The organism is Streptomyces sp. A01, assembly GCF_059026195.1.
The window spans coordinates 1-114,275 of the sequence record NZ_JBWLKN010000017.1; the positions used below are offsets into that span (position 1 = coordinate 1).

Consider the following 114,275-nt stretch of genomic DNA (forward strand, 5'->3'; position numbering starts at 1 on the left):
GCCTCGGCCAGCGCCGACGCGGGCACCCCCGCCAGCTGCTCCGGTGTCGCCTTCTCGTTGCCCTCCTCATCCTTGCCACCCCCGGCGAGCAAGTACGGCGCCTTGGCGAAGGCATGCTCCCGCAGGGCCATGATGAGGAGCTTGGGAGACAGCGGCTTGCCGGTGTTCCACGCCGGGCACTGCGACTGGCAGCGCCCGCACTCCGTACACGTGGCGAAGTCCAGCAGGCCCTTCCACGAGAAGTGCTCGACCTGGGAGACACCGAACTGGTCGTCCTCACCCGGGTCCTCGAAGTCGATCGGCTTGCCCCCGCTCACCATCGGCTGGAGCGCGCCGAGCGCCACATCACCGCTGGCCTCCCGCTTGAACCAGATGTTGGGGAAGCCGAGGAAGCGGTGCCAGGCGACACCCATCGACGGGTTGAGGCCGATGGTGACCGCCCACGCCAGCGAGATGGTCACCTTCAGCATGGCGAACAGGTAGATCAGGTTTTCCAGCGTGTGCTCGCTGAGGTCCTCGAAGGCCAGCGCCAGCGGGTAGGAGACGAGATGCCGGATGTTGTAGTCCTCCGGGTGCGACGCGCCGTCGAGCGCCCGCAGGATCAGCACCCCCATCCCGATGCCCAGGATCGTGTACTCGACGTAGAACGCCTGCCAGGCGATGGAGCCGGAGAAGCGGGACTTGCGGCCCGCCCGGGACGGCAGGTTCAGCAGCCGGACGACGATGAGCGTCGAGATGCCGAGGAACAGGAACAGACCCAGGATCTCGGTGTAGACCTCATAGACGACCCAGCTGCCCACGAAGGGCAGGGAGAAGTGCGGGTCGAACAGCTCTCCGTAGGCGGTGACCAGGGCGAGCACCAGGGTGTAGAAGCCGATGGCCACGAACCAGTGGGCGATACCGACGATGCCCCACTTGTTCATGCGGGTGTGGCCGAAGAACTCCTTCAGCAACGTGATGGTGCGCTGCCCGGGAGCGTCGGTGCGGGTGCTGTCCGGCTGGCCCAGTGTGACGTACCGGTAGATGTAGAAACCGGTACGCGTGGCCAGCACCACGCCGATCACACTGACGACCAGTGAGATCACGATGGCTGCGATCTGCATGGGCTCCTGCCCCTCTCTTGGCGTCGGTCCCGGCGATCGGGGACAAGGTGGCGGGTCGGTGGGAAGGGTGCGGAGACGCGTGCCGATCTCCCACACAGGTCAATTACTAGCAGGTAACTTACCGCAGCACGACGGGGCCTGAGGCGTGCTGTCCATCACCTCGAAGCCCTCCACCGCGTCCCGCCCGGCAGGCGTGCCGCACGCCTTATGAGGCGCAGGAGTCCGCGAAGGGGACGTTCTCGCTCGCCCGGTCCACGAGCTGGGCCTGCGGGACCACGAGCTGGGCCTGCGGTGCGGCGGAGGGGCCGCCGATGCCCGAGAGGCCGAGCTGGGCGGCCCGCACCCCGGCGGCGAACCTGCTGGCACAGCCGAGTCGTTGCATCAGATCGGCGATGTGGCGGCTGGTGGTCCGGAGGGAGATGCCGAGGTTGCGGGCGATCTTCTCGTCCTTCATGCCGTCCGCCAGCATCCGCAGGATGGCGTGCTGTTCGGGTGTCAGGTCATCGCCGCCCAGCCGCCCTGGGCCGCCGTCCGGGCCGTAGCGCGAGGACTGGCTCCACAGATGCTGGTGCGTCGCCTCCAGGAACGGCATGAGCGCCGTCCCCCTGACCACGAGGGCGCCCCGTTCGGACGCCTCCGGACAGAGCGACAGGATCGCCATGCCGGTGTCGGCGACCAGCATTCCCATCGGGAGCACCGGGGAGTGCCGGATCAGCACACCGGCCTCACTCATCCGCTGCAACTGGCCATCCGGTCCCGCCGCCACGGCATGCCGCCGCGGGTGGATCGAGCGCACCCGCACACCCCGGTCGAGCAGTCGGCCGGGCCCCCACAGGACGAACCGCAGGGCCCGCATCGAGGGGCCGGAGTCCCGGCACATCACCGATACCGTCCCGCCGGACATGTCGACCAGGTCGACGAGCGCCTGCCGGGTCTCGCTCCGGTTGGTCACGTAGCTGATCTCGATGTCCGACTCTTCGGCGGTGGCCGCGGGCATGTACACCTCGACCAGCGACTCGACGATCCGCTCCAGGCCGCGGAACTGCTCGAAGCCGCGCTCCAGCAGCTCCTGCTGGCTGCGGAGCTTGCGCAGCAGCGCCGCCTCGGGCGCCACGGGCACGACCTTGCCGCCCTCCCGGTCCATCCTGCCGACCAGGCCGAGTTCGTCCAGCGAGTCCCAGACCGCCTGGGCCTCGTCCGGGGCGAGCCCCAAATCCTTGCCCAGCAGGGCTGGGTCGGTCTCGCCGCGCGATCTCAGCTCTAAGTACACAGCCAGTTTCGACGCCTCGGACATCTGTGAACTGCCGGTCCTCACGGTGTGCGCCACCTCTCCCCCCATGCGCGCGCCAGCGCACCGCGCTGCCGTGGGAGGGATCATGGCACCCAGTGCCATCCGGAGACAGGCGGACCAGGGCCGGTGAGACACGCATCACCCTCGCGTGGCGCCACGGGCCGGCCCCCGTCCGCAGGAGGGGACCGCGCTTCTGTCGCGCAGCCTTCATATGCGCGACATCCGCCGATAACCCGGCGCGAAAAGAGACCCGTGGCGTACATCTGCCATGGCGTCTACTTGCCGGTACAAACCCCCTGGACGTATGCACCCGACAACTATCGTTGGGGCGCCGAAAGGCTCCAGGACCCTCTTATCCGGGCCGGCCCCGAGGGGTCCTCTTTCTCTCATCTTCGACGTCTGGGGGAGACGTGGATCAATTGGTACGAGGCGACGCCAAAAACAAGCGCCCGGCAGGCGGGGAACATCCTGCGGCGCCATCGCGGCACGCATGTCCGGAACAGGATGCCCCGAATACCGGCATGGCCGGATCATACCCGCGTACGGTTCCGGAATACCATTCGGAATACCAAGGGGAAAACGCCGCCGATCACCTTCCCGACACCACCCTTCTGGTCCTCAGGGCGCGAGCTGGAAACCGCAGGGCGCTCAACGACCTGCTGGTGGAAATCACGCCGTACGTACGCCGGTTGTGCATGTCCGTCAATCGCGAGCACTGCGCCGACGCGACGCAGGAGGCGCTGCTGGCCGTCTTCCGGGGGATTCACGGGCTGCGGGAACCCGCCGCGTTCTACGGCTGGGTGCAGGCGGTCGCCCGGCGGGAGGCGATACGTGTCTCCATGCGGACCCGGCGGGCACCGGCGGTGGAGGAGATGGAGCACGCCGAACTCGTCGAGATCCCGGAGCGGCACGATCCGCTGCTGTCCGTCGACATCTCCGACACCCTCAACCGGCTGCCCGACCACCACCGCGAGGTGCTGACCCTGCGCGCGGTCTACGGGCTTGAGGAGCAGGACGCCGCCAAGCTGCTGTCGCTGCCGGTCGGCACGGTCCGGTCGCGGCTCTTCCGTGCCCGGCGGAGTTTCCAGCACGCGTGGAACCAGCGCCCGGCCTGACGCCCGGCCCGACACCGCGCGTCCGCCGGGGCGTTCGCTCCGGTGCGCCTGCCCGTGACGGCCTCACGGGCAGGCGCACCAGCTCAGCACGCCGGTCCCGGCCGTGCGGACCTCGACCGCGAGCTCCGGTCCCGGCTGCCGCCGGTGCCAGGCGCGAAAGCCTTCCGCGGTGCGCCGCACGGCGACACCCAGCAGCGTCGTCGGAGCGCCGCCCGGCGGCAGCAGCGCGGTGAACGCCTTGAAGGCCGCCTCCTTCGCGGAGAAGGCGGCGAGCAGCAGCCGCTCGGCGGCCTGCTCATCGGCGGCATCCGCCAGCCAGGACAGCTCGCCCGGGGAGAGGACGAGGTGCGCCGCCTGCCGTGGCAGCGACGTGAGTTCGAGGTCCACGCCCAGGGCGCGGTACCGGGTGCTGGGCGCCGCCACGGCGACCGCGAGACCTCCCGAGTGGCTGAGGGACCCGGCGCTGCCCACGGGCAGCCGCGGCCGCCGCCCTTCGTACCGGATCTCCCTGGCCCGGAACCCGGCACCGGCCAGCGCGCGGCGTGCCGCGCACCGCCCGGCCAGGAACTCCGCGCGGCGCGGCGGCAGCATGGCGTCCGCCAGCCGCCGCTCGACGGGGCCGGCGGGCACCGCGTCCGGCTCGCCGCTCACGGCCACGCCGAGCGCGATGCCCCGCTCGCCGAGCAGGCCGCGCAGGCCGGGCGGCAGGCTGTTCGCCGCCTGGGGCCCGGCCGGGTCCGTCAGCACCGGTCGCGCAGCAGAGCGGGCCATTCCTGCCAGTCGGCGGGCAGATAGCCGGACAGCCATTCCGCCCAGCGCTCCAGGCCGAATCCGAGGCAGACGGAGAAGGCGGGCTGCCCGCCGAAGGTGATGTCGAAGCTCTTGCCGAAGTGCTGGTTGTGGTAGTTCAACGAGGAGTTGGCGACCGCCGAGCCGTCGTGCGCCATGCGGCCGACGAGTTCGTACTTGACGTCCATCGCCGCCTGGAAGTCCGCCATTTTGGCCCGGTCGCGGGTGAAGAACGGGTCACCGGCCGGGGCGACCCGGCAGGGCAGGGCGAGTTCGGAGGCCAGCGCCAGCACCTCGTCCAGGGCCGCCTGGCGGAAGGCGCGGGCGGCGGGCCGGTCGCCGATGAAGACGATCTCCCGCATGCTGAACGACCACAGCCGGGTCGTCGAGGGGTCCGAGTCGCCCTCGTAGCGGCTGCACCGGCCGGTCGCCGTCACCGTCCGGGGCTCGGTCAGCGCGGCGCCGCCGAAGCGTTCGAACAGGCTGAGGCAGACCGCGGGGGCGAGCACGACAGGGGCCGTCTCCAGCTCCACGGCACGCGTCGGCAGATCCGGTGCGTCGGCGAACCGGTCCAGCGCGTCCAGGTCGGCGCGGACCACGGACGTGGCGGTGATGTGCTGCGGGAAGTTGTGGGTGTAGTCGGCCTTCTCCAGCGTGGACCACGGCACCAGCGCGGGGACGGTGTACTCGTCGGCGCCGAGCCGCACGGCGATCTCGCCGAAGACCCGGTCCAGGGCGCGGATCAGCCGCGCCTCCCGGGGACCCCGTACGAACAGCCCGGGGCCGATCCGGCCATCCTCGTCGCGTGCGCCGCTCGGCGGCACCGGCAGGTCCCACTGGTCGAGCTTGGTGCGGTCGCGGCGCTTGACCGAGCCGCCGAAGCGCTGGAACGCCTGGCCGATCAGCCGCTCGACGCGGTCGGCCGTGGCGTCGTCGCTCGCGGTGAAACCGATGCGCGGGACGTCCCCGGGGTGGATGTCGTGGGTGTCCGCCTCGGTGAGGCAGTAGCGGAGCATCGCGACGAACTCGCGCCGGTCGTCGGGGTCCAGGGCCCCGGGCGCCGTCCACTCGCGGGTGACGCCAACAGCGGTTCCGGCCATGATCGGGTGGCCCTCTCTGTGGTGGTGAAAGGCGGGGTGGTGAGTGGCGGGGTGGTGCGGGACAGGCGGTGTCTACGCGCTACGCGGCAGGCGGCACGCGGCACGCGGTCTACGCCGCGGCGGGTCCGGCCTTCCCGGCGAGCCGGGACATCACGTTGGTGATCATCCGCAGGCCGTGGTCGCCGGACTGCGTCATCAGCGACTCCGGGTGGAACTGGACGGCCGCCCACGGCAGGGTGCGGTGTTCGACGGCCATCACCACCCCGTCGTCGGTGCGCGCCGTGACCCGCAGCGCGTCCGGCAGGGTCTCCGGGTCGGCGTACAGCGAGTGGTAGCGGCCCGCGGTGATCCGCTCCGGGAGCCCGGCGAGCACCGCGCCGCCGCCGTCCACGAGCGAGACCGCCGACGGCTTGCCGTGCCAGGGGTGGTCAAGCAGCCGCAACCCGCCGCCGAGGTGTTCCACGATGGCCTGCAGCCCGAGGCAGATCCCGAAGACCGCGATGCCCCGGTCCGCGGCCATCCGCAGGGTGCGGGAGGTGTCGAAGTCCGCCGGTCGGCCCGGCCCCGGCGAGAGCACCATCAGATCGGGCCGCACGGTGTCGACCAGGTCCTCGCCGAAGCCGCTGCGGTAGGTGGACACCCGCGCCCCGGCCTGCCGGAAGTACGAGGCCAGCGTCTGGGTGAAGGAGTCCTGGTGGTCCACCAGGAGCACCCGGGGACCACCGGCTCCCGGCACCGGCTCGGGAACGGGCCGCACGGCGGCGGGGCGCCGCGAGGTGGCGGCCGGGTCCGGCGCGGCGCCCGGTCCCTCGGTGCGCGCGAGGCCGTCGAGCAGGGCCAGCGCCTTCAGTTCGGTCTCGCGCTCCTCGTCCTCGGGCACCGAGTCGTAGAGCAGCGTGGCGCCTGTCCGTACGGTGGCGCGGCCGCCCGACAGGTGCACGGTGCGCAACGTGAGGCCGGTGTCCATCGTCCCGTCGAAGCCGACCCTGCCGACCGCGCCGCCGTACCAGCGGCGCGGCGAGCGCTCGTTGGCCTCGATGAAGGCGATCGCGGCGTGCTTGGGCGCGCCGGTGACGGTGACCGCCCACATGTGGGCCAGCAGCGCGTCCCAGGCGTCGCAGCGCGGATGGAGGACGCCTTCGACGTGGTCGACGGTGTGGATCAGCGTGGAGTACATCTCCAGCTGGCGGCGGCCGATGACGCGCACCGTTCCGGGCACGCACACCCGGGACTTGTCGTTGCGGTCCACGTCGGTGCACATGGTCAGCTCGGACTCCTCCTTCTCCGAGCCGAGCAGCTCCTTGATGCGCTCCGCGTCCTCCAGCGGGTCCCTGCCGCGCGCGGCGGTGCCGCTGATCGGCGAGGACTCCACCCGCCACCGGACGCCGTCGTCCTCCTCCTGGGGGCTGACGCGGACGAACATCTCCGGTGACGTGCCGACCAGGTACTCGCCCTCGCCGAGGTTGATGAGCATCTGGTACGGGGCGGGGTTGCGCTCGCTGAGCGTGCGGAACAGCCGGGACGGCCTGGACTGGAACGCCCGGGTGAAGGTGCGGCTGGGCACCGCCTCGAACAGTTCGCCCGCCCGGAAGCGTTCCCGCGCGGAGCGCACCAGAGCGGCGTACTCGCCCGGCGCGTGGTCGCCTTCCCCGCTGTCGGGGGCGGTCGGCGGGCTCGGGACCGGCGGTGTGTGGCGGACCAGGCCGCGGGTGCTGCGCCCGTCCACCTCGAAGTCGTAGAAGTGCCGGTAGGCCGTGCCCTCGACGGGGTCGACGACGGTGATGGCGTCCGGCAGGTGGAGGACGAGGGTGCGCTCCCGCGGGTCCCTCGGCTGCGTGAGAGGCACCGGGTCGAAGGCCATCACCAGGTCGTAGCCGAAGGCCCCGTACAGGCCGAGGCGGGAATCGGGCGGCCCGGCGAAGCAGTTGGTGACGGCCCGCAGGAAGCCGAACACGCTGTGCCGCCGCGTCCGGTCCTCCTCGCTCAGCCGGTCCTCTGCGGGGTCGCTGACGACGAGCCCGGTGATGCCGGGCTCCCCGCCGTCGGTGAGGTCGGCCACCTCGGTCAGGGTCTTGTCCGCCGCGCGCCTGAGCGCGGGCAGCAGCATCTGGCCGCGCTCGTTCAGCGCCCGCACCTCGACCCGCTCCAGGCCGCGCAGCACGATCTCCACCGGCGGGTCGACGTAGCCGGTGCAACCGCGCCGGTACCGCCCCAACTGCTCGTAGTCCGAGGCCAGCAGCGCGCCCCTGCGGTGGTCGAGCGCGTCTGCCAGCTGCCGGGCCGCGGTGCGCGGGTCGAGCGGGAAGCGGTGCCACTCCACCACAACGCCGCCCTCGGTGACCCACTCCCCCGGTGGCAGGAGGCGGTCCTCACGTGTGCTCATGCGCGGGGGCTCACCCCGTCCACGGTCGGGATGGAGCCGTCCTGGAGCCCGGCGGCGAGCGCGTTGCGCTTCACCTTCCAGGTCGCCGTGTGCGGCATGTCCGCCCAGCGCACGTGCAGGGGCGCGGCCAGCGGCGGCAGCCCGGCGGTCGCCTTCGCCCAGGCGTCCCGGTCGAAGGGCGCGTCGCGGCGGGTGCAGACCACCGGCTGAATCCCGTCGGGGAGCGGCACGAAGACCGCTTCGGTGAGCGCCGGGATCTGGTCGAGGATGGTGTCCTCGGCCGCCAGCAGGCTGCCCATGCCTGGCACCTGGTCGAACTCCCGGTCCAGCAGGTGGATGCAGCCCCACCGGGAGCGGTAGCCGATGTCCTGGAGGTTCCACCAGGCGCCGTCGCGGCGCTCGTCGTAGAGGTCCTGCTGGCCGACGTAGGTGACGCCGAGGCCGGTGGACGTCGCCTCGATGAAGCCGTTGCGGGTGCCGTCGTCCTTGCCGGGGCGGGGCGCGATGCGGGCCTTGGTCATGCCGGGGAAGGTGTGGCCGACGCACCGGCCGTCGGCCCGCCGGACGGAGCGGCGGGTGTACGGGCGCATGGTGACGGGGCCGGTCTCGGTCTGCCCGTACGACTGGAGGAACAGCGGCGCCCGGCGCTTGGAGGAGTCGAGCAGCACCCGGATGGTGCGCGGGTGGATGGCGTCGAACGTGCTCATGAAGATGCGTACGTTGGCGAACGGCTGGCTCGGGTGGTCGGCCAGCTCCTCCCAGTGCGTGTACATGTTGGGGTGCGCCTCGACGCCGCCCGGGCGGCATTCGGTGAACATCTCGCGCACGTTGTCCACGCCCGCGTCGGTCAGCGCGGCGATGCCGATACCGAGCTCCATCGCGGTCGCCAGGGCCGCGTAGGTGCGGGCGTGCACGAAGGAGATGCACATGGCGTACGTCTCCTTGTAGCGCAGCAGACGGGCCAGCTTGGCCTGCATGTTGATGGGCAGCTGGGTGCCGCGGCGGGCGGCGGCCACCAGTTTGGGGACGCCGGTGGTGCCCGAGGTGTGGGTGATCAGCGCCGGGTCGTCACCGGGGATGTCGTGGTAGCCGGGCCGCTGGGATGTCGGCGCGTCGTCCAGGGAGGGGAGCCCGGCGGCCGCTCCGTGGGTCAGCAGCACGGAGGGGACGAGGGCGCGCAGCCGGTCGCCCTCGGGGCCCGCCTCGGCGAACCGGGCGGGGTCGGTGACGAAGTGGGCGGGCTTCAGCCGCTCCATCATCACCGTGACCGTCTCCCAGTCCAGGAACGGCGCCAGCATGGCGGGCACGGCGCCGATCCGCGCGACGGCGCACGCGAGGAAGAGGATGTCGGCGTTGTGGCTCTTGTGGACGCCGACGACGTCACCCGGCCGCACTCCGGACGCGTACAGCCGGGCGGCGAGGTCCTCGACCATGTCGCCGACGTCGGCGTACGTGGGGCGGGTGCCGAGGCCGGGAGCGACGTCGAACGGCTTGTCCAGGTAGAACAGCGAGTCGGGGTGGCGCAGCGCGGCCTGCTGGGTGATGAGTCCCAGCGAGAACAGCTTTCCGGGTCTGGGCAGATCAGTGGGCACCGGCACCGGTGGATCTCCTCTCACGTTGTGGTCCGTCCGGGATGGGGCCGACGGCGTCCCGCCGGGGCGGGGACGGCGCGTCGGGGCGGGGGCGAGGCGTCGCTGTCGGCGGGGCGGCGGGGCGGCCGTCGCGTACGGCGGGGCCCCCGGGGCGCGCGCCGTACCGGCCGGGGTGGCGTGCGCGCCCTGGGCCGGGGTCACGGCCCAGGGCGCTCCCCCGGCCGCTAGCCGGCCTGTCGCGCCGCTTCGGGCGCCCGGTAGGCGAACTCGGCGCGGCGCGGCTTCAGCGTCCCGCCGTCGTTCTGGATGCGGTCCAGGTACCAGCGCACGACGTCCCGTACTGTCTCGCGGTCCATGGCGAAGCCCGTGGTGTGGGTGCCTTCGACGGAGGCGGTGTTGGGCTGTTCGAAGTGCTTACCGTTGATCATGTACGAGGCGTAGAACTGGATGCCGTCGTCGAGCTTCTTGTCGACGGCGGTCAGCATGCCCTGGCTGGAGACGAACTGCGGCTTGCGCAGCCCGGCGAGCGCGAAGACCTCCTCGATGACGCTGCCGGTGGTCGGCGAGGTCGCGTTGTTGAGGTGGTAGATCTTCGCGAGGTCGCCGCCGGTGCCGATGGTGACGGCGTTGGAGGCGACGTGGTCGACGGGCACCAGGTCGCACTCGATGCCCGGGTCGGCGATGATCGGCACCCGGCGGTGCTGGAGCAGGTTGCCCAGCTCCGTCTGGACGGCGTCGCGGAAGCGGAGCACGGAGGAGACGAACCCGTACAGGCCGGTGAAGCTGGTCGCCGCGTAGGTGGCGCTGTGCCCGATGACGATGGAGGGCCGCAGGATGCGCCAGTCGAGACCGGAGTCCACGACCATGCGCTCGCCGAGCGTCTTGGTCGACTCGTAGACGTTGTTGGCCCAGGTGGTGTCCTCGGGCAGGGTCTCCGTCATCAGCCCGGTGCGGCGCCCGGCCACGTAGGCGGTGCTGACGTGGTTGAACACCGGCCGGCCCAGCGCGCGGGCGAGTGCCACGACGCTCTCCGTGCCCAGCACGTTCATCTGGGTGATCTCTTCGGCGTGCCGGTCCTCGTACTTCAGGGAGGCCGCCACGTGCCAGACCGTGCCGACCTCGCCGACGCGCTCGGCGAGGCTCGCGACGTCCAGCTCGGTGATGTCCCCGGCCACCGCGCGGCTGCGCTCAAGGACCGCCGGGAGCAGGCCGTGCAGGTCGTAGACCTCCGCCGCGTGGCCGAGCGCGCTGTGCAGCCGCTGCGTCGCCGCCGCGTCGTCCGCGCCGCGCACGAGGCACACGAGGTCGCCCTCGGTGCGGGCGAGGAGTTCCAGGGCTATGGCGCCGCCGACGAAGCCGGTCGCGCCGGTGACGAAGTGGGTGGGGTGGGTAGTCACTGCTGAGCCGCCATTCCGGAGAGGGCCGGGGTGTCGTAGTGGGTGCGCAGGTGGTCCGCGATCGTGGTGAGGCTGTCGAAGACCTCGGTGGGCACGTCCATGTCCCACTCGACGCCGAAGCTCTCCTCGATCGTGCCGAGGAGCTGGGTGAACGCCCAGGACTCCAGGCCGATGGAGGCCAGCGGCATGTCCGCGAGGCCGGTCGCGGGGAGGTCGGTGCGGTCGGCGACGACACCGCGCAGCAGCTCGCACAGCCGGTCCAGCACGGCGTCCGCGTCCGCGCCCGCGGCACCGGCCGACGCCGCGCCGCCCGCCGCCACGGCCCCCGTGGTCGCCGCGCCGTCACCGGGGGCGGCCTGGGTGAGCGTGACGGGCGTCGCCGCCGTGCCGGTGGTACGCGCGTCGAGCTGGTCCAGGAACTCCTGGATCGCACGCTGGAAGGAGACCCCGTCCTCCATGTACGGCAGGTGCCCGACGTTGCGCAGCCACACGGTGGTGACGTCGTCGATGAGCTTCTCGGCCTCGGCGGCGTTCTCCTCGTCCCACAGGGTGTCCTGGTCGCCCAGGAGCAGCATGGTGGGCTTGGGGATCTTCGCGAGCTGGTCGGCGCCGTCGACCGCCTGGAGGGCGGAGCGGAGGTTGGCCAGCATCGGCTCGGCTGGGTGGACGCTGGTGAACGCCTCCCGCAGTCCGAGGTATCCGGCCGCGCCCATCTCGCTCATGGCCCGCTCGCTGAACACCACGGAGTACAGGTGGTCCCAGAGCGCGTTGGTGCCGCCGTTGGCGAGGGAGTTGATGCACGCCCGCTCCGTGGCCCTGCGCTGGAGGCCGTCCGACGGCGTGCACGAAGGTCCGGTGAGCACCAGCCCTTCGACGCGCTCCGGGTATCTGACGGCGAAGTCCCGGCAGATGAAGGACGACGTGGACGTGCCCACCAGGTGGGTGCGCTCGATGCCGAGGCCGTCGAGCAGCGCGAGCAGGTCCGAGACGTGGTCTTCCCAGTTCAGGTCCGCCTTGAGCGAGGACGCTCCCTGGTTGCGCAGGTCGTAGGTGAGGACCCGGTTCTTCTTGGCGAGCTGGTCGGTGTAGTTCCGCCAGATCGGCGCGATGATGAAGAAGTTGTTGACCAGCGTGATGTGCGGTCCTTCGTCACCGTGCAGTTCGTAGTACAGCTCGATGTCGTCCGATACCTGGAGCGTTGTCTCCGAGGTGTAGCGGATATCGAGTGCGAGCGGCCTTTCCATCTTCGTCCTTCCGGAGTGGTGCGGCGGCACGGATATGGCTGAATGCCTCAGGGCCGCAGAAGTTTTTTGAGGATCTTCCCGGCGGGATTCCTCGGCACCTCGTCGATGAATTCGATACGGCGCGGGCGCTTGTACGGCGCGAGAGCGGAATTCAGGTAACGCAGGAGTTCGCCCCGGTCCGCACCGGCTTCGCCGGTCACGACAAAGGCGAGTGGCACCTCGCCGTAATCGGCGTCCGGAATGCCGACGACGGCCGCGTCCCTGACGGCGGGGTGAGCGCGCAACGCCCGCTCGATCTCCGCCGGATAGACGTTCTGCCCGGCCCTGATGATGAGGTCTTTTCTGCGGTCCACGAGGTGGATACGGCCGTCCTCGTCGAGGAAGCCGAGATCCCCGGTGCGGGTCCAGCCGTCGACCGTGATCTCCTCGGTCGCCGCGTCGTCGTCCCAGTAGCCGCGCATGACACCGGGTCCGCGTACGCAGATCTCACCGATCGCGCCGGGCTCCGCCTCCGTGGCCTCGGCGGTCAGCACCCGGACCGACATGCCGGGGATGACGCGCCCGGCGGGCAGGACGAGCGGTTCGCCGTCCGGGCCTTGAAGGGCCGTGTGCTCGGCGGGACCGAGCGTCACGAAGGGGCCGCCGACCTCGGTCATGCCGTAGACCTGCCGGAAGCCGCAGCCGAGCCGCTTCTCGGCCTCCGCGTACAGCTCGGGCGGCATGGGGGCCGCGCCGTAGAGGACTTCCCGCAGGCTGGACAGGTCGGCTGAGGCGAACGACTTGCCCGCGAGCAGGAAGCGGAGCATCTGGGGGACGAGCCAGACGTGGGTGGCCTGGTGGGTCTCGATGGCCGACAGCGCGGTCTGCGGCTTGAAGCCGGGGATCAGCACCACGGTCGCGCCCGCGGCCAGGTAGGTCAGCGAGACGACGACGCTGCCGTGGTACAGCGGGCAGCAGTTGACCAGCACGATGTTGTCGGGGGCGTCGGGCGCCGCCGAGACGGCGAGCCAGCCCAGCGCGATGGCCCGGAACGAGCCGTGGTCGACGGTGACGCCCTTGGCCTGGCCGGTGGTGGCCGAGGTGTGCAGGATCGCGGCGAGGTCGTCGTCGGCTACGGCCGGGAGCGCGCCTGGCGCTCCCGGCGTGGCGGCGAGCCGGTCGTACTCCTCGCCGTCGAGCCTGACCCGGACGCGCACCGGCAGCCCCGGGTGCTTGTCCAGCAGCGCCGTCTCCCCGACCACGGCCACCGCCCCGGTGCGCTCGGCGACCGCGGTCACCTCGGCGGGCGTGAGGCTGTGGTTGAGCGGCACGAACAGGGCGCCGAGGCGGGCCAGCGCGAAGTACGTCTCCAGGACCTCGACCCGGTCCAGGGACAGGACCACGACCCGGTCGCCGCGCTCGATGCCCAGGCCCGCCAGGCCGTGCGCGAGGCTCACGGTGCGGTCGTGCAGCTCCGCCCAGGTGACGGAGCGGCGCTCGTCAACCAGCGCCGTACGGCTGGGAAAGCACTGCCGGTTGCGCTGGAGTATCTGGGTCAGCCACATCAGGCGCCGCCGGCCTGCGCCGCCGCCGCACGGCCCGCCACGAACCGGTCGTAGTCGGCGATGGTGGACAGCCCGTCCATGTCCTCGGCGGTGACCTCGGCGCCCGTGCGCTCCTCGATGAGCAGCACCAGGCGCACCAGGTCACCTGAGTCGATGCCGCTGTCGGAGAGGTCTGCGTCGTCGGGGATGGACTCGGCGAACTCGGGCATGCCGGTCAGTTCGACGAGCATCTCGCGGACGGAATTCATGACGTGCCTTTCGTTGCGGTGCCACTGAAGGTGTTGTCCCAGGAGCCGTCGCCCACCGGGCAGTCGTGCTCGGCCAGCGGCACTCCGGCGGCCACCGGCCAGGGCAGGAAGCGGCTGGGAACGGAACCGGCGCAGAAGTCCACGAAGCCGGACTGGCCGCGCTTGTGCCGGATGGACAGCAGCGCGAAGACCGGGTCGAGGGGCTTCCACAGCCCGTCCTCGTCCAGCACTTCCAGCCAGGAGTGCTCGGCGTCCAGCACGCCCATGAACCGCCCGCGCCGGGTCCGGGTGCGCAGCCCCGCGGCGTCGGCGCGGCGCTGCGACTCCCGTGAGCACACGGTGCAGTCCATGATTCCGACCTCGTCCACCGCCTCGCGGCTGACGCGCAGCGCGGGGTGCATCCACTGGAAGCGGAAGCGGCCGCTGGTCAGGTCGTGCAGCATCTCGTCGAAGAGCGAGCGGGCCACCGGGGAGATCAGCGCGCTGCGCCGCCCGCCGGTGGACACCCGGCCCGAGAGGTGGACGCGCGGGCTGTCCTCGACGATGAGCACGCCGTCCTCGGTGCGGGAGTCCTGAGCGCAGCCGAGCTCGTGGGTCCGGCCGCCGAAGACCTCGGGGACCGGCAGCACCACCCGCCACGTGCCGCCCGGGCAGTGCGGCTGCGAGCAGGACAGTTTCCAGTCCACGTCCCAGCCGCGCGGCGCCGTCCACGTCTCCGGTGGTGAGGACGCGTAGCGGATCATCATGCGCTGTCCGGCGAGCGGGACGCTGGTGATGGCGCCCGAGTACAGGGCGACGTTCGCCAGGTCGTAGTAGTCGAACCTGAGGCCGGGGCCCTCGCCCTCGTGCGGGATGCCCGCCTGTACCAGCCGGTCGAGCAGGGCGTCCTTGCAGCCGAGCAGGGCCAGCGCGCCCGCGCGGTCCACCGTGGGGTTCCGGTACTTCTCCGGCATCGGGATCAGGTCGCGCAGCGCGTCGAGCCATGGCTGCGCGGCTGCCTCGTCCAGGCCGGGCGGCCCGGCGGCCGGACCTCCGGCTGAGCCCAACTGAGGAGCCACGGGATCACTGTTCCTTCCGCAAGCGCTGGTCGGCTTGAGTCGAGTGGGGTGCACACGGGAGGCGGGGCACCGGCGCCGGTCCGTCCCGGCGGGACGCGGCGGAGAAGGGCCGCGCATCCAGGAAAGAGTCACCGCTGTGTCCGCACACTCCCTGCGTCCGAGAAATTTCCTCACCGGTCCCGAGGGGCCGCCCACGGGCTGGTGTCCGGCAAGAAAGCCTGGTCCCGGGGGGATTGCGGGAGGGCGGGCGCGACTCCTTCCCAGGAGACGGCGTTGTGCGCGTTCGGCGCGGCCGGGCCGCTCGGCGCGGTCCCGGCCGCGGCTGCGAGCCGCGGCAACGGCCGACGGGGGCCGTCCCCGGCCGTCGGCAGCAGACACGACCCCACTGACCGTGAGAGGCAGGTGAGCCCGGCATGACCACGTCCACGACCGAAGTGCAGGCGGGCGCCTTGGACGACTTCGAGGCGCTGCTGGCCGCTGACGAGCGCATCGAACCGCACGACCGGATGCCCGACGGGTACCGGCGCATGCTCATCCGGCAGATCGCCCAGCACGCCCACTCGGAGCTGATCGGGATGCAGCCGGAGGGCTCGTGGATCACCCGTGCCCCGTCACTGCGCCGCAAGGCGAGCCTGCTGGCCAAGGTGCAGGACGAGGCGGGGCACGCGCTGTATCTCTACTCGGCCGCCGAGACCCTCGGCGTGACCCGCGCCGAGCTGCTCGACGCGTTGCACAGCGGACAGCAGAACTACTCGGCGACGTTCAACCATCCCGCGCTGACCTGGGCGGACACCGGCGCGATCGCCTGGCTGACGGACGGCGCCGCCGTCGTCAACCAGGTGCCGCTGTGCCGCACCTCCTACGGTCCTTACGCGCGGGCGATGCTGCGCGTGTGCCAGGAGGAGGCGTTCCACGTCCGCCAGGGGTACGACGTGCTGTGGTCGCTGTGCAGGGGCACGCCGGAGCAGCGGGCGATGGCGCAGGACGCGGTCAACCGGTGGTGGCTGCCCGCTGTGGCGCTGATGTTCGGCCCGCCGGACACCCCCGCGCGTGACGGCGAGGTCTCCCGCACCACCTCCATCGGCACCTCCCTCAGCCAGCGGTCGATCGCCTGGGGCATCAAGCACCACACCAACGACGAGCTGCGGCAGCGGTTCGTCGACAACTGCGTGCCGCAGGCGGCGCAGTTGGGGCTGACGCTCCCTGACGACCAGATCCGTTGGAACGAGGAGCGCGGCCACTACGACTTCACCCCCATCGACTGGCAGCAGTTCCGGCCGCTGCTGGCCCAGGACTCGCAGTGCAGCAGACAGCGCCGCGCGCACCGGGTGGCGGCGCACGAGAACGGGGCGTGGGTGCGCGACGCGGTCGACGCGCACGCGGCACGCCGCGCGCAGGACAGGGAAAGAGAAGATGCCTCATGAACACACCGGTTGCCCCCTCCCAGGCACTGTGGGAGGTGTTCGTCAGATCCCGCCGGGGGCTGGCGCACCAGCACGTCGGGTCGGTGCGCGGCGCCGACACCGAGATGGCGCTGCTGAGCGCCAGGGACCTGTACGCCCGGCGTGGCGACCCGGTCTCGATCTGGGTCGTGCCCGCCGACTGCGTCCGCGCCTCGGCGCCGCAGGACAAGGGCGCGCTCTTCAGCAACAGCGCCGGCAAGCCCTACCGCTACCCGGACGACTACGTGGCGCTGAACGAGGCGGGAGAACATGACGGTTAGCGACGCGCGGACACCGGCCGCCACAGCCGGTGTCACCGAGTACGCGCTGCGCCTGGGCGACGACGCGCTGATCCTCAGCCACCGGCTGTCGGAGTGGATCACCAACGCGCCGACCGTCGAGGAGGACCTGGCGCTGGCCAATATCGCCCTCGACCTGCTCGGGCACGCCCGTACGCTGCTGAGTTACGCCGGGGAGACCGCGGGCGCGGGCCAGAGCGAGGACGATCTGGCGTATCTGCGGACCGAGCGCGAGTTCCGCAACGTGCTGCTCGTGGAGACCCCGAACGGCGACTTCGCCGTCACCATGGCCCGGCAGCTGTACTTCAGCCATTACTACCGGCTGCTGCTGGAGGCCCTGGAGGCGTCCACCGACCCGGTGCTCGCCGCCTTCGCCACCCGCGCGGGCAAGGAAGTCACGTACCACTGCCTGCACGCCGACCAGTGGACGGTCCGGCTGGGGGACGGCACGGCGGAGAGCCACCGCCGCATGCAGGAGGGGCTGGACCAGCTGTGGCCCTACACGGCCGAGCTGTTCGACAGCGACAGCCTCGTCACCGGGCTCGCCGACGCCGGGACCGGGATCGACCCGGCCGGGCTGCGCGACGCCTGGCTCACGGCGGTCACCTCCGTACTGACCTCCGCCACCCTGACCGTGCCTCGGGCCAGATGGCGTGCCGAGGGCGGCAGGGACGGGCTGCACACGGAGGGATTCGCACCGCTGCTGGCCCAGTTCCAGGCGCTGCGCCGACAGTACCCGGGAGGCGTCTGGTGACGGCCGTCCAGCGCACAGGACCCGAGTTGGTCAGGGCGCGCGTGCACGCGCTGCCCGACCCGGAGCTGCCGGTGATCACCCTCTTCGAGCTCGGTGTGATCAGGGACGTCGGCTTCGCCGACGACGGGGTGCTTGAGGTCGCCGTCACCCCGACGTACACCGGCTGCCCGGCCATGGAGGTCATCGTCGCCGACATCAAGGACACCCTCACCGCCTGCGGGTATCCCGACGGCCGCGTACGGCAGTTGATCTCCCCGGTGTGGACGTCGGACTGGATCAGCGCCGAGGGCCGCCGCAAGCTCGCGGAGAGCGGTATCACGCCGCCGGGCCCGGCCGGCGCCCCGCTGGAGATCCGCATCGGGACCGGCGTCGCCTGCCCGCACTGCGGCTCCACGGCCACCCGGCCGCAGGCACCGTTCGGCGCGACCCGGTGCCAGACGGTCCTCGCGTGCGCGGCCTGCCGGGAGACCTTCGCGCATATGAGAGCGACGTGACGACGCGGCATGAAGGGCAATGCACCCATGGACCTCCAGGACACCCCCGTAACCGCGCCCGCCGCCGGGTTCTCGCTGCTCCGGGTGACGTCGGTCGAGCGGCTCACCGACGACACCGTCGCCATCAGCCTGCGGGTGCCGGACTCCCTCGCCGGGACCTTCGCCTACCGCGCCGGACAGCATCTGACGGTGCGGCATCTGACCGGGGGCAGGGAGCTGCGCCGCAGCTACTCGGTGTGCCCGCCGCCCTGGCCCGCGACAGGGTCCGCGACGGGGCCCGCACTGCGCCTGGTGGTCAAGCGGCTGGGTGACGGGGGGTTCGGCGAGTACGCCCTGACCCGGCTCGCGCCGGGCGACCTTCTTGAGGCCGGGCCGCCCACCGGCGGCTTCCGGCTCGCCGAGGCGCCCGGTGCCCACCATGTGCTGGTCGGCGGCGGCAGCGGCATCAGCCCGCTGCTGAGCATGGCCGCCGCCGCGCTGCGCGACGACCCGGCGTCCCAGGTGTCGCTGCTGTACGCGAACCGCACCGCCATGTCGGCGCTGCTCACCGACGAGCTGGGCGACCTCAAGGACGCCTGGCCGGACCGGTTCACTGTGCTGCATGTGCTGACCCGGGAGAGCCGCGAGGCCAGTCTGCTCTCCGGGCGCATCGACGCCGAGCGGCTGCGGGGGCTGCTGTCCGCGGTCGGTGCCGCGCCCGACGACCGCACCTACTTCTACCTCTGCGGCCCCTGGGGGCTGGTCGAGGCGGTACGCGAGGGGCTGGCGGACTGGGGGGCCGACCCGGCACGGACACGGTACGAGCTCTTCTCCGCCGACGGCGGGCCACCCGCCCCCGGGGACGAGCCCCCGGCGGCGGACGGGCCGCCGTCGGCCGGGGCCCGGGTCGCCGCGCGGCTGGGCGGCCGGACGACGGTCGTCCACATGGAACCCGAGGAGCGCGTGATCCTCCAGGCGATGGTCCGCGCCCGGCCGGAGACCCCGTACTCGTGCCGCGACGGACTCTGCGGCACCTGCCGGGCCCGGGTGGTCGGCGGAGCGGTGCGCATGGACCGGCAGTACGCCCTGGGCGCCGACGAGGTCGCCGCCGGTTACACCCTGGCCTGCCGGGCGCAGCCCGTCTCCGGGGACGTGGAGCTGGACTTCGACGCGTAGGCCGTGTCCGGCGGATCGTGGGGGCGAGCGCGGGGGTCCCTGTCCGTGCGTCGCGGAATGCGGGTGCGTCGTGGCTGGTCGCGCAGTTCCCCGCACCCCTGAGGGGGCACCTTCCCCTTCGCTGTGCCAGGGACTGCTGCTTCCCTCTCCCTTGCGGCCCAGGGACAGGGGTTCCAGCCCGTACGTCGCCAACTGCGGGTGCGTCGTGGCTGGTCGCGCAGTTCCCCGCGCCCCTGACGGGGCACCTCCTGCGCTGTGCCAGGGACGGGCGGCTTCCCCTGGCCTTGCGGCCTGGGGTCCCGTTACTCGCCGAGGGCGCCGTCGGCCAGCTCGCGTACGACGTCGAGCTGGCCGACGTGCCGTGCGTACTCCTGGAGGAGGTGGAAGAGAATCCAGCCCAGCGTCGGCGCCTCGGCCTCCGTCGCGAACCGCCCGCCGGTGGCCGCTTTCGCCTCGGCCGGAACTCCGGCGACCACCTCGCGGGAGCGGGCGCACTGCTCCCTGAACCCGGCCAGCACCACGGCCGCCGACTCGTCGGCGGCGACATGCCAGCGGTCGTCGCGGCCGCGGTCGGCCCACACCTCGCCCTCGGTCATCCGCTCGCCGAGGAACCCCCAGCACAGCCAGCGCTTCTCGACCGCCCCCAGATGCCTGACGAGTTGCAGCGGCGTCCAGCCTGAGGGCAGTCGGCTGGAGCGCAGTTCCTCCTCGGCGAGCCCGTCGAGCTTGCGCAGCAGGGTGGCACGGTAGTAGTCGAGATAGCCGTCGAGCAGCTCACGCGGGTCGGTGATGGTGATCGGCGGCTCGTCGAGCGGAGTGGCGGGTTGCGTCATGCCGCGATCCTACGAACCGGAAGCGGCGGGCGGCAGGCGCCACGGACGGCGAACCGGCGGCCGCCCGGCAGTCACGGCCGCGACTGCCGCTCGCTGCCGCCTGGTGCTGTGTGGCGCCCGTCGTGCCCGTGGTGCCTGCTCAGCGCCCGTGCCGCGATCATGACAGTTCACCGTTATACGGACGCAGTTGTTTCTTCAACGGACGGTTTTTGGCCAACTTCCTGACGCGCCCCTGACATTCCTGTCCAGGGGGTGGGACTCTTCCCCTCGTCCGACGCACAGCACCCCCACAGCTTCCGCTGCGCGACGGTACGCACGTCCCGCGACACGCGCTCCGGCAGGCTTTCGCTGCACGCGGTCGTCGAACGTGCCCCCACCTCCCCCCACGCGTGTTCCCTAGCTCCGCTTCGCTCTGCCCCCGGGCGGCCACCCAGCCGCCCGGAAACCCCTGGGCCGCCGGTTGTCGCGGCCGCAGCAGAAGGAGTTTCGCGTGAGACGCACCCCCCATCGGCGTACCGCCACCACCGGCGCGTTCGTCGCCGTAGCGGCCATGATCGCTGTCGGCGTACAGGCCGCCAACGCCACCGCCGAGTCCGACGAGTCCGCCCCGATGTCGGCGGCGGCCAAGCCCGACCCCGGCGCCCTGCCGGTCAAGCTGTCGCCCGCCCAGCGGGCCGAGCTGATACGAGACGCCAACGCCACCAAGGCGGCGACGGCGAAGACCCTCCAGCTCGGCGCCAAGGAGAAGCTGGTCGTCAAGGACGTCTCGAAGGACGCCGACGGCACCACCCACACCCGCTACGAGCGCACCTACGCCGGGCTCCCCGTCCTCGGCGGCGATCTCGTCGTGGAGGAGACCAAGTCCGGCAAGGTCGCCGCGGTCGCCAAGGCCACGAAGCGGCAGGTGCGGGTGGCGACCACCACCCCCACCGTCCGCGCGGACACCGCCGAGCAGGCCGCCGAGCGCCTGGCGCGGGCCGACGACACCAAGAAGGCCGAGGCCAAGGCGCCGCGCAAGGTCATCTGGGCCGCGTCCGGCACGCCGGTCCTCGCCTACGAGACCGTGGTCGGCGGTGTGCAGGAGGACGGCACGCCGAACGAGCTGCACGTCATCACCGACGCCAAGACCGGCAAGAAGCTCTTCGAGTTCCAGGGCGTCAAGAACGGCACCGGGAACAGCCAGTACAGCGGCAAGGTGGACGTCGGCACCGCGGGCACCTCCGGCTCGTACAGCATGAGCGACACCACCCGCGGCAACCACAAGACGTACAACCTCAACCGCGGTACGTCCGGCCAGGGGACGCTGTTCACCGACGCCGACGACGTGTGGGGCGACGGAACACCGTCCAACATGCAGACGGCGGGTGTCGACGCGCACTACGGCGCGGCTCTCACCTGGGACTACTACAAGAACGTGCACGGCAGGTCCGGCATCAAGGGCGACGGGGTCGGCGCGTACAGCCGCGTCCACTACGGCAACAACTACGTCAACGCCTTCTGGCAGGACTCCTGCTTCTGCATGACGTACGGCGACGGCGCGAACAACGCCAAGCCGCTCACCTCGATCGACGTCGCGGCGCACGAGATGACGCACGGCGTCACCGCGGCCACCGCCAACCTCACCTACAGCGGCGAGTCCGGCGGCCTCAACGAGGCCACCTCCGACATCTTCGCCGCGGCCGTCGAGTTCGCCGCCAACAACCCGAACGACGTCGGCGACTACATGGTCGGCGAAGAGATCGACATCAACGGCAACGGCACCCCGCTGCGCTACATGGACAAGCCCTCCAAGGACGGAAAGTCCAAGGACAACTGGTACTCCGGTATCGGCGGCATCGACGTCCACTACTCGTCGGGCGTCGCCAACCACTGGTTCTACCTGGCCTCCGAGGGCAGCGGCCCCAAGGTCATCAACGGTGTCAGCTACGACAGCCCGACCTACGACAACCAGCCGGTCACCGGCATCGGCCGGGCGGCCGCCGAGAAGGTGTGGTTCAAGGCGCTGACCCAGCGCATGCAGTCCAACACCAACTACGCGGGCGCGCGTGACGCGACGCTGTGGGCGGCCGGTGAGCTGTACGGCGTCGGCAGCGCCCAGTACAACGGCGTGGCGAACGCCTGGGCGGCGGTCAACGTCGGCAGCCGGGTCTCCACCGGTGTCACGGTCACCGGTCCGGGCGACCAGACCACCGTGGTGAACACGGCCGCGAGCCTCCAGATCAAGGCGACCAGCACCAACCCGGGCGCCCTGACCTACGCGGCCAGCGGTCTGCCCGCCGGTCTGTCGATCAACTCCTCGACCGGTCTGATCTCCGGTACGCCCACCACCACCGGGACCAGCAGTGTGACGGTCACGGTGACGGACTCGGCCAGCAAGACGGGCACGACGGCCTTCAAGTGGACCGTCAACGCCTCCGACAGCGGCAACATCTTCGAGAACACCGCCGATGTGGCCATCCCGGACGCCGCGGCCGCGGTGACCTCGCCGATCACCGTGAGCCGCGCGGGCAACGCCCCCGCGACCCTCAAGGTGGACGTGGACATCGTGCACACCTACCGCGGTGACCTGGTCATCGACCTGGTCGCGCCGGACGGCACGAACTACCGCCTGAAGAACTCCAGCACCAACGACTCCGCGGACAACGTGAAGGCGACCTACACCGTCAACGCGAGCAGCGAGGCGGCGAGCGGCGTCTGGAAGCTGAAGGTGCAGGACGTGTACGCCCAGGACAAGGGCTACATCAACAGCTGGAAGCTGACCTTCTAGAACCGGCTGACCCACCGTTCCGGCCGGTCTCCGCGGCCCTGTGACCACGGAGGGTGTCCAGAAGCAGTCGAACGGATGTGAACCAGGCGCCGCCCGGGGAGAGTTCGTCCCCCCGAGCGGCGCCTTCGTCCGTTATCCGGAGAGTGTCCCCCCGACAACGAACAAATTATCGGCCAGCCGCTCAGAAATCAGTGACATGTCCGCGCCCGTATGACAGTCTGCCCACGCATATCGCACCTCTTGTGTGACCGGACGGCCCTTCCCCGCCGCCCGGTCCATCCCCCCACAGCAAGAAGGAGTTCGCGTGAGCAACACCTCCGGCATATCCCGGTCCACTCGTACGCGCCGTGCCGCGGTCGCCACGGGAGCGGCCGTCGCCGCGGCGGCGCTGCTGGCCACCGGCATGACCACCGGCTCCGCCGGTGCCGCCGACACCGCGTCGGCCGCCACCGCCGTCAAGCTCAGCGCCTCCCAGCGCGCCGAGCTGCTGCGCGACGCCGGTGCCACCAAGGCGGAGACCGCCAGGACCCTCGGCCTCGGCGCCAAGGAGAAGCTGGTCGTCAAGGACGTCATCAAGGACGCCGACGGCACCACGCACACCCGCTACGAGCGCACCTACGCCGGGCTCCCCGTCCTCGGCGGCGACCTGATCGTCCACGAGGCGAAGAGCGGCAAGGTCAAGGGCGTCACCAAGGCGACGAAGGCGACCGTCAAGGTCCCCTCGACCACGGCGAAGATCGCCCCTTCCACCGTCGCGAAGTCGGCGGTGAAGGCGGCGAAGGCCGACGACACCAAGGCGGCCAAGGCCGACAAGGCACCGCGCAAGGTCATCTGGGCCGCGTCCGGCAAGCCGGTCCTGGCCTACGAGGCGGTCATCGGCGGCGTGCAGAAGGACGGCACCCCCAACGAACTGCACGTCATCACCGACGCCGACACCGGCAAGAAGCTCTTCTCGTACCAGGGCATCGAGAACGGCAGCGGCGCCAGCCAGTACAGCGGCAAGGTCGAGCTGGGCACCAGCAAGGAAGGCAGCGGCTACGCGCTGACCGACGCGGGCCGCGGCAGCCACAAGACGCTCGACCTCAAGAACGGCCAGAGCGGCAACGGCACCGCGTTCGCCGACGACGACGACGCCTGGGGCACGGGCAAGGCCGACGACCCGCAGACGGCGGCGGTCGACGCGCACTACGGCGCCGCGACCACCTGGGACTACTACAAGTCCGTGCACGGCCGTGCGGGCATCAAGGGCGACGGCACCGGCGCCACCTCCCGCGTGCACTACGGGAAGAACTACGTCAACGCCTTCTGGGACGACAGCTGCTTCTGCATGACGTACGGCGACGGCGAGGGCAACACGCACCCGCTCACCTCGCTCGACGTCGCCGCGCACGAGATGACCCACGGTGTCACCTCGGCGACCGCCAACCTCACCTACAGCGGCGAGTCCGGTGGTCTCAACGAGGCGACCTCCGACATCTTCGCCGCGGCCGTCGAGTTCGGCGCCAAGAACGCTGAGGACGTCGGCGACTACCTCATCGGCGAGGAAATCGACATCAACGGCGACGGCAGCCCGCTGCGCTACATGGACAAGCCCTCCAAGGACGGCAAATCCCTGGACAACTGGGACAAAAAGGCCGGTGACGTCGACGTCCACTACTCGTCGGGCATCGCCAACCACTGGTTCTACCTGGCCTCCGAGGGCAGCGGCGCCAAGGAGATCAACGGCGTCAAGTACGACAGCCCGACCGCCGACGGCTCCAAGGTCGAGGGCATCGGCAGGGCCAAGGTCGAGAAGGTCTGGTACAAGGCGCTCACCACGTACATGACCTCCAACACCGACTACAAGGCCGCCAAGAAGGCGACCCTGAAGGCCGCCACCGACCTGTACGGGGCGGACAGTGCCGAGTACAAGGGCCTCGCGGCCGCCTGGGCCGGGGTAAACGTGAAGTAAAAACTTGCCATGCCCCGCAGTGCGCAGGGCACTTGGCACAACCTGACGGCCTCATCAGGGATCTTCCAGGGCGGGTCCGGATCACCATCCGGGCCCGCCCTTCACATGTCCCCGCCACAAGGAGACTCAGTGCCTGTTACTCCGCGTATATCCCGGCTCAGACGTCGTCACACCGCGGCGGCCGCCGGTGCGGCGACCGTCGCCGCCGCCCTGCTCGCCGGAGCCGTCACCTCCGGCTCCGCGGGCGCGGCGCCGCGCGACGCGCAGACCCCGGGCGCGGCAGCCACCGCCGCTTCCCTGGACCTCGGCGCCAGAGAGAAGCTGGTCGTCAAGGACGTCATCACCGACGCCGACGGCACCACGCACACCCGCTACGAGCGCACCTACGCCGGACTTCCCGTCCTCGGCGGCGACCTGATCGTCCACCGCGCGGACAGCGGGAAGATCCAGGAAGTCACCAAGGCGACCGAGGCGGACATCAAGGTCGCCGACACCACCGCCGACACCGCCCCCGCCAGCGCGCGGCGCACCGCCCTGGGCGTGGCCAAGTCCGGGGACACCCGGCAGGCCACCACCGGCGAGGCGCCCCGCAAGGTGATCTGGGCCGCCTCCGGCAAGCCCGTCCTCGCCTTCGAGACCACCGTCACCGGTGTCCAGAAGGACGGCACGCCGAGCAGGCTTCGGGTCATCACCGACGCCGACACGGGCAAGAAGCTCTACGAGCGCCAGGAGATCGAGACCGGCAGCGGCGCCAGCCAGTACAGCGGCAAGGTGCCCGTCGGCAGCGTCAAGAGCGGCAGCTCGTACCTGCTCAAGGACGCCGCCCGCGGCGGCGCCATGACGTACAACATGAAGCGCGCCGAGAGCGGCAAGGGTTCGAAGTTCACCGACGCGGACGACAAGTGGGGCAACGGCAAGCCCACCATCGCGCAGACCGCCGCCGTGGACGCCCAGTACGGCGCGGCCCAGACCTGGGACTACTACAAGAAGGTGCTGGGCCGCAACGGCATCAAGAACAACGGCAAGGCGGCCTACTCCCGGGTCCACTTCGGCGACTCGTACGTCAACGCCTTCTGGGACGACGAGTGCTTCTGCATGACGTACGGCGACGGCGAGGGCAACAAGAAGCCGCTCACGTCGATCGACATCGCCGGTCACGAGATGACCCACGGCGTCACCTCGGCCACCGCCAACCTGGAGTACAGCGGCGAGTCGGGCGGCCTGAACGAGGCCACCTCCGACATCTTCGGCACCGCCGTCGAGTTCCGCGCCAAGAACGCGAAGGACGTCGGCGACTACCTCGTCGGCGAGAAGGTCGACATCAACGGCGACGGCACTCCGCTGCGCTACATGGACAAGCCGTCCCGCGACGGCATGTCCCCGGACTACTGGAAGCGCGGCCTGGGCGACCTGGACGTGCACTACTCGTCCGGTGTGGCCAACCACTTCTTCTACCTGCTCTCCGAGGGCAGCGGCAAGAAGAAGATCAACGGTGTCCAGTACAACAGCCCGACCAAGGACAACAAGGTCGTCAAGGGCATCGGCCGGGCCAAGGCCGAGAAGATCTGGTACAAGGCGCTCACCACGTACATGACCTCCACCACCAACTACAGCAAGGCGCGCGCCGCCACGCTGAAGGCGGCGAAGAGCCTGTACGGCCAGAGCAGCAAGGAGTACAAGACGGTGGCCGCCGCCTGGACGGGCGTCAACGTCAAGTGACCCGCTGACCACGGGCATCGCTGACCACGGGCATCACTGAACACAGCAGGGACTGAGTACAGCAGTCACTGAGCGAACCGGTGACCGAGTACGCCGGACCACCGCGTACTCGGTCACCGCGTACGCGCCCCGCCAGGGGCGCGGAGAACTGCGCGACCAGCCACAACGCACCCGCACTCCGCGACGCACGGACAGCGGCACGTCCTCCCCGACGCTCCGCCGGACACGGCCTACCGCAGCAGGACTCCCGCCGCCTCTCCCGTCGCCTCCGACGGCACGGCGACCAGCCCCAGTTCGGCGGGGCTCGCGAGCAGCCGGTGGGCGGGCAGCACACGTACGGTGTAGCCGTAGGGGCCCGTACGGTCCAGGGCCAGTGGACCCTCGTACAGCCAGTGCCCTTCCAGGCTCGGCCCGCCGGTCGGCTTCAGCGGCACCGTGTGGGCGCCGTTGATCCGGTCGGCCTCGTCCACCCGCCCGGCCACGGCCTGCACCTCCACATCGGAGGGTTCCAGACCACCGAGCGTGACCCGGACCCGCAGCGAGAGTGTGGAGCCCAGTTCGACGGCGCCGCTCTCGCTCCCGCCGGACGCCTCACCCGCCGCCCGGTCCCCCGCGCCCGCTCCGGCCACCGGCGCGCCCGCGGGGCGGGCGTTCGCACCGGTCTCCGGCTGGTCCTCCAGCTGGGCCTCCACATGGTCGACGGCGACGCCGGGCCAGGCGGCCCGCACCCGCGCCTTCCACACGGCGAGGTCGCGCGCGGCCCCGGTGTCCAGGGCGCGGTGCGCGCAGGCCGCCGGGGTGTACAGGCGCTCCACGTACTCCCGCACCATCCGCCCGGCGAGCACCCGCGGTCCCAGGACGGCCAGGGTGCGGCGGACCATGTCGATCCAGCGGTCCGGCAGCCCGCTGGCGCCCCGCTCGTAGAAGCGCGGCGCGATGCGGTCGGTGAGCAGGTCGTACAGGGCGGTCGCCTCCAGGTCGTCCCGCCGGTGCTCGTCGGTGGCGAGCGTGGCCTGGCCGCCCAGGGCGGGGGACGCGTCAGCGGTGGGGATGGCCCAGCCGAAGTCGGGGTCGTACCACTCGTCCCACCAGCCGTCCCGCACCGATAGGTTGAGGCAGCCGTTGAGCGCCGCCTTCATTCCCGAGGTGCCGCACGCCTCCTGCGGCCGCAGCGGGTTGTTCAGCCAGACGTCACAGCCGGGGTAGAGCCGCTGCGCCATCGCCATGCCGTAGTCGGGCAGGAAGACCAGGCGGTGCCGCACCCGGGGGTCGTCGGAGAACCTGACCAGCTCCTGCACCAGCCGCTTCCCGCCGTCGTCGGCCGGGTGCGCCTTGCCCGCGACGACGATCTGGATCGGACGCTCGGGGTGCAGCAGCAGTTCCATCAGCCGGTCCCGGTCGCGCAGCATCAGCGTCAGCCGCTTGTACGAGGGGACGCGGCGGGCGAAGCCGATGGTGAGCACGTCGGGGTCGAGGACGCCGTCGATCCAGCCGAGTTCGGCGCTGCCCGCGCCGCGCTGCCGCCAGGAGGCGGCCAGCCGGTCCCTCACCTCCTCGACGAGGCGTTCGCGCAGCGCCCGGCGCACCTCCCACAAGTCGGCGTCCGGGATGGCGGCCACCGCGTCCCAGCGGTCCGAGCCACCCACGGTGAGCGCGTCCTCCGTGCGGCCGGCGCCGATCTGCCGGGCACCGAGCCGGAAGACCTCGGAGGCCACCCAGGTGGGGGCGTGCACCCCGTTGGTGATGGAGGTGATGGGCACCTCTTCGGCGTCGAATCCCGGCCAGAGTCCGGCGAACATCTCCCGGCTGACCCGCCCGTGCAGCGTGGAGACCCCGTTGGCGCGCTGGGCCAGCCGCAGCCCCATGACGGCCATGTTGAACAGGTTGGGCTCGCCGCTGGGGTAGGTCTCCATGCCGAGGGCGAGGACCCGTTCGACGGGCAGGTCGGGCAGTTCGCCGCCGTCGCCGAGGTGGCGGGCGACCAGCTCGCGGTCGAAGCGGTCGATTCCGGCGGGCACGGGGGTGTGCGTGGTGAACACGGTGCCCGCCCGTACGGACTCCAGGGCGGCGTCGAAGTCGTCCCCGGCCACGATGCGTTCGCGGATGCGCTCCAGTCCGAGGAACCCGGCGTGGCCCTCGTTGGTGTGGAAGACCTCGGGCGCGGGGTGCCCGGTGCGCGCGCAGTAGGCGCGCACGGCGCGGACGCCGCCGATACCGAGCAGCATCTCCTGGAGCAGTCGGTGTTCGCTGCCGCCGCCGTAGAGCCGGTCGGTGACGTCCCGCTCGTGCGGCCCGTTCTCCTCGACGTCGGAGTCGAGGAGCAGCAGCGGCACCCGGCCGACCCGCGCCTGCCAGATGTACGCGCGCAGCGAGCGGCCGCCGGGCAGCGCCAGGACGGTCTGGGCGGGGCGGCCGTCGCTCTCGCGGAGCATGGACAGCGGCAGCTCGTTCGGATCGAGCACCGGGTAGTGCTCCTGCTGCCAGCCCTCGCGGGACAGCGACTGCCGGAAGTAGCCGTGCCGGTAGAGGAGTCCGACGCCGATGAGGGGGACGCCGAGGTCGCTGGCGGCCTTGAGGTGGTCGCCGGCGAGGATGCCGAGCCCGCCGGAGTACTGCGGCAGGGCGGCGGTGATGCCGAACTCGGGTGAGAAGTAGGCGATGGCGGCGGGCAGCCCGGCGCTCCCGCCGGGGCTGCCCGCCAAGGCCTCCGCGTCGCCCGGGGGTTGGGTCGGCGCGTCCTGCTCGCGCTGTTGCTGCTGCTGGTACCAGCGGGGACCGGTCAGATAGTCGTTGAGGTCGTCGGCGGCCGCGGTGAGCCGCCGCAGGAACCTGCGGTCCTCGGCCAGATCGGCCAGCCGGGAGGCGGACACGGAACCGAGCAGCCGCACCGGGTCGCCGCCCACGGCCTGCCAGCCGTCGGGGTCGACTGCCTGAAACAGCTCTCGGGTCTCGGGGTGCCAGGACCAGCGCAGATTTCGCGCCAGTTCGCTGAGCGGTCGTAGGAGTTCCGGGAGGACGGGGCGCACGCTGAATCGACGAATGGCCTTCACGGTTCGACGGTAGCGGCGGCCATGCGACCGATTCGCCCTCATCCACGAAATTCATGCGTTTCCATACGGGTGCGTGGGTTTCTATACGTTCAACTGCCCAGCGCTCCCCCCTCCGCGCGCCGCTCCCGAGCCTCTGCCCCGCCGTCCGGCGGACCGGCCCCGTTGCCTGTCACTGGCAGGGGCAGGCACGGCGGCGGACACTGCTGGACACTGGTCCTCATGGACACACCAGCCGAGTTGGGGAACTTCCTGCGCACCCGCCGTGCCCGGCTCCAGCCGGAGGACGTCGGACTCGTCTCGTACGGCGGGCGCCGCCGCGTGCCGGGCCTGCGGCGCGAGGAGCTGGCACAGCTGGCCGGTGTGAGCGTCGCGTACTACACCCGGCTTGAGCAGGGGCAGAGCGGCAACGCCTCGGACGGGGTGCTGGACGCCATCGCCCGCGCGCTGCGGCTGACGCCCGACGAGCACGCGCATCTGCGGAACCTGGCGCGGCCGGGGCGCGCGGCACGCCGCCCCGCCCCGCGCGCCGAGTCCGCCCACCCCGGCACCCGGCATCTGATCGCCGCCATGGACGGGGTGCCCGCCTGCGTCCTCGACCCGCGGTTCGACGTGCTGGCGTGGAACGCGCTGGGGCACGCGCTGATCGCCGGGCAGTTGGACCTGAGCTGCCCGGACCGGCCCGCCGACCGGCCGAACGCCCAGCGGCTGCTGTTCCTCGACCCGCACGCCCGTGAGCTGTACCCGGACTGGGAGGGCGAGGCGCGCCGCGCGGTGTCCTCGCTGCGGGTGGCGGCCGGCGAGTACCCGGACGACCGCCAGCTCGCCGAGCTGATCGGCGAGCTGACGATGAAGAGCCCGGAGTTCGCCGCGCTGTGGTCGCGACACCCGGTACGCGGCTGCACCAGCGGCGTGAAGTCCTTCCACCACCCCCTGGTGGGGCCGATGGAGCTGACGTTCCAGATGCTGCGGCTGCCCGACTCCGGCGGCCAGGGCGTACTGGCGTACAGCGCGGAGCCAGGCACCCCGTCGGAGGCGGCGCTGCGCCTGCTGGCCACGGAGGTCGCGACGGCCGGGGCGCTCGCGGCGATGACGGGGCCCAGCGGAAGCAGCCCTGACCCAGCGCGGAGATATGCCCCGTAAGGGGCGGAGGGAACTGCGCGCCCAACCACAACACACCCGCAGTCCGCGACGCACGGACAGGGACTCCCCCTCCCCAGGCCACCCAGCCACCAGATCTGGGGCAAGCACCCCCGGCCCAGCGCGGGGATATGCCCCGTAAGGGGCGCGGGGAACTGCGCGCCCAGCCACAGCGCACCCGCAGTCCGCGACGCACGGACAGGAGCACCCCCAGCACGGCCCCCCAGCACGGCCCGGCCGGACACGGCCCCGGCCCGACACGGCCGCTATGCGGACACGCTGGCCGGTTCATAGCCATGGGCCATGTCACCCCGTCAGCCTCGCTCGCAAGAAGTCGCATTACGCGCTAGTAATGCGGAGACGACCGGATTGCCCTCCCTCATCCCGTGGGAAGGCTCCCCGATACGCCCCGGATCGCCCTCCCGGGCGTGGCGCGGCGCAGCGCATCCCCGCACAGCCTTCACCCATCCGCCCACCCGAGTGAACGCGGACAGGAGCGGCCATGCCCGTACCCCGTGATCGGACCACGGAGCCGGTAAAAAGAACAAATGCCTCCAAAGCCCGCAAGCGAGCGACACCTTCAGGTGATCCCGTGATCGGCCGAATTCCCGTCTTGGATATCCGCCCGCTCGTCGACTGCGGACGCCGACCAGCGAAGGCGGTGACGGGCGAGACCTTCGAGGTCAGCGCCACCGTCTTCCAGGAGGGGCACGACGCGGTCCGGGCGAATGTGGTCCTCCGTGACCCCACCGGCCGTTCCGGGCCCTGGACGCCGATGCGGGAGCTGGCGCCCGGCACCGACCGCTGGGGCGCCTGGATCACCCCCGACACCGAGGGACGCTGGACATACACCATCGAGGCGTGGAGCGACCCGGTCGGCACGTGGCGCGCCCACGCCAAAATCAAGATCCCGGCCGGGATCGATACCGGCCTCGTTCTCGACGAGGGCGCCCAGCTGCATGAGCGTGCCGCGGCCGGGGTGCCCAAGAACGACGGCAGGGAGGCGGTGCTCGCGGCGGTGGACGCGCTGCGCGACACCGCGCGGCCGGTCGCCGACCGGCTCGCCGCCGCGCTCAGCCCGGAGGTGACCGAGGCGCTCGACCGCCATCCGCTGCGTGAGCTGCTGACCAGCTCACGCCCGATGCCGCTTCAGGTGGAGCGGGAACGCGCGCTGTTCGGCTCGTGGTACGAGCTGTTCCCGCGCTCCGAGGGCGCCCGGGTCGTGGAGGGAGAGCCGCCGGTCAGCGGCACGCTGCGCACGGCGGCCGACCGGCTGCCCGCCGTCGCCGCGATGGGCTTCGACGTCGTCTACCTCCCGCCCATTCACCCCATCGGCTCCTCGTACCGCAAGGGCCCCAACAACACCCTGTCCGCCGGTCCCCACGACGTCGGCTGCCCCTGGGCCATCGGCTCCGCCGACGGCGGGCACGACGCCGTGCACCCGGACCTCGGCACCCTGGAGGACTTCGACTACTTCGTCCGCAAAGCGGGCGACCTGCGCCTTGAGGTCGCGCTCGACTTCGCACTCCAGTGCTCCCCCGACCATCCCTGGGTCGGCAAGCACCCCGAGTGGTTCCACCACCGGGGTGACGGCACCATCGCGTACGCCGAGAACCCGCCGAAGAAGTACCAGGACATCTATCCCCTCGCCTTCGACGAGGACTTCCGCGGCATCGTCCGCGAGACCCTGCGCGTGCTGCGGTTCTGGATCGACCGGGGCGTACGGATCTTCCGGGTCGACAACCCGCACACCAAGCCCGTCGTCTTCTGGGAGAAGGTGATCGCCGACATCGGGCGCACGCACCCTGACGTGATCTTCCTCGCCGAGGCGTTCACCCGGCCCGCGATGATGCACACGCTGGCCGCGATCGGCTTCCAGCAGTCGTACACGTACTTCACCTGGCGTAATGAGAAGCGGGAGCTGACTGAGTACCTGACGGAGCTGTCCGGGGACGCCGCCTCCTACATGCGGCCCAACTTCTTCGTGAACACGCCCGACATCCTCCACGCCCACCTCCAGCGCGGCGGCCGCCCGGCCTTCGCGTCGCGCGCCGTGCTCGCGGCGACGCTGTCGCCGACGTGGGGGATGTACGCGGGGTACGAGCTGTGCGAGAACACGCCCGTGCGTGAGGGCAGCGAGGAGTACCTGGACTCGGAGAAGTACCAGCTGCGGCCGCGCGACTGGGAGGGCGCGGAGCGGGCGGGCGCCACGATCACCCCGCTGATCACCCTGCTGAACCGGCTGCGGCGGCACCATCCCGCCCTGCGGCAACTGCGCAACCTGCGGTTCCACCACACCGACAACGACGCGGTCATCGCGTACTCCAAGCGGCTGAACGGTGGCTCCGCAGCCGTGCGTGGCCCGGGTGGCGACTGCGTGCTGACGGTGGTCAACCTCGACCCCCACCACACCCACGAGGCAACGGTCTCGTTGGACATGCCGGAACTCGGCCTGGACTGGCACGAGTCCTTTCCGGTGCGCGATGAGCTCACCGGCGCCACCTATCACTGGGGCAGCGAGAACTATGTGCGCCTTGAGCCGGGCACCGGCATGGCGCCCGCGCACGTGTTCTCGCTGCGACCGTCCTCACCGATCGGAGGGTCACCCACATAATGATCGTCAACGAGCCCGTCCACGACACCTTCGAGGACACCCCGGCCAAGGACCGTCATCCTGACTGGTTCAAACGGGCCGTGTTCTACGAGGTGCTTGTCCGCTCCTTCCAGGACAGCAATGGCGACGGCATCGGCGACCTCAAGGGCCTGACCGCCAAGCTCGACTACCTGCAATGGCTGGGCGTCGACTGCCTGTGGCTGCCGCCGTTCTTCGCCTCGCCCCTGCGCGACGGCGGCTACGACGTGTCCGACTACACCGCCGTCCTCCCCGACTTCGGGGATCTCGCCGACTTCGTGGAATTCGTCGACGCGGCGCATCAGCGCGGGATGCGCGTGATCATCGACTTCGTCATGAACCACACCAGCGACCAGCACGAGTGGTTCCAGCAGTCCCGTACGGACCCGGAGGGCCCCTACGGCGATTTCTACGTATGGGCCGACGACGACAAGCAGTACCCGGACGCGCGGATCATCTTCGTCGACACCGAGGCGTCCAACTGGACCTTCGATCCGGTGCGCAAGCAGTACTACTGGCATCGCTTCTTCTCGCATCAGCCGGACCTCAACTTCGAGAACCCCGCCGTCCAGGAGGAGGTACTGGCCTCACTGCGCTTCTGGCTGGACCTCGGCATCGACGGCTTCCGGCTCGACGCGGTGCCCTACCTCTACGCGGAGGAGGGCACCAACTGCGAGAACCTGCCCCGTACGCACCAGTTGCTGAAGCGGGTACGGGCCGAGATCGACGCGCACTACCCGGACACGGTGCTGCTCGCCGAGGCCAACCAGTGGCCGGAGGACGTCGTCGACTACTTCGGCGACTTCCAGCAGGGAGGCGACGAGTGCCATATGGCGTTCCACTTCCCCGTCATGCCGCGCATCTTCATGGCCGTACGGCGCGAGTCGCGCTACCCGGTCTCGGAAATCCTCGCCAAGACACCGGCCATCCCCTCCGGCTGCCAGTGGGGCATCTTCCTGCGCAACCACGACGAACTCACGCTGGAAATGGTCACGGACGAGGAACGTGACTACATGTACGCGGAGTACGCCAAGGACCCCAGGATGCGCGCCAACATCGGCATCCGGCGGCGGCTGGCGACCCTCCTCGACAACGACCGCAACCAGATCGAGCTGTTCACCGCCCTGCTGCTGGCGCTGCCCGGGTCGCCGATCCTGTACTACGGCGACGAGATCGGCATGGGCGACAACATCTGGCTCGGCGACCGGGACGCCGTGCGCACCCCGATGCAGTGGACACCTGACCGCAACGCGGGCTTCTCCTCCTGCGATCCGGGGCGGCTGTTCCTTCCCACGATCATGGACCCGGTCTACGGTTACCAGGTCACCAACGTCGAGGCGGCCATGAGCAGCCCCTCCTCGCTGCTGCACTGGACCCGGCGGATGATCGAGATCCGCAAGCAGAACCCGGCGTTCGGTCTCGGGTCCTACACCGAACTGCCGTCGAGCAACCCGGCCGTCCTCGCCTTCCTCCGGGAGCACGGCGATGACCTGGTGCTCTGCGTGAACAACTTCTCGCGCTTCGCACAGCCCACGGAGCTGGACCTCCAGTCGTTCAACGGCCGCCACCCGGTCGAGCTGATCGGCGGCGTGCGCTTCCCCGCCATCGGTGAACTGCCGTATCTGCTGACCCTGGCGGGACACGGCTTCTACTGGTTCCGGCTGCGCCAGGCGGAGGGCGCCGACCGGCCCGTGATGGTCCGCTGAACCACCCGCTGGACGCTGACCTGCCGGTATCGGGCCGGTGCCCGGCCGGCCCCGTCCAGTCGCCCTGAGCCCGGGGCGGATCTCCGTCCGTACGCGTCCATCACGGGCGCGTACGGGCGTTATTTCCCAACAACGAGGGGAACCCTTCCTATTACCCCAAGAACAGGCTGATCCGATCGCGTTGGCGGTCGTCGCGCGTGCCACCTCCCGATGCCCTTCTGAGACCGACCTGACCGGCATCCCGGCGTGACCGGTCCAGCCGGGGTTCCGCTGGCGGCGTGGGGGCCGCCGCCCGGAACAAGGCGCCATCGCACGGACGAGCACCGTCTGGCACGCCCCGTGGAGGACCCCCTCCAGCCTTCGGCCGGGAAAAGAAACCGGCGGAGGGCCCTCAGGGGGTGCCCCCACAGCGCGCCGCCGCACAGTCAATGCCGCAATCCGGGACACTTCGTCCTATCTGTCGTGTGCCCCGGGGAAAGGACGCGACGTCATGTCGGACGCCTCAATGTCCCGGGGCTCGCCCCCCGCACCTCCGCCGTCAGCGGCCGGTGTCACGCACCGGACCGCCGGAGGAGGAAGCACCGGAAGCACCGGAAGCGGGGCCACCCCGAGCACGAGCGGGGGCAGCCCGGCCACGGTCACCACCGCACGTGCCCCGGGCACCGCCCGGCCGCGCGGCGGAGACCTCACCGACAGCGGGCTGCTCGCCTCGCTGGTCCCACTGCTCAGCGAATGGCTCCCCCGGCAGCGCTGGTTCGCCGGCAAAGGACGCCCGATCAGCGGCTTCACGCTGGTCTCGGCGACAGAGCTGCTGCCCTGCGCGGCCGGTGGCGCCACCGCCGGACTGCTCCATCTGCTCGTACGGGCCCACCAGCCCGAACCGCCCGACCCGTCGGCCACGTTGGAGTTGGAGCCAGAACCAGAACCGAAGCCAGAGCCAGCGCCAGCGCAGCGGACCGAGCCGCCGCAGACACCGACTGGGCCGACCGCTGACCCGACAGGGTCGACAGGAGCCGACGCGGCCACCGGACTCGCGGAACGGGCGTCCACCGGTTCGGCGGGGGCCGCCGGGACCCCGGCGCCCCAACAGGCGAAACCATCCTCCTCAAGCCCGGCACGGCGGTCGCCGCCCGAGACCGCCGACTGCTACCAGCTGCTGGTCGGGGTCAGGTCGGCGCTGCCACCGAGGGTCGCCCCCGCCCTGATCGGCCGTCCGGGGAGCGGCCCGCTGCGCGGCTTCATCCTCTACGAGGCCCTGGCCGACGCCAGCCTCGCCACGCTGCTCCTCGAACGCCTCCGCGTCCCCGGCTCGCTCGGCCCGCTCCGCTTCCTCCGCGAACCCGGCACCTCCATCGCGTCCGGGCTGGCGCCCCGGCCCATCGCCGTGGAGCAGTCCAATTCGTCGGTGGTGTACGGCGACGCGTACATCCTCAAGGTCTTCCGCAGGATCTCCCCCGGGATCAACCCCGACCTTGAGGTCGCCCTCGCGCTCGCCCGAGGCGGCTGTGACCGGGTCCCCGCGCCCACGGCCTGGTTCGAGACCACCGAGATCGTGGAGGGCCGCCCCGCCGACCCCGCGCACGGGGCCGCGTTACCCACGGAGTCCGCGCGCCCCGGGGAGAAGGGTCCGGGGCCCGCCGGGAAGAGCGGACCGCGCGGTGACACCAGGCGGCGGGGCGAGCCCCTGACGCTCGGCCTGCTGCAACCGTTCCTCGCCGGTTCGGCCGACGGCTGGCGACTCGCTCTGGACGACCTCACGGGCCCCGCTGACTTCACCGACTCCGCGTACGCCCTCGGCCAGGCCACCGCCGAGGTCCACCTCGCCCTGGCCCGCACGCTGCCCACCACGGAGCTGGGCCGCCCGCAGATCGAGCAGCTCTGCGCCACCATGGCCCGCCGCCTCGACACGGTCGCCGGCGCCGTCCCTGCCCTGCGCCCCTACCGTGCCGCCCTGCGCACGGCCTTCGACGACCTCGCCGCGCTCGGCGCCACCGGCCGCACGTGGTCCGCGCAGCGCATCCACGGCGATCTGCATCTGGGGCAGGCGCTGCGCTCGGCACGCGACGGCAGGTGGTCGCTGATCGACTTCGAGGGCGAGCCCGCCAGTCCACTGGCCGAAAGGCGCCGCCCACAGCCCGCCGTACGCGACATCGCGGGCATGCTCCGGTCATTCGACTACGCGGCGGCCGTGGGTGCGGGTGCCGCGCGGGCCCTCAACGCCGAGGACACCGCCGTCGGCGGCGTCCAGCCCCAGGAGTGGGCCAGGCGGTCCCGGGCCGCGTACTGCGCCGGTTACGCCGCCGTATCCGGCTCCGACCCGCGCGACCAACCCGAACTGCTCCGCGCGTACGAAACCGATAAGGCCATCTACGAAGTGCTCTACGAGGCCCGGCACCGGCCCGACTGGTTGCCCGTCCCCATGTCCGCGATCCAGCGGCTGGCCGGTCCCCTCGCCCGAGGAACCGGCTGTACCGGCTGAACCACTTTCGTGACGCTCTATCAGCTCTGGAGGACCACCCCGTGACCGCTCGCCCGTCCCCTGGCCACTCGCAAGGGGAGCCCACCGGCCATCGCCGCCAGCGTCCGTCCGACGAGTCGCTTCCGACGGACCAGACCGCGCACGAACCTCCCGGCCGCGACGGCGATCCCGCCCCGCCCAGCCGCAGCGACAGCCCAGAGCCGCACACCCGCACGGAAAGCCCTGAGCCGCAGGCCCGCGCGGGAAGGCCCACGGGAAGCTCCGAGCCACCCCGCGGCAAGGACGCCGCCGCCCCGTCGCCCCGTACGGCGGCCGCCGAGCCACCGCGGCCCCGTCCGGCGCCGGTGCCCCCGGGGCGACCCGCCCCCGGCGTCATCCCGCCCACCTTCGGCGGCGCCCGGTCCGGCGCCCCGCGCGCGGCGGAGGGATCGGTCTCCCGGCTGTCGTACCGCACCCCGCCGACGCCGCGTGCCCCGCACCCCACGCGGACGGAGGACCCGACCGCCCGGCAGGAGAGCGCGCCCGCCCCCGCACCACCGGCTCAGCCGACCACCGCCCCCGACTACACCGCCACAGACACAGCAAACGCACCAGGCACAACAGGCACAACAAAACCACCGAGCACCGCAGCAGCGACGGAGGCGGAAGACCCGGCGGCGGCAGCGGCAGAGGTCGGCGTGCCGGCTCCGCAACGAGCGGAGCGGCTGGAGTCCAGCCTCGTCGGCGCGGGGCAGGACAACGCGCTCAGCGCCCACCCCGTCGCGGGGCGCGAGGGCACGCCGTCCACGGCCCGGCGACCCGTGACGGGCCGTCCCCCGGAGTCCGCCCAGGCGTCGGCCGACACCACCGCACCGGGCCGGGCCGCACGTCCCCCCGGCGACCAGGGCGCCGGGCAGGAGCGGCGCCCACCGCACGGCCAGAGCCAGGGCCGCGGCGAGAGCCTGACCGCCCGGCAGGAGTACGGCGGCGGCCGGGGCGGCGGCACGGACACCCGCGAGCCCACGGGCACCAGCACAGGCACCGGCACCGGCACAGGCACCGGCACGAGCACTCGCACCGGCACGAGCACTCGCACCGGCGACGACATCCCGACCCTGCCCGGTGACGCGCACCCCGACGAGATCTCCCTGGTGCCCGCGGACGACCAGGGCCCGGCCGAGAACCAGGGCGTGCGGGCCGCGACTCCGCTCGACCCGGAGGACCGTCGGCGGCTGCTGTCCGGCGCGCACCACGACCCACACGGGCTGCTGGGCGCGCATCCGGTCAGGGGCGGTGTCCAGTTCCGGGTGCTGCGCCCGTACGCGCGCACCGTCGCCGTGACCGCGCGCGGGCTGCGCGCCAGGCTGCGGCCGGAGGGGGACGGCCTCTTCGCCGGCGTCCTTCCGCTCCACACGGTGCCCGACTACCAGCTGCTCGTCGCCTACGACAACGACGAGCTGGAGCTGCACGACCCGTACCGCTTCCTGCCCGCACTTGGCGACCTGGATCTGCATCTGATCGGTGAGGGCCGCCACGAGGAGCTGTGGAACGCGCTCGGCGCGCAGCCGATGACGCACGCGGGCGTCACCGGCACCCGGTTCACCGTGTGGGCACCCAACGCGCTCGGGGTGCGCGTCGTCGGCGACTTCAACTACTGGGACGGCATCGCCTTCCCGATGCGTTCGCTGGGCGGCACGGGGGTCTGGGAGGTCTTCCTGCCCGGCGTCGGCGAGGGCGCGCTGTACAAGTTCGAGATCACCCGCCCCGACGGGTCCCGGACGCTGCGCGCCGACCCGATGGCGCGGCGCACCGAGTGTCCGCCCGCGACCGCCTCGGTCGTCCACGCCTCACACCACATCTGGCGGGACGAGTCCTGGCTGGCCCGGCGCGCCGAGCGCGCGGTCCACGAGTCGCCGTTCTCCGTGTACGAGCTGCACCTGCTGTCATGGCGCCCCGGGCTGACCTACCGCCAACTGGCCGAGCAACTGCCCGCGTACGTCAAGGACCTCGGCTTCACCCACGTGGAGATGATGCCCGTCGCCGAGCACCCGTTCGGCGGCTCGTGGGGTTACCAGGTCACCGGTTTCTACGCGCCGACCGCCCGGCTCGGCACGCCGGACGACTTCAAGTACCTCGTGGACGCGCTGCACCAGGCGGGGATCGGCGTGCTCGTCGACTGGGTGCCCGCGCACTTCCCGAGGGATGAGTGGGCGCTGGCCGAGTTCGACGGGAGGCCGCTGTACGAGCACGGGGACCCGGCGCGGGCGGCGCACCCGGACTGGGGCACGCTGGAATTCGACTACGGGCGTACGGAGGTGCGCAACTTCCTGGTGTCGAACGCCGTGTACTGGTGCGAGGAGTTCCATATCGACGGCCTGCGGGTGGACGCGGTCGCCTCGATGCTCTACCTCGACTACTCACGCGATCCGGGCGGCTGGACGCCGAATGTGCACGGCGGCAGGGAGAACCTGGACGCGGTGGGCTTCCTCCAGGAGATGAACGCCACCGTCTACCGGCGCTGCCCCGGCGTGATCACGGTCGCGGAGGAGTCCACCGCGTGGGACGGCGTCACCCGCGCCACCCACCACGTCGGCCCCGGCGGCTTCGGCGGTCTCGGCTTCGGCCTGAAGTGGAACATGGGCTGGATGCATGACTCGCTGGGCTACGTCGCGCACGAGCCCGTACACCGCAAGTACCACCACCACGAGATGACGTTCTCGATGGTCTACGCGTACTCGGAGAACTATGTGCTGCCCATCTCGCACGACGAGGTGGTGCACGGCAAGCGCGCGCTGGTGTCGAAGATGCCGGGCGACTGGTGGCAGCAGCGCGCCAACCACCGCGCGTACCTGGGCTTCATGTGGGCCCACTCGGGCAAGCAGTTGCTGTTCATGGGGCAGGAGTTCGCCCAGGGCGCGGAGTGGTCGGAGGGCCACGGCCCCGACTGGTGGCTGCTCGACCCCTCGTATTCGGCGGAACCCGACCACCGGGGCGTACGCGACCTGGTACGCGACCTCAACGAGACCTACGTCGCGACGCCCCCGCTGTGGCAACGCGACACCGAACCGGCGGGCTTCGCCTGGATCGAGGGCGACGCCAGCCAGGACAACGTCTTCGCGTTCCTCCGCTACGACGCGGACAACTCGCCCCTGCTGTGCGTCAGCAACTTCTCACCGGTCGTACGGCACGAGTACCGCCTCGGCGTCCCCGAGCAAATCGCCGCCTGGCAGGAGGTCCTGAACACGGACGCGGAACGCTACGGAGGCAGCGGCGTCACCAACGCCGAACCCCTGAAGGCCGAGCCCGTCGCGTCCCATGGCCGCCCGACGTCCATCGTCCCGGTACTGCCACCACTGGCGACGGTCTGGCTGCGACCGGCACGGTGAGATCCTGTCCGCTGGCGCTAGGCAGGCTGAGGCGTCAGCCTGCCCAGCGCTGGCGGACACTGTCGGGGAGCAGGGTGCACGCGTACAGGCTTACCTCGACAACGTACTGACCAGGTGACTCAGGCCAGGTCGTCAAACTCCCCCGCCTTGACACCCTTGAGCCAGGCGTCCATCTCCGCGCGCGTGAAATAGACGGCTCCCGCCTCGGGGTTCTTGCTGTTGCGCACGGCGATGCGTCCGTCGGGGAGGGGTGCGACCTCGACGCACTCAGGGGTGTCGCTGGAACCCCCCGAGAAGCTGCTCTTGCGCCACTGAACATGCGCCAAGAGGCCCGCCTTAGCCATCGGGTGATCCACTCCGCTCTCTCTTCCTACTGGAAACGTTCGGCTGCCTCAGCGATCGCCTCAAGGGATTCAGCCTGCGACAGGGACGCCTGGGCGAGGGTGCCGAAATTCATGGTCAATCTTCGCACTCGTGTGCGGTCTTCGAAGTACAAACTACTACCGGCTGGGCCTTCGGTGTACGCGATATCGGGAGTGGGCTCGGGCAGGCTGAGAATCGAAAACGGCCCGTCCAGACCAGGGCTCCCGCCCCCGTCGTGAGGCAGCACCTGGATGGTGACGTTTTCGTGCTCGGATACGTCGAGCAGCCTGCGTACCTGGTCTCGCATCACGGTCGTCCGTCCGACGACCCGGTGCAGAATAGTCCCGTCCAGAATGAAGTGGAGCTCCGGCGCGTTCTCCTTGGTGATGATCTGTTGCCTGATCATTCGCGCCGCGACCCGGCGCTCAACTTCTGCGGGCGAGAGCACCCCCGGATTAAGCGCGTTGATCAACGCCCGGGTGTAATCACTGGTCTGCAACAGTCCTGGGATCAGCTGACTTTGGAAGTCCCTACGGGCCACCATCGCGGCTTCGAGACTGAGGAACGGCCGCAGGTTCGCCGGGACTTCATCGCTGCTGAATCCTGACCACCAGCCCCGCTCAACCGACGTGACGGCCAACTGCGTCAGCGCCTCCAGCTTCTCTTTGTCGGAGATCCCGTACGCCCTGAAGATCTGCTCGACCTCGCGCGGCTTGATGTTGTGCTCGCGGAGTTCGACCCGCGAGAGCTTCGAGCGCGACCATCGCCCGTCACCCGCTCGCAGCCGCTCGACCGCCTGGTCCTGAGTGAGACCGGACTGCTCCCTCAACTCTCTCAGAATCGCCGCCAGTTGCCAGCGACGGACGATTGATCCTCCGCCTTCCGCTCCCTGCGTCATGACGCCCTCCCGGACCCCTTGGCGTGATATTTGGGACTCCCACTTGAACCAACGGAAAGCCTAGTGCACGCTCTTCGTAACGCACAACACTCGTCTGTGCACTCTGCGTTGGGAGTCGCCCATGCCTGCCCAGAACGATCACACCACCACCCAAGAGCCGTCAGCCTTCGACAAAGAGGTCTGCGAACTGGTCAACGACACCGCACCGCGCCCGTTCGCCGTCATCCAGCAGTACGGGCAGGAAGAGGACGCACGCGTCGCCGCCTGGGGCATGGCATTCGACGACCACGCCGAAGTGACCGGCGTGGAGGGCACCCTGCGGATCAGTACTGTCTCACCCGAGCGCATGGCGCGCTGGTTCGCCCGGCAACCGCACGTATCGGCGCGGCTCGTGTGGCTCTCCCTGTCCGGCTCGGCCTCGTTCACCCGGTAGCGGCCAGGCGCGCGCCATCCGTACGGGCCAGCACACCATCCCGCCCCGCCCCGGGCGAACCGGGGCGGGGCGGGATGGCGGGTGGGCCGGATGGGGCGCGCCGCCACTGCCGCGCCCTTGACGGTGACGAGTCATCGCCGGGAAGCTCGTGCAAGTTGGCGTAAGCCACTCGACGCCGGAGGCATCCATGGCACTACGGTTCATCGGGATTGATCCAGACACGGGACAGCAGGGCTCCCCCACCGTTTGGGTGGACGAGGAGAGCGCGGAACTGGTGCTCCAGGGCTGGAAGCCAGACGAGAAGCTGGAGGCTGAGTGCGCGGCGTTCGAGGCTCCCGGACACGACGTGGGCATTCCGCCGCACGAGGTCGTGATGCGGTTCCCGGCGCGCATGGTGCCGATGCTCAGGGAGGCGTGTGATGTCGCAGAACGAGCCGGGCTTTAACGAACTGCTGGCTGCTGCCCAGTACTCGGCCGTGCACTTGGAGATGCGCGACTCATACGGCGTGGGCGACGAGGCCGAGGACTTCGAGAACTGGAAGCACACCGGAGAGCGAGACGTGGACCCGGCGTCCGCCTACTGGACGCCTTGGGTCGAATTGATCCGGCGCACGGTGGTGCGAGGCGTCGTCGTCCGCCGCGCTCGTGTCGTTTCGGAGCCGGTCACCGAATACATTCGCTACGAGCACGCCGGCACTGTGGTCAATCTCCACGCGGGGGAGCACGTACGGTGGCTGCCCCGGCGCCAGGCCTCGGATCTCGCCTTGCCCGGAAATGACTGCTGGGTCTTCGACGGCAAGACCGTGCTCTTCAACCACTTCACCGGTGATGGTGACTGGTCCGAGCCTGGCTGGGAGGCCCGTACCGAACCGGCGGTAGCGCAATTGGCGTCAGCCGCGTTCGAAGCGGTCTGGGAGCGCGGCATCCCGCACGAGAAGTACTCGGTCTGATCCAGTGAGTCACTGAAGAGCCAACTCATGTCCGCATCGCCTTCGTCCAGCGCCCAGGCCGCCCGTGAAGTCATCGCCGCCCGCCTCGGAGAGCTGCGCAGGGGAGCGGAGTTGACCGGTCATGAGTTGGCTCTTCGGTGTGGCTGGAGTCCGGCGAAATCATCACGCATCGAGCGGGCCAAGACACACGCTTCCGATGCGGACATCCGCGCGTGGTGCAAGGCGACTGGCGCTGAGGAACAAGCCGCGGATCTGATCGCGGCGAATCGGCAAGCCGATCAGATGTACGTGCACTGGAAGAAGCTCCACCGGCATGGAATGCGCAGAGCGCAAGAAGAAGTAGTTCCCCTGTACGAAGGCACTCGCCTCTTCCGCGTGTACTGCTCGAACGTCATTCCTGGGATGCTCCAGACAGAGGCATACGCCACGTCCTTGCTCTCCACGATCGCCGCTTTCCAGGGCACCCCGGACGACTCGGCGACGGCTGCGGCGTCCCGCGTTGAGCGCTCGCATGTCCTCCATGAAGGTGATCACCGCTTCGCCTTGCTCATGGAAGAAACAGTGCTCCGCTACCGCATCGGTGACGAAGAGACCATGGCTGGCCAACTTGGTTACCTTCTTGCGGTAATGGGCCTTCCGAACGTCAGCCTCGGCGTCATCCCTTTCGCCGCTCGGAGGCGGGTCTGGCCCTTGGAGGCCTTCTATCTGTTCGATGACCGTCGAGCCAGCGTCGAGTTGCTCACCGCTGCCGTGAACGTCGCGGCTCCCAGCGAGATCGCCGCGTACGCGAAAGCGTTCTCCGAACTGTCGAAGCTGGCGGTCCACGGCGCCGATGCGCGGGCCCTCATCACGGGAGCGATCGGCGCGCTGGGCTAGTCCGTGTGCAAACTTGTGCAAGAACGTAGACCCACGACTTCCCTGCTCCGTAGCGTCGTTGACATGGCGCCCAGCTCGCGCGAGCCCTTGACGAGCGCTCATTCCCCGGCTCGGAACGGCGGGAGAGCGGGAGCGGGAGAAGTCCCGTACGCGCCACGGCACCTGTTCCTCCCCCGTCACATCCCACCCAGCAGGAAGCGAGGGGACCATGGGCAAGAAGGGCGGAGACCACTCCGGCAAGCCCGACACCTCCAGCAGTGACGGCCACCGCGACAAACCGCCGGGGCAGACGAAGCCGTACGAGCCTCCAGCCCCGAAGACCCCGAAGAAATGAGGACGAATGACGACGCAGCAGCGGCTCGTTCGCATTCTTGAGGACAAGGGGGCTTTGTCGCCGGAGTGGCGCGACGCCGTGACGTCGGTGGACCGTGCCCTGTTCATTCCCAAGGCGATCGAAGGGGGTGACTTCGCCGAGGACCCCGAGGGGTGGCTGCGGGCCGTCTACGCGGACACCCCCGTCGTGACTCAGATCAACGACGGTGAGCGTACGACCGCCGATCAGTTCCGCCTCTTCACCTCGTCCTCCTCCATGCCGTCGATCATGCTCGAAATGCTGAGCTTGCTTGCCGTACGGGAAGGGGACCGAGTTCTGGAGATCGGCACCGGCACCGGTTACAACGCCGCCTGGCTGTCCCACCGGCTCGGTGGCGGCAACGTCACGAGCGTGGAACTGGACGGGGAGGTTCTGACGCGAGCCGAGGAGAACCTGAAAGGGGCGGGGTATCACCCGACCACGATTCAGGGGAAAGGCCGCGACGGGTATCACCGGGGCGCTCCCTACGACCGGATCATCTGTACGTGCACGGTGCGGGACGTGCCGACGGCGTGGTTGGAGCAGTGCCCCAACGGCCGGATCGTCACGCCATGGGGCAGCAGCTTCTTCAGTGGCTCGTACGCGACGCTGGACGTGATGGACGGAAGGGCTCAGGGAACATTCTCCGGCTACCCGGCCTTCATGTGGGACCGCACCCAGCGCGGCGGCGCCGGACGCATCGCGGACCTGTACCACCAAGAGGCGGGAGAGAAGGGCTCCACCGACATCCCGCCGCAGAACGTGATCCAGGATGATCCCGCCTTCTTCATCGGCCTGATCCTCACCGATGCGTGGTACCGGTGGTGTGACGCTGACGATGACAGCGGGGAGGCCACCTTGTGGTTGTTCTCCGACGACGGGAAGTCGTGGGCTACGGTCGAATACGCCCCCGACGCGGAGACGTACGAGGTCGAGCAGTACGGCCCCCGGGCGCTGTGGGACGAAGCGCGAACGGTGTTCCTTCGATGGCATGGGGTGGGGAAGCCCGAACGGTCCCGGTTCGGGCTGTCGGTCGATCGTGGCGGACAACGGGTGTGGCTGGACAATCCGCATAACCCCGTCGGCCGGCGGTAAGCCGTGAGCACGGAGACGTCCCGACACCAGCGTGTTCACCAGACCGAGGCCCCGGTCTGGTGAACACGCTGGTGTGTACGGACAGCGACTCCGCGCAGGGAAGCAGGGGCCACGCCCCCGCCCCACCCCCGCGTCAGACCTTCGTGACCGTCTTCCCGCCGTCCTCCGCCGGTGCCTGCTTCTCCAGGCCGACGCCACGCCCGGCATCCTGGCCGTCGCCCGAGGCGCCACCCGAGGCATCGCCCGGGGCCTCATCCTCCCCCGGCAGCCTCGCGTGGACGTCGTCGACAAGAGTCTTCTCATCGAACGGCAGCCGCCCGGCGAGTACCTCGTTCATCCGGTTCTTGTCGATCTCCTTGGTCCAGGTGCCGACCAGCACCGTGGCGACCGCGTTGCCCGCGAAGTTGGTCATCGCGCGGGCCTCGCTCATGAAGCGGTCGATGCCGACGATCAGGCCGACGCCGTCCACCAGCTCCGGGCGGTGGGACTGGAGGCCACCGGCCAGGGTGGCGAGTCCGGCTCCGGTGACGCCCGCCGCGCCCTTCGAGGCCACGATCATGAAGAGGAGCAGCGAGATCTGCTGGCCGATGGAGAGCGGGTCGCCCATGGCCTCGGCGATGAAGAGCGAGGCCATTGTCAGATAGATGGCCGTGCCGTCCAGGTTGAAGGAGTAGCCGGTGGGGACGGTGATGCCGACGACCGGCTTGCTGACGCCCGCGTGCTCCATTTTGGCGATGAGCCGGGGCAGCGCGGACTCCGAGGAGGAGGTGGACAGGATCAGCAGGAACTCGCGGCCGAGGTACTTCAGCAGCAGGAACAGGTTCACCCCGGCGACCAGCCGCAGGAGGGCGCCGAGCACGACGATCACGAAGAGCAGACATGTGGTGTAGAAGCCGACCATGATGACGGCGAGGGACTTCAGGGCGTCCGTGCCCGTCTCGCCGACCACGGCGGCGATGGCGCCGAAGGCGCCCACCGGAGCCGCCCACATGATCATCGCGAGGACGCGGAACACGAGCCGCTGGATGTGCCCGATGCCGCGCAGGAGCGGTTCGCCCGACGTGCCCATGGCCTGGAGGGCGAACCCGACGAACAGCGCGACCAGCAGGGTCTGGAGCACCTCGCCCTCGGTGAAGGCGGAGACGAGGGTGGTGGGGATGATGCCGAGCAGGAACTCCTCGGTGGACTCGCTGGCCCCCTCGGCCTGCCCCTGCCCGACCTTGGCCGCCTCGCTCGTCAGATCCAGGCTGCTGCCCGGCTCCAGGATGTTGCCCACCAGGAGGCCGATGGCCAGCGCGACCGTGGACATCACCATGAAGTAGCCGAGTGCGAGACCGCCGACCGCGCCGACCTTCGCCGCCTTACGTACCGATCCCACCCCGATCACCAGGGTGCAGAAGATGATCGGCGAGATCATCATTTTGATCAGGTTCACAAAGCCGGTGCCGACGGGCTTGAGCTCCACGGCAAAGTCCGGTGCGGCGAAGCCCACCGCGATGCCGGCGAGCACGGCGGCGATGACGGCAAGGTAAAGGTAATGCGTCTTGTCGCGTTTGGTACGCCCTGGCTCCAGCTGTCCCGAATCCGGTGGCGAGGTCTGCGCAGCCACGGCTGCCTCCTAAAACGTGCGTGTATGCGATATGCGGCCCACGACAGCCGGGCGGGCCACCTCGGGGGTACGTGCGGCTCACACCCTGGACGTCCCGGCGACTATGCATGACGCTGTGACGGCGGTCACCCTTGCGTTCATTACGTTCACGCGAACCGGAGAAGGCACACTGACCCGCATGCGCATCCCCCGTCCACGCAGCCTGGCAGGCCAGCTCTTCGCGATGCAGGTCGTGCTCGTGGCCGCCGTGGTCGCCGGGTGCGCCGTCTTCTTCTACGTCACCGACCGGGGCGAGGCCCAGGACGCCGCACGCCGCCAGGCGGTGACCGCCGCCACCGCCATCGCCAACTCCCCCGACCTGCCCGCCGCGGTCCGCTCCGACGACCCCACGGCCGTGCTCCAGCCGTACGCGGAGCGCGTGCGCATGGACACCGGCGTCACCTTCGTCACGATCATGAACCCGCGCGGCATCCGCTGGACCCATCCCGAACCCGCCCGGATAGGCGAGAAGTTCCTCGGGCACACCGGACCCGCGCTGCGCGGCCGCGTCTTCAGCGAGACGTACACCGGGACCCTCGGTCCGTCGGTGCGCGCGGTCGCCCCGGTGCGGGAAGGCGGCGGCACCGACGGAAGCGGGCCCGTCGTCGCCCTGGTGAGCGCGGGCATCACCATCGAGACCATCACCGCCCAGGAGCGCCGCCAGATGGTCGCGCTGCTCGGCGTCGCGCTCGGGGCCCTCGCGCTCGGCGGCCTCGGCACGTACATCATCAACGCCCGGCTGCGCCGCCACACCCACGGCATGAACGCGGGCGAGCTGAGCCAGATGCACGACTACCACCAGGCCGCGCTGCACGCCGTACGCGAGGGACTGGTGATGCTCGACGGGCAGCGCCGGATCGCGCTCATCAACGACGGCGGCCGGGAACTGCTCGGCCTCGACGGCGGGCGAGGACCCGACCCGGTCGGGCGCTACGCCAGCGACCTGGGCCTGCCGGTGCCGCTGACCGGGGCCCTGCTCGCGACCGAGCCGCGCGTGGACGAACTGCACCTGACCGCCGACCGGGTGCTGGTCGTCAACACCGCCCCCGTCAGCAGCGGCGAGAAACGCGGCTCCGTCGTGACACTGCGCGACCACACCGAACTCCAGGCGCTGTCCGGTGAACTCGACTCCGTACGCGGCTTCGCCGAGGCACTGCGCTCGCAGGCGCACGAGGCCGCGAACCGGCTGCACGCCGTGGTCTCGCTCATCGAGCTCGACCGCGCCGAGGAGGCCGTCGACTTCGCCACCGCCGAACTCCAGCTCGCCCAGGCCCTCACCGACCAGGTCGTCGGCGCCGTCGGCGAGCCCGTACTGACGGCGCTGCTGCTCGGCAAGGCGGCGCAGGCCAATGAGCACGCCGTGGACTTCGTACTGGCCCGCGACAGCCATGTGGACGACGGGCTGCTGCCGCCCGGCCTCCCCGTCCGCGACCTGGTGACGATACTCGGCAACCTCATAGACAACGCGATCGACGCCGCCGCCGGGGAAGCCGCGTGGGACCTGGGGCTGACCACCGGTGCCGAGGCCGGTGACAAGGCCGGTGACAAGCCCGGTGGCGAGCCCCACGCGCCGCCCGGTGCCGAAACGTCACGCCCCGTCCGGCCGCTCGCCTTCCGCCGGGCGAGAGTCGAGGTCTCCGTCCGCGCGCAGGACGGCGAGTTGCTGCTGCGCGTCTCCGACAACGGACCCGGCATCGACCCGGAGACCGCCGACGAGATCTTCCAGCGCGGCTGGAGCACCAAGGCCGTGCCCGGCCACGGACTCGGTCTTGCCATCGTGCGGCAGACGGTGCGCCGCAACGGCGGCACGATCGACCTGGGCCGTGGAACGAGGGGCGGGGCGGAGTTCACCGTGCGCCTCCCCTTGGACACGGAGTGCCCTTCATGAGCGCGGACCCCGTCGGCCCTGAGCCGATCCGGGTGCTCGTCGTCGAAGACGACCCGCTCGCGGCGGACGCGCACGCCCTGTACGTGGGCCGGGTCCCGGGCTTCACGGTCGTCGGCACGGCCCACTCGGGCGCCGAGGCCCGCCGCCGACTGGAGCGCACCACCGTCGATCTGCTCCTGCTCGACCTCTATCTCCCCGACGGCCACGGGCTCCGCCTGGTCCGCACGCTCCGCGCGACCGGTCATGGCGCCGACGTCATCGCGGTGACCTCGGCCCGCGATCTCACCGTCGTACGCGAGGGCGTCTCGCTCGGGGTCGTGCAGTACGTGCTGAAGCCGTTCACCTTCGCGACGCTGCGCGACCGGCTGACGCGGTACGCGGAGTTCCGGGCGACGGTGACCGTGGGCGAGGCCAGCGGCCAGGACGAGGTGGACCGGGCGCTGGCCGCGCTGCGCGCACCGCGGCCCGCCGCGCTCCCGAAGGGCCTGACGCTGGCCACCCTCCAGTCGGTCACCGACACGCTGCGCGCGGCCACGGACGGCATCTCGGCGGCGGCGACGGCGGAGGCGACCGGGATCTCCCGCATCACCGCGCGCCGCTACCTGGAGCACCTGGTCGACACCGGCCGCGCGGTCCGCACCCCGCAGTACGGGCAGGTCGGCCGCCCGGAGCTGTGGTACCGCTGGCTTCCCTCGTAGCGGGACGACCGCCCCGTCTCCCCGCCTGTCTGCCTCCCCGCCTTCCGGACAGCCGTAGCCCCTGCCCCCGGCCGAGCGCCTGTTCGCGTGGTCAGGCGAAATCGGGGCACACGGACAGCGCAGTCACCACCGAAAGGGGCACCACCGAAAGGGGCACCACCGAAAGGGGCACCATGGAGATCTCCGGCATCATCAGCGCGATCGTGATCGGCATCGTCATCGGTGTGCTGGGGCGGCTTGCGCTGCCGGGCCGCCAGCACACCGGCATGCTGTGGACCATCGCCGTCGGTATCATCGCGGCCTTCGTCGGTACCGCCATCGCGGCGGGAGTCGGCGTGGCCGACACCAAGGGCGTCGACTGGATCGAACTGACCATCCAGATCGCCCTGGCGGCGGTTGGCGTCGCGGCCGTCGAACGCGTCAAGCGCCGCTGAGCCCATGCCCGGCACGGGGGTTCGCGTCGGCGTGCGCCGACCGCTCCCGTGGGGGCGGCCACAGGAAGCGGCCCCGCAGGGAGCGGCCACGGAAGGGACAGGTGAGGCGGGCGGCATGACCGGCCCGCGCCCCGGTCGGCCGATCGCCGATCGGCCGTACCGGTGGGCCGGACATCCGGCGAGGTCCGGGCCATTGACCGGCCGTCAGGGTTGATCGTACGGTCACCGGGCAGTCACAGCCGCGCCCCACCCGGCGTCTCCTTGAGCCCGGAGGAGCGCTGTGCCCAAGGAGGCCGTGCCCGTGCGCCCCACCGCCCCGCTCATCCTCTCGGCCACCGCCGCCCTGGCCGCCACCGCGCTCACCGGCTGCGGCACGGGCAACGACCCGGACACCGTGAAAGTCGCCTACCTGCGCAACACGGACAACAAGGTGCGGCACATGGACGCCTACCTGTCCATGGTGAAGAAGCAGTTCGAGCGCGAGCATCCGGGCAAGAAGATCAAGCTGATCCCGATCCAGGCGGCGCAGCCCGACTACTGGGCCAAGGTGCAGCAGATGATGCGTTCCTCGAAGACGGCCCCGGATGTGGTCTACGAGGACACCTTCATCATCAACTCCGATGTCGCCAGCGCCTATCTGCGCCCCCTCGACGGCTATCTGAAGAAGTGGAAGGACTGGGACCGGTTCACCCCGCGGGCGAAGACCGCGGCGAAGGCCGAGGACGGTAAGACGTACGGGGTGCCGATGGGGACCGACACCCGCGGCCTGTGGTTCAACAAGAAGATCTTCGCCAAGGCGGGGCTCCCGGCGGACTGGCAGCCCCGGAGCTGGGACGACCTCCTCGACACCGCACGCACCCTCAAGAAGAAGGTGCCCGGCGTCATCCCGCTCAACGTCTACACCGGCAAGGGCCCCGGCGAGGCATCCGTCATGCAGGGCTTCGAGATGCTGCTGTACGGCACGGGCGCCGACCCGCTCTACGACCCGAAGGCGAAGAAGTGGGTCACCGGCGGACAGGGGTTCAAGGACTCGCTGCACTTCCTCAAGACCCTCTACGGCGAGAAGCTGGCCCCCGACCCGTCCGACGCCGTCGATCCCAACATCACCACCCGGGTCGCGACGGAGCTGCTGCCGGAGGGCAAGGTCGCCATCGCGCTCGACGGCTCCTGGATGAGCCAGTTCTGGATCAAGACCGGCGGCAAGCCGTGGCCGCAGTGGTCCCGGACGCTCGGCCGGGCCGCGATGCCGACGCAGCACGGCGCCAAGCCCGGCAAGGTCAGCATGTCGGGCGGCTGGACCTGGGCCATCCCGGCCAAGTCCGAGAACGCCGACCTGGCCTGGTCGTTCATCAAGACGCTCCAGACGGAGCACAACGCGACCGAATGGACCATCCGCGACGCGCAGATCGCCGTCCGCGAGGACGTCGCCGCCAACCGCAGATACCTGACATCGATGCCAGGCATCATGTTCTTCACCGAGCTGGTGGACTCCACCCACTTCCGCCCAGCGCTGCCTGTCTATCCCCGGGTGTCCTCCGCCATCGGGGAAGCCATGGAAGCCGTCACGACAAGCGGCACCTCCGCCGCGTCGGCGGCGGAGACCTACGACAAGGACCTGAAGTCCATCACCGACGGAGAGGTGGTGACCCGCGGCCGATGACCACCGTGACCAAGGCGGCGCCCGCCCCGGCCCCCGTTCCCGCCCCCGCACCGACCGCCCGGCGGCGCCCGCTGCGCTGGCTGCCGCTCGCCCCGGCCACCGTGATGCTGCTCCTGTTCCTCGGCGGCCCGATCGGCTACTGCGTCTACATCGCCTTCACCAACATGCAGCTGACGGGCTCCTCTTCCACGGACTTCGTCGGCTTCGACAACTTCCAGCGCGCCTTCGAGGACAAGAACTTCCGCAACGCCGTCGTCCTCACCCTCGCCTTCACCTTCCTGTCCTCCATCGTCGGCCAGAACACCCTGGGTCTCGCCCTCGCCGGGCTGATGCGCCGCGCGTCCAAGCCGGTGCGGACCCTGACCGGCGCGATCGTCATCGGCGCCTGGGTGGTCCCGGAGATCGTCGCCGGGTTCCTGCTCTACGCGTTCTTCCGCGACGAGGGCACCCTCAACGCCGTACTGGACTGGGCACATCTGCCGTCCCAGGACTGGCTCTACACGATGCCCATCCTCGCCGTCTCCTTCGCCAACGTCTGGCGCGGGACGGCGTTCTCGATGCTCATCTACTCCGCCGCCCTCTCGGAGATCCCCCAGGAGATCACCGAGGCCGCCGAGGTGGACGGGGCGGGCGGCTGGCGCCGCCTGTGGTTCATCACGCTGCCCATGATCCGCCGCTCCATCGGCACCAACCTCATGCTCAACACCCTCCAGACGCTCTCCGTCTTCGGGCTGATCTGGGCGATGACCCGCGGCGGCCCCGGCAACAGGAGCCAGACGCTGCCGGTGTTCATGTACGACCAGGCGTTCCTCAAAGCCCTCATCGGCTACGGCACGGCGGTGGCACTTCTGCTGCTGCTCATCGGTGCCCTGTTCTCCGTCGTGTATCTGCGCCTGCTCCGCACGGAGGTCTGACGCCCGTGACATCGTCCAGCGTTCCCGCCCCCACCACGGCCCCCGCCACCACGCCCGCCGTGCGCCCCGTCCGCCGCACCTCCTCCGGCGCGCGCCGCCGCCTGCGTCGCCGTCTGACCGCCGACGCCGCGCTGCTCGCGCTGGCCGCGCTCTTCATCCTGCCGCTGGTCTGGCTGCTGCTGGCGTCCGTGGACGCCGACGCCACCCTCCGGGTCGGCGCGCCGTCGCCCGCCACGATGGACAACTTCGACGCCGTCCTGACGGAGGAGATCACCTACCGCCCGATGCTCAACAGCCTGCTGCTGTGCGGCGGTGCGACGGCCCTGACGGTGGTGTGCGCGGCCCTCGCCGCGTACCCGCTGTCCCGCTACAAGTCCCGTGCGGTCCGCCCGTACCTGCTCACCGTGCTGTTCACCACCTGCCTGCCGCTGACCGCGATCATGGTTCCGGTCTACGGCCTGTACGTCCAGGTGGAGCTCATCGACAGCCTGACCGGCACGGCCTTCTTCCTCGCGACCACCCAACTGCCGTTCGCGATCTGGCTGATGAAGAACTTCATGGACGGCGTCCCCGCCGCCCTGGAGGAGGCCGCGTGGACGGACGGCGCGTCCTGGCTCCAGACCCTCACCCGCGTCATCCTGCCGCTGATGGGACCCGGCATCACGGTCGTGACGATCTACAGCTTCATCATGATGTGGGGCAACTTCTTCGTCCCCTTCATGCTGCTGCTCACCCCCGACCAGCTTCCCGCCTCCGTCACCATCTTCACCTTCTTCGGCAGCTACGGCACCGTCGTCTACGGGCAGCTCGCCGCGTTCTCGATCCTCTACTCCACGCCGGTGATCCTGCTGTACGTGCTGATCGCCCGGCGGCTGGGCGGCGGTTTCGCGCTGGGCGGCGCGGTCAAGGGCTGAACTCCGCACGGTTGCCCGAACCTCCTTGACCTAAACCAAGGTTCAACACTTACGTTCATGCCATCCGACGTCGAAGACGGCTGCGACGAAGCCGTCGGTGACGCCACAGGAAGGCACGTCATGACGATTCTGGTAACGGGAGCGACCGGCAACATCGGACGCAAGCTGGTCGATGAGCTCCTGGGGCAGGGCCACCGGGTCCGCGCGCTGAGCCGCGCGCCGGAGCAGGCGAAGCTGCCCGCCGAAGCGGAGGTCGTCGGGGGCGACCTGACCGACCCGGCGACGCTGGACGCCGCGCTCGACGGCGTCACCGCCGCACATCTGATCACCTACGACGGCGCGCAGGGCCCGCTGACCAACGGCCCGGAACTGGTCACGGCGCTGGAGAAGGCCGGGGTGCGGCGGGTGGCCGTACTGTGGAGCGGCTCCGAGGGCAGCGTAGAGGCGGCGGTGAGGGCCAGCGGCCTCCAGTGGACGCTGATCCAGCCGGGCGAGTTCATGTCCAACTCGCTCGCCTGGACCGACTCCCTGCGCACCGAGGGCGTGGTGCGGGAACCGTTCGCCGCGGCGCTGAACTCCTGCGTCCACGAGGGCGACGTCGCCGCGGTCACCGCGCTGGCGCTCACCGGGGACGACCACCACGGCCGCACGTACACACTGAGCGGCCCGCAGGCGTTGACCATGCGGGAGAAGGTGGACGCGCTCAGCGCGGCGCTCGGCCGCGAGCTGCGCTACATCGAACTGACCGAGGACGAGGCCCGCGAGCGGTGGCGGAAGTCGGGCGCCTCCCCCGAGGCCGTGGACATGCTGGCGGACTGGCACCGCGACCCGCCCCCGATGGGCTACACGGTCGTGCCGACCGTGGAAGAGGTCACCGGACGCCCCGCGCGCACCTACGCCCAGTGGGCCGCCGAGCACGCGGACCGCTTCCGCTGACCGCCCCGGCATCCGACGGCGGTCCGCCCACCGCGCTCACCCCTCCGGGTCCTGCCCCGACTCCGACCGCTCGCCCCGGTACTCGATGCGCGTGGCGGGGTGGCCGGGCGACTGCTCGCCGAGGGGCACGATGCCCTGCCGCTCGACGCAGTCGGGACAGGACCAGATGGTGCCGCCCGGCCCGGAGTTGACCTCGATCACGGCCACAGCGATGGCCTGGTCAGTGGGGCCGCGGTGGGTGTTGCACCATCCTGGGTGAGCCGTCATGTGTCTCCTTAGCTGGTCCGGCGCGAGCGGCCGCTCCGAACACCGCGGTGCGCACAGCGTCTCGGTTCCGGCCAGTCGCTCACACAGGTAGGACGCGAAACCACGCCATCAGGTGCCATCAGGCGTCAACAGGGTCAACAGGCGTCGACAAATATGGGAAAACGCCACAGACGCCACCAGGCGTGCACGGGCGCCCCGGTCACCACAGCAGGAACGCGCCGCGGCGTCCCGTGCGGCCAAGGGGGAGCGGCGTGGCTGGGGATGCCGGGAGCCGCCGTTCCTCGCTGCTCGCTGCTCGCCGTCAGAGGGACTCGGCACAGAGGAAGCAGCCCTGGCACAGCGGAAGGGCGTGCCCCGTCAGGTGCGCGAGGGAACTGCGCGACCAGCCACGACGCATCCGCACTCCGCGACGCACGGACAAGGGCTCCCCTCCCCAGCACGCTCGCGGAAGCGACCTCACAGGATGCGGCGCAGGTCCACCACGGGCAGGTCGTCGGCCTTGCCGGTCGTCAGGTGGGCGCGGTGGCGGCCTTCGGCGAACAGGTCCCGTAAGTACATTCCGGGAAAGTCCAGCGGTTCGTTCCGGTCCGCGAGAGCGATGCGCACGCGGTACGCGGCGTCACTGTCGCGCGTCAGGACGTCACAGCACCGCTCCTGCGGGGATTCGACGCCGACCAGGGTGACGCGCTCCTCGGCCAGCGGTTCCACCCATGTGGCCAGGTCCTCCAGGAGCCAGGCCATGTGCATCCAGGACGGTGCGCCGGGGGCCGGTTGCCAGTGGTACTCCCGCCGCCCCTGGCGGCCGGGGACTGGCGGCTCTCCGTCGGCGTAAACGGGCGGATCGCCCGCCGCACCGGTGTCGATCAGAGTGAGGCGGCGGTCATCGATCGTGAGCGCGCCGAGACGGTATCCGTCCAGGCCCAGGTCGAAGACGGACTCCGAGGCGCGGGTGAGGAACGCGCTCCTGGGTGAAGCCACACGAGTTTCCTTCCGGACAGGAGCCGCCTCCGGCCCCGGGCCTGCTCGATGGCCCGGGGCCGGAGGCGTCGTGAACGCCAGATGGCTGTCCCCAACGTAGCGGGGATACCGGTCAGCGGGCGGCGACAGCTTCCCGCCGGAGCGGCTCGTGTCCGGCTGCGGCCTTGTCGCTGCTGCCGGCCTTCACGTCTACGGCCCGCCGCGTGCGAGCGAAGGGCTCGTAGGCACCGGCGTACTTCTCGCTGCCGTCCGTCGCGACGGACCGGCGGTTGGCCTTCGCCAGGGCCTTGGTGACCCAGTTCGGGCACCTGGTGATCCCCTTGCAGTACTGCGTGATCACACCCTTGTCCTGACCGTCACGGAGCTTCTTCTCGTTGACGGTCAGGAGCACCTTGTACTGCTTCACCAGTCGGCACACGCCGTTGCGGCACTTGTACTTGCCGGCGTATGCGGTCTCCCGGTACGACTGGCCGCCGATGTGCTCCCGCTTCGGGGATTTCGCGACGTACTCCACGGCCGAGTACTTCGTGATGTTGTGCTTCTTCTTGACCTTGGTCCACCCGAAGCCCTTGTCCGTGCCGGCGTTGTAATAGCCGAGCCGCAGCGAGGCCTGTCCGGGACCGCGGTAGTCCAGATGCTTCAGGATTTTGTACGCCGGATCGGCCTGAGGCCGGGCCTCACTGCTGGTCGAGGCGGTGGCCGTCCCACTGAGGGCTCCCGCGATCACCGTTACCGCGAGTCCGACACCGGCTAACTTCGTACGGTCCATTCAGCATTCCCCCTTGGTGAACCTGCGCACAGGCGGGAGCCGGTGCACGCGACCACCCTAGGGAACGAACGGCCCTTTGGCACCCAACGCTCCAGCCCGGCAGGTGAGTTGGCAAAAAATTGCGTGGTATCCGGGGCCCAGGGCGTCACGTCCGGACGAGGCGGCTCAGCGCCGGTGGACGGGAGCCGCCTTCTTGAGGAGGGCCTTGATGGCGTACACGTCGGTGTAGTTGTACGGGCCCTCGCGGGTGTCGTTGTAGAGCGCGTTGGCCCGGAAATAGCTCATGTTCACCGCCGTCCGGTCCTGGCCGAGCTCGAACCGGTAGGTGGTCCCGGCGCGCAGCTTCGCCTTGGTGAAGGTCGAACCTCGCACCTGCGACCAGCTTCCGGTGTTGGGCATGGCGATGACGTCCTCGGTGACGAGTTCGCCGGTGGCGTCGTCGTGGACACGCAGCATCTTCATGCCTCCGCCGACCCCGGTGTTGATGGGGTTGCCGACCGCCGCGTCCACCTGGAGGAGGTAGTCGCCGCTGGTCTTCGGCGTGATCCTGGCGGCGAGCTTGTCGCCTGGCGCTGTGCCCCAGTCGCGGTAGTACACGCCGTTGCCGCCGTGGGTCCTCGTGCCGCCGGTGGCTTCGAAGTCCTCGCCGGTGACCTTGTGGACACGGTCGTAGCCGGGCCCCCATTGACTTCCGCTCCCCTCCCTAACGGGAGGGGATTCCTACCACGGTCGTCTGACCGTCTCGGTGGGTTCCTGTTTCTTCGCGCTGTGCCGGGAGGAGTCCCGGTCTTACCCGCGCTCCGCAGGCTGACACCGCCAGTCCGGCGGCCTTGGCGACGTTGACCGCCGCGTTGATGTCCCGGTCAAGGACGGCCCCGCAGGCCCCACACGTCCAGATACGGACGTGGAGGGGCTTGGGTCCGTCCTTGACGCCGCACGCCGAGCACATCTGAGAGGTCGGCTCAAAGCGGCCGATACGCACAAAGGTGCGCCCGTACCGGGCGGCCTTGTACTCCAGCATCCCCACGAACGCCGACCATCCAGCGTCGTGCACGGACTTGGCCAGGCGTGTGCGGGCCAGTCTCCTGACCGCCAGGTCTTCCACTGCCACCGCTTGGTTCTCGCTGATGATCTTCGTGGAGAGCTGATGGTGGAACTCGCGCCGCGCATCGGCCGTCCGTGCATGGACGCGGGCGACCTTGATGCGGGCCTTCGCCCGGTTCTTCGATCCCCTGGCCTTGCGGGACAGCTCCCGCTGCGCCCTCTTGAGCTTCTTCTCCGCCCGGCGCAGAAACCGGGGGCTGGCGATCTTCGTGCCGTCGGACAGGACCGCGAAGTGCGTCAGCCCCAGGTCGATACCCACAACGGGCGCGACCTCGGGCAGCGTCTCGTCCATGCCGGTCTCCACGATGAAGCTCGCGAAGTATCGGCCCGCGGCGTCCTTGACGACGGTCACCGTGGAAGGAACGCACGGCAGCGCACGGGACCATCGGGCCCGCACATCGCCGATCTTCGGCAACGACAGATCCCCACCTGGGGTGATCTTCCACCGGGCGTTGGCGGTAAAGCGGACCGTGTGACGGTTGTCCCTCCGCGTTTTGAACCGGGGCGCGCCCATACGGGGCCGCTTGCCCTTCAAGCCGTCGAAGAAGTTCCGGTAAGCGGTATCCAGATCGCGCAGCGACTGCTGCAAAACCACGGCCGACACGTCGCCGAGCCAGGAACGCTCGTCCGTGTTCTTCGCGGCGGTGAGCCGCTTCGACAGCTCGGCCGAGGTGACAAACGGCAGCCCTGCGGCGCGGGCATCCTCACGAACGCGCAACGCGTCGTTGAAGACCACCCGCGCACACCCGAACGCCCTGGCCAGCGCCCAGCGCTGAGGACCATTCGGGTACAGGCGGAAGCTGTACCGAAGCTGCATTCCAACGACCGTAGTGGATGTGATTTACGGCTGGATATCAGAATATCCGTACGGGCAGACACGCTGTGCTTCCTCCACGGGCATGTGGTTTTCGTGACGAAGTACGGCACAAGGTCCTCAGCGACCAGCACCTGACGCGCTGCGAGGAGATCACGCGAAGCGTCTGTCAGGGCTTCGAGGTCAAGCTGGTCGAGTTCAACAGGGAGAACAACCACGTCCACCTGCTGGTGAACTTCCCGCAGAAGGTCACCCTGTCCAAGCTGGGTCGACAGCCTCAAGAGGAGCCGCCTCCGGTGCCGGTGTCCTGGATGATCCGGGTGTCCCCGGAGCCGTCGCGGCGATCGCTCAGCTTGAAGGCCAGGGTGTCGCGCATCCGCTCGGGATCGACGGCCGTCAGGCCCAGGTCGGCGGAGTAGGACACGTCCCGGGTCCACACGTAGGTCCAGGACTTCCCGGTGATGTAGCAGCCGCCGGGGCACGGGATCGGATTGCCGTGATTGTACGCGCCGTCGCTGAGCTGGTCGGCCTTGTTCTGCTCGGCGTCGTCGTGGGCCATCGCGTACAGGCCGTCGAGCAGTACGGAACCGGTGCGCGACACCGGTTTTCCTGGCGCCTCCTTGAAGACGCGCTCACCGGTGGCGGAGCTGACGAGCTTGTACGTACGCAGGCAGTCGTCGCCGACGCCGGTCACGGTGACCGTCGCCGAACCGGTGGAGTCCTTGAACCGCCCGGGCTTACCGGGAACGGCGCACTTGTCCCTCGCTGCCTTGCCCCTCGCTGCCTTGGCGCCGTCGGTGGCGGGTGCGGCCCCGGGGCCCGTCGCCGAGGTGGCGGAGGCGTTGGCATTGGCATTGACGTTGGCGTTGGCGTGGACCTGCGGCGGTGCGGCTGTGGCCAGTTGGGCCGTGGACGCCATGGCCGCTGCCACGGCCAGCGTCAGCACGGCCCGCGCCGGTCTGGACGAGCGGGGACGCGCGTACCACTGCTGACGACGCGGTGGAGTGCTCACAGTGTGCTCCTCGCATGAGGTCGGTGGCAGGCCGTCAGACGAGCGGCGCAGGCCGCCGCCTCGGCCAAGGGATGAACCCAGATCCCTGCCACTCGACGACGACGGCGCCGCCCGCGCGAACGGGGCGGGGCGGCGGTCACCGGTGCCTGCATGGCCGCGATCAACCTGCTCTCTTCGGTGCCCGCCGCGGCGGGCGACGCCCGGACATCGCCCCTTCGGTGATAAACAGCGGCAACCACGGCCATCCGGCAGCGATTTCGCCACTTGGAAGAGGTGATGATGCTGGCGAGGCTATGACTTCAAGTGTCGAAGTCAAGGGGTCGCGCATCGATGACCTGTGCGGTGGCAGGACGAGTCGCCTGAACCGGGACACAGCGACACGGCCCGGCTCACGGCTTCCCCAGCGAGCGAAACCCAGGGCGCCGGGGGCCGCCCCGCCCGTGCGTTCGTACGAAGTCCCCGCTCGGGCGCCGCCGCCCCGTTGGGTGATCGCACCGTAGGCCCCTTCCCCCGGCCGCGCCTACGGTGTGCGCGTGCACCACTCTGGCTCTGCCTCTCCGCACGGCGGCGGCACCGGCCCCGCCGGGCCTCCCGGCTCCTCCCCTCAGCACGGTCAGCCCGCCCCTCACGACCACTCCGCCGATCACTCCGTGTCAGCCAGGCCGCCCTTCAACGCGGCCGCCGCCCGGCGGTTGCGCGAGGGACTCGGCCTCACGCATGCCCATGTCTCGTACGGCATGTGGGCGGCGTTCGGGCTGCGCGTGCCGCATGGCGTCATCGCCGCCTGGGAGCGGAGAGAGTCCTCCCCGACCGCCGTGGAGCTGTCGGCGCTCGCGGGGGCGCTGTGGTGTGCTCCCGGCGAGCTGATCGCCGCCGCCAGGACGCTGCGCGAACACCGTCTCGCGCGGGGGCTGGCCGCCGAGGACGTGGCGCTGCGGATCGGCATGCGGCTGGCCGACTACCAGGAGGCGGAGCGCGGCGGGCCGTGGCGCGGCGACGGGCGGCAGGCCGCCGCGCTGGGCAGGGAGCTGGCGCTCGCGCCGCCCGCGCTGCTCCGGCTCACCGGGCGCGAGGAAAAGCTCGCCGAGCTGCTGCACGGCGCGGTGACCACGCGCTGGCAGGCGTACACCCGGCCGGTGGCCAAGCTGGTGCCGCTGCCGAAGCCCCGTATCGAGGAGGCGCTGCGGCGGCTGCACGGCGACTACCAGGCCCACATGGTCGCCACGCTCAGCTGGGGCACCGGGGCGGGCGGCGGCGCCTCCGAGAGCGGGGGCGCCGGGCGTGAGCTGCTGGCCGAGGTCGTGGGGCGGTTCTGGGAGCTGGCGTCGCCGTCATCGGAGGCAGAGGCGGAGGGCCCGCCAGGAGCGGGTGAGGGCTACGGGGCTGAGGGGGCGTGAGCGGGCCGCCGCGCCGGTGCGTGCGCCGGCTGGTGCCGACACCCGGCGCGGGCGGCCCGGCCGGGCTCAGAAGACGGACTCCGCCTCGTCCATCCGGTCCTCGGGGACCCGCTTGAGTTCGGTGACCGCCTCGGCCAGCGGGACCAGTTCGATCTCGGTGCCCCGCAGCGCCGTCATCCTGCCGAAGTCGCCCCGGTGGGCGGCCTCCACCGCGTGCCAGCCGAAGCGGGTGGCCAGGACGCGGTCGTACGCGGTGGGGGTGCCGCCGCGCTGGACGTGGCCGAGGATGACCGGGCGGGCCTCTTTGCCGAGGCGGTTCTCCAGCTCGGCGGCGAGCCTGCTGCCGATCCCGGCGAAGCGCTCGTGACCGTACTGGTCGATGGCGCCCTTCTTGTAGTCCATCGACCCCTCGGCGGGGTGGGCGCCTTCCGCGACACAGACGACGGCGAACTTCTTGCCGCGCGCGAACCGCTCCTCGACCATCTTCACCAGGTCGGCCACGTCGAAGGGGCGCTCGGGCAGGCAGATGCCGTGCGCGCCGCCCGCCATGCCGGACTCCAGGGCGATCCAGCCCGCGTGCCGCCCCATGACCTCGACGACCATGACGCGCTGGTGGGATTCGGCCGTGGTCTTCAGCCGGTCGATGGCCTCGGTGGCGACGCCGACGGCGGTGTCGAAGCCGAAGGTGCGGTCGGTCGAGGAGATGTCGTTGTCGATGGTCTTCGGGACGCCGACGACCGGCATGCCCGCGTCGGAGAGCATGCGGGCGGCGGTGAGGGTGCCCTCGCCACCGATCGGGATGAGCACGTCGATACCGTACGAGCGGGTCAGCTCTTCGCAGTTCTCGGCGGCCTCGCGCAGCCGGTCGCGCTCAAGCCGGGCGGAGCCGAGGATGGTCCCGCCACGCGCGAGGATGCCGCTGACGGCGTCGAGATCGAGGGGGCGGAACCGGCCGTCGAGGAGGCCCTTGAAGCCGTCCTCGAAGCCGATGACCTCGTCGTCGTGGCCGGCTACGGCGCGGTGCACGACCGACCGGATCACGGCGTTGAGGCCGGGGCAGTCGCCGCCCGCGGTGAGCACTCCGATGCGCATCCTGCTGTGTCTCCTGCTCTGGGGTCGCTCTTGGAGATCCCGTGACCAGAAGCCACGGGAGGTACGGGTGAGCTTGTTCAATTCTTTCACGGGCGCATGGGTCCCGCGCACCCCCCAGGCCGCGCGCTTTAGCTTTGCGTCCAGGTATTGTCAAGAGAGAATGCCCTGCAGGATGGGTGTTTTTTCGTTCAGGCATGGCGGGGATACGTCGCCGAGCGGGGAACACGCCGTGGAGCGGCGCTCAGGCGTTCGCACGGCGACACTGGCTCATGTGGCCCTGGCCACCCCGCCCGGTGCCGCCGTCGCGGTGTGTCCCGCCACGGGGCCGCCGCCCCGGCCACCCGGCCGGGCAGCCCGCCGACCCCGGTCACCGGCGCCGGGCGCCGGCGGAAACCGTCAGCATGAGCGGAGAGCACACACCGAAGCGCGGAGGAAGCGCGGAGGAGACGCGCGGGAAGCGCGGAAGCCGAGGCGCGAGCCGCAGCATGACCCGTACAGCAGCAGAGCAGCAGAGCCGACAACGCAGCCGAAGGATCGGAGAGCACGCGTGACGCGCAGCGTGTACGTGACCGGGATCGACCGTGGTGACGGCCGGCAGGTCGTTGAGCTGGGAGTCATGGAGCTCCTGACCCGCCACGTGGACCGGGTGGGCGTCTTCCGCCCGCTGGTCCACGACGGGCCCGACAGGCTCTTCGACCTGCTGCGCGCCCGGTACCGGCTGACCCAGCCCGCCGAGACGGTGTACGGCATCAGCTACGACGAGGCCGCCACCCTTCAGGCCGAGCGGGGCACCGACGAACTGGTCTCCGAGCTGGTCAGCCGCTTCCACACGGTGGCGCGTGAGTACGAGTACGTGCTCGTCCTCGGCAGCGACTACGCGGCGACCAGCCTCCCCGACGAGCTGAACCTCAACGCGCGGCTGGCCAACGAGTTCGGCGCGGCCGTCATCCCCGTCGTCGGCGGGCAGGACCAGACCGCCGAGTCGGTGCGCGCCGAGGCACGCAACGCGTTCCGTGCCTACCAGGCGTACGACTGCGACATCGTCGCCCTCGTCGTGAACCGGGTCGCGGCGGCCGACCGCCAGGCGGTGGCCGGGCCGCTGAGCGAGCAGTTGTCCGTGCCCTGCTACACACTGCCCGAGGACGCCTCGCTGTCCGCGCCCACCGTGCGGCAGGTGGTGCACACCCTGGGCGCCGAGGTACTGCTCGGTGACGACTCGGGGCTGGCCAGAGACGTGCGGGACTTCGTCTTCGGCGGCGCCATGCTGCCGACCTTCCTGCCCGCGCTGACGGAAGGCGCCCTCGTGGTCACCCCCGGGGACCGCGCCGACCTGATCATCGGCGCGCTCGCCGCGCACACCGCCGGGTCCCCACCCATCGCCGGTGTCCTCCTCACCCTCGACGAGCGGCCCGGGCCCGACATCCTGGCGCTCGCCTCGCGGCTCGCGCCCGGCACACCCGTGGTGTCGGTGCCGGGCGGCAGCTTCCCGACGGCCGCCGAACTGTTCGCGCTGGAGGGCAAGCTCAGCGCCGGGGCGCCCCGCAAGGCGGAGACGGCGCTCGGCCTGTTCGAGCGGCATGTGGACACCGTGGAGCTGACGAACCGCATCTCCGTGGCCCGCTCCAGCCGCGTCACGCCGATGATGTTCGAGCACGAGCTCCTGGAGCGCTCGCGTACCCGGCGGCGCCGCGTCGTCCTCCCCGAGGGCACCGAGGAACGCGTGCTGCGCGCCGCCGATGTGCTGCTGCGCCGCGACGTGTGCGACCTGACGCTGCTCGGCGACGAGGACACGGTCCGCAAGCGCGCCACCGACCTCGGCATCGACCTGAACGGCGCGCAGGTCACCGACCCGCAGACGTCCCCGCTGCGGGAGCGCTTCGCCGAGCTGTACGCGCGGCTGCGCGCGCACCGCGGCGTCTCCTACGAGCTGGCGTACGACATCGTGGCCGACGTCTCCTACTTCGGGACGCTGATGGTGCAGGAGGGACTGGCCGACGGCATGGTCTCCGGCGCCGTGCACTCCACGGCCGCCACCATCCGGCCCGCCTTCGAGATCATCAAGACCGCGCCTGGCGCCGAGATCGTCTCCTCCGTCTTCTTCATGTGCCTCGCCGACCGGGTGCTCGTCTACGGCGACTGCGCGGTCAACCCCGACCCGAACGCCGAGCAGCTCGCCGACATCGCCATCCAGTCGGCGGCGACGGCCGCCAAGTTCGGCGTGGAGCCGAGGATCGCGATGCTCTCGTACTCGACCGGCACGTCCGGCTCGGGCGCGGACGTCGACAAGGTCCGCAAGGCGACCGAGCTGGTCCGCGAGCGGCGGCCCGACCTGCTGGTCGAGGGGCCGATCCAGTACGACGCCGCGGTGGACGCCGCCGTCGCCGCCACGAAGCTGCCGCAGTCGAAGGTCGCCGGCCATGCCAGCGTGCTGATCTTCCCCGACCTCAACACCGGCAACAACACCTACAAGGCGGTGCAGCGCTCGGCGGGCGCCGTCGCCGTCGGGCCGGTCCTCCAGGGGCTGCGCAAGCCGGTCAACGACCTCTCGCGCGGCGCGTTGGTGCAGGACATCGTCAATACCGTCGCCATCACCGCCATCCAGGCGCAGGGCGAGCAGCCCGTAGCCGCAGACCCCGCGGGCCCCGCGTCGGCGGGCCCCGCATCCGCAGAGAAAGCACCCACCGCGTGAACCACTCCTCCGACGACTCGGCCACCCGGGTCCTCGTTCTCAACTCCGGCTCGTCGTCGGTCAAGTACCAGCTGCTCGACATGGCCGACGGCGCCCGGCTCGCCTCGGGCCTGGTGGAGCGGATCGGCGAGGGCCCGGTGGCCGACCACACGGCGGCCCTGAAGCAGGTCGCCGACGAGCTATCCGGCCAGGGCCTCGGCCTGGACTCGCCCGCGCTGGCCGCGGTCGGGCACCGGGTGGTGCACGGCGGCACCCGGTTCACCGAGCCGACCCTGATCACCGACGAGGTGCTGGCCGAGATCGAGAAGCTGGTGCCGCTGGCGCCGCTGCACAACCCGGCCAACGTGACCGGCATCAAGGTGGCCCAGCAGCTGCGCCCCGACCTGCCGCAGGTCGCCGTCTTCGACACCGCCTTCCACTCCACGATGCCGGAGGCCGCCGCGCGCTACGCGATCGACGTGGACACCGCCGACCGGTACGGCGTACGGCGCTACGGCTTCCACGGCACCTCGCACGCGTTCGTCTCCCAGGCCACGGCCAAGCTGCTCGGCAAGGACCCGTCCGAGGTCAACTCGATCGTGCTGCACCTGGGCAACGGCGCCAGCGCGTCCGCCATCGAGGGCGGCGTGTGCGTGGACACCTCCATGGGGCTGACCCCGCTGGAGGGCCTGGTGATGGGCACCCGCTCGGGCGACCTGGACCCGGCGGCGCTGTTCCACCTGGCGCGGGTGGGCGAGATGTCCATCGATGAGATCGACACCCTGCTGAACAAGCGCAGCGGGCTGGTCGGCCTGTGCGGCGACAACGACATGCGGGAGATCGGCCGCCGGATGGGCGAGGGCGACCAGGACGCACAGCTCGCCTTCGACGTGTACATCCACCGGCTGCGCAAGTATGTGGGCGCGTACACCGCCGTACTCGGGCGGGTGGACGCCATCGCCTTCACCGCGGGAGTCGGCGAGAACTCGGCCGCCGTACGCGAGGCGGCGCTGCGCGGTCTGGGCCCGCTCGGCATCGAGGTGGACACCGTACGCAACGCGGTGCGCGGCTCGTCGGCCCGGCTGATCTCGACGGCGTCGAGCCGGGTGGCGGTCGCCGTGGTCCCGACCGATGAGGAACTGGAGATCGCGACCCAGACATACCGGCTGGTCAACGCGTAGCTTCGGCTTTTCCCACAGCTCTAATATTCCGCCCCGAAACAAACGGATAGGATTCGCCCATGCGCCGTTCCAAAATCGTCTGCACCCTGGGCCCAGCCGTCGACTCCTATGACCAGCTCAAAGCGCTGATCGAGTCGGGTATGAACGTGGCCCGCTTCAACATGAGCCACGGGACCCACCCGGAGCACGAGGAGCGGTACCACCGCGTCCGCAAGGCCGCGGAGGAGACCGGCCGCGCGGTCGGCGTGCTCGCCGACCTCCAGGGTCCCAAGATCCGCCTGGAGACCTTCGCCGACGGCCCCGTGGAACTGGTGCGCGGTGACGAGTTCACCATCACCACCGAGGACGTCGCGGGCGACAAGACCATCTGCGGCACCACGTACAAGGGTCTGCCGGGCGATGTGTCCAAGGGCGAGGCGATCCTGATCAACGACGGCAACGTCGCCCTCCAGGTCATCGAGGTGGACGGCCCCCGCGTCCGCTCGATCGTCATCGAGGGCGGTGTGATCTCCGACCACAAGGGCATCAACCTGCCCGGCGTCTCCGTCAACGTCCCGGCGCTGTCAGAGAAGGACGTCGATGACCTGAAGTTCGCGCTGGAGCTCGGCTGCGACATGGTCGCGCTGTCCTTCGTACGGGACGCCTCCGACGTCCGCGACGTGCACCGTGTCATGGACGAGGTGGGCCGCCGGGTCCCGGTCATCGCCAAGGTCGAGAAGCCGCAGGCCGTCGCCAACATGGCGGACGTCGTGGCGGCCTTCGACGGCGTGATGGTGGCCCGTGGCGACCTGGCGGTGGAGTACCCGCTGGAGAAGGTCCCGATGGTGCAGAAGCGGCTCATCGAGATGTGCCGCCGCAACGCCAAGCCGGTGATCGTCGCGACCCAGATGATGGAGTCGATGATCACCAACTCGCGCCCGACGCGCGCCGAGGCCTCCGACGTGGCCAACGCGATTCTGGACGGCGCCGACGCGGTCATGCTGTCCGCCGAGTCCTCCGTCGGCGCGTACCCGCTGGAGACCGTCAAGACGATGTCCCGCATTGTGGAGGCCGCCGAGGAGGAACTGCTCTCACGTGGCCTCCAGCCGCTCGTGCCGGGCAAGAAGCCGCGCACCCAGGGCGGTTCGGTGGCCCGCGCCGCCGCCGAGATCGCCGACTTCCTGGACGCCAAGTCGCTGGTCGCCTTCACCAAGTCCGGCGACACCGCCCGCCGCCTGTCGCGCTACCGCGCCCAGCAGCCGATCCTCGCCTTCACCACCGACGCGTCGACCCGCAACGTGCTGGCGCTGAGCTGGGGCGTGGAGACGTACGTCGTGCCGCACGTGGACAACACGGACGCGATGGTCGACCTGGTCGACGCGGAGCTGCTGAAGCTCAACCGCTACAGCAGCGGGGACACGATGATCATCACCGCCGGGTCGCCTCCCGGGGTCCCCGGCACCACCAACATGGTCCGAGTCCACCACTTGGGCGGCGAAAGCTAGCCCTTGTCTCCGGGGGCTCCGCCCCCGGACCCCGTGTCCTCAATCGCCGGACGGGCTGATCTCACCAGCCCGTCCGGGCTTCACGATCGAGCCCATGCGGGCCCGCCATTGAGCTCGTTCGGGCCCACAACCAAGCCCGTCCGGCGTTTGAGGACAGCCCCAGCCCATCCGGGGCACAACCAAGCCTGCCCGAGCACCACCAAGCCCGTCCGGCGCTTGAGGACAACCTGAGCCGGGGCGGGGACGAGCGCGTTGTCCTGGCCCAGGATCTGGCCGACCGCCGACCAGAAGCAGCGGCCTATGGTCAGACCGTGCCACGGGTGGCCGCGACCAGCTCACGTACGCCCGCTGCACGGGGATGACGGGAGCGCAGATCCGTGACGATCCGCCGGATGGCAGGGCGATCGCGGACCTCGCCGGGGGCGATGCGGACGGCGGCAAGCAGCTCGACCGCGGTCTGTTCCGGGTTCCCGCGCTGCCACCAGGCGCGGCCCAGGTCAGTGTGCATCCGGCCCTTGCGCTCGGCCGTCTTGAACTGGCCCTCGTGGAGCCTCCGGCCGGCTTCCAGCGCGGCACCGGCGTCACCGAGCGCCCAGTGCACGCCGACGGCGTAAAGGTCGACAGCGGCCGGGGTCAGCGAGAACAGTCGGCCGTCCAGCGTCTCGTGGGGGAGGCCGCGGGCGGCCCGGGTGGCCTCCCTGATCATGGTCAGAGCCTGGTCGCGGTCGCCGGCCACCGCCGCGGTGTAGGAAGTGGTGCACAGCATCTGCGCATAGGCGGATGCCTGCGCGTCGGTGCGCAGTCCGGTCGCCTCTACCTTGGCGATGGCGTCGAGGATGTGCCGCCGGGCGGCGGTGGGCTGGTTTTGATGGCGCAGTGCGATGCTCAGCTCACGCGCGGCTGACGCGGCGGCGAGCGGGGAGCCGGACAGGTCCGCGTAGACAGTCGCCCGGTCGGCGGTCAGACGCGACTGGTCGTACCGTCCGATCTTCGTGAGGACCTGGGAAGCAAGGCTGTAGGCAGCCGAGAGCCGGGCCAGTGGCATCTCCTGGTGACCGTCGGCTGCGTGACGGGCATCGGCGAGCAGCCCAGGCAGCAACTGGAGCAGCTTGGCGTTGTGGCCAGCGTCGAAGTGGCGCCGGGCGGTGGCGAGCCGGGTACCCAGCGGGATGGGAGAGCCAGTGGGTTCGGGCATGCTGGCGAGAGCGTCTTCGATACCTAGCAGGAGCGTGGTGGGTGCCGCGAGCCCGGCGGCAGCGAGCAGTGTGCGGCGGCGCATCGGTTCCTCCTCGGCACGGCATGGTCGCTCCGGCGCAACTGTAGTGGTTGGAGGGGTAATCAACCCGAGAGACGCCGCTAGGACGTGTGTCGGTACACCCACCTCCCGAGCGGCGTTCTGAATGAGCTTCAGGTCAGCCTGCCGCCCGCGTTTATCCAGCCGGGAGACTGTTGAAGCGGAACAGTCGATGCGCGCGCCCAGGTCCGCCTGTCGCCAGCCACGGGTCTGCCGGCCGATTCGGATGAGTCCGCCGGGGTCTTGGTGATCGATGCACATCCGGACCTGCCGGGTGTTCCACAAAAGATCGACGCTCATCGGGCCTCCGACACACGGCCAGCGGGCTGCCTACCCACGGTAGGTGGGATACGACCCGCCGTATATCGCATGTGCAGGATCTGCACGCGGCATGCGAGAGGCGGCAACCGATCACCAGCAGTCGCGGGAAAGCGGACTTCTGAGGGTGCGGCCCCATTCTTGGGCGATGGGGCCCCGACGACGGAGGGCAGCATGGTGACAGCAGCCGAGACCAAGGTCCGCGACCCGCGGGACTACGTAAAGCCCGAGGTCTGGGATCGCGAAATCCAACTCCTTGTGCGCGACCACCCGTTCGACGAGGTGATGGCCGGTCGGCTCTTCAGCGCGGCCGTCTCATACCTGATCACCGCCGTCGAGAAGTGGGGGAAGGGCCTGGAGATGTGCCGCGGCCGCCTGGTCGACACCGCGGTGCACGTCTTCATCCTGGACACGAAGAACTACCGTGAGTGGTGCCACGAGCACTTCGACGGGCGCTTCCTGGAGCACGTCCCCGAGATCGAGTTCAAGTACGACGGCTCGGTGGAGCGCACTGCGCGGATCATCGCCGACAACGGCTTCGAAGTCGACTGGAAGCTGTGGGAGCGGGACTACGCCAAGTGCGGGCCGTGCCGTCCCGGAGAAAACTGTCACTGACGGACGGGCGTCCGCCCGGCCGGGCCGGGCAGCGCGCACGCTGCCCGGCCCGGCGCCTCGCGGTCGGCGCCCGGATGAAAAGGTGCGATTTCGCCATGGCGGCCGGGGCCCGATGGATACGGTGTCCAGCCTGTCGGACCCCGCCCCGGAGGACACATGCCCCGCGAGTCGACCAGCCTGCCCGAGTACTGGGACACCTACAAGCCGCACCGGGACGAGGGCGAGCAACCGGCGCCGCGGGCGGACGTGTTCGCCTGGACCCAGTACGACGGGCACGGGCCAGGCGCCGAGTTCCTCGGCACCCCCCGCACCGCGCTGGAGTTGGGCTCCGCCGAGGGGAAGGAGGCCGTCTGCCTCGCGCGCACGGGCGTCGAGGTGACCGCGCTGGACTTCTCGGCCGCCCAGGTAGCCCGCGCCCGCCGCTGGTGGGACGGCACCCCGAACCTCACCTTCGTCCAGGCCGAGGCATGCGGCTACCTCGCCTCCGCCGAGAGTACGTACGACGTGATCTACTCCATCTGGGGCGCCGTCTGGTTCACCGACCCCGACGACCTCATCTCGCTCACCGCCAAACGCCTCAACCGCGGCGGGACTCTCGCCTTCTCCCAGGCCGAGCCGATCGAGGGCTACTACGGCCCCCAGCCCATGTACGGCAACGGACTCGCCGGCCGCAAACTCACACTGCTGCGCTGGTCGTACTCCCCCCAGTGGTGGGCCGACCTCCTCAAGCGCCACGGCTTCACCGACATCGACGCCCAGATCCTCACCGCACCGAACCCCGACGACGTCGGCACCCTGCTGGTGCGGGCCCGCACCCCGGCATAGCAGCTGACGGGAAGCGGGCCCGGGGCCTGAAACCCAACCCCATCCAGGGCCAACCAAGCCCATCCGGGCCCACAACCAAGCCCGTCCGGCGGTTGAGGACATCCCGAGCCCGTCCGGGGGCTATAAACCAGCCCGTCCGGCGCTTGAGGACAACCCGAGCCCATGCGGGGGGCCAAAAACCAGGCGCTTGAGGACACCTCGGCCGGGCGGACACGGACAACGGCACAGACAAAGACCGTGGGCCGCCCTCCGCAAGGAGAACGGCCCACGGACTTGTGCGGCTCCCGGATGGGTCCAGGTCGACCGGAGAGGCTCAGCCCCCGGTCTTGTACAGGTGCATGCCGGGCACGGTCAACGTGCCGCCGAACTGCCCGGCCTGAGTCACCTTCGCGTCAGTGAAGAACAGCTCCGGCAGCGTCAGCGGTGGCGGAAACTCCGGGCTGAAGGTGATCGGGATGATCCCGAGGAGCTTGCCCTTCAGCTCCTCCGTGTACATGGTCACCTTGCCGTCGCGAATGGTGGAGGTGCTGCCCTTCCGCGCTTCCACGTGGGTGGTCGTCCCGCCCGGACCCACGACCTTCTGGTGCAGGTCACCGATGTCCACGCCGGTGGCGGTGAACTTCATGACCTCCTTGACCGTGCCGTTGTGGGTCTTGACCTTGACGATGCCGTCGTAGCCGAGCCCGTGCAGGGAGAGCTTGCTGGTCTCCAGAATCCACGGGTCGTCGGGCAGCAGCGGAGTCTCCTCCAGCTCGGCGTTCTTCAGCGCCTCCTCATCGGTGGTCGGGCACGGGTAGCGCTGCGGGTCGTCGGCGGACGGAAGGGCCGGGGACGTCGACGGGTCGGCGCCGTCCTTGTCCTTGGCGTCCGCCTTGTCCTTGGCCTTGTCGGCCGCCTCCTTCTGGAGGCGCTCCGCTTCCGCCTTGGCCTTACGCGTCGCCTCGGCGGCCTTCGCCCTTGCTTCGCGAGCCTTCTTCTCCGCGGCCTCGGCCTTGTCCGACGCCTCGTCGGTGGACTTGTCCGTGGACTTGTCCGTGCCGTCCTTCGCGGGATCGTCCGCGGTGCCGCCGTCCGCGCCGGGCGCGGGCGTCGTGGACGGGTCGGGCGAGCTGGGAGCCGGGGCCGGTGACGTCGGCTCCGCACTCTTGCCGCCATCCAAGAGGTCCTTGAGCTTGTCGCCGATGCCCAGCGGGTCGAGCGGGTTCCGCTTCTCGCTCTCCGACGGGCTCGGTGAGTCAGTGGGCTCAGCGGGCTTGTCGTCGGGGGTCCGCGGCGGAGCGTCCGGCTTGTCGCTGGTCTCCGTCGGGGACGGGGCGGGCCGCGAGGTGTCCGCGGCCTTGTCCTCGCTGGACGACGAGGACGACGGAGCCGACGAGGACGACGACGGATTCGGGGACGGGGACGTGCCGGGCGTGGACGGTTCCTTGGACCCGTCGCCGCCCTTCTTGTCCTTGCCCTTCGCGTCCTCGGCCTTGTCCTTGCCGTCCGTCTTGGACTTGTCGTCCTGCTTCCCGGCCTCATCCGGCTGGGTCACACACGGACCGGGCTTGAACCGGTCCTTCGCCTGCTCGTCGGCCTGAGCCAGCTGCGGCGTGAGCCCCATGCCCATCAGTACGGCGGTCGGCATGGCGGCCAGAGCGATGGCCTTGCCCGCGGGCACCTGAAGCCGCGTGAGCATCGATTTCCTCGGGGCGGCGTGCCGCGGCCCCGCTTTAGCCCGGCGGCGGGTCTCGCCCTCCAGCGGCCCCTGTTCACCCCGCACGGTGCCTCCCATTCCTGGATTCCTGGTCCATCGCGGTCCCCAAGCCAGCCGCTTCCGGCTCGTCCTCGGTGTCGTCCCGCGGCCCGGAAGCCGCGGGTTCCGAGGTCTTCGCCGACCGCCCGGAGGCGGCACCGCCCGGCGCCCACGAGACGCCCATGGCACCGCCGAACAGCGCCAGCAGGAAACCGACCAGGAAGCCTCCGAAGTTGGAGACGACCAGCGAGACCAGGCCGAGGAGGATCGCGGCCACACCCGCGAAGACCCGCGTCGCCGACTGGAACCACATGGTCAGGCCCAGCACGGCCAGCAGGACGCCGATGATCAGCGAGCCGGACCCGGCGGTGGTGGCCATCCGGACGGTCAACTGACCCACGGTGAGGTTCGCGTACGGGAAGTACGCGATGGGCACTCCGCCCAGCAGCGTCAGCAGGCCCGCCCAGAAGGGGCGTTGCCAGCGCCATACGCGGAAGGACACACGCCACTGACGAAGCCGGTCAAGCGTCCCCGGCGACTCGGCACTCATCGAAACCCCCGGCGACTCGGCACTCATCGAAAACAGCTCCCTGGGGCTGGCGATCGGAGAAAACGATCGCAAGATGTTCACTGCGTGAGCACGGGGGGTGAGGGGCGGGACCCCTCACCCACCTCAGTGCGTCAGTAGCACTCGTGCTTGCCCTTTTTGACGTTCATCGACAGACCAGAGAGCTTGAAGGTGCCCGCGCTGGTCGCCCAGGCGGTCTGCTTGACGTCCTCCAGCATGGCCTCTTCGGCCTCCTGCGCGAACGAACCAGGGTCGGCCTTGTCACCCTTCTTGATGCCGGGGCCGTGCTTCGTGTCGCCCGCCGCCACACCGATGTTGATGTTCTTGAACGTCGCATCGGCGTTCAGCTGATCAAGATCGATGTAGAGGTTCTTCGCCTCGACCGGGTGGCCCGCCTTCTTACCGGCCGACAGCTTCAGCGACACATCACCGAAGAGCGGGACCGGGATGACGACGGACTGGCAGAGGTTCTTGATCGTCGCGGTGTCGAACGCCGACACGGCGACGGGGATCTTCTTGCCCCCGTGCTGTGCGTCGATCGCGCCGTACTGAACGAACCCCTTGCCGTCAAGCTGTTCGGCCGTGACCTTGAACTGCTGGCCGGACACGCTGAACGAAGCCGCGAGCGCACCCTGCGAGAGGGCCACTCCTATCGCGGCCGTAGCAGCAACGCTGGGCACCATGACGACGGCGAACCGCTTCCATCTGGTACCGCCACGAGCCAGGGACTCCATGACTTTCCTCCTTCTCGGACGTACATCTCCGGACCGGGGCCGCCCGCCTTGACCGGGCCAGCCCAGACCTGGGATGGGAGAAGCGCTACGTCCTCGGGAAGGAGAGCGCCCGCGTCGCTGGGCGTGGAACGTGCCCGAAACACCGGCGATCACCCCCGAGCGACAACCACTGCCGCGCTGGGCGCGCGGCCTTGTCGGACAGGCTCCACCGCGAAGGCGAAGACCCCCCTGTCCTGAGGCCGGCTGACTGCCGCCGACCTGCCCGGTGGGGACCCAAGACCCGCCAGCTCCGACTGGTTTGCCGCGCTGGTGGAATGGACCGAGCTTGGCCGATCGTGGTCCATCCTCGGCCGGGGCACAAGGGGTTCATTACTTGCGAGTAACGCCCAGATAACCGAAGCAACGCCGGTCGATATCGGGCGCGCACGGAGGGTCGCCGAGGAGGCGTCGGAAAGTAACGGATAATTCGTTAAAACTTGGACATAAGCCCAGCGTTTGCTTACTACGCGTAACAGCGGCCGCGATTGCCAAGTTTTGGCAAAGCGCGGCCGCTGTGTCGTTTGAAAGCAGGTGTGGCGGGTGTGTGAAGGAAAAGGATCAGAACAGCACGCGAGCGAGCGCGGTACGTGCGGTGACCACTCGGGGATCGTCAGTGCCGATCACCTCGAAGAGCTCCAGCAGGCGGACCCTGGCGGCTTCCCGGTCCTCGCCCGCCGTCCGCTTCACCACGTCGACAAGCCGCCCGAAGGCGTCCTCCGCGTGCCCCCCGACCAGGTCGAGGTCGGCCGCTGCCAGCTGCGCGGCGACGTCGCTGGGACGGTCGGCGGCCGCCTCGCGCACCTGCTGCGCGTCGGCGCCCTGCACCCGCCCCAGCAGCTCCGCCTGCGCCAGGCCGAGCTTCGCCTCGGCGTTGGCGGGGTCGTCGGCCAGCACGTTCTTGTACGCCTGCGCCGCGCCGCCCAGGTCACCGGCGTCCAGCGCCTGGTGGGCGACCGAGAGGGCGCTGTCGTACGGGCCGGGAGGCTGCTCCGCCTCGCCCTCCGGGACGTCCGCCAGGTCCTCCGGGTCGACCGGCGTGCCGACGATCCCGAACTGCTGCTCGGCGGCCTGAATCAGCTGGTCGAGGACCTGCCGGATCTGGGCCTCGGGCGCCGCGCCCTGGAAGAGGGGGACGGGCTGCCCGGCCACCACCGCGAAAACGGCGGGGAGTCCCTGGACACCGAACTGCTGGAAGATCGCCTGGTTCGCCTGGACATCGATCCTGGCGAGCACGAACCGGCCCGCGTACTCCCGCGTCAACCGCTCCAGCACCGGGCTGAGCTGCTCACACGGCTCGAAGCCGGCGGCCCAGAAGTCGATGACGACCGGGACCTCGGCGGATCGCTGCAGGACCTCCTGCTGGAAGTCCGCCTCACTGACATCGGTCACCAGTCGTACGGAGCTGGGGGCGGCGCCCCCTTCGGCCCGCTGGGCCCTGGCCTGCTCCGCCTTCTGCTTCGCTTCTCCGGCCGCCTTCACCGCGGCGAGGTCGACTACTCCCATGGGCACATTGCGTGGCTGCATGAGTACATCCTCCCCCTTCCACGCGGTGATCGGAAAAACACCTGACGTCATGCGTGAACCGAGCCCGCCCTACGCTCTCCGCTGGACTGCGGAGCGCGGGCGCGAACCCGGTAGACGGTCCTGGCGTAAGACCGTGAAGCAGGCGCCGGGTCCCCACCCGGGCGCCAAAGTCCGTGGCTGTGGCTGCCGCTCTTTCGCTACGAGTCGTAGCGTAACTGCATCCACCCCTCCCCCGACAAGCCGATCTCCCGATACCGTTCGTGATCTCGCTCACGAGCGTCCGCGCCGGGGAGGTTACTCGGGGGTATGGTCGCCCGCATGCCGTGCCCCTCGCATCATCTCCGCACCGGACGCACCGGCCGCCCGCGCAGTGCGGAGGCCGACCGCGCCATCCTCGACGCCACCCGCGCCGCGCTGGTCCAGCTCGGCTGGGGAAAGCTGACGATGAGCGATGTGGCGGCCCGCGCCGGGGTCGCAAAGACCACCCTCTACCGCCGCTGGGCGGGCAAGAACGAGCTGGTCGTGGACGCCGTGGCCGACCTCTTCGACGAGCATCTCGAACTGCCGGACCTGGGCAGCCTCTACGCCGACGTGGAGGGCGTGGTGCTTCAGTTCGCCGCGTTGCTTGAGCGTCCGGAGACCAAGACGGCGCTGATGGCCGTGGTCGCCGAGTCCACCCGCGACGACGCCCTGCGCGACCGCATTCGCTCCGCGATCGTCGACCGGCAGAAGCGGCTGGTGCTCCTCGGCAGGGCACGCGCGCAGGAGCGGGGCGAACTGCCGCACGACGACGACCCGGCGACGGCGGCGGGCCAGGTCGACCTGATCTTCGACCTGATCGCGGGCACGGTCGTGCACCGCGCTCTGGTCAGCGGCGAACCCGTGGACGCCGAGTGGGCGGCGACGTTCAGCACGCTGGTGGTGACGGGCATTCAGGCCACCCTCGGCAACCGGCAGACCCCGCTCGCCGGCCCGGCGGACGACCCGGCGGACGACCCGGCGAGCGAACCGGCGTGACGAGCCGACGTGACCAACCGGCGTGACGAGCCCGGTGGTTGCGCGTACACGGCGGTGCGCACGGTGACGTACGGCAGCCGCAGCGGGTACGCCCGGGCGCGCTGGGGGTCACTGAGCGTACAGACCGTCCCCGGGGCGTACGGGTCCACGGGGGATACGCAGGGTCACATCCGTGTAGTGGCCATGGTGTACGTAAATACACCCTGATCCAGGGGGTAGCACTATGTCGCGGCGCGGAGCGGCCCCACGAAGATCAACTCATGACCACTCCTCCAGATCCCGTACGGCCCGTCACCTCCCCAGCGCCCGCCCTCCGGGCGCGCCGGGCCACCACCGCCGTCGCTCCTCGCCGCCCAGCCGCCAGCGCTGGCGCCCGCGCTGCGACAGGGCTCCGGAGGCGCGGGGTCCGCCCGCGCCTCCGGGGGATTGCCCCATTCCGTCAGGAGGGCTCTCGGGCGAAGATCCCTTCATGAACCGACACGACATACGGCCCGCCCGCGCGGCAGCACTCAGCCACGGCCGCAAGGGCGCCACCGCCACCGCCATCGCCGTACTCGCCACCGCCCTGTGCGCGACCCCCGCACTCGCCGGCCCCGCCTTACCCGACACCGCGACGCGGCAGGAGGCACCAGCCCCCACCGTCACCCGCACCAGCGACGCCCGGGGCACCCTGCTGTCGGTCACCCCGCTGAAGCGCCTGACCCGCGACGAGCTGGCCGCGTTCCTCGCCGAGAACGAGGTGGACGCCTCGGCCGCGCGGTACGGAATCAGCCTCCACCGGCTGACCTACGCCACCATCACCCCGACCGGAAAGCCCACCACCGCGTCCACGCTCCTCGCCCTGCCCGGCAACGGCAGGAAGCGACTCACCACCGTCACCGAACTCCACGGCACCACCGTCTACCGGGGCGACGCCCCCTCCACCGGGCACTCCCTCGCCCTCCTGGGCACATTCCTGTACGCCTCCGGCGGCCGGGCCGTCGTCGCCCCCGACTACCTGGGACTCGGCACAGGCCCCGGCACCCACCCCTTCATCGACAACGCGTCCTCGGTCTCCGCCTCCCTGGACGCGCTGCGCGCCGCCCGTACGGCCACCGCCCGGCAGGGCCGGAAGCTGACCGGCGACCTCTACGTCACCGGCTTCTCCCAGGGCGGCCAGGTCGCCATGGCACTGGCCCACGCACTGAGCCGGGGAGCCGACCCCCACTTCCGGCTGCGGGCACTCGCGCCCGTCAGCGGCCCGTACGACATCGCGGGCGAGGAGACGCCCGGGATGTACGACGGCCGCGTCAACGAGGCTTCGGCGGCCCTGTACATGACGTACTTCCTCACCGCCCAGAACAAGCTGCACCCGCTCTACAAGGACCCCCGCGACGTCTTCCGCCAGCCGTACGCGGACCGTGTGGAGCGGCTCTTTGACAGCGAGCACACGGAGGAAGAGGTCATGCAGGGCCTGGCGCCCAGCCTCAAGGAACTGCTGACGGCCAAGTGGTACAAGCACCTCCAGCACCCGACCGGGACCCTCGCCGAGGTCATCGCACGCAACGACCGCGTCTGCGAGTGGAAGCCCAGGGTCCCGCTCCTGCTGCACACCGCCACAGGCGACCGTGACGTGCCGATCGGCAACACCACCTCATGCGTCAAGTCGCTGGCCAAGCGCGGCGTCCACCCAAGGGTGATCAACCACGGCGACGTCGACCACCTGGGCGGCTACCGCAAGGCCGTCTCCGACAACGCCCGCTGGTTCGCGGACCTCAGCCGCCGGTAGCGCTTGGGCAGCCCGCGCTGCGGTAGCGGCCCCGCCTGGCGGGCTGGTTTCAGCCCGCCAGGCTGCCGGGCACGGGGTGGCCCGGGTCGCCGAGCCAGGTGCTCTGGCCTTCCTTGGTCACCGTCAGGCCGAAGTCGAACAACGAGGGACGGCCCGCCTCCCGCCACCAGTCGGCCGCGGCGGCCGTCTCATCGAAGAGATCGCGCGGCCCCCACTGGTAGACACTGCCGTCGCCATCCGCGTACGCCCACGAGTCAGGGCCGCACCACCAGTGGCCGTCGCCTTGCGGCCAGTGGGCCACGCCGGGCAGGCGCAGGCCGATGGCGAACGCCGCATGTGGGTCGGCCAGCATCGAGACCAGTTCCGTGAGTTCCCGACTGGTCTCGCGGGCCGCCTCCCACGTCTGGTCGGTGAACAGGTCGCCGATCGGGGATCGGGGACGCTGTCCGCGCACGGTCATGAACGTCATCGCACCGGCGAAGTGGCCGGACGCCTGACCGTCGTTGACCGTAAGGCGAGCCAGGCCGTGGTTGCAGAACGCGGTCCGGTACGGGGTGACGATCACCCCACCCGGCCTGGTCTGCTCAACCCAGGCGTAGGGGACGGCGAGCACCGCAGCGGTGGACAACACCCGGTCATACGGCGCGCGAGGAGCATGCCCGTACTCACCGTCCCCGCACACGACGGTGAGGTCTCCGTACCCGGCGGCCGCCAAGGCGCTACGGGCTTGCCCGCACACCACCGGGTCGAGCTCCACCGTGGTCACACGGTCCACCCCGACGCGTTCGGCGACGAGAGCGGCGTTGTAACCGGTGCCCGTGCCGATCTCCAGCACGTCCTCACCGGGCTGCGGGTCAGTCTCGGTAAGCATCGTGAACACGGCATTGAGGGCGCTGATCGAGCTGGTGGGCAGAGAACCGATGCCGTCGGCGGGGGCACGGCCGTCATCGACCTGCGTGACCAATGCCTCGCGTGGGTCATACACCAGCGCCGCCCACCGCGACGGGTCCTCGTCCCGCGCGAAAGTCCGGTAGCCGCCGTCGTCCTCGGCCCAGACCACCTCGGGCACGAACAGATGCCGGGGCAAAGCCAGAAAGGCACCGCGCATCCACGGCCGTCCGAACGCACCAAGACCGCCGAGCGTGTCGGCGGCCTGGTCACGCAGCACGTCAAAATCCACGGCCCGGTCGGTCACTTGGGCTTCCGGTGATCCCCGCCACCAGGTTTGGAGACATCCGGGTGCTGGCCGTCCTTGTCCCGGGGCGAAGGCTCTTGCGGTGTCGGATTCGGGCTGGGCTTGTCACCGTGACGCGCCATCCAGTCCCCCTCGGTCTCGCGGCATACGTGCTCTCCCGGACCAGTGTGGGCGAAGGAGCCCAATCCCGACAGAGCGCCTGTCAGCTGCCCCCGACCGGCTGGTGCGCCGCGAATGCGAGGAAGGCGGCCCACTCACCGGAAGCGAAGGTGAGTGTGCCGCCTTCCGGGTCCTTGGAGTCCCGGACGTGGATGGTGGTGGGGGCGGCGGACACCTCGACGCAATCGCCGCCGTCGCCCGCGCTGTGGCTGCTCTTACGCCAGTCGGCGCTGACCTCTACGCACTGGCCGCCATTGCCCGCGCTGTAGCTGCTCTTGCGCCAGTCGATGGCGACCTCTACGCACTCGCCGCCGTTTCCCGTGCTGTAGCTGCTCTTAAACCAGACCAGTTCAGAACCGACGCTCATGTCTCTCCCAGCAACTTCTCGATGAAGGCCGATGACTCGCGCGGCGTGAGAGCCTGCGCTCGCATAATTCCGTACGCCGCCTCAAGCTCCCGGACTTTGCTCCGCTTAGTGTGGACGTGGCTTTCGCCTTGTACTTCCACGTACGCCATCCTCTGCCCTGCCCGTGATTCCACCAAGCTGAACGGCCCGTCCAGACCGGCGTGGTCCTCTACGTCCATAGGCATGACCTGAATTTCCACCGTCCGCTTCTGACCGATCAGGAGAATCTGCTCCAACTGACCTCGCAGCACCGCTCTTCCGCCAAGAGCACGACGCAGTACCGCCTCCTCAATGACGAAGCTCACCAGAGGTGTGGGCTTCTGTTCGTAGATCTCCTGGCGTGCAAGCCTCGCCGCGATGCGCTGCTTAATCGTCTCCTCGTCCAGCAGGGGTCGCCGCATGCTGAAGACCGCCCGGGCATACTCCTCCGTCTGCGTCAGACCTGGCGCAGCTCGGGTGGCGTACATGTGAAGTTCGACCGCTTCGCCCTCCAGCTTGGCGAAATCGCGGAAGAACGCCGGGTACCGCGCGCGCCCGACCTCCTCCTTAGCCGCCCGCAAGACCCCGCCCGCGCCCAGGACTTCGTCCACCACGTCGATGAACTTGGGCTGCGGGATGCGCCGCCCCAGCTCGACGGACTCCACCAGGTCCTTGCCGTAGCCGATCCGCGCGCCGAGGTCGGCCTGGCTCAGACCGGCGCGTTCGCGGAACAGTTTGAGCTGCTTTCCGAAGCACTTGAGGGGACCGCCGTCAACGTCGTCGCCCGCCATTAATCCGCCCTCCGCCGTACAGGTCCGTACAGCCACACCAAGTGCCGTACTGGACACTCTCTGTACAGACAACGTCTCTGGTCAGGCTAGACAGCGCCAGCGAATCTCATACCCATGACAGCCGAAACCCCCACCCACGAGTTCGTCATGCGCTTCACATCGACCCCACGCGGCGCACGACTTGCCAGGCGTCTCGTCTCAAATCGCCTCCACGAGTGGGGGTTTGCCTACCACTCGTCCGTCAACGAGGAGTTCACGCTCATCGCGGCGGAGCTGGTCGCCAACGCGGTGCGGCATGGCCATGTGCCCGGCAAGGACTTCCATCTGCGGCTGACGGCGTACGCGCCGCCCGTGCCGCTGCGGATCGAGGTGAGCGATACCCGTACGGAGACGGGTCCCGAGCCCGTACGGCCCGAAGAGCCCGCGTCCGGATCGGAATCCGGGCGCGGGCTCTTGCTGGTCTCGGAGCTGGCCACGCGGTGGAGTGTCACCTCGCGTGCGCCAGGGCCGGGGAAAACGGTCTGGGCCGAGTACGAGACGGGTTAGAAGCCGGGGGGCTCGGTCCAGCCGCCCCACTCGTCGCGCAGGATGCCGCAGATCTCGCCGAGCGTCGCCTCCGCCCGTACGGCCGTGAGCATGGGCTCGATCATGTTGGAGCCGTCGCGGGCGGCGGCGAGCATCGCGTCCAGGGAGGCGCGGACGGCCGCGTCGTCGCGGGCGGCCTTGCGGGCGGCCAGGACCCGGACCTGCTCGCGCTCGACCTCGTGGCTGACGCGCAGGATCTCCAGGTCGCCGGTGACTGAGCCGTGGGCGCAGTTGACGCCGACGACCTTCTTCTCCCCCTTCTCCAGCGCCTGCTGGTACTGGAAGGCGGACTCGGCGATCTCGCCGGTGAACCAGCCGTCCTCGATGCCGCGCAGGATGCCGGAGGTGATCGGGCCGATCGGGTGCTGGCCGTCGGGGACCGCCCGGCGGCCGCGCTCCTTGATCTGGTCGAAGATCTTCTCGGCCTCGGCCTCGATGCGGTCGGTGAGCGCTTCGACGTACCAGGAGCCGCCGAGCGGGTCGGCGACGTTGGCGACGCCGGTCTCCTCCATGAGCACCTGCTGTGTGCGCAGCGCGATCTCGGCGGCCTGCTCGCTGGGGAGGGCGAGGGTCTCGTCGAGGGCGTTGGTGTGCAGGGAGTTGGTCCCGCCGAGGACGGCGGACAGGGCCTCGACCGCGGTGCGTACGACGTTGTTGTAGGGCTGCTGGGCGGTGAGCGAGACGCCTGCCGTCTGGGTGTGGAACCGCAGCCACTGGGCCTTGTCGGACTGCGCTCCGTAGACGTCGCGCATCCAGCGGGCCCAGATGCGGCGGGCCGCGCGGAACTTGGCGATCTCCTCGAAGAAGTCGAGGTGGGCGTCGAAGAAGAAGGAGAGGCCGGGCGCGAAGGTGTCCACGTCGAGGCCGCGCGAGAGGCCCAGCTCGACGTAGCCGAAGCCGTCGGCGAGGGTGTACGCCAGCTCCTGCGCGGCCGTGGCTCCGGCCTCGCGGATGTGGTAGCCGGAGACGGAGAGCGGCTTGTACGCGGGGATGCCGCTCGCGCAGTGCTCCATCAGGTCGCCGATCAGGCGCAGGTGCGGCTCCGGCTGGAAGAGCCATTCCTTCTGCGCGATGTACTCCTTGAAGATGTCCGTCTGGAGGGTGCCGTTGAGGACGGCGGGGTCGACGCCCTGGCGTTCGGCGGCGACGAGGTACATGCAGAAGACGGGCACGGCGGGGCCGCTGATCGTCATGGAGGTGGTGACGTCGGCGAGGGGGATGTCCTGGAACAGGATCTCCATGTCGGCCGCCGAGTCGATGGCCACGCCGCAGTGGCCGACCTCGCCGAGTGAGCGCTCCTCGTCGGAGTCGCGGCCCATCAGGGTCGGCATGTCGAAGGCGACGGAGAGGCCGCCGCCGCCCGCCGCGAGGATCATCTTGTAGCGCTCGTTGGTCTGCTGGGCGTTGCCGAACCCGGCGAACTGGCGGATGGTCCAGGTCCGGCCCCGGTAGCCGGTCGCGTGCAGGCCACGGGTGTAGGGGTACTCACCGGGCCAGCCGATCCGCTCGAAGCCCTCGACGGTGTCGCCCGGAGCTGGGCCGTAGACCGGCTCGACGGGATCTCCGGAGAGCGTGGTGAAGTCAGCGTCACGCTTGCGTGCCGCGTCGAAACGGGCCTGCCAGCGACGGCGGCCTTCCTCAATGCCTTCGGCGTCCATGGGGCAAATTTACTTGGACGTCCTACTAATTGTCGATGGCTGGCCGAGTCGCGTCGCTCACTAGGCCGATTTCCGGGCGGTTACCGGCGTACGGAAAGACTTTCGCCCCGGCCCTGACAGGGCACGGGGCGAGGGGAGCGGAGCGGGACAGAGCGGGGCGTGTGGCGCTCGCCGTGGCGGACCGGACTGGCGTACTACGCCTGGGCGGGCTCCGCCTCGGTGGCGGCGATCAGCGGCTCGATCTCCTGGACGACCTTGCGCTCCACGAAGAAGGCGGCGGTCGGGATGGTCCCGGAGACCAGCACCCACAGCAGCTTGCCGAACGGCCACCTGGCCTTCTGGCCCAGGTCGAAGGCGAAGACCAGGTAGATCATGAACAGCACGCCGTGGACCTGCGAGATCACCAGGGTGAGGTCGGCGCCCTTGTCGAAGCCGTACTTGAAGATCATGGAGGTGCACAGCACGAGCAGCATCACGGCGGTGATGTAGGCCATTACCCGGTAGCGGGTCAACACGCTTCGCTTCATACCACGAGCGTATCCGCCCCATCCGGGGCGATCTTCCCCGCCCCTTCGCTCCCCCGCCCGTAGGACAAAACCGGCCAAGACAGACCAGCCTCGCCGGTCACTGGCCCTCGCGGGTCGCCGGCCCTCGCGGATCACCAGTCATCGCCGGTCGGCCCGTGCTTACCGGTCGGCCGGCTCCTGCGGCGCGCCCGCCGTGCCGTCGAAGTCGGCGGCCGCCACCCGCAGGGGCCGCAGCAGGGTGAAGATCTCCGCGCACTCCTCCGCGTCGTATACGCCGAGCCCGAAATCCATCTCCATCAGGTCCTTCGTGGCGGCTTCCACGACCTCGCGCCCCTTTCCGGTGATCGAGGCGAGCGTGCCCCGGCCGTCGTTGGGGTTGGGGCGCTTGTCGACCAGGCCGGACTTGACGAGCCGGTCCACGGTGTTGGTGACGGAGGTCGGGTGCACCATCAGCCGCTCGCCTATCTTCGACATCGGCAGCTCACCGGCCTTGCTGAAGGTGAGCAGGACCAGTGCCTCGTAGCGGGCGAAGGTCAGCCCGTACGGCTTGACCACCGCGTCGACCTGCCCGAGCAGGATCTGCTGGGCGCGCATGATCGAGGTGATGGCTGCCATCGACGGCACGGAGCCCCAGCGCTGCTGCCAGAGTTCGTCGGCCCGGGCGATGGGATCGAAGGGAAGACTGAGCGGTTTGGCCACGCCATCGACCCTACCGGCCAGTCATATGCTGGTCAGCCCCGTCTCAGACTTCGGGCCCCTGCTTCCGTCCCGCACCCCCGGCCGGGGTGGGCGGACAGAGCGCCGCCGCAGCGGGGGCCGCAGGGGTAGGGTTCTGGACGCTTACGTGTATTTGTGGCGCAACAAGAGGCCAACCATACAAAAGGGGCTAAGGCGCCGTAAATATACGGTCCAGGACCCTGCCCCGGAGGACCCCAGCCCCCGACCTGAGACCCCGCCCCTGGTTCCAGACCACGGCCGGCGGCCACAGCCGGCGACCACAGCCAGCGGCCACCGCCTTGCCCCGTCCTCAGGCGCTGGACGGGCTCGACGCCGACGGGCTCGACGGCGACAGGTGGCGTTCGACCGTGTCCACCTTCGTCGTGAGGCCGTCCTCGACGCCGGGGCGGATGTCCGCCTTCAGCACGACGCTCACCCGGGGCGCACGCGCCTCCACCACCGCGACGGCGCGCTTGACGACGTCCATGATCTCGTCCCACTCGCCCTCGATGGACGTGAACATGGCGTCCGTACGGTTCGGCAGTCCGGACTCGCGCACAATCCGCACGGCGTCGGCGACGTACTCACCGACGTCCTCGCCGACGCCGAGCGGGGTGACGGAGAAGGCGACGATCACGCGCCGACAACCTTTTCCTTGCGGGCACGGGCGGCGATCACACTGGCCTCGGCCTCCCGCTTGAGCTTGCGATCGGCGATGAAGCCCCCGGTGGGCACGACCGACATCGCGAGGTAGAACCCGGCGGTGCCCAGCGACCACTTGGTGCGGTTCCAGGCGTCGGCCCAGAAGAGCACGTACACCACGAACAGCAGGCCGTGCACCATGCCCATGACGGGCACCGCGTTGAAGTCGGTGGTGCGCTTGAGGACCGAGCAGGTGATCAGGATCAGGAAGGAAACGGCCTCCGGAGCGGAGACCAGGCGGAGCCGGCGCAGGGCGGAGGCGGTCTTGATGTCCACGGGGGCACCTTCGGCTGGGAGGGCGGGGGCGGGCACACCTTGTGCCTGCCTTCACAAGCTTTCCCATTGTGGCAGTTCCGCCGACGATCTCCACCGCCGGGTCGGGCGCGTGCCACCGATGCCTGTGCGGGGCCGGTTGCGACCGATAGCGTCACATACGTGGCTCAGTTTCGGCTCCATGGGAGCAAGGTCCTCGCTGTCGACATGACCGGCGACTCCATCAAGGCCAAGAACGGCTCGATGGTCGCGTACGACGGGGAGATGACCTTCAAGAAGAAGACCGGTGGCGGAGAGGGTCTGCGGGGGATGGTCACCCGGCGGCTCACGGGCGAACAGATGGAGGTCATGGAGGTCAAGGGACACGGCACCTGCTATTTCGCCGACCGGGCCAGTGAGATCAACCTGGTCACGCTGCACGGCGACAAGCTGTACGTGGAGTCCAGCAATCTGCTCTGCACGGACGACGCGCTGCGCACGGGGACGACGTTCACCGGGCTGCGCGGCGCCTCGCAGGGCAACGGCCTGTTCACCACGACCGTCGAGGGCACCGGGCAGGCGGCGATCATGTCGGACGGCCAGGCGGTCGTGCTGCGCGTGACGCCCGACCTGCCGCTGCGGGTGGACCCGGGCGCGTACATCGCGCACACCGGCAGCCTCCAGCAGCACTTCCAGTCGGGGGTCAACTTCCGCAGCCTGATAGGCGAGGGCTCGGGCGAGGCGTTCCAGATCCGCTTCGAGGGCGACGGCCTGGTCTACGTACAGCCGAGCGAGCGCAACACGATCGGGGGCGAGACCTGATGCCGTTCACACTGCTCAACTCGCGGATGGTGCAGGCCCACGTGGCGCCAGGGCAGACGCTGTTCAGCCAGCGCGGCGCGATGCTCGCCTACACCGGCGAGGTCAGCTTCACGCCCAGCATCACCGGTGGCCAGGGCGGGGTCATGGGCATGATCGGCCGCCGGGTCGCGGGCGAGGCGACGCCGCTGATGACCGTGGAGGTCCCCGCCGGGGCGCCGGGCGGCACGGTGATGTTCGGCCACGGCGGGCACCACGTGCACGTGGTGGACCTGACCGGCGACACGCTCTATGTCGAGGCCGACCGGCTGCTCGCCTTCGACGGCACGCTGCGGCAGGGCACGATGTTCATGGGCTCGCAGGGCGGCGTGATGGGCATGGTGCGCGGCCAGATCTCCGGGCAGGGCCTGTTCACGACGACGCTGGAGGGCCACGGCTCGGTGGCGGTGATGGCACACGGCGGCGTGATCGAGCTGCCGATCACGCCAGGCCGCGACATACACGTCGACCCCCAGGCGTACGTCGCGCACCGGGGCGACGTACGCAACAAGCTGTCCACCGCGCTCGGGTGGCGCGAAATGGTCGGCAGAGGATCGGGCGAGGGCTTCCAGCTCGCCCTGTCAGGCACCGGCACGGTGTACGTGCAGGCATCGGAGGAGAAGCTGTGACCGGCCCTGTCGTCCACGACGCGCACACCCTGCCCATCGATGACAACGTCAATCCGTACGCCTTCAGCGTCGATCTCAACGGCCAGTGGTTCCTGCAGAAGGGCAAGATGATCGCCTACTACGGCGACATCGACTTCCACGGCGTGGGGCTCGGCCACCTCGACCGGCTGATCGCGGGCAGCTTCCACTCACCCCTGCACGCGGCGGACTGGGTGGTGGCCGAGGGGCGAGGGAAGATGGTTCTCGCCGACCGGGCCTTCGACGTCAATTCGTACGATCTCGATCAGGGAAATCTGACGATCAGGTCAGGCAATCTGCTGGCCTTCCAGCCCTCGCTGGCGCTGAAGCAGTCCATCGTGCCCGGGTTCCTCACGCTGATCGGCACGGGCAAGTTCGTGGCCGCTTCCAACGGCCCCGTGGTCTTCATGGAGCCGCCGGTCCGGGTGGACCCGCAAGCCCTCGTGGGCTGGGCGGACTGCCCCTCACCCTGCCATCACTACGACCACCAGTACCTGAAGGGCTTCATCGGCGGACTCCGCGCGCACACGGGCATCGGGGGCGTGTCGGGCGAGGAGCACCAGTTCGAGTTCGTGGGCGCGGGGACCGTTCTGCTCCAGTCCACCGAGATGCTGCGGGCGGAGATCGCCACGGGAGCCACCCCCCACCAGGCAGGGGTACCGGTTCGTGAGCGGTAGCGTGCGGAGTGTAACGTCGAACGCGTGACCTCAAGCCGCGTACATCCATTGGTTCGGAATTCAACTTCTTTAGGTAGAATCAATCACATGGAGACCGAAAACGGCACCAACTGGCTCAACGCAGAGGAACAGCGCGCCTGGCGCGCCCACCTGGACGTCAGTCGACTGCTGATGCATCAGCTGGAACGGGACCTGCAGCCGTTCGGCCTGACGAACAACGACTACGAGATTCTGGTGAACCTCTCGGAATCCGAGGACCACAGGATGCGGATGAGCGATCTCGCCGCCGCCACCCTGCAGTCCAAGAGCCGCCTCTCGCACCAGATCACCCGCATGGAGAACGCGGGCCTGGTCCGCCGCGAGAACTGCGAGTCGGACCGGCGCGGGCTCTACGCGGTCCTCACCGACCGCGGCTGGGAGACCATGCGCGAGGTCGCCCCGCATCATGTCGCCTCCGTGCGGCAGCACTTCATCGATCTGCTGGGCACCGAGGGCATCGACGCGCTCTACGGCTCGCTCGCCCCGGTCGCCGATCACCTGCGCACCCGTCGCGGTAACGGCTGATCCCCCGCACTGCCCGCCACCGGACGACCGTCTGGGTCCGGTGACGGCTCTCCGGTCCGGCCCCGGCTCTGCCCCGGGGCCGGTCCGGCTCCGGGGGCGGCCCACGCCCGGGCCGTGTCCGGCGGATCGTGCGGAGGGGCGAGCGGGGGAGTCCCTGCCCGTGCGTCGCGAAGTGCGGGCGCGTTGTGGCCGGTCGCGTCGTTCCCCGCGCCCCTGACGGGGCACACCACTGCCTTGCACCAGGGCTGCCGACCCTACGGCAGCGGCAGCCGTACCTCGAACAGCGCACCGCCGCCGGGGGCCGACCGTACGGTCAGAGTGCCGCCGTGCCGCGACACCACATCGCGCCCGATGGCGAGGCCGAGCCCGGCGCCGCCGTCGTCGCGGCTGCGCGCGTCGTCGAGCCGTACGAACCGTTCGAAGATCCGCTCCCGCTCCGACTCGGGTACGCCAGCGCCGTCATCGGCGACCTCCAGCACGCCCCAGCCGTCCGTCCCCCGTACGGAGACCACGATCTCGCTCTCCGCGTGCCGCTGCGCGTTGTCGACGAGGTTGCCGAGCACCCGCGCCAGCTGCCCGCGCGACCCGGCGACCTCCATCTCGGCCAGCTCGCCGGTGCGGACCGCAATCCGGTCCCCGACCCGCTGCGACAGCTCCTCACGCACCAGCACGGCCAGCGAGACCCGGCCGTCCACGGGGCGCTCCCCCGCGTCGAGCCGGGCCAGCAGCAGCAGGTCGGCCGCGAGGCGCTGCAACCGCACCACGTCCGCCACGGCGCCCTCGGTGTCCAGCAGGCCAGGATGGGCCACACCCACCTCAAGCTGCGTCCGGAGGCTGGCGATGGGGCTGCGCAACTCGTGCGAGGCGTCGGCGACGAACCGCCGCTGCCGCTCCACGGAGCTCTCCAGCGCGGCAAGGGTCTCGTTGGTGGTCACCGCCAGCCGCGCCACCTCATCCCGCGCCTGCGGCTCGGGCACCCGCCGCGTCAGGTCGGCGCTGGCGGTGATGGCCGCCATCTCGCGACGGATGCCCTCCACGGGCCGCAGCGCGCGCCGCGTGACCAGCCAGGTGACGGCGGCGACCACGGCCAGCAGCACCGGCAGCCCGATGAGCATGGCCTCCCGGACCGTGCCGACCGCCTCCCGCTCGGTGGACAGCGGAACGCCCGCGTAGACGGTCAGGGTCTCGTCCTGCGGGGTGGTCACCTCGACGGCGGCGAAGCGGTAGTGCTCCCGCTCGCCGTCGATGGTGGCGGTCCCGTCGTTGAATTTGGTGTCGTCGGACACCTCACCCTGGTCCGGCGCGTCGCCGTCCGCCTGGTCCTCGGCCGCGTCGTCGGCGTCGTCACCGTCCTCGACGGTGCCGGTAGGGCTGGCGGCCGGTGCGCGGGGCGGGGGCTTGACCTGGTCGCTGCCGGTGCCGGTGATCTTCTCCAGGTCCTCGCTGACCTTACGTACCCGGCCCTCCTCGTCCACCACCTGCACCGGCCGGTCGCTGTCCAGGTCCAGGTCGGCGCCGGTGGCCAGCTGCGTGGCGACCTCCCGCGCCGCGGACTTCGACTGGAGATCGGCCTGGTCGCGGAGGTTGCCACTGAGCACGGACAGCACCGCGAGTCCCGCGGCGACCAGCGCGACGGCGACCACGACGGTCGCCCCGAGCGCGGCCCGGGCACGCACGGAACCAAAGGGTCTACGCACGGTTCACCAGCCGGTATCCGGCGCCGCGCACCGTGCCGATCGTCTCAGCGCCGAGCTTGCGGCGCAGCGTGCTGATGTAGACCTCGACGATGTTCGGATCACCCTCGTACGCGAAGTCCCACACGTGCTCCAGGATCTCCGCCTTGGAGATCACCTCGTCCGCCCTGGTGGCCAGGTGCTCAAGCACCGCGAACTCCTTGGTCGTCAGGGTGATTTCCTTTCCGGCGCGCTCCACCCGCCGCGCCGCCCGGTCGATGGTCAGCTCGCCCACGCGCAGCACGGGCGAGGCACCGGAGCCCCGGCGCCGCAGCAGGGCCCGTACGCGCGCGACGAGCACCACGTACGAGAAGGGCTTGGTCAGGTAGTCGTCGGCGCCGGTGTCGAGCCCTTCCGCCTCGTCGTACTCGCCGTCCTTCGCTGTGAGCATCAGGATCGGCACGTCATCGCCCGCCGCCCGCAGCGCGCCGCAGACGCGGTAGCCGTTCATGCCGGGCAGCATGATGTCGAGGACGATCAGGTCGTAGGACCCCTCACTCGCTTGATGGAGCCCCGTGGTCCCGTCGTGGACCACGTCCACGGCGAAGCCCTCCGCGGTCAGCCCCTTGGCCAGCGACAGAGCGAGCCGCTTCTCGTCCTCCACGATCAACAAACGCATACGCACAGGGTCGCAAACCCCACCTGAAGATCTCTTCAGCATGCTTCAGGTTCCCTTCAGCGTCGTTCAGCCACGGTGGGACACATCAAGCAACCGCAGCGACCGAGGAGAACCTCATGAAGCGCAACATCGTCATCGCCACCGTCGCTGCCGCGGCACTGATCAGCGGCGGCACGGCCACGGCATTCGCCCTTCCCGGTGACGGTGGTGGCGACGCGAAGCCCGCGAGCCAGACGGCCACGGCGCAGAGCGGCGGCCACGATGACGCTGACCACGCCGGTGACAGCGCGGACGACCGGGACGACGACAGCCGGGACGCGGCCGACGACAGGGCGGACGACCGCGAAGACCGTGCGGACGACCGCGCGGACGCCAAGGACGAGGCGGAGGACGCCGGCGACAAGGCCGAGGACGCCGCCGAGGCCAAAGCGCAGCGGGACGCGCGCACCAGCCTGAGCGAGGCGGTCGCCGCCGCCCAGAAGGCCACCCCCGGCACCGTCGTCTCCGCCGAGCTGGAAGCCGACGACGGCCGCGTCACCTGGGACGTCGACGTCCTCGGCAAGGACGGCCGCTGGCACGACCTGACCCTCGACGCGAACACCGCGAAGGTGCTGAACCAGCACATCGACCACGAGGACGACACGGCCAGGGTCAAGGCGGCGCTGGCGAAGGCGAAGGTCTCCGCCACCGAAGCGGCGGCCGCGGCGCAGCGCGCCACGCCTGGCACCGTGACCTCCGTGGACTTCGACAACGAGGGCAAGGCGTACAACTGGGAGGTCGACGTCACGGGCAAGGACCACAAGGAGCACGAGCTGGTCGTGGACTCCAAGACGGGCAAGGTCAGCAAGGACGCTGACGCCGGCGACCACGACGACCACGACGGTGACGACGACAGCGCCGACACCGACGACTGACCGGGGCAGCAGCTCCCCAGCTACCGCTGGGGCCCCGTTGTCCTCAAACGCCGGACGGGCTTTGTTCAGCCCGTCCGGCGCTTGTGCTTTCAGCTCGTGCGGCGTTTACGTGCATGTCTTGTCCTCAAACGCCGGACGGGCTGTTATGAGCCAGTCCGGCACCCGGGTTTACAAGCTCGCCCAGCGCTTACGCGCACGTCCTGTCCTCAAACGCCGGACGGGCTGTTATGGGCCCGTCCAGCCCCTCAAAGCCCGTCCGGCGATTGAGGACGACCCGACAGTGCGCCCCTCAGCGGACCAGGCAGGCACCAGCCACTCCGCGGCGGAGCCGCTATTCGGAAGCGGCCTCCGTGATGCTCGCGACAAGCGAATCCGCAGCCGCGTACGGATCAAGGGTCCCGCCGACGATCCGCTCCGCGAGCGCCCCGAGCCGCTTGTCTCCGTGCAGGTCACCGATCCGCTCACGCAGCGCCGTGACCGCGATCGTCTCGACCTCGCGCGCCGCCCGCTCCTTGCGGCGGGCAGCCAGCACCCCGTGCTCATCCATCCACGCCCGGTGCTTCTCCAGCGCCTCGACGACCTCGTCGATGCCCTGGGACCGCGCGGCGACGGTCTTCACGATCGGCGGCCGCCAGTCCCCGGCGGCCCTCGCCTCGCCGAGGCCCAGCATGTGGTTCAGCTCCCTGGCGGTGGCGTCGGCGCCGTCGCGGTCGGCCTTGTTGACCACGTACACGTCGCCGATCTCCAGGATTCCGGCCTTCGCCGCCTGGATGCCGTCGCCCATGCCGGGGGCGAGGAGGACCACGCTCGTGTCGGCCTGCGAGGCGATCTCCACCTCCGACTGGCCGACGCCGACCGTCTCCACCAGGATCACGTCGCAACCCGCCGCGTCGAGCACCCGGATCGCCTGGGGTGCCGACCACGCGAGACCGCCGAGGTGGCCGCGGGTGGCCATCGAGCGGATGTAGACGCCGGGGTCCGAGGCGTGGTCGCTCATCCGCACGCGGTCGCCGAGCAGCGCGCCGCCCGAGAACGGCGAGGACGGGTCGACGGCCAGCACGCCGACCCGCTTGCCGGTCTTGCGGTACGCGGTGACCAGCGCGGACGTGGAGGTGGACTTGCCGACGCCGGGCGAGCCGGTGAGGCCGACGACGTACGCGCCGCCGGTGAGCGGCGCGAGCGCCGCCATCACCTCGCGCAGCTGCGGCGACGCCCCCTCCACCAGCGAGATCAGCCGGGCCACCGCGCGCGGCTTGCCCTGCCTCGCCTGCTCCACCAGGCCGGGGACGTCCACCATCGTGCTGCGCTCCTTGTCATCGTGGTCGCCGGACCGGCCAGTGCGCCGTGCGCACCAGCCGGTCCGGAGTGGCGGATTCGCGCACCGGGGCGCTACTTCTTGGGCACCCGGATGATCAGCGCGTCGCCCTGGCCGCCGCCACCGCACAGCGCGGCCGCGCCGACACCGCCGCCGCGACGCTTCAGCTCCAGCGCGAGGTGCAGCACGACCCGGGCGCCCGACATGCCGATGGGGTGCCCCAGCGCGATGGCCCCACCATTGACGTTCACCTTTTCCGCTGAAACTCCGAGGTCCTTCATTGACTGGTAGGAGACGGCGGCGAACGCCTCGTTGATCTCGATCAGGTCGAGGTCGGCGACGGCGATGCCCTCCTTGCCGACGGCGTGGTTGATGGCGTTGGAGGGCTGCGACTGGAGGGAGTTGTCCGGGCCCGCCACGTTGCCGTGCGCGCCGATCTCGGCGATCCACTCCAGGCCGAGCTCCTCGGCCTTGGCCTTGCTCATCACGACGACAGCGGCCGCGCCGTCGGAGATCTGCGAGGCGGTGCCCGCCGTGATCGTGCCGTCCTTGGTGAACGCGGGGCGCAGCTTGCCGAGGGCTTCGGCGGTGGTGTCGGCGCGGATGCCCTCGTCCTTGCTGAAGATGACCGGCTCGCCCTTGCGCTGCGGGATCTCCACGGGGGTGATCTCCGCCTCGAACAGGCCGTTCTTCTGCGCGGCGGCGGCCCGCTGGTGGGAGCGGGCGGCGATCTCGTCCTGCACGGCGCGGTCGATGCCGAGCCGGGTGTTGTGCTTCTCGGTGGACTCGCCCATGGGGATGTTCTCGTGCGCGTCGACGAGCCCGTCGTGCGCCATGGAGTCCAGCATCTGAACAGCGCCGTACTTGAATCCCTCACGGGACTTCGGCAGCACGTGCGGGGCGTTCGTCATCGACTCCTGGCCGCCGGCGACGATGATGTCGAACTCACCGGCGCGGATGAGTTGGTCGGCGAGCGCGATGGCGTCGAGCCCGGAGAGGCAGACCTTGTTGACGGTCAGCGCCGGGACGTTCATCGGAATCCCGGCGGCGATGGCCGCCTGCCGGGCCGGAATCTGGCCGGTCCCGGCCTGGAGCACCTGGCCCATGATGACGTATTGCACCTGGTCACCGCCGATGCCCGCCCGGTCGATCGCGGCCTTGATGGCCACGCCGCCGAGGTCGGCTCCGGAGAAGGTCCGCAGGGAGCCGAGGAGCCGGCCCATGGGCGTGCGAGCGCCCGCGACGATCACAGAGGTGGTGCCTGTCGTTCCAGCCATGGTGCGGCCCCTTCGGACGTCAGGGATGTTAACGAGGGTTTCCGTCAATGTACTGAGCGGTACGCATCAGGTCACCGGCACAAAGGTGTGATCGCGCGCACGTTGCGTAACCGGGCGTGCCAGCGGTGCACTGGGGGCATGCTGACGAGAATCGACCACATCGGGATCGCCTGCTTCGACCTCGACAAGACTGTTGACTTCTACCGTGCCACGTACGGCTTCGAGGTCTTCCATTCCGAGGTCAACGAGGAGCAGGGCGTACGCGAGGCCATGCTCAAGATCAACGAGACGTCCGACGGCGGCGCCTCCTACCTCCAGCTTCTCGAACCCACCCGCGAGGACTCGGCTGTCGGCAAGTGGCTCGCCAAGAACGGCGAGGGCGTGCACCACATCGCGTTCGGCACCGCCGACGTCGACGCCGACGCCGCGGACATCCGCGACAAGGGCGTTCGGGTGCTCTACGACGAGCCGCGCCGTGGTTCGATGGATTCGCGGATCACCTTCCTGCACCCCAAGGACTGCCATGGTGTGCTGACCGAACTGGTCACTTCAGCCCTCCCCAGCCAGACTGAGCACTGACTCACCCCTTCCCCGGCCGGTAGAGTGCAGGCTTGGCCGGGGAGCGGGTTGGGGGCTCGGCCCAGGCTATGCCGATGATCTGACACCATTTCTTCGGAAGGGCCAGCTCCGGGCACGACCCACCACGCAGGACGGGGCAGGCCGCCAACGCGACCAGGGGACGGATGGGACCGCGCAGTGCGGGGCTACGACCGCTACGAGCCTGACGACCACCTTTCGCAGTTCGAAGCCGAGATGGAACGGCTGAAGACCGAGCGGGAGAAGGCCGTCCAGCACGCCGACGACCTCGGCTACCAGGTCGAGGTGCTGCGCGCCAAGCTGCACGAGGCGCGCCGCACCATCGCGTCCCGTCCCGCCTACGACAGCGCTGACATCGGCTACCAGGCCGAGCAGCTGCTCCGTAACGCCCAGATCCAGGCGGACCAGCTGCGCGCGGACGCCGAGCGCGAACTGCGCGAGGTCCGCGCGCAGACGCAGCGGCTGCTCCAGGAACACGCCGAGCGGCAGTCCCGTCTTGAGGCCGAGCTGCACGCCGAGGCCGTCGCACGCCGCCAGCGGCTGGATGAGGAGCTGGCCGAGCGCCGCTCCACCGTCGAGTCCCACGTCAACGAGAACGTGGCCTGGGCCGAGCAACTCCGCGCCCGCACCGAGGCGCAGGCGCGGCGGCTGCTGGACGAGTCACGCACCGAGGCCGAGCAGGCGATGGCCACCGCCCGCGCGGAGGCCCAGCGGCTGACCGAGCAGGCGCGCGAGCGGCTGCACTCGTCGGCCGAGACGGCGCGTACCGAAGCGGAAGCGATCCTGCGGCGCGCCCGCACCGACGCCGAGCGGCTGCTGAACGCGGCGTCCACGCAGGCCCAGGAGGCCACCGACCACGCGGAGACGCTGCGCACGTCCACCGCCACCGAGTCCGAGCAGGCCCGCCAGCAGGCCACCGAGCTGACACGCGGCGCCGAGCAGCGCATGCAGGAGGCCGACACGGCCCTGCGTGAGGCCCGCGCCGAGGCCGAGAAGCTGATCACGGAGGCCAGGGAGGCGGCCGGCGCCCGGTTGTCGGCCGCCGAGTCCGACAACGAACAGCGCATGCGGACCGCGAAGGCGGAGATCGCGCGACTGGTCGGCGAGGCCACCAAGGAGTCCGAGGCGCTCAAGGCCGAGACCGAGCAGCTGCGGGACGACGCGCGCGCCGAGGCGGAGCGCCTGGTCGCCGAGGCCCAGGAGAAGGCCCGCGCCAAGGCCGCCGAGGACTCGGCGGCGCAGCTGGCGAAGGCGGCCCGTACCGCCGAGGAAGTCCTCACCAAGGCCGCCGACGACGCGAAGGCCACCACCAAGGCGGCCGCGGCCGAGGCGGAGCGCATCCGCACCGAGGCCGAGCGCGAGGCGGACCGGCTGCGGGAGGCCGCGCACGACACCGCCGAGGAGCTGAAGGGCGCGGCGAAGGACGACACCAAGGAGTACCGCGCCAAGACCGTCGAACTCCAGGAGGAGGCAAGGCGGCTGCGCGGCGAGGCCGAGCAGCTGCGCGCCGAGGCGGTCGCCGAGGGCGAGAAGATCCGCGGCGAGGCCCGCCGCGAGGCGGTGCAGCAGATCGAGGAGGCGGCGAAGACCGCCGAGGAGCTGCTGACGAAGGCGAAGGCGGACGCGGCCGAGTCGCGTTCGAGTGCCACCGCCGACAGCGAGCGGATGCGCAGCGAGGCCGCTGAGCGTGCCGCCTCGCTGCGCAAGCAGTCCGAGGAGGCGCTGGAGCGCGCCCGGGACGAGGCCGAAGACCTCGTGGCCGCCGCCGAGGAGGGCGCCGGCAAGATCAAGTCGGAGGCCGCCGAGGCCGCCCAGCGGATGCGCGAGGAGGCGGAGCGGGCCGCCGCCGACCGCCGCGCCGAGGCCGACGCCGAGCTGACCCGGCTGCACAACGAGGCCGAGCAGCGGGTCACCGCCGCCGAGGAGGCGCTGCGCGAGGCCCGTACGGAGGCCGAGCGGCTGCGCCGGGAGGCCGCCGAGGAGACCGAACGGCTGCGCGCCGAGTCGGCGGAGCGGCTGCGCGCGCTCCAGGAGCAGGCCGAGGCGGAGGCCGAGCGGCTGCGCGATGAGGCGGCCGCCGAGGCGTCGGCCGCGCGGGCCGAGGGCGAGTCGGCCGCTGTCCAACTGCGCGGCGAGGCCGCCGCCGAGGCCGAACGGCTGCGCGCGGAGGCCAAGGAGAGCGCCGACCGGGTGCGCGCGGAGGCGAAGGCCGCCGCGGAGCGGCTGGCCGCCGAGGCCGGCGAGGCGCTGACCGCCGCCCAGGAGGAGGCGGCCCGTCGGCGCAGGGAGGCCGAGGAGCTGCTGGGCGACGCCCGCGGCGAGGCCCAGCGGGAGCGCGAGCGCGCCCGGGAGCAGAGCGAGGAGTTGCTGGCGTCGGCCCGTAAGCGGGTCACGGAGGCGCAGGCCGAGGCGCAGCGGCTGGCCGAGGAGGCCGAGCGGCGCGCGACCGAGCTCGTCAGCGCCGCCGAGCAGACCGCGCAGCAGGTGCGGGACGCGGTGGCCGGGCTGCACGAGCAGGCCGAGGAGGACGTCGCGGGGCTGCGGTCGGCCGCCGAGCACGCGGCGGAGCGCACCACCAGCGAGGCGCAGGCGGAGGCGGACCGGGTCCGCGCCGACGCGTACGCCGAGCGGGAGCGGGCTTCCGGTGACGCGGCGCGGGTGCGCCGTGAGGCGCGGGAGGAGTCCGACGCCGCCAAGTCGCTGGCGGAGCGGACGGTTTCGGAGGCCATCGAGGAGTCGGAGCGGCTGCGCGCCGACGCCCGCGAGGAGGCCGGGCGGCTGCGGACCACCGCCGCCCAGCAGGCCGACACGCTGGTGTCGGAGGCGACGGCCGAGGCCGAGCGGCTGGTGTCCGAGGCCACCGCCAAGGGCCAGCGCCTGCGGACGGAGGCGGCCGACGCGCTCGCGTCCGCCGAGCAGGACGCGGCCAAGGCGCGCGCCGAGGCCAGGACCGACGCCAACCGGCTGCGGGGAGACGCGGCGCAGCAGGCCGACACGCTCGTCACGGAGGCGACCAAGGAGACCGAGAAGCTGGTCGCCGAGGCGCGGGCCGAAGGCGAGCGGCTGCGTGCCGAGGCGGCCGAGACCCTGGCCGCCGCCCGTCTTGAGGCCGAGCGCACGCTGGACGAGGCGCGCGAGGCCGCGAACCAGCGCCGTACGGAGGCGGCCGAGCAGGCGGACCGGCTGGTGGCCGGTGCGACGAAGGAGGCCGACCGGCTGCGCGCCGAGGCGACCGCGACGATCACCTCTGCGCAGGAGCACGCGACGCGCACCCGCGCCGAGGCCGAGAAGATCAAGACGCGGGCGCAGGAGGAAGCCGAGGAACTGCGGGCGAACGCCCAGTCGGAGGCGGAGCGCACCGTCGACGAGGCCAGGACCGCCGCCGCCCAGCGCCGGAACGAGGCCGCTGAGCAGGCCGACCAGCTCGTCGCCAAGGCCCAGGAAGAGGCGCTGCGTTCGGCGACCGCCGCCGAGGAGCAGGCCGACACCATGGTGGGCGTGGCCCGCAAGGAGGCGGAGCGCATCCTCGCCGAGGCCACGGCGGACGGCAACCAGCTGGTCGAGAAGGCCCGTACGGACTCCAACACCATGCTGGGCGAGGCCCGCAGGGACGCCACGGCCATAAGGGAGCGCGCGGAGAACCTGCGGACACGGATCGAGGGCGAGGTCGAAGAGCTGCACGACCGGGCGCGCCGGGAGTCCGCCGAGGCGCTGAAGTCGGCGGGCGAGCGGGTCGACAAGCTGGTGAAGGCGGCGACGGAACAGCTCACCGAGGCCGAGCAGAAGGCCAAGGAGCTGCTGTCGAACGCGAACAGTGAGGCGAGCAAGGTCCGGATCGCCGCGGTGAAGAAGGCCGAGGGGCTGATCCGGGAGGCGCAGCTGAAGAAGACGGAAGCGGTACGCGACGCCGACAACCTGCGTACCGAAGCCGCCGAAGAGGCGAAGCGGATGGTGGACGAGGGCAAGCACGAGCTGGAGATGCTGGTGCGGCGCCGAAAGGACATCAACGCGGAGATTTCCCGCGTCCAGGACGTGTTGGAAGCGCTGGAATCATTCGAGGCGCCGACAGCGGGCAGCGGGAGTGGCAAGGACAACGGGGGAGCGAAAACAGCAGCCGGGGCGGGCGCGAACCGTTCAGGTGGCAAGCAGTCTGACGGCTAGCCACTCAAATGAGGGGTCATTCTCCAGATCAAACGGGCATTGACTCGATGACACGCCGTCCGCACCCCTAGGATTCCCTGTATCACCTCACCGGTCTCTTTCGACAGGAACCTCATGAGCGACACTTCCTCCCCCTTCGGCTTCGAGTTGGTGCGGCGTGGTTACGACCGCGGTCAGGTGGACGACCGCATCACCAAGCTGGTCGCCGACCGAGACAGTGCTCTGGCACGTATCACCGCGCTGGAAAAGCGCATCGAGGAGCTGCACCTCGAAACGCAGAACGCCCAGGCCCAGGTCAACGACTCCGAGCCGTCCTACGCCGGCCTCGGAGCACGCGTCGAGAAGATCCTCCGGCTCGCCGAGGAAGAGGCCAAGGACCTGCGGGAAGAGGCCCGTCGCGCCTCCGAGCAGCACCGGGAGCTCGCCGAGGCCGCCGCCCAGCAGGTGCGCAACGACGCGGAATCGTTTGCCTCCGACCGGAAGACGAAGGCCGAGGACGAGGGCGCCCGGATCGTCGAGAAGGCGAAGTCCGAGGCCGGCACCCTGCGTGCCGAGGCGCAGAAGGACGCGCAGTCCAAGCGTGAGGAGGCGGACTCCCTCTTCGAGGAGACCCGCGCCAAGGCCGCCCAGGCCGCCGCGGACTTCGAGACCAACCTCGCCAAGCGCCGCGAGCAGTCCGAGCGTGACCTGGCGTCGCGTCAGGCCAAGGCGGAGAAGCGCCTCGCCGAGATCGAGCACCGTGCGGAGCAGCTGCGCCTTGAGGCGGAGAAGCTGCGTACGGACGCGGAGCGCCGCGCCCGCCAGACGGTGGAGACCGCGCAGCGCCAGGCCGAGGACATCGTGGCCGACGCGAACGCCAAGGCCGACCGCATCCGCAGCGAGTCCGAGCGCGAGCTGGCGGCGCTCACCAACCGCCGCGACAGCATCAACGCGCAGCTGACCAACGTCCGCGAGATGCTGGCCACGCTGACCGGTGCGGCCGTCGCCGCCGCCGGGTCCCCGGAGGAGGAGTCGGCCTCGCGCGGCGTCCCGGCGCAGCAGAGCCGCTGACACTCTGTGGGCGGGCCCCCGCCAGGGCCCGCCGCCAGGCCGCCTGACCAGCAGTGGTCGGAGCCCGGTGGGTGACGGTCGGCTCAGGCCGATATGGATCGATGCCGTTCAAAGGCGATCGGCATGGGTGGGTAATCGGCCGATAATCGGTCGATGGCCGGTGAGCAACCGGTCGATCGCCGTACGGAAACGCAGGAAACGCGCCATATTCCCAACGCACGCAGCGCCCCCGGCCTCCGAAAGGCGGCCGGGGGCGCTTCTTGCTGCGGGGTGGCGTACGGCCCATGGGGCCCTTAGCGTGGCTGCATGATCGAGCTCGCGGGGTTGACCAAACGCTACGGCGAGAAGCTCGCCGTAGATCAGCTGACCTTCACCGTACGGCCTGGGATCGTCACCGGCTTCCTGGGCCCGAACGGCGCGGGGAAGTCCACGACCATGCGCATGATGCTCGATCTCGACAATCCGACGGCGGGTTCCGTCCAGATCGACGGCAAGCACTACCGCCAGCTGCGCGACCCGCTCAAGCACATCGGGGCGCTGCTCGACGCGAAGGCGATGCACGGCGGCCGCAGCGCCTACAACCACCTGCTGTGCCTGGCGCAGAGCAACGGCATCCCCGCCGGCCGGGTGAACCAGGTTCTCGACACGGTCGGTCTCACCTCGGTCGCGAACAAGCGCTCCAAGGGCTTCTCCCTCGGCATGGGCCAGCGGCTCGGCATCGCGGGGGCGCTGCTGGGCGACCCCGAGATCCTGATGTTCGACGAGCCGGTCAACGGCCTCGACCCCGAGGGCATCCACTGGATTCGCAACCTGATGAAGAGTCTCGCCGCGCAGGGCCGTACGGTCTTCGTCTCCAGCCACCTCATGAGCGAGATGGCGCTCACCGCGGACCACTTGGTCGTCATCGGGCAGGGCAAGCTGATGGCCGATATGTCCATGGCCGACTTCATCGCGCGCAACTCGCGCTCGTACGTGCGGGTGCGTACGCCCGACCACGAGCGGATGCGCGAGGCGCTGGCCGAGGCCGGGCACGCGACGCGGATCGCGCCGGACGGCGCGCTGGAGGTGGACCGGACCGAGGCCGCCAGGATCGGCGAACTGGCCGCGCGGCACCAGGTCGTCCTGCATGAGCTGAGCCCTCAGCAGGCGTCCCTGGAAGAGGCGTTCATGCAGCTCACGGCCGAGTCCGTGGAATACCACGCGCACACCGACGAGCCGGTGGGCGTCCCGCCGGGGGCCACCGCGAGCGGACTCCCGGTCGGCGGGCCGCCCGGGGCCGCGCCCCCCGTGCCACCGGGCGGCGGTTATCCGCCACAGGGCGGCTATCCGCCACAGCCGCCGCCACAGCAGCCGGGGCAGCCGCCGCCCGGACCGGCGGCGCCGGGGCAGCAGGGCGGCTGGGGAGCCGACTGGCAGCGGAAGAAGGGCTCCTGACGATGGCACTCGCGACGCAGGTCCTCAGGTCCGAGTGGACCAAGATCAAATCAGTGCGCTCCACCGTCTGGACGCTGGGCCTCGCCTTCGTGGTGACCGTGGCCCTCGGCATCCTCATCAGCGCGCTCAGCAACAACGACTTCGACAGCATGTCCCGTCAGGACCAGCTCGAATTCGACCCCACGCTGATCAGCTTCGCCGGGATGGGGCTCGGGCAGCTGGCGATGATCGTCTTCGGCGTGCTCGTGGTCTCCAACGAATACAGCACCGGCATGATCCGGACCTCGCTGGCCGCGGTACCGCAGCGCGGGACCTTCCTGTTCAGCAAGGTCGTGGTGGCGACGGTGCTCGCCTTCGTCGTGGGCCTGATCACCAGCTTCGCGACCTTCTTCGCCGGACAGTCGATGCTCGGTGATCACCACGCCTCGCTCAGCGACGACGGCGTCCTGCGCGCGGTGCTCGGCGGGGCGCTCTATATGACCCTCATCACCATATTCTCGATGGGCGTCACCGCCATGCTGCGCAGCCCGATGCTCTCGCTCGGCATCCTGATGCCGTTCTTCTTCCTCATCTCCAACATCCTCGGCAACGTTCCCGCCACCGAGAAGTTCGGCGAGTATCTCCCCGACCAGGCGGGCCAGAAGGTCATGCAGGTCGTGCAGCCCGCCGACGACGCCCCGTACGGACCCTGGGGCGGGATCACCATCATGGCCGTGTGGGTGGCGGGCGCGCTCCTCCTCGGATACCTGCTCCTGAAGAAGCGGGACGCCTGACCGCGGCGGACTACAGCGGACTACAGCGGACTACGGCGTAAGTGGAACCGAGAACTCCCGACTATCCTCCTAACCCTCACGGGGGTGACCCGGCTGCTGGCCGAAACCCCGACCATCTCGCGAGGGGCGGAGAATGATCGAGGCAGTCGGCCTGACGAAGCGCTACGGCGCCAAGACGGCCGTGCACAACCTGACCTTCCAGGTGCGGCCAGGCGCCGTCACCGGATTCCTGGGCCCCAACGGCTCAGGCAAGTCGACGACGATGCGCATGATCCTTGGACTCGACGAGCCGACCGCGGGTCAGGTCACGGTGGGCGGATATCCCTTCCGCCGGCTGCCCAACGCCCCGCGCCAGGTGGGCGCGCTCCTTGACGCCAAAGCCGTGCACGGCGGCCGCAGCGCACGCCAACACCTGCTGTGCCTCGCCCAGCTGTCGGGCATCCCGGCCCGCCGGGTGGACGAGGTCCTCGGCGTCGTCGGCCTCCAGGACGTCGCCAGGAAGCGCTCCAAGAACTTCTCGCTCGGCATGGGCCAGCGCCTGGGCATAGCCGCGGCGCTGCTCGGCGACCCGCAGGTCCTGCTGTTCGACGAGCCGGTCAACGGCCTCGACCCCGAGGGCATCCTGTGGGTCCGCAACCTCATGAAGCAGCTGGCGAGCGAGGGCCGTACGGTCTTCGTCTCCAGCCACCTCATGAGCGAGATGGCCGTCACCGCCGAGCACCTGATCGTCATCGGACGCGGCCAGCTGCTCGCCGACATGAGCGTCAGGGACTTCATCTCGGCGAACTCCGCCGACTTCGCCCGGGTCCGCACCCCCGAGACCGAGCCGCAGCAGCGCGAGAAGCTGATGGCCGCGCTGGCCGAGGCGGGCGCGCTCGTACAGCCCGAGCAGGACGGCGCGCTGCGCGTGACCGGGCTGCCGCTCCCCCGGATCAGCGACCTGGCCCACAGTGCCGACATCCGGCTGTGGGAGCTGTCGCCGCACCAGGCCTCGCTGGAAGAGGCGTACATGCGCATGACGCAGGGAGCGGTGGACTACCGCTCGACGCAGGACATGCGCGCCGGTCTCCAGCAGCCCGCGCCCGGCCAGCCGCAGCCCGGCGCCCCGCAGGGCTGGGGCCGGCCCGTGCCGCAGCAGGGCCCCGGCATGGTCCCGGGACAGCCGAACCCGTACGCGCCCGGCCAGCCGCAGCCGTACGCGCCGCAGCAGCCAGGACCTGGCGCGCCACTGATGCCCGGCCGGCCGCCGCAGCCGGGCCACGGCGCGCCCATGCCGACCCAGCAGTTGCGGGCCGTGCCGGGTAACGCCGCGCCCGCCCCCCAGACCGCCCCCGCGGCGCAGCCGTCCGCCGCCCCCGCCGACCTGAACAAGAGCGACAGCGAGGACGTTCGATGACCACCCCCCAGCAGCCGCAGGCTCCCCTGCCCCCGCAGGCACCCGCGCCCGCCATGGCGCAGCCGCAGCACCCGGGGCAGCCTCCGCACCCGGCGCAGCAGCAGGGCCATCCGCAGGCGCCCGCCCAGGGCCAGGGCGGCGCCGTGCTCAGTCACTACACGTCGCCGATCCCGATCCAGACCACCCACCTCGGGCACGCCCTCGCCTCCGAGTGGACGAAGATAAAGTCGGTCCGCTCCACGGTGTGGACGCTGAGCGTCATGGTCGTGCTGGTGGTCGGCATCGGCTTCGCGGTCGCCGCGGCCCTGTCCAACAGCGACACCGACTTCGACGGCGAGGCGCCGGTCGGCTTCGGCTTCTTCGGCGTCCTGCTCGGCATGCTGTGCGTGCTCACGCTCGGCGTGCTGGCCGTCTCCTCCGAGTACGGCACGGGCATGATCCGCACCACGCTGACCGCCTGCCCGAGCCGCGGGCGGGTGCTCGCGGCCAAGGTGATCGTGTTCTTCCTGCTGTCCTTCACCGTCACGCTCGCGTGCACGGCGCTGGTCGCCTTCATCAACGACAGCATGCTCAGCGACCACGTGGGCGCCGGGGAGTCCAGCGGCGCCGACTGGTTCAAGGCGACCGTCGGCGTGAGCCTGTACGTGGCCGCGCTGGGCGTCCTCGCCCTCGCCGTCGGCTCGCTGCTGCGCCACTCGGCGGGCGCGATCACCATCATGCTCGGTGTCGTGCTGCTGCCGCTGGTGCTGGCGATGTTCATGCGGGGAGAGGCGCTGGCCGACCTCCAGCAGGCACTGCTGGAGTACTCGGTGCCCAGCCAGCTCGGCGTGATGTACAGCAACACCGTCACCGATTCCGGGCCTTCGGGCTGGGAGCCGCTGCTGATCACCGGTGGCGTCGCCGTCATGGCACTGATCGGCGCCTTCTCCGTGCTGGAGAAGCGGGACGTCTGAGCTAGTACCTCGGCGCGTTACGAGACCGCTGGAGCCGTGCGCTCCGGCGGTCTTTCGCGTTCCAGCACGCCCGGTGCCAGTGCCGCCGGTCGTCCACGCCCGAGTAGCTCTGCCAGGCGACGAGATGTCCCATGCCCGGCGGGATCTCCTGGTCGCATCCGGGGCAGCGGTAGTGCTTGCCCGCCGACCCGGCGACCGGCCTCACCAGCCACTCCTCCCCCTCCCAGCTCTCCGTGCGCTCCAGCCCGAAGGAGCCGCCCTCCGGACGGCTGGCGGAACTGTCAACGCCTCGGGGGCGGTTTCGGCGAGGGGACACGGGGCACCTCGTGTCTTCAGCGGGGCTACGGGCTGTCACCAGCCTAAAGGCTCCCGGCACCACCGTGGGCAGCCGCCCACTCGCCCCCCACCGGCCCATCTCCCGATCATCATGAAAACTTCTTGCCAAGCCGTGCCTTTGGCACGTGACAGGCGTTAATGCCATAAGGGGGGCCGCGTCGGTCGCGAGGCTGCAAGAGGAGGCAGAGAGCGATGCGCGTTGGAGCATTCGTGCTGGCCGCACAATTTCCGGGCCAGGGACCAGGGGAAGCACTGCACAGAGCGATCCGTTCGGCCGAGGTCGCCGAGGAGGCGGGGCTCGACTCGGTCTGGCTCGCTGAACACCATTTCGTGCCGTACGGGGTGTGCCCGTCAGCGACCACCCTCGCCGCGCTGCTGCTCGGCCGCACCCGGAGAATCGGCGTCGGTACGGCGGTGAGCGTACTGCCGTCCGCCCATCCGGTCGCCCTCGGTGAGCAGGCGGCGCTGCTGCATCTCACCTCCGGTGGCCGGTTCACGCTGGGTGTGGGGCGCGGGGGGCCGTGGGTGGATCTGGAGGTCTTCGGCTCCGGCCTCCAGGCGTACGAGGAGGGGTTCCCGGAGTCGCTTGATCTGCTGCTGCGCTGGCTGCGGGAGCCCAGGGTCGGCGCGTACGGGGAGCGGTTCGCCTTCCGCGAGGTGCCCGTCGTGCCGCGCGCGGACGAACTCGTCGACGGCGTGGCGGCGGCCGGTCCGCCGGTCATCGTGGCCTGCACCTCGCCGGGCAGTGTGCGGCTCGCCGCCGAGCGCGGGCTGCCGATGCTGCTCGGCATGCACAGCAACGACGAGGAGAAGGCAGAAATGGTCGCGCTGTGGCGCAAGGCGGCGCTCGACGCGGGGCACGCGCCCGACGAGGTCGCCAGCGCCGGGCATGTGTCGGCCGGGGTGGTGCAGATCGCCAGCACCCAGGAGGACGCCGCTGAGGCACTGGTGAAGGCGATGCCGGGCTGGCTGCGTCAGGGCCTGGACGCCCATGTGACCGTGGACGGTCGGCAGCGCCGGATGCGCGATCCGCTGGCGTACACGGAGTTGCTGTGCTCCTTGCACCCGGTCGGACCGCCCCGGCTGTGCGCCGACCGGCTCGCGGCGAGTTCCGAGCGCACCGGCATCGACCGGTTCGCCTTGCTGGCCGAGGGGTCGGGCGAGCTGGCCGCCACGGAAGAGAACGTGCGACGGCTGGGTGAAGAGGTGCTGCCCCTGCTGGGGTGAGCCAGTGCGGCACCCGCTCCACTCAGCCGTCCTCAGACGTCGCACAACTGCCGCTCCGGCACTTCAACCACCTCCCGCGTGCGGAGCGGCAGCGCGACACGTCAGCAGTCGCGCAGGAGTGGAGACTGGTTCAGCAGTTGGCCACGGATGGATGTGAACCGGGCGAGGCGGTCGTCGGCGGAAGCGTCGAGCGGGAAGACCGCTACCCGGTGGCAGTTCTGGAATGCCAGCCGCACTCCGAAGTGCCGCTCCAGTGATCCACGTATCGCGTCACTCGCCAGCGCGCGCAAGAGCTGACCGCGCGCCTGCTCGTCCGGCGGCGGGACCTGGTTGTCGGCGAACTCGCCACCGTCGACGTTGAGCTGAGACACCAACGAACTGACCATCTCCCACGCGTAAGGCAGGGAGGTCCGGACGCAGTCGACGAATTGAGCTTCGTCGACCTCGCCTCGCTCGGCCTGTTCAAGGAGGGCCGGTGAGACGTCGAGCGACATGGGTTCTCCTCTCGCGACCCCGCACGGCGGGGTCTCACGGATGGGCCGGGAAGTCGCGACGCAGCGTGCCCGTACGACGACGCCCCGCTTCAACGGTAATTCGGCCACAGCGGCCGCACCAGGACGTTGCACTCACAACCGGCCATAGGCGAACGGCTCATCGATGGACGAATCGCGTGGACGGCCCAGCGTCGAGTAGCGTTGCCGACCATGCGTCTCGTCATTGCCCGCTGCTCCGTGGACTACGCGGGCCGGCTCACCGCCCACCTCCCTTCCGCGCCTCGCCTCATCCTGGTGAAGGCCGATGGAAGTGTGTCCATCCACGCGGACGACCGGGCTTACAAACCCCTCAACTGGATGTCTCCCCCGTGCACCCTCAAAGAGGGTGACGACCGGGTGTGGACGGTGGTGAACAAGGCGGGCGAGAAGCTCATCATCACCATGGAGGAAGTGCTGCACGACTCCTCCCACGAGCTCGGCATCGACCCCGGACTGATCAAGGACGGGGTGGAGGCCCACCTCCAGGAACTCCTCGCGGACCGGATCGAGACGCTGGGTGACGGCTGGACCCTGATTCGGCGTGAATACCCCACTGCCATTGGCCCCGTGGACATTCTCTGCCGGGACTCCGACGGTGCGACGGTCGCCGTGGAGATCAAGCGACGGGGCGACATCGACGGTGTCGAGCAGCTCACCCGCTATCTCGAACTCCTCAACCGCGACCCCCATCTCGCCCCGGTGAAGGGCCTTTACGCCGCTCAGGAGATCAAGCCGCAGGCCCGCGTGCTCGCCACCGACCGGGGCATCGGCTGCGTCGTCCTCGACTACAACGGACTGCGTGGCATCGAGGACGACAAACTGCGCCTGTTCTGACCCGGCCTGTCCGACCCGGTCCGCCCGGCCGCCGCCCTCGGCACCGGTCGGCACGGCGCCGCACCGCCCGCTACCGCCCCGGGCCCAGCGCGAGATCCGCTCCGCGCCAGGCCCGGGGCGGACGTGTGCCGGGGCGCGGGTCGTCCTCGTGTCCAGGCGTCGGAGACCAGGGCCTGGACGGCCGGCATGCTTGACGCATTCCGAGCTGTCCGGCGCGGCCCATGCCACCGGCGTAGGCGGCACGACGCGCGGGCGCACGCGGGTCGCGCATCGCGACAGCGCGCCGCCGACGTATGTCCCGGGGCCTCTCCCGCACCTGCGGGGCCGCCCTGTACGACGATGGCTGAGCGGGGAGGTGCGGACCGCGCCTGCCCTTACGCGCTGGGGCCCGTACCGGACGGGTCCGAGGTGGCGGTGCCCCCGCCGCCGACCGTGGTGGTCGGGCTCTGCGGCGGGACGGCCGTGGTCGGGGTGGTCGACGGGTCCGTCGGCGGCGTCGTGGGTGGCGTGGTCGGCGGGGTGGTCGGGGGCGTGGTGGGCGGCTTCGTCGGCGGCGTGGTGGGCGGCTTCGTCGGCCGGTTGGTGGGCGGCTTGGTCGGCCGATCCGTCGGCTTCGTGGGCGAGCCGGTGGGGTCGCTCGGCCCTGACGGTCCGCCGGAGCTCGGCGTGCCGCTCGGGCTGCCTCCCTGGTCGTCCGGGCCACCGCTGCCCTTGCCGGTGCCGGGGGCGCTGGGAGCCCCCGAGGCACCGGGCGCCAGGGTCTCACCGGGGCCGGGGCGGCCGGTCGCGTCACGCGACGGCTCGTCGGCCGTCAGGTCCTCGTCCTGCCGGGACGCGGTCTGGTCCGGCTTGACCCGGTCGTCGGGGGCGTCGTCGTTGCCGGAGGTCGCGCCGAGCGTGACGACGGTGCCGAGCACGGCCACGAGCAGCGCGCCCGCGCCCGCGGCGACCAGGTTCCTGCGGGCGCCGTTCAGCAGCGGCACACGGCGCCGCAGCGACCTGCCCACACCCCTGATGCCCCGGGCGGCCGCACCGCCCGCGGCGGCGAGCCCGGCGCCGCCCCGTGCGGACTTCGCGGCGTGCTGGCGGGTGACCAGCGTCGTCTCGTTCGGGTCCTCCCACGGCGGGACGTACGGGCTGGCCGTGCTGTCCGGCGGCGCGGCGGACTGCTCGCTGGTGGCATCCGGCACCTCCTCGCCCGCCGGGGTGAGGCCGACCATGTCGAGCCCTCCCGGCGCGGAGATCCCGGTCTTGTCGACGACCAGGGCCAGCGCGCGCCGTCCGGCGACCGCGCCGCGCCGGTCGGCGAGCACACCGCGCAGCCCGATGGACGCCTCCAGTTCGGCGCGGGCCCGGTCGAGGTTGCCGGTGCACAGGGCGAGCACACCGAGCTCGTGGTGGAAGTACGCCTCCTCGGCGACCTCACCGGTCAGCCTGGCGGCCTCCTGCCCGTGCCGCAGACAGCGTTCCCAGGCGTTCCAGTTCAGCCCGGCGGCGAAGGCGGGGGCCGCCGTCCTGGCCAGCAGTACGGCGGCCCCGAGCTGCTGGACGCGCTGGGTGCCCTCCCTGGGCTTGGTCGCCGCGCCCGTCCCCGCGCCGCTCCTGGCCGCCACCAGGGCCGACAGCGCGCCGAGGATCGCGTGGGCCTCGTCGGCGACCCGCCCGGGGGCGACCGAGGGGTGGCCCGCCCACCAGGCGTAGTGCTGGGCGACGGTGTGCGCGCGGTCCGCCCCGTCCTCGGCGAACCCGGCGGCCTCCAGCTGGGCGGCGACGCCCGCCACCAGCCGCAGTTGCGTACCGGCGGGCGTGATGAGGCCGCAGCCCAGGAGCTCGGTCACGGCGGCGTCCGCCTGCGGGTCTCCCACGAGAGCGGGCAGATGCGTCGGGTGCGGGCATACGCCGCCGAGCGCGAGCGCGAAGCGCAGCGCCTCGCGCGCCGGCTCGCTCAGCCGGGAGGCGAGCAGGGCGGCGGGCGCCACGCCCTCGCTGAGGGTGGGCGCCGGAACACTGTGCGGCTCCCGGTCGAGCAGCCCGTCCCGCTGCCGCAGCAGCGCGGCCGCCTGAAGGAACCGCAGCGGCAGCCCCTCGGACTCGAACCACAGGTCAGCGGCCCACTGCGCCTCTTCGTCGGTGGGCGGCCTGCGCACCGCGCGCCCCAGCAGCTCCATGCACGCGGGGCGGCTGAGGCCGCTGAGGAGGACTTCTTCGAGGTACACGCCGGGCGACGGGACGTCGACGTCGAGCGTCGCCGATATCAGGAAGGCGCACTCGGGTGTGGCATCGAGGAGCTCGTCCAGCGCGGCGCCGCCGAACTCGATGTCGTCGACGACGACGACCGCCCCGATGTCGTGCGTCAGCGCCAGCAGCTCCGCCCGGTCAGGGCGGTGCGACGGCATCCGGTAGACGGTCGCGCACAGTGCGTGCAGCAGGTCGGTGGGGGTGCGGCGGCACCCGGACAGCCGGATGACGCCGTCGGGCGCGAAGTCGCCGCACTCGGCGGCGACGGCGTCGAGCAGCGCGCTGCGCCCGGCGCCGGACGGCCCGGTGAGCCGTACGGAACGGCCCCGGGCGAGCAGCCGGACCAGCCGCTCGCGCTCCTCGTCGCGCTCAAGGAGAGGGAGGTCCGCGGGCGCGCCCGCGGCCGGGCCACTGGCGCCGCCGGTCGTGGCGGAGCGCGGCGCGGCCTGGGCGCGGCGCAGCTCCTCGCGCTCTTCCGGCGTGTGGCGCTCGGGCACGGCGGGCCCGGGGCCGCCTGGCGGGTGCAGTTCGATCTCGCTGCCGTCGATGGGGTTGACGGTCAGCACGTAGTCGCCGGAGGTCAGCTGGACGGTGCGGGCGATGCCGGGCGAGGGGGCCGCGCCCTGCTCCACGTCGTGGTGCCCGAGAGCCGGCGGCTGCGGGTCGCGGCCCGGGCGCTGCGGGCCGCTCGGCGCGGCACCGCCTGGTGCGTCCCTGCCGTGCTCTTCAGGTCCCCGGTGTGTCGGGTCCATGGTGAATGCCCCCCAGCTGCATGCCGTGTGTTCTTGCGGCCGGTCAGCGACTCCCCGGTCTCCGCGAGGCGCCTCAGCCGCCGCTTCCGGTCCGGGCTCCGCCTGACGTCGTGAGCGGCGGTTTGGAACCTTAAACCTTCGCCCAGTATCTACGAAGCCGGGGGTGCGTCGCGCCGCCCCGGACGTCACAGGATGGTGAGGATCACCGCGCCGCGCGGCGGGGGCCCGGGCGCGAGTGCCCCACCGCTACGGGCTCACACACGCGGCAGGGACTCGATCTCCAGACCGCCCTCGATGGCGAGGATGCGGTGCAGCCTGGTCGCCACCAGCAGGCGCTGCATCTGCGGCGGCACCCCGCGCAGTACGAGCCGCCTGCCCACCCGGCCCGCCCTGCGGTGCACGCCCATGATGACGCCGAGTCCGGTGGCATCCCAGGAGTCGAGCGCGGACAGGTCGAGCACGAGGTCTCCGCCTCCGGAGTCGACGGCTGTGTGCAAGGCCGTACGGGCGTCCGCCGCGCTACGGATGTCGAGTCGGCCCCCGACGACCAGCTCAGCGTGGTCGCCCTTGATGTGCATATACGCTCCCCGAGGTGTGATCGTCGCGTTCGCAGGTCTACAGAACTGACTGCCCCTCACACGGCAAAGTTGCCGCCCGTGAGCGAACCGATACCGAATTCACCCCATGGAGTGAGCCCATGGGGTGAGTACCCGTCAGGTCGTCTCAGTCGTACTGTCTGTTCAGTCGTGCTTGTAGAAGCCCTGGCCGCTCTTGCGGCCGATGTCGCCCGCGTCGACCATGCGGCGCATGCTCTCCGGCGGGGCGAACTTCTCGTCCTGGGACTCCGTGTAGATGTTGTCGGTGGCGTGCAGCAGGATGTCCACGCCGGTGAGGTCGGCGGTGGCCAGCGGGCCCATGGCGTGACCGAAGCCCAGCTTGCAGGCGGTGTCGATGTCCTCGGCTGTGGCGACCCCGGACTCGTGCAGCTTGGCCGCCTCGACCACCAGCGCCGAGATGAGGCGGGTGGTCACGAAGCCTGCGACGTCGCGGTTGACGACGATGCAGGTCTTGCCGATGCCCTCGGCGAACGCGCGGGCCGCGGCGAGGGTCTCGTCGCTTGTCTTGTAGCCGCGTACGAGCTCACAGAGCTTCATCATCGGCACCGGCGAGAAGAAGTGCGTGCCGACGACCCGCTCCGGCCGCCCGGTCGCCGCGGCGATCTTGGTGATCGGGATGGCCGAGGTGTTGGAGGCGAGGATCGTCTCGTCCTTCACCAGGCCGTCGAGCGTGCGGAAGATCTCCTGCTTGACCTCGATCTTCTCGAAGATCGCCTCGACCACGATGTCCGCGTCGGCGGCGGCGTCGAGGTCGGTGGTGGTGGTGATGCGGGCCAGGGCCTGCTCGGCGTCCTGGGCGTCGAGCTTGCCCTTGGCGACGAACTTCGCGTACGACGCCTCGATGCCGTCCTTGCCGCGCCGCAACGCCGCGTCCGTCACATCGCGCAGCACGACGTCCCAGCCCGCCTGGGCGGAGACCTGGGCGATTCCGGACCCCATGAGTCCGGCCCCGACGACGGCGAGCTTCTTGGCCACTGCTTCTCCCTCACCTGCTGAGGACCGGCACGTCCCCAGAGAACACTGAAAAATCGACTCTGAGGCGGACCTTAGCGTTCGTCAGGGCCCCTGTGGCAGGGGAAGAGATGCGCGTCACGTCTCACATGACGGACATCACACCGGCAGCGGTCACCGGGCGGGCCGCACCGCGTAGTTGAGGACAGCGTCGCTCACGAGCTCCTCCATCTCATCCATCAGGACGAGCGCGTCGCGGGAGACCTCGACGGCCTTGCGGCCCGCGACCATCTCGCGGCCGACGTAGCCCATGACGGTGCTCTGCATCCAGGCGAGCTGGCCGCCGATCAGCAACGGCAGCGGGTCGGCCGCGTCGGCCCCCGTCTCCTCGCGCAGTATCCGCTCGACGGCCTCGACGATCTCCTGCTGGAGGTACCAGAGGCGGGCCTTGAGGGTGTGCGAGCCCTGGATGACCCGTATGAAGCGCTCATATCCGTCGAACAGCCCGATGGTGGGCGAGACGCACTCCACCTCGTTCCGCAGTTCGCGCAGCGCGGCGGCGGCGGCCGACTCCCCCGGCTCACGGCCGCGCACGTACCGGGGCAGCCGGTCGATGACGCCCTTGCTGCGGTCGAAGAACAGGTCCTCCTTGGCGGGAAAGTAGTTGTAGACGGTGTTGACGGAGACGTTCGCCGCCTCGGCGATCTCCGCGATCGTCACCGCGTCGAAGCCGCGCTCAAGGAACAGCCCGGTGGCCATGTCCGAGATGTGCTGCCTCGTCTGCCGCTTCTTCCGTTCCCTGAGCCCGTCTGCCATGAGCTCATCGTAGCTGTCAGTGGTGGATGCCCAAACTTGGGGCGATTGCAAAAATTAAGGGACTCTGTTTTTCTGGGGCCATGGCAATCATCAGCACGATCGGGCTGACCCGGACCTTCACCACCAAGCAGGGCCCCGTCGAAGCCGTGCGCGGCATCGACCTGCGGGTCGAGACGGGTGAGATCCTCGGCTTCCTCGGGCCGAACGGCGCGGGCAAGACGACCACCTTGCGGATGCTCACCACCCTGCTTCCGCCCACCGGCGGCGCCGCCACCGTCGCGGGCTGTGACCTCTTTCGCGACCCGGCGGGCGTACGGCGCAGCAGCGGCTACGTCGCCCAGTCAGGCGGCGTCGACCCGCAGCTCACGGTCAGGGAGGAACTCGTCACCCAGGCACGGCTGTACCGCCTCCCCAAAGCAGAGGCCGCCGCGCGCGCCGTCGAGCTGGCGGCCGACCTCGGCCTGACCGACCTCCTCGACCGCAAGGCGGCGGCCCTCTCCGGCGGTCAGCGGCGGCGGCTCGACATCGCCATGGGCCTCACCCACCGGCCCGCCGTCCTCTTCCTCGACGAGCCGACCACGGGGCTCGACCCCCGCAGCCGCGCCGACCTGTGGGACCTGGTCCGCCGCATCCGCGCGGAGCAGGGCACCACGGTCTTCCTCACCACCCACTACCTGGACGAGGCCGACGCGCTGGCCGACCGGCTGGTGATCGTGGACCACGGGGTCGTCGTGGCCGAGGGCACCCCGAGCGATCTCAAGACCCGGTACGCGGGCTCCCCCGGCGCCCCACTCCAGGAGGCGTTCCTCGCCATCACGGGCCGCGGGCCCGCCACCCCGCAGGACGCCGCACCGGTCGCGGTCTGACGCCACGCGCCCGCCTGGCCCCCGGCTCCGGACGACGCCACGCGCCCGCGCCCGCGCGACGCCACACGCCCCGCGCGACGCCGCACCGCACCACCCCGTGACGCCGCCCCGCACCGCGCCCATCAGCGCTGCCCAGCACCCGTCAGCACCGCACGAGGAGTCCCCGCATGTCTCCGCTGTCCGCTTTCCTCTCCGACACGGCGCTGGTCTTCGGGCGCTACGCCCGCCAGACCCTGCGCTCGAAGTTCCAGATGCTGTTCGGCACCCTGATGCCGCTGCTGTATCTGCTCTTCTTCGGGCCGCTGCTCACCGGTCTGCCGCTCGGTTCCGGCGCCAGCTCCTGGCAGGTGCTCGTGCCCGGCCTGCTGCTTCAACTCGCCCTGTTCGGCGCCTCGTTCTGCGGGTTCTCGGTCCTCATCGAGAAGCAGTACGGCGTCGTGGAGCGGATGCGGGTGACGCCCGTCAGCCGACTGGCGCTGCTGCTGGGGCGGGTGCTGCGGGACGCGGCGCTGTTCGTCTGCCAGGCCGTGCTGCTGGTGCTCGCCTCGCTGGCGATGGGGCTGCGCGCGCCGGTCGGCGGCATCCTGATCGGCCTGGGGTTCGTGGCCGTGCTGACCATCGCCCTGGCCTCGCTCTCGTACGCGCTGGCCCTGAAGGTCACCACACCGCAGGAGTTCGGGCCGACCATCAACGCTCTCACCATGCCCTCGATGCTGCTGTCCGGCTTGATGCTGCCGATGGCGCTCGCCCCGGGCTGGCTGGACGTCCTCTCCCACCTCATACCGTTCCGCTACCTCGTGGACGCGGTACGGGCGGCCTTCGTCGGCGACTACGCCGGTACCGCCATGCTGTACGGCGTGCTGGCCGGTGCCGCCCTGAGCGCGCTGTCCGTGATGGTCGGCACACGCGTCTTCAAGTCCGCCGGGGCCTAGCCGTGGCTACGCTCGGGACATGGTCAATCTGACGCGCATCTACACCCGCACCGGCGACAAGGGCACCACCGCGCTCGGTGACATGAGCCGTACCGCCAAGACCGACGTCCGCATCGCGGCGTACGCCGACGCGAACGAGGCGAACGCCGCGATCGGGGTGGCCATCGCCCTCGGCTCGCTACCGGAGGAGGTCGTCGGCGTGCTCGTACGCGTCCAGAACGACCTCTTCGATGTGGGCGCCGACCTGTCGACTCCGGTGATCCCCGACCCCAAGTACCCGCCGCTGCGCGTCGAGCAGTCCTACATCGACAAGCTGGAGGCGGAC

Annotated in this window: 98 protein-coding genes and 2 pseudogenes (1 of these 100 running past the window's edge); 54 read left to right on the plus strand and 46 right to left on the minus strand. The window is 70.6% G+C overall.

What is annotated here, in order from left to right; all coding sequences use genetic code 11:
* Together AC5P1B_RS22640 and AC5P1B_RS22645 are read right to left on the minus strand one after the other, a co-directional pair.
* Positions 1 to 1,103: pseudogene (locus AC5P1B_RS22640) on the minus strand (Fe-S oxidoreductase); the annotation flags it as partial.
* A 205-nt stretch (positions 1,104 to 1,308) separates the two neighbouring features.
* The gene (locus tag AC5P1B_RS22645; protein WP_493889216.1) at positions 1,309 to 2,418 is read right to left on the minus strand and encodes a LuxR C-terminal-related transcriptional regulator; all 1,110 of its coding nucleotides are present in this window, start codon (positions 2,416 to 2,418) and stop codon (positions 1,309 to 1,311) included.
* Positions 2,419 to 2,915: 497 nt separating this feature from the next.
* On the opposite strand from AC5P1B_RS22645, the gene AC5P1B_RS22650 reads away from it, so the two are divergent.
* Positions 2,916 to 3,509 (plus strand): RNA polymerase sigma factor, encoded by a 594-nt coding sequence (locus AC5P1B_RS22650; RefSeq protein ID WP_493889218.1) that lies wholly within the window; start codon positions 2,916 to 2,918, stop codon positions 3,507 to 3,509.
* A 63-nt stretch (positions 3,510 to 3,572) separates the two neighbouring features.
* Here the strand turns inward: AC5P1B_RS22650 and AC5P1B_RS22655 are convergent, their stop codons facing one another.
* The 9 genes from AC5P1B_RS22655 to AC5P1B_RS22695 form a co-directional block, all read right to left on the minus strand.
* The gene (locus AC5P1B_RS22655) at positions 3,573 to 4,280 is read right to left on the minus strand and encodes a 4'-phosphopantetheinyl transferase superfamily protein (protein ID WP_493889219.1); all 708 of its coding nucleotides are present in this window, start codon (positions 4,278 to 4,280) and stop codon (positions 3,573 to 3,575) included.
* The gene (locus tag AC5P1B_RS22660; RefSeq protein ID WP_493889220.1) at positions 4,250 to 5,398 is read right to left on the minus strand and encodes a class-II aminoacyl-tRNA synthetase family protein; all 1,149 of its coding nucleotides are present in this window, start codon (positions 5,396 to 5,398) and stop codon (positions 4,250 to 4,252) included. The genes AC5P1B_RS22655 and AC5P1B_RS22660 overlap by 31 nt, the downstream gene beginning before the upstream one ends.
* Before the next feature lie 109 nt (positions 5,399 to 5,507).
* Positions 5,508 to 7,781 (minus strand): anthranilate synthase component I, encoded by a 2,274-nt coding sequence (locus AC5P1B_RS22665; RefSeq protein WP_493889221.1) that lies wholly within the window; start codon positions 7,779 to 7,781, stop codon positions 5,508 to 5,510.
* A complete protein-coding gene (locus AC5P1B_RS22670; RefSeq protein WP_493889223.1) occupies positions 7,778 to 9,379 on the minus strand; it encodes an AMP-binding protein in 1,602 nt (533 codons plus the stop codon). The genes AC5P1B_RS22665 and AC5P1B_RS22670 overlap by 4 nt, the downstream gene beginning before the upstream one ends.
* Before the next feature lie 218 nt (positions 9,380 to 9,597).
* The gene (locus AC5P1B_RS22675; protein ID WP_493889224.1) at positions 9,598 to 10,770 is read right to left on the minus strand and encodes an SDR family oxidoreductase; all 1,173 of its coding nucleotides are present in this window, start codon (positions 10,768 to 10,770) and stop codon (positions 9,598 to 9,600) included.
* Positions 10,767 to 12,014, minus strand: coding sequence for an alpha/beta fold hydrolase (locus AC5P1B_RS22680; RefSeq protein ID WP_493889225.1), 1,248 nt, complete (start codon positions 12,012 to 12,014; stop codon positions 10,767 to 10,769). Before AC5P1B_RS22680 ends, AC5P1B_RS22675 begins: the two co-directional genes overlap by 4 nt.
* 47 nt (positions 12,015 to 12,061) lie before the next feature.
* Positions 12,062 to 13,558: a class I adenylate-forming enzyme family protein gene (locus AC5P1B_RS22685; RefSeq protein ID WP_493889226.1), complete on the minus strand. Its 1,497-nt coding sequence runs from the start codon at positions 13,556 to 13,558 to the stop codon at positions 12,062 to 12,064.
* Positions 13,558 to 13,806 carry an acyl carrier protein gene (locus AC5P1B_RS22690; protein WP_493889227.1) on the minus strand — a complete coding sequence of 83 codons (249 nt, stop codon included), beginning with the start codon at positions 13,804 to 13,806 and terminating at the stop codon, positions 13,558 to 13,560. Before AC5P1B_RS22690 ends, AC5P1B_RS22685 begins: the two co-directional genes overlap by 1 nt.
* Positions 13,803 to 14,864, minus strand: a complete 1,062-nt coding sequence (locus AC5P1B_RS22695) for a hypothetical protein (RefSeq protein WP_493889228.1) — start codon at positions 14,862 to 14,864, stop codon at positions 13,803 to 13,805. The genes AC5P1B_RS22690 and AC5P1B_RS22695 overlap by 4 nt, the downstream gene beginning before the upstream one ends.
* 413 nt (positions 14,865 to 15,277) lie before the next feature.
* Between AC5P1B_RS22695 and paaA the strand changes: the two genes are divergently transcribed.
* Genes paaA through AC5P1B_RS22720 form a run of 5 tightly spaced genes read left to right on the plus strand, consistent with a single transcriptional unit; the run spans position 15,278 to position 19,008 of the window.
* Positions 15,278 to 16,288: a 1,2-phenylacetyl-CoA epoxidase subunit PaaA gene (gene paaA / locus AC5P1B_RS22700; RefSeq protein WP_493889229.1), complete on the plus strand. Its 1,011-nt coding sequence runs from the start codon at positions 15,278 to 15,280 to the stop codon at positions 16,286 to 16,288.
* Positions 16,285 to 16,587 carry a 1,2-phenylacetyl-CoA epoxidase subunit PaaB gene (paaB, locus tag AC5P1B_RS22705; RefSeq protein WP_493889230.1) on the plus strand — a complete coding sequence of 101 codons (303 nt, stop codon included), beginning with the start codon at positions 16,285 to 16,287 and terminating at the stop codon, positions 16,585 to 16,587. The genes paaA and paaB overlap by 4 nt, the downstream gene beginning before the upstream one ends.
* The gene (gene paaC, locus AC5P1B_RS22710) at positions 16,577 to 17,359 is read left to right on the plus strand and encodes a 1,2-phenylacetyl-CoA epoxidase subunit PaaC (protein ID WP_493889232.1); all 783 of its coding nucleotides are present in this window, start codon (positions 16,577 to 16,579) and stop codon (positions 17,357 to 17,359) included. Before paaB ends, paaC begins: the two co-directional genes overlap by 11 nt.
* Positions 17,356 to 17,853, plus strand: coding sequence for a 1,2-phenylacetyl-CoA epoxidase subunit PaaD (paaD, locus tag AC5P1B_RS22715; protein WP_493889234.1), 498 nt, complete (start codon positions 17,356 to 17,358; stop codon positions 17,851 to 17,853). Before paaC ends, paaD begins: the two co-directional genes overlap by 4 nt.
* Before the next feature lie 9 nt (positions 17,854 to 17,862).
* A complete protein-coding gene (locus AC5P1B_RS22720) occupies positions 17,863 to 19,008 on the plus strand; it encodes a 2Fe-2S iron-sulfur cluster-binding protein (RefSeq protein WP_493889236.1) in 1,146 nt (381 codons plus the stop codon).
* A 302-nt stretch (positions 19,009 to 19,310) separates the two neighbouring features.
* On the opposite strand, the gene AC5P1B_RS22725 is transcribed toward AC5P1B_RS22720, so the two are convergent.
* Positions 19,311 to 19,841, minus strand: coding sequence for a DinB family protein (locus AC5P1B_RS22725; protein WP_493889238.1), 531 nt, complete (start codon positions 19,839 to 19,841; stop codon positions 19,311 to 19,313).
* A gap of 490 nt (positions 19,842 to 20,331) precedes the next feature.
* Between AC5P1B_RS22725 and AC5P1B_RS22730 the strand changes: the two genes are divergently transcribed.
* The 3 genes from AC5P1B_RS22730 to AC5P1B_RS22740 all read left to right on the plus strand — a co-directional run bounded on the left by AC5P1B_RS22730 (position 20,332) and on the right by AC5P1B_RS22740 (position 26,278).
* Entirely contained in the window at positions 20,332 to 22,608 is a 2,277-nt protein-coding gene (locus AC5P1B_RS22730; RefSeq protein ID WP_493889240.1) for a M4 family metallopeptidase, read from the plus strand.
* A gap of 304 nt (positions 22,609 to 22,912) precedes the next feature.
* The gene (locus AC5P1B_RS22735; protein ID WP_493889242.1) at positions 22,913 to 24,559 is read left to right on the plus strand and encodes a M4 family metallopeptidase; all 1,647 of its coding nucleotides are present in this window, start codon (positions 22,913 to 22,915) and stop codon (positions 24,557 to 24,559) included.
* A 105-nt stretch (positions 24,560 to 24,664) separates the two neighbouring features.
* Positions 24,665 to 26,278, plus strand: coding sequence for a M4 family metallopeptidase (locus AC5P1B_RS22740; RefSeq protein ID WP_493889244.1), 1,614 nt, complete (start codon positions 24,665 to 24,667; stop codon positions 26,276 to 26,278).
* A gap of 230 nt (positions 26,279 to 26,508) precedes the next feature.
* Here AC5P1B_RS22740 and glgP read toward each other — a convergent pair whose 3' ends face one another.
* Positions 26,509 to 29,328 carry an alpha-glucan family phosphorylase gene (gene glgP, locus AC5P1B_RS22745; protein ID WP_493889246.1) on the minus strand — a complete coding sequence of 940 codons (2,820 nt, stop codon included), beginning with the start codon at positions 29,326 to 29,328 and terminating at the stop codon, positions 26,509 to 26,511.
* Positions 29,329 to 29,547: 219 nt separating this feature from the next.
* Between glgP and AC5P1B_RS22750 the strand changes: the two genes are divergently transcribed.
* From AC5P1B_RS22750 to glgB, 5 genes are all read left to right on the plus strand, one after another.
* The gene (locus tag AC5P1B_RS22750; protein WP_493889248.1) at positions 29,548 to 30,468 is read left to right on the plus strand and encodes a helix-turn-helix domain-containing protein; all 921 of its coding nucleotides are present in this window, start codon (positions 29,548 to 29,550) and stop codon (positions 30,466 to 30,468) included.
* A 589-nt stretch (positions 30,469 to 31,057) separates the two neighbouring features.
* Positions 31,058 to 33,079, plus strand: a complete 2,022-nt coding sequence (locus AC5P1B_RS22755) for an alpha-1,4-glucan--maltose-1-phosphate maltosyltransferase (RefSeq protein WP_493889250.1) — start codon at positions 31,058 to 31,060, stop codon at positions 33,077 to 33,079.
* The gene (gene treS, locus AC5P1B_RS22760; protein WP_493889252.1) at positions 33,079 to 34,803 is read left to right on the plus strand and encodes a maltose alpha-D-glucosyltransferase; all 1,725 of its coding nucleotides are present in this window, start codon (positions 33,079 to 33,081) and stop codon (positions 34,801 to 34,803) included. The genes AC5P1B_RS22755 and treS overlap by 1 nt, the downstream gene beginning before the upstream one ends.
* 490 nt (positions 34,804 to 35,293) lie before the next feature.
* Complete coding sequence (locus tag AC5P1B_RS22765; protein ID WP_493889253.1) at positions 35,294 to 37,282, plus strand: maltokinase N-terminal cap-like domain-containing protein; 1,989 nt, start codon at positions 35,294 to 35,296, stop codon at positions 37,280 to 37,282.
* 1,121 nt (positions 37,283 to 38,403) lie between these two features.
* Positions 38,404 to 40,647: a 1,4-alpha-glucan branching enzyme gene (gene glgB, locus AC5P1B_RS22770; protein WP_493889410.1), complete on the plus strand. Its 2,244-nt coding sequence runs from the start codon at positions 38,404 to 38,406 to the stop codon at positions 40,645 to 40,647.
* A 119-nt stretch (positions 40,648 to 40,766) separates the two neighbouring features.
* Here glgB and AC5P1B_RS22775 read toward each other — a convergent pair whose 3' ends face one another.
* Both AC5P1B_RS22775 and AC5P1B_RS22780 read right to left on the minus strand, forming a co-directional pair.
* Positions 40,767 to 40,973: a DUF397 domain-containing protein gene (locus AC5P1B_RS22775; protein ID WP_493889254.1), complete on the minus strand. Its 207-nt coding sequence runs from the start codon at positions 40,971 to 40,973 to the stop codon at positions 40,767 to 40,769.
* Positions 40,974 to 41,017: 44 nt separating this feature from the next.
* Entirely contained in the window at positions 41,018 to 41,908 is an 891-nt protein-coding gene (locus AC5P1B_RS22780) for a helix-turn-helix domain-containing protein (RefSeq protein ID WP_493889255.1), read from the minus strand.
* Positions 41,909 to 42,029: 121 nt separating this feature from the next.
* Between AC5P1B_RS22780 and AC5P1B_RS22785 the strand changes: the two genes are divergently transcribed.
* From AC5P1B_RS22785 to AC5P1B_RS22810, 6 genes are all read left to right on the plus strand, one after another.
* Positions 42,030 to 42,341: a hypothetical protein gene (locus AC5P1B_RS22785; protein WP_493889257.1), complete on the plus strand. Its 312-nt coding sequence runs from the start codon at positions 42,030 to 42,032 to the stop codon at positions 42,339 to 42,341.
* A 187-nt stretch (positions 42,342 to 42,528) separates the two neighbouring features.
* On the plus strand, positions 42,529 to 42,786 hold the full coding sequence (locus tag AC5P1B_RS22790; RefSeq protein ID WP_493889259.1) for a hypothetical protein: 258 nt from the start codon (positions 42,529 to 42,531) through the stop codon (positions 42,784 to 42,786).
* The gene (locus tag AC5P1B_RS22795; protein WP_493889260.1) at positions 42,761 to 43,291 is read left to right on the plus strand and encodes a DUF6879 family protein; all 531 of its coding nucleotides are present in this window, start codon (positions 42,761 to 42,763) and stop codon (positions 43,289 to 43,291) included. The genes AC5P1B_RS22790 and AC5P1B_RS22795 overlap by 26 nt, the downstream gene beginning before the upstream one ends.
* A gap of 27 nt (positions 43,292 to 43,318) precedes the next feature.
* The gene (locus AC5P1B_RS22800) at positions 43,319 to 44,167 is read left to right on the plus strand and encodes a helix-turn-helix domain-containing protein (RefSeq protein WP_493889262.1); all 849 of its coding nucleotides are present in this window, start codon (positions 43,319 to 43,321) and stop codon (positions 44,165 to 44,167) included.
* A gap of 208 nt (positions 44,168 to 44,375) precedes the next feature.
* Positions 44,376 to 44,501 (plus strand): hypothetical protein, encoded by a 126-nt coding sequence (locus tag AC5P1B_RS22805; protein WP_493889263.1) that lies wholly within the window; start codon positions 44,376 to 44,378, stop codon positions 44,499 to 44,501.
* A 6-nt stretch (positions 44,502 to 44,507) separates the two neighbouring features.
* The gene (locus AC5P1B_RS22810; RefSeq protein WP_493889264.1) at positions 44,508 to 45,614 is read left to right on the plus strand and encodes a methyltransferase domain-containing protein; all 1,107 of its coding nucleotides are present in this window, start codon (positions 44,508 to 44,510) and stop codon (positions 45,612 to 45,614) included.
* Positions 45,615 to 45,747: 133 nt separating this feature from the next.
* Here AC5P1B_RS22810 and AC5P1B_RS22815 read toward each other — a convergent pair whose 3' ends face one another.
* Complete coding sequence (locus tag AC5P1B_RS22815) at positions 45,748 to 47,187, minus strand: cation:dicarboxylate symporter family transporter (protein WP_493889412.1); 1,440 nt, start codon at positions 47,185 to 47,187, stop codon at positions 45,748 to 45,750.
* A 214-nt stretch (positions 47,188 to 47,401) separates the two neighbouring features.
* Between AC5P1B_RS22815 and AC5P1B_RS22820 the strand changes: the two genes are divergently transcribed.
* From AC5P1B_RS22820 to AC5P1B_RS22850, 7 genes are all read left to right on the plus strand, one after another.
* On the plus strand, positions 47,402 to 49,150 hold the full coding sequence (locus AC5P1B_RS22820; RefSeq protein WP_493889265.1) for a sensor histidine kinase: 1,749 nt from the start codon (positions 47,402 to 47,404) through the stop codon (positions 49,148 to 49,150).
* Positions 49,147 to 49,848, plus strand: coding sequence for a response regulator (locus tag AC5P1B_RS22825; RefSeq protein ID WP_493889267.1), 702 nt, complete (start codon positions 49,147 to 49,149; stop codon positions 49,846 to 49,848). The genes AC5P1B_RS22820 and AC5P1B_RS22825 overlap by 4 nt, the downstream gene beginning before the upstream one ends.
* Positions 49,849 to 50,021: 173 nt before the next feature.
* A complete protein-coding gene (locus AC5P1B_RS22830; protein WP_493889268.1) occupies positions 50,022 to 50,282 on the plus strand; it encodes a GlsB/YeaQ/YmgE family stress response membrane protein in 261 nt (86 codons plus the stop codon).
* A gap of 301 nt (positions 50,283 to 50,583) precedes the next feature.
* Positions 50,584 to 51,942 (plus strand): extracellular solute-binding protein, encoded by a 1,359-nt coding sequence (locus tag AC5P1B_RS22835; protein ID WP_493889413.1) that lies wholly within the window; start codon positions 50,584 to 50,586, stop codon positions 51,940 to 51,942.
* Positions 51,939 to 52,856 (plus strand): carbohydrate ABC transporter permease, encoded by a 918-nt coding sequence (locus AC5P1B_RS22840; RefSeq protein ID WP_493889270.1) that lies wholly within the window; start codon positions 51,939 to 51,941, stop codon positions 52,854 to 52,856. The genes AC5P1B_RS22835 and AC5P1B_RS22840 overlap by 4 nt, the downstream gene beginning before the upstream one ends.
* 59 nt (positions 52,857 to 52,915) lie before the next feature.
* Positions 52,916 to 53,770: a carbohydrate ABC transporter permease gene (locus AC5P1B_RS22845; RefSeq protein ID WP_493889414.1), complete on the plus strand. Its 855-nt coding sequence runs from the start codon at positions 52,916 to 52,918 to the stop codon at positions 53,768 to 53,770.
* Positions 53,771 to 53,890: 120 nt separating this feature from the next.
* Positions 53,891 to 54,706, plus strand: coding sequence for an NAD(P)H-binding protein (locus tag AC5P1B_RS22850; protein WP_493889271.1), 816 nt, complete (start codon positions 53,891 to 53,893; stop codon positions 54,704 to 54,706).
* 36 nt (positions 54,707 to 54,742) lie between these two features.
* Here AC5P1B_RS22850 and AC5P1B_RS22855 read toward each other — a convergent pair whose 3' ends face one another.
* The 5 genes from AC5P1B_RS22855 to AC5P1B_RS22875 form a co-directional block, all read right to left on the minus strand.
* A complete protein-coding gene (locus AC5P1B_RS22855; protein WP_493889273.1) occupies positions 54,743 to 54,973 on the minus strand; it encodes a hypothetical protein in 231 nt (76 codons plus the stop codon).
* Between the two features lie 456 nt (positions 54,974 to 55,429).
* Entirely contained in the window at positions 55,430 to 55,951 is a 522-nt protein-coding gene (locus AC5P1B_RS22860; RefSeq protein WP_493889275.1) for a hypothetical protein, read from the minus strand.
* A gap of 112 nt (positions 55,952 to 56,063) precedes the next feature.
* Positions 56,064 to 56,720 carry a hypothetical protein gene (locus AC5P1B_RS22865; protein WP_493889276.1) on the minus strand — a complete coding sequence of 219 codons (657 nt, stop codon included), beginning with the start codon at positions 56,718 to 56,720 and terminating at the stop codon, positions 56,064 to 56,066.
* 165 nt (positions 56,721 to 56,885) lie between these two features.
* Positions 56,886 to 57,317, minus strand: coding sequence for a hypothetical protein (locus AC5P1B_RS22870; RefSeq protein WP_493889278.1), 432 nt, complete (start codon positions 57,315 to 57,317; stop codon positions 56,886 to 56,888).
* 106 nt (positions 57,318 to 57,423) lie between these two features.
* Complete coding sequence (locus tag AC5P1B_RS22875; protein WP_493889279.1) at positions 57,424 to 58,641, minus strand: RNA-guided endonuclease InsQ/TnpB family protein; 1,218 nt, start codon at positions 58,639 to 58,641, stop codon at positions 57,424 to 57,426.
* Between the two features lie 65 nt (positions 58,642 to 58,706).
* Between AC5P1B_RS22875 and AC5P1B_RS22880 the strand changes: the two are divergent.
* Positions 58,707 to 58,892 (plus strand): annotated as a pseudogene (locus tag AC5P1B_RS22880) (transposase); the annotation flags it as partial.
* A gap of 23 nt (positions 58,893 to 58,915) precedes the next feature.
* Here the strand turns inward: AC5P1B_RS22880 and AC5P1B_RS22885 are convergent.
* A complete protein-coding gene (locus AC5P1B_RS22885; RefSeq protein ID WP_493889280.1) occupies positions 58,916 to 59,650 on the minus strand; it encodes a hypothetical protein in 735 nt (244 codons plus the stop codon).
* A gap of 650 nt (positions 59,651 to 60,300) precedes the next feature.
* On the opposite strand from AC5P1B_RS22885, the gene AC5P1B_RS22890 reads away from it, so the two are divergent.
* On the plus strand, positions 60,301 to 61,047 hold the full coding sequence (locus AC5P1B_RS22890; RefSeq protein ID WP_493889282.1) for a helix-turn-helix domain-containing protein: 747 nt from the start codon (positions 60,301 to 60,303) through the stop codon (positions 61,045 to 61,047).
* Between the two features lie 66 nt (positions 61,048 to 61,113).
* Here the strand turns inward: AC5P1B_RS22890 and AC5P1B_RS22895 are convergent, their stop codons facing one another.
* Positions 61,114 to 62,139 carry an ATP-dependent 6-phosphofructokinase gene (locus AC5P1B_RS22895; protein WP_493889284.1) on the minus strand — a complete coding sequence of 342 codons (1,026 nt, stop codon included), beginning with the start codon at positions 62,137 to 62,139 and terminating at the stop codon, positions 61,114 to 61,116.
* Positions 62,140 to 62,686: 547 nt separating this feature from the next.
* Between AC5P1B_RS22895 and pta the strand changes: the two genes are divergently transcribed.
* The 3 genes from pta to pyk are packed head-to-tail and all read left to right on the plus strand — an operon-like array spanning position 62,687 to position 67,472.
* Entirely contained in the window at positions 62,687 to 64,828 is a 2,142-nt protein-coding gene (pta, locus tag AC5P1B_RS22900; RefSeq protein WP_493889286.1) for a phosphate acetyltransferase, read from the plus strand.
* Positions 64,825 to 65,988 carry an acetate kinase gene (locus AC5P1B_RS22905; protein WP_493889288.1) on the plus strand — a complete coding sequence of 388 codons (1,164 nt, stop codon included), beginning with the start codon at positions 64,825 to 64,827 and terminating at the stop codon, positions 65,986 to 65,988. Before pta ends, AC5P1B_RS22905 begins: the two co-directional genes overlap by 4 nt.
* A 59-nt stretch (positions 65,989 to 66,047) precedes the next feature.
* Complete coding sequence (pyk, locus tag AC5P1B_RS22910) at positions 66,048 to 67,472, plus strand: pyruvate kinase (protein ID WP_493889289.1); 1,425 nt, start codon at positions 66,048 to 66,050, stop codon at positions 67,470 to 67,472.
* Positions 67,473 to 67,776: 304 nt separating this feature from the next.
* On the opposite strand, the gene AC5P1B_RS22915 is transcribed toward pyk, so the two are convergent.
* Positions 67,777 to 69,066 carry a helix-turn-helix domain-containing protein gene (locus AC5P1B_RS22915; protein ID WP_493889291.1) on the minus strand — a complete coding sequence of 430 codons (1,290 nt, stop codon included), beginning with the start codon at positions 69,064 to 69,066 and terminating at the stop codon, positions 67,777 to 67,779.
* A 192-nt stretch (positions 69,067 to 69,258) separates the two neighbouring features.
* On the opposite strand from AC5P1B_RS22915, the gene AC5P1B_RS22920 reads away from it, so the two are divergent.
* Both AC5P1B_RS22920 and AC5P1B_RS22925 read left to right on the plus strand, forming a co-directional pair.
* Positions 69,259 to 69,699 carry a UCP032817 domain-containing protein gene (locus tag AC5P1B_RS22920; protein ID WP_493889292.1) on the plus strand — a complete coding sequence of 147 codons (441 nt, stop codon included), beginning with the start codon at positions 69,259 to 69,261 and terminating at the stop codon, positions 69,697 to 69,699.
* Positions 69,700 to 69,855: 156 nt separating this feature from the next.
* Positions 69,856 to 70,524 (plus strand): class I SAM-dependent methyltransferase, encoded by a 669-nt coding sequence (locus AC5P1B_RS22925; protein ID WP_493889293.1) that lies wholly within the window; start codon positions 69,856 to 69,858, stop codon positions 70,522 to 70,524.
* Between the two features lie 313 nt (positions 70,525 to 70,837).
* Here the strand turns inward: AC5P1B_RS22925 and AC5P1B_RS22930 are convergent, their stop codons facing one another.
* The 4 genes from AC5P1B_RS22930 to AC5P1B_RS22945 all read right to left on the minus strand — a co-directional run bounded on the left by AC5P1B_RS22930 (position 70,838) and on the right by AC5P1B_RS22945 (position 75,124).
* A complete protein-coding gene (locus AC5P1B_RS22930; RefSeq protein WP_493889294.1) occupies positions 70,838 to 72,202 on the minus strand; it encodes a hydrogenase expression protein HypF in 1,365 nt (454 codons plus the stop codon).
* Positions 72,203 to 72,275: 73 nt separating this feature from the next.
* A complete protein-coding gene (locus AC5P1B_RS22935) occupies positions 72,276 to 72,809 on the minus strand; it encodes a DUF6114 domain-containing protein (protein ID WP_493889415.1) in 534 nt (177 codons plus the stop codon).
* Positions 72,810 to 72,940: 131 nt separating this feature from the next.
* Positions 72,941 to 73,561 carry a DUF6230 family protein gene (locus tag AC5P1B_RS22940; protein ID WP_493889295.1) on the minus strand — a complete coding sequence of 207 codons (621 nt, stop codon included), beginning with the start codon at positions 73,559 to 73,561 and terminating at the stop codon, positions 72,941 to 72,943.
* Positions 73,562 to 74,158: 597 nt separating this feature from the next.
* Positions 74,159 to 75,124, minus strand: coding sequence for a tetratricopeptide repeat protein (locus AC5P1B_RS22945; RefSeq protein ID WP_493889297.1), 966 nt, complete (start codon positions 75,122 to 75,124; stop codon positions 74,159 to 74,161).
* 306 nt (positions 75,125 to 75,430) lie between these two features.
* Between AC5P1B_RS22945 and AC5P1B_RS22950 the strand changes: the two genes are divergently transcribed.
* Together AC5P1B_RS22950 and AC5P1B_RS22955 are read left to right on the plus strand one after the other, a co-directional pair.
* A complete protein-coding gene (locus AC5P1B_RS22950) occupies positions 75,431 to 76,141 on the plus strand; it encodes a TetR/AcrR family transcriptional regulator (protein ID WP_493889299.1) in 711 nt (236 codons plus the stop codon).
* Positions 76,142 to 76,610: 469 nt separating this feature from the next.
* Positions 76,611 to 77,909: a lipase family protein gene (locus tag AC5P1B_RS22955; protein WP_493889300.1), complete on the plus strand. Its 1,299-nt coding sequence runs from the start codon at positions 76,611 to 76,613 to the stop codon at positions 77,907 to 77,909.
* A 49-nt stretch (positions 77,910 to 77,958) separates the two neighbouring features.
* On the opposite strand, the gene AC5P1B_RS22960 is transcribed toward AC5P1B_RS22955, so the two are convergent.
* The 3 genes from AC5P1B_RS22960 to AC5P1B_RS22970 form a co-directional block, all read right to left on the minus strand.
* Positions 77,959 to 79,104: a methyltransferase domain-containing protein gene (locus AC5P1B_RS22960; protein ID WP_493889301.1), complete on the minus strand. Its 1,146-nt coding sequence runs from the start codon at positions 79,102 to 79,104 to the stop codon at positions 77,959 to 77,961.
* A gap of 202 nt (positions 79,105 to 79,306) precedes the next feature.
* Positions 79,307 to 79,630 (minus strand): DUF397 domain-containing protein, encoded by a 324-nt coding sequence (locus AC5P1B_RS22965; protein WP_493889302.1) that lies wholly within the window; start codon positions 79,628 to 79,630, stop codon positions 79,307 to 79,309.
* Complete coding sequence (locus AC5P1B_RS22970) at positions 79,627 to 80,439, minus strand: helix-turn-helix domain-containing protein (RefSeq protein WP_493889303.1); 813 nt, start codon at positions 80,437 to 80,439, stop codon at positions 79,627 to 79,629. The genes AC5P1B_RS22965 and AC5P1B_RS22970 overlap by 4 nt, the downstream gene beginning before the upstream one ends.
* Before the next feature lie 114 nt (positions 80,440 to 80,553).
* Here AC5P1B_RS22970 and AC5P1B_RS22975 point away from each other — a divergent pair, with 114 nt between their 5' ends.
* Positions 80,554 to 80,985 (plus strand): ATP-binding protein, encoded by a 432-nt coding sequence (locus tag AC5P1B_RS22975; RefSeq protein WP_493889304.1) that lies wholly within the window; start codon positions 80,554 to 80,556, stop codon positions 80,983 to 80,985.
* On the opposite strand, the gene icmA is transcribed toward AC5P1B_RS22975, so the two are convergent.
* The 5 genes from icmA to AC5P1B_RS23000 all read right to left on the minus strand — a co-directional run bounded on the left by icmA (position 80,982) and on the right by AC5P1B_RS23000 (position 84,904).
* Positions 80,982 to 82,682, minus strand: coding sequence for a coenzyme B12-dependent isobutyryl-CoA mutase large subunit (gene icmA / locus AC5P1B_RS22980; RefSeq protein ID WP_493889305.1), 1,701 nt, complete (start codon positions 82,680 to 82,682; stop codon positions 80,982 to 80,984). The genes AC5P1B_RS22975 and icmA overlap by 4 nt on opposite strands.
* A 194-nt stretch (positions 82,683 to 82,876) precedes the next feature.
* Positions 82,877 to 83,209, minus strand: coding sequence for a DUF3817 domain-containing protein (locus AC5P1B_RS22985; RefSeq protein WP_493889306.1), 333 nt, complete (start codon positions 83,207 to 83,209; stop codon positions 82,877 to 82,879).
* A gap of 159 nt (positions 83,210 to 83,368) precedes the next feature.
* Positions 83,369 to 83,908, minus strand: coding sequence for a MarR family winged helix-turn-helix transcriptional regulator (locus tag AC5P1B_RS22990; protein WP_493889307.1), 540 nt, complete (start codon positions 83,906 to 83,908; stop codon positions 83,369 to 83,371).
* Between the two features lie 328 nt (positions 83,909 to 84,236).
* The gene (locus tag AC5P1B_RS22995) at positions 84,237 to 84,563 is read right to left on the minus strand and encodes an MTH1187 family thiamine-binding protein (protein ID WP_493889308.1); all 327 of its coding nucleotides are present in this window, start codon (positions 84,561 to 84,563) and stop codon (positions 84,237 to 84,239) included.
* The gene (locus tag AC5P1B_RS23000) at positions 84,560 to 84,904 is read right to left on the minus strand and encodes a DUF3817 domain-containing protein (RefSeq protein WP_493889309.1); all 345 of its coding nucleotides are present in this window, start codon (positions 84,902 to 84,904) and stop codon (positions 84,560 to 84,562) included. Before AC5P1B_RS23000 ends, AC5P1B_RS22995 begins: the two co-directional genes overlap by 4 nt.
* A gap of 159 nt (positions 84,905 to 85,063) precedes the next feature.
* Between AC5P1B_RS23000 and AC5P1B_RS23005 the strand changes: the two genes are divergently transcribed.
* From AC5P1B_RS23005 to AC5P1B_RS23020, 4 genes are all read left to right on the plus strand, one after another.
* The gene (locus AC5P1B_RS23005; protein WP_493889310.1) at positions 85,064 to 85,702 is read left to right on the plus strand and encodes an AIM24 family protein; all 639 of its coding nucleotides are present in this window, start codon (positions 85,064 to 85,066) and stop codon (positions 85,700 to 85,702) included.
* Positions 85,702 to 86,367: an AIM24 family protein gene (locus AC5P1B_RS23010; protein WP_493889312.1), complete on the plus strand. Its 666-nt coding sequence runs from the start codon at positions 85,702 to 85,704 to the stop codon at positions 86,365 to 86,367. Before AC5P1B_RS23005 ends, AC5P1B_RS23010 begins: the two co-directional genes overlap by 1 nt.
* Positions 86,364 to 87,062, plus strand: coding sequence for an AIM24 family protein (locus AC5P1B_RS23015; protein ID WP_493889314.1), 699 nt, complete (start codon positions 86,364 to 86,366; stop codon positions 87,060 to 87,062). The genes AC5P1B_RS23010 and AC5P1B_RS23015 overlap by 4 nt, the downstream gene beginning before the upstream one ends.
* Positions 87,063 to 87,149: 87 nt before the next feature.
* Entirely contained in the window at positions 87,150 to 87,626 is a 477-nt protein-coding gene (locus AC5P1B_RS23020) for a MarR family winged helix-turn-helix transcriptional regulator (RefSeq protein ID WP_493889315.1), read from the plus strand.
* A gap of 254 nt (positions 87,627 to 87,880) precedes the next feature.
* On the opposite strand, the gene AC5P1B_RS23025 is transcribed toward AC5P1B_RS23020, so the two are convergent.
* Both AC5P1B_RS23025 and AC5P1B_RS23030 read right to left on the minus strand, forming a co-directional pair.
* Entirely contained in the window at positions 87,881 to 89,302 is a 1,422-nt protein-coding gene (locus tag AC5P1B_RS23025; RefSeq protein ID WP_493889316.1) for a sensor histidine kinase, read from the minus strand.
* A gap of 13 nt (positions 89,303 to 89,315) precedes the next feature.
* Positions 89,316 to 89,978 carry a response regulator transcription factor gene (locus AC5P1B_RS23030; RefSeq protein WP_493889318.1) on the minus strand — a complete coding sequence of 221 codons (663 nt, stop codon included), beginning with the start codon at positions 89,976 to 89,978 and terminating at the stop codon, positions 89,316 to 89,318.
* A gap of 116 nt (positions 89,979 to 90,094) precedes the next feature.
* Between AC5P1B_RS23030 and AC5P1B_RS23035 the strand changes: the two genes are divergently transcribed.
* A complete protein-coding gene (locus AC5P1B_RS23035) occupies positions 90,095 to 90,892 on the plus strand; it encodes a PepSY domain-containing protein (protein WP_493889319.1) in 798 nt (265 codons plus the stop codon).
* 331 nt (positions 90,893 to 91,223) lie between these two features.
* On the opposite strand, the gene meaB is transcribed toward AC5P1B_RS23035, so the two are convergent.
* Complete coding sequence (gene meaB, locus AC5P1B_RS23040; RefSeq protein ID WP_493889320.1) at positions 91,224 to 92,189, minus strand: methylmalonyl Co-A mutase-associated GTPase MeaB; 966 nt, start codon at positions 92,187 to 92,189, stop codon at positions 91,224 to 91,226.
* A gap of 92 nt (positions 92,190 to 92,281) precedes the next feature.
* Positions 92,282 to 93,484: an acetyl-CoA C-acetyltransferase gene (locus AC5P1B_RS23045; protein WP_493889322.1), complete on the minus strand. Its 1,203-nt coding sequence runs from the start codon at positions 93,482 to 93,484 to the stop codon at positions 92,282 to 92,284.
* A gap of 138 nt (positions 93,485 to 93,622) precedes the next feature.
* Here AC5P1B_RS23045 and mce point away from each other — a divergent pair, with 138 nt between their 5' ends.
* From mce to AC5P1B_RS23080, 7 genes are all read left to right on the plus strand, one after another.
* A complete protein-coding gene (mce, locus tag AC5P1B_RS23050; RefSeq protein WP_493889324.1) occupies positions 93,623 to 94,063 on the plus strand; it encodes a methylmalonyl-CoA epimerase in 441 nt (146 codons plus the stop codon).
* Between the two features lie 234 nt (positions 94,064 to 94,297).
* On the plus strand, positions 94,298 to 98,242 hold the full coding sequence (gene scy, locus AC5P1B_RS23055) for a polarized growth protein Scy (RefSeq protein WP_493889416.1): 3,945 nt from the start codon (positions 94,298 to 94,300) through the stop codon (positions 98,240 to 98,242).
* Positions 98,243 to 98,356: 114 nt separating this feature from the next.
* Positions 98,357 to 99,292, plus strand: a complete 936-nt coding sequence (locus tag AC5P1B_RS23060; protein WP_493889325.1) for a cellulose-binding protein — start codon at positions 98,357 to 98,359, stop codon at positions 99,290 to 99,292.
* 306 nt (positions 99,293 to 99,598) lie between these two features.
* Complete coding sequence (locus AC5P1B_RS23065) at positions 99,599 to 100,726, plus strand: ABC transporter ATP-binding protein (RefSeq protein ID WP_493889326.1); 1,128 nt, start codon at positions 99,599 to 99,601, stop codon at positions 100,724 to 100,726.
* A gap of 2 nt (positions 100,727 to 100,728) precedes the next feature.
* Positions 100,729 to 101,499 carry an ABC transporter permease gene (locus AC5P1B_RS23070; RefSeq protein WP_493889327.1) on the plus strand — a complete coding sequence of 257 codons (771 nt, stop codon included), beginning with the start codon at positions 100,729 to 100,731 and terminating at the stop codon, positions 101,497 to 101,499.
* A 133-nt stretch (positions 101,500 to 101,632) separates the two neighbouring features.
* Positions 101,633 to 102,895, plus strand: a complete 1,263-nt coding sequence (locus tag AC5P1B_RS23075) for an ABC transporter ATP-binding protein (protein ID WP_493889328.1) — start codon at positions 101,633 to 101,635, stop codon at positions 102,893 to 102,895.
* Positions 102,892 to 103,848 carry a DUF2705 family protein gene (locus AC5P1B_RS23080; RefSeq protein WP_493889329.1) on the plus strand — a complete coding sequence of 319 codons (957 nt, stop codon included), beginning with the start codon at positions 102,892 to 102,894 and terminating at the stop codon, positions 103,846 to 103,848. The genes AC5P1B_RS23075 and AC5P1B_RS23080 overlap by 4 nt, the downstream gene beginning before the upstream one ends.
* A 1-nt stretch (position 103,849) precedes the next feature.
* Here the strand turns inward: AC5P1B_RS23080 and AC5P1B_RS23085 are convergent, their stop codons facing one another.
* A complete protein-coding gene (locus tag AC5P1B_RS23085; protein WP_493889330.1) occupies positions 103,850 to 104,164 on the minus strand; it encodes an Rv1322 family protein in 315 nt (104 codons plus the stop codon).
* Positions 104,165 to 104,376: 212 nt separating this feature from the next.
* Here AC5P1B_RS23085 and AC5P1B_RS23090 point away from each other — a divergent pair, with 212 nt between their 5' ends.
* The gene (locus tag AC5P1B_RS23090) at positions 104,377 to 105,411 is read left to right on the plus strand and encodes an LLM class flavin-dependent oxidoreductase (RefSeq protein ID WP_493889332.1); all 1,035 of its coding nucleotides are present in this window, start codon (positions 104,377 to 104,379) and stop codon (positions 105,409 to 105,411) included.
* A 101-nt stretch (positions 105,412 to 105,512) separates the two neighbouring features.
* On the opposite strand, the gene AC5P1B_RS23095 is transcribed toward AC5P1B_RS23090, so the two are convergent.
* Positions 105,513 to 105,905, minus strand: coding sequence for an SCO5389 family protein (locus AC5P1B_RS23095; protein WP_493889334.1), 393 nt, complete (start codon positions 105,903 to 105,905; stop codon positions 105,513 to 105,515).
* A 210-nt stretch (positions 105,906 to 106,115) separates the two neighbouring features.
* Here AC5P1B_RS23095 and nucS point away from each other — a divergent pair, with 210 nt between their 5' ends.
* Positions 106,116 to 106,778 (plus strand): endonuclease NucS, encoded by a 663-nt coding sequence (gene nucS, locus AC5P1B_RS23100; protein ID WP_493889335.1) that lies wholly within the window; start codon positions 106,116 to 106,118, stop codon positions 106,776 to 106,778.
* 374 nt (positions 106,779 to 107,152) lie between these two features.
* On the opposite strand, the gene AC5P1B_RS23105 is transcribed toward nucS, so the two are convergent.
* From AC5P1B_RS23105 to AC5P1B_RS23120, 4 genes are all read right to left on the minus strand, one after another.
* Positions 107,153 to 109,768 (minus strand): ATP-binding protein, encoded by a 2,616-nt coding sequence (locus AC5P1B_RS23105; RefSeq protein ID WP_493889336.1) that lies wholly within the window; start codon positions 109,766 to 109,768, stop codon positions 107,153 to 107,155.
* Between the two features lie 254 nt (positions 109,769 to 110,022).
* Complete coding sequence (locus AC5P1B_RS23110; protein WP_493889337.1) at positions 110,023 to 110,346, minus strand: STAS domain-containing protein; 324 nt, start codon at positions 110,344 to 110,346, stop codon at positions 110,023 to 110,025.
* A gap of 162 nt (positions 110,347 to 110,508) precedes the next feature.
* The gene (locus AC5P1B_RS23115) at positions 110,509 to 111,360 is read right to left on the minus strand and encodes a 3-hydroxyacyl-CoA dehydrogenase family protein (protein ID WP_493889338.1); all 852 of its coding nucleotides are present in this window, start codon (positions 111,358 to 111,360) and stop codon (positions 110,509 to 110,511) included.
* 150 nt (positions 111,361 to 111,510) lie between these two features.
* A complete protein-coding gene (locus tag AC5P1B_RS23120) occupies positions 111,511 to 112,152 on the minus strand; it encodes a TetR/AcrR family transcriptional regulator (RefSeq protein ID WP_493889339.1) in 642 nt (213 codons plus the stop codon).
* 80 nt (positions 112,153 to 112,232) lie between these two features.
* On the opposite strand from AC5P1B_RS23120, the gene AC5P1B_RS23125 reads away from it, so the two are divergent.
* From AC5P1B_RS23125 to AC5P1B_RS23135, 3 genes are all read left to right on the plus strand, one after another.
* Positions 112,233 to 113,018: an ABC transporter ATP-binding protein gene (locus AC5P1B_RS23125; RefSeq protein WP_493889340.1), complete on the plus strand. Its 786-nt coding sequence runs from the start codon at positions 112,233 to 112,235 to the stop codon at positions 113,016 to 113,018.
* A gap of 167 nt (positions 113,019 to 113,185) precedes the next feature.
* Positions 113,186 to 113,950, plus strand: coding sequence for an ABC transporter permease (locus tag AC5P1B_RS23130; protein WP_493889341.1), 765 nt, complete (start codon positions 113,186 to 113,188; stop codon positions 113,948 to 113,950).
* A gap of 19 nt (positions 113,951 to 113,969) precedes the next feature.
* Positions 113,970 to 114,275, plus strand: the 5' portion of a protein-coding gene (locus AC5P1B_RS23135; RefSeq protein ID WP_493889342.1) for a cob(I)yrinic acid a,c-diamide adenosyltransferase. The gene runs 282 nt beyond the window's last position; 306 of the gene's 588 nt are visible here — the first part of the coding sequence; it begins with the start codon at positions 113,970 to 113,972; its stop codon lies off the right edge, out of view.

Bases quoted from the DNA above. Each gene is read 5' to 3' on its own strand.
- AC5P1B_RS22650 (WP_493889218.1), top strand. From the start codon at position 2,916: ATGGCCGGATCATACCCGCGTACGGTTCCGGAATACCATTCGGAATAC.
- AC5P1B_RS22655 (WP_493889219.1), bottom strand. From the start codon at position 4,280: ATGGCCCGCTCTGCTGCGCGACCGGTGCTGACGGACCCGGCCGGGCCC.
- AC5P1B_RS22660 (WP_493889220.1), bottom strand. From the start codon at position 5,398: ATGGCCGGAACCGCTGTTGGCGTCACCCGCGAGTGGACGGCGCCCGGG.
- AC5P1B_RS22665 (WP_493889221.1), bottom strand. From the start codon at position 7,781: ATGAGCACACGTGAGGACCGCCTCCTGCCACCGGGGGAGTGGGTCACC.
- AC5P1B_RS22680 (WP_493889225.1), bottom strand. From the start codon at position 12,014: ATGGAAAGGCCGCTCGCACTCGATATCCGCTACACCTCGGAGACAACG.
- AC5P1B_RS22685 (WP_493889226.1), bottom strand. From the start codon at position 13,558: ATGTGGCTGACCCAGATACTCCAGCGCAACCGGCAGTGCTTTCCCAGC.
- AC5P1B_RS22690 (WP_493889227.1), bottom strand. From the start codon at position 13,806: ATGAATTCCGTCCGCGAGATGCTCGTCGAACTGACCGGCATGCCCGAG.
- paaA (WP_493889229.1), top strand. From the start codon at position 15,278: ATGACCACGTCCACGACCGAAGTGCAGGCGGGCGCCTTGGACGACTTC.
- paaB (WP_493889230.1), top strand. From the start codon at position 16,285: ATGAACACACCGGTTGCCCCCTCCCAGGCACTGTGGGAGGTGTTCGTC.
- paaC (WP_493889232.1), top strand. From the start codon at position 16,577: ATGACGGTTAGCGACGCGCGGACACCGGCCGCCACAGCCGGTGTCACC.
- AC5P1B_RS22720 (WP_493889236.1), top strand. From the start codon at position 17,863: ATGAAGGGCAATGCACCCATGGACCTCCAGGACACCCCCGTAACCGCG.
- AC5P1B_RS22725 (WP_493889238.1), bottom strand. From the start codon at position 19,841: ATGACGCAACCCGCCACTCCGCTCGACGAGCCGCCGATCACCATCACC.
- AC5P1B_RS22740 (WP_493889244.1), top strand. From the start codon at position 24,665: ATGTCCCCGCCACAAGGAGACTCAGTGCCTGTTACTCCGCGTATATCC.
- AC5P1B_RS22750 (WP_493889248.1), top strand. From the start codon at position 29,548: ATGGACACACCAGCCGAGTTGGGGAACTTCCTGCGCACCCGCCGTGCC.
- treS (WP_493889252.1), top strand. From the start codon at position 33,079: ATGATCGTCAACGAGCCCGTCCACGACACCTTCGAGGACACCCCGGCC.
- AC5P1B_RS22765 (WP_493889253.1), top strand. From the start codon at position 35,294: ATGTCGGACGCCTCAATGTCCCGGGGCTCGCCCCCCGCACCTCCGCCG.
- AC5P1B_RS22780 (WP_493889255.1), bottom strand. From the start codon at position 41,908: ATGACGCAGGGAGCGGAAGGCGGAGGATCAATCGTCCGTCGCTGGCAA.
- AC5P1B_RS22785 (WP_493889257.1), top strand. From the start codon at position 42,030: ATGCCTGCCCAGAACGATCACACCACCACCCAAGAGCCGTCAGCCTTC.
- AC5P1B_RS22790 (WP_493889259.1), top strand. From the start codon at position 42,529: ATGGCACTACGGTTCATCGGGATTGATCCAGACACGGGACAGCAGGGC.
- AC5P1B_RS22795 (WP_493889260.1), top strand. From the start codon at position 42,761: ATGTCGCAGAACGAGCCGGGCTTTAACGAACTGCTGGCTGCTGCCCAG.
- AC5P1B_RS22800 (WP_493889262.1), top strand. From the start codon at position 43,319: ATGTCCGCATCGCCTTCGTCCAGCGCCCAGGCCGCCCGTGAAGTCATC.
- AC5P1B_RS22805 (WP_493889263.1), top strand. From the start codon at position 44,376: ATGGGCAAGAAGGGCGGAGACCACTCCGGCAAGCCCGACACCTCCAGC.
- AC5P1B_RS22810 (WP_493889264.1), top strand. From the start codon at position 44,508: ATGACGACGCAGCAGCGGCTCGTTCGCATTCTTGAGGACAAGGGGGCT.
- AC5P1B_RS22820 (WP_493889265.1), top strand. From the start codon at position 47,402: ATGCGCATCCCCCGTCCACGCAGCCTGGCAGGCCAGCTCTTCGCGATG.
- AC5P1B_RS22825 (WP_493889267.1), top strand. From the start codon at position 49,147: ATGAGCGCGGACCCCGTCGGCCCTGAGCCGATCCGGGTGCTCGTCGTC.
- AC5P1B_RS22830 (WP_493889268.1), top strand. From the start codon at position 50,022: ATGGAGATCTCCGGCATCATCAGCGCGATCGTGATCGGCATCGTCATC.
- AC5P1B_RS22840 (WP_493889270.1), top strand. From the start codon at position 51,939: ATGACCACCGTGACCAAGGCGGCGCCCGCCCCGGCCCCCGTTCCCGCC.
- AC5P1B_RS22850 (WP_493889271.1), top strand. From the start codon at position 53,891: ATGACGATTCTGGTAACGGGAGCGACCGGCAACATCGGACGCAAGCTG.
- AC5P1B_RS22855 (WP_493889273.1), bottom strand. From the start codon at position 54,973: ATGACGGCTCACCCAGGATGGTGCAACACCCACCGCGGCCCCACTGAC.
- AC5P1B_RS22865 (WP_493889276.1), bottom strand. From the start codon at position 56,720: ATGGACCGTACGAAGTTAGCCGGTGTCGGACTCGCGGTAACGGTGATC.
- AC5P1B_RS22875 (WP_493889279.1), bottom strand. From the start codon at position 58,641: ATGCAGCTTCGGTACAGCTTCCGCCTGTACCCGAATGGTCCTCAGCGC.
- AC5P1B_RS22895 (WP_493889284.1), bottom strand. From the start codon at position 62,139: ATGCGCATCGGAGTGCTCACCGCGGGCGGCGACTGCCCCGGCCTCAAC.
- pyk (WP_493889289.1), top strand. From the start codon at position 66,048: ATGCGCCGTTCCAAAATCGTCTGCACCCTGGGCCCAGCCGTCGACTCC.
- AC5P1B_RS22915 (WP_493889291.1), bottom strand. From the start codon at position 69,066: ATGAGCGTCGATCTTTTGTGGAACACCCGGCAGGTCCGGATGTGCATC.
- AC5P1B_RS22920 (WP_493889292.1), top strand. From the start codon at position 69,259: ATGGTGACAGCAGCCGAGACCAAGGTCCGCGACCCGCGGGACTACGTA.
- AC5P1B_RS22925 (WP_493889293.1), top strand. From the start codon at position 69,856: ATGCCCCGCGAGTCGACCAGCCTGCCCGAGTACTGGGACACCTACAAG.
- AC5P1B_RS22930 (WP_493889294.1), bottom strand. From the start codon at position 72,202: ATGCTCACGCGGCTTCAGGTGCCCGCGGGCAAGGCCATCGCTCTGGCC.
- AC5P1B_RS22935 (WP_493889415.1), bottom strand. From the start codon at position 72,809: ATGAGTGCCGAGTCGCCGGGGACGCTTGACCGGCTTCGTCAGTGGCGT.
- AC5P1B_RS22940 (WP_493889295.1), bottom strand. From the start codon at position 73,561: ATGGAGTCCCTGGCTCGTGGCGGTACCAGATGGAAGCGGTTCGCCGTC.
- AC5P1B_RS22945 (WP_493889297.1), bottom strand. From the start codon at position 75,124: ATGCAGCCACGCAATGTGCCCATGGGAGTAGTCGACCTCGCCGCGGTG.
- AC5P1B_RS22950 (WP_493889299.1), top strand. From the start codon at position 75,431: ATGGTCGCCCGCATGCCGTGCCCCTCGCATCATCTCCGCACCGGACGC.
- AC5P1B_RS22955 (WP_493889300.1), top strand. From the start codon at position 76,611: ATGAACCGACACGACATACGGCCCGCCCGCGCGGCAGCACTCAGCCAC.
- AC5P1B_RS22965 (WP_493889302.1), bottom strand. From the start codon at position 79,630: ATGAGCGTCGGTTCTGAACTGGTCTGGTTTAAGAGCAGCTACAGCACG.
- AC5P1B_RS22970 (WP_493889303.1), bottom strand. From the start codon at position 80,439: ATGGCGGGCGACGACGTTGACGGCGGTCCCCTCAAGTGCTTCGGAAAG.
- AC5P1B_RS22975 (WP_493889304.1), top strand. From the start codon at position 80,554: ATGACAGCCGAAACCCCCACCCACGAGTTCGTCATGCGCTTCACATCG.
- icmA (WP_493889305.1), bottom strand. From the start codon at position 82,682: ATGGACGCCGAAGGCATTGAGGAAGGCCGCCGTCGCTGGCAGGCCCGT.
- AC5P1B_RS22985 (WP_493889306.1), bottom strand. From the start codon at position 83,209: ATGAAGCGAAGCGTGTTGACCCGCTACCGGGTAATGGCCTACATCACC.
- AC5P1B_RS23010 (WP_493889312.1), top strand. From the start codon at position 85,702: ATGCCGTTCACACTGCTCAACTCGCGGATGGTGCAGGCCCACGTGGCG.
- AC5P1B_RS23020 (WP_493889315.1), top strand. From the start codon at position 87,150: ATGGAGACCGAAAACGGCACCAACTGGCTCAACGCAGAGGAACAGCGC.
- AC5P1B_RS23030 (WP_493889318.1), bottom strand. From the start codon at position 89,978: ATGCGTTTGTTGATCGTGGAGGACGAGAAGCGGCTCGCTCTGTCGCTG.
- AC5P1B_RS23035 (WP_493889319.1), top strand. From the start codon at position 90,095: ATGAAGCGCAACATCGTCATCGCCACCGTCGCTGCCGCGGCACTGATC.
- meaB (WP_493889320.1), bottom strand. From the start codon at position 92,189: ATGGTGGACGTCCCCGGCCTGGTGGAGCAGGCGAGGCAGGGCAAGCCG.
- AC5P1B_RS23045 (WP_493889322.1), bottom strand. From the start codon at position 93,484: ATGGCTGGAACGACAGGCACCACCTCTGTGATCGTCGCGGGCGCTCGC.
- mce (WP_493889324.1), top strand. From the start codon at position 93,623: ATGCTGACGAGAATCGACCACATCGGGATCGCCTGCTTCGACCTCGAC.
- scy (WP_493889416.1), top strand. From the start codon at position 94,298: ATGGAACGGCTGAAGACCGAGCGGGAGAAGGCCGTCCAGCACGCCGAC.
- AC5P1B_RS23060 (WP_493889325.1), top strand. From the start codon at position 98,357: ATGAGCGACACTTCCTCCCCCTTCGGCTTCGAGTTGGTGCGGCGTGGT.
- AC5P1B_RS23065 (WP_493889326.1), top strand. From the start codon at position 99,599: ATGATCGAGCTCGCGGGGTTGACCAAACGCTACGGCGAGAAGCTCGCC.
- AC5P1B_RS23070 (WP_493889327.1), top strand. From the start codon at position 100,729: ATGGCACTCGCGACGCAGGTCCTCAGGTCCGAGTGGACCAAGATCAAA.
- AC5P1B_RS23075 (WP_493889328.1), top strand. From the start codon at position 101,633: ATGATCGAGGCAGTCGGCCTGACGAAGCGCTACGGCGCCAAGACGGCC.
- AC5P1B_RS23080 (WP_493889329.1), top strand. From the start codon at position 102,892: ATGACCACCCCCCAGCAGCCGCAGGCTCCCCTGCCCCCGCAGGCACCC.
- AC5P1B_RS23090 (WP_493889332.1), top strand. From the start codon at position 104,377: ATGCGCGTTGGAGCATTCGTGCTGGCCGCACAATTTCCGGGCCAGGGA.
- AC5P1B_RS23095 (WP_493889334.1), bottom strand. From the start codon at position 105,905: ATGTCGCTCGACGTCTCACCGGCCCTCCTTGAACAGGCCGAGCGAGGC.
- nucS (WP_493889335.1), top strand. From the start codon at position 106,116: ATGCGTCTCGTCATTGCCCGCTGCTCCGTGGACTACGCGGGCCGGCTC.
- AC5P1B_RS23105 (WP_493889336.1), bottom strand. From the start codon at position 109,768: ATGGACCCGACACACCGGGGACCTGAAGAGCACGGCAGGGACGCACCA.
- AC5P1B_RS23110 (WP_493889337.1), bottom strand. From the start codon at position 110,346: ATGCACATCAAGGGCGACCACGCTGAGCTGGTCGTCGGGGGCCGACTC.
- AC5P1B_RS23120 (WP_493889339.1), bottom strand. From the start codon at position 112,152: ATGGCAGACGGGCTCAGGGAACGGAAGAAGCGGCAGACGAGGCAGCAC.
- AC5P1B_RS23125 (WP_493889340.1), top strand. From the start codon at position 112,233: ATGGCAATCATCAGCACGATCGGGCTGACCCGGACCTTCACCACCAAG.
- AC5P1B_RS23130 (WP_493889341.1), top strand. From the start codon at position 113,186: ATGTCTCCGCTGTCCGCTTTCCTCTCCGACACGGCGCTGGTCTTCGGG.